General features: G+C 64.9%; 69 protein-coding genes, 1 other RNA gene and 1 pseudogene (1 of these 71 only partly in view). 38 read left to right on the top strand and 33 right to left on the bottom strand.

Annotated features, from left to right (window positions below):
* Together XaplCFBP3123_RS06325 and XaplCFBP3123_RS06320 are read left to right on the top strand one after the other, a co-directional pair.
* Positions 1-1,516 (top strand): HsdM family class I SAM-dependent methyltransferase (locus XaplCFBP3123_RS06325; RefSeq protein WP_104533320.1); only part of this gene is annotated, 1,516 nt, incomplete at its 5' end.
* The gene (locus XaplCFBP3123_RS06320) at positions 1,503-2,465 is read left to right on the top strand and encodes a restriction endonuclease subunit S (RefSeq protein WP_216361727.1); all 963 of its coding nucleotides are present in this window, start codon (positions 1,503-1,505) and stop codon (positions 2,463-2,465) included. The genes XaplCFBP3123_RS06325 and XaplCFBP3123_RS06320, both read left to right, overlap by 14 nt.
* 65 nt (positions 2,466-2,530) lie before the next feature.
* On the opposite strand, the gene XaplCFBP3123_RS06315 is transcribed toward XaplCFBP3123_RS06320, so the two are convergent.
* The 4 genes from XaplCFBP3123_RS06315 to XaplCFBP3123_RS06295 all read right to left on the bottom strand — a co-directional run bounded on the left by XaplCFBP3123_RS06315 (position 2,531) and on the right by XaplCFBP3123_RS06295 (position 6,836).
* Positions 2,531-3,638 (bottom strand): IS3 family transposase gene (locus XaplCFBP3123_RS06315; RefSeq protein WP_104533319.1). Its coding sequence is split into 2 segments (ribosomal slippage): positions 2,531-3,383 and positions 3,382-3,638, totalling 1,110 coding nucleotides; the frame shifts between segments, so codons are not numbered across the junction.
* A 215-nt stretch (positions 3,639-3,853) separates the two neighbouring features.
* Complete coding sequence (locus XaplCFBP3123_RS06310) at positions 3,854-4,159, bottom strand: hypothetical protein (RefSeq protein ID WP_253254144.1); 306 nt, start codon at positions 4,157-4,159, stop codon at positions 3,854-3,856.
* Between the two features lie 240 nt (positions 4,160-4,399).
* Positions 4,400-5,587, bottom strand: coding sequence for an XVIPCD domain-containing protein (locus XaplCFBP3123_RS06305; protein WP_104533203.1), 1,188 nt, complete (start codon positions 5,585-5,587; stop codon positions 4,400-4,402).
* Positions 5,588-6,137: 550 nt separating this feature from the next.
* Positions 6,138-6,836, bottom strand: coding sequence for a hypothetical protein (locus tag XaplCFBP3123_RS06295; RefSeq protein ID WP_104533318.1), 699 nt, complete (start codon positions 6,834-6,836; stop codon positions 6,138-6,140).
* 463 nt (positions 6,837-7,299) lie between these two features.
* On the opposite strand from XaplCFBP3123_RS06295, the gene XaplCFBP3123_RS21660 reads away from it, so the two are divergent.
* From XaplCFBP3123_RS21660 to XaplCFBP3123_RS06260, 6 genes are all read left to right on the top strand, one after another.
* A complete protein-coding gene (locus XaplCFBP3123_RS21660) occupies positions 7,300-7,569 on the top strand; it encodes a hypothetical protein (RefSeq protein WP_104533317.1) in 270 nt (89 codons plus the stop codon).
* Positions 7,566-7,979 carry a SymE family type I addiction module toxin gene (locus XaplCFBP3123_RS06280; RefSeq protein WP_104533201.1) on the top strand — a complete coding sequence of 138 codons (414 nt, stop codon included), beginning with the start codon at positions 7,566-7,568 and terminating at the stop codon, positions 7,977-7,979. Before XaplCFBP3123_RS21660 ends, XaplCFBP3123_RS06280 begins: the two co-directional genes overlap by 4 nt.
* Before the next feature lie 89 nt (positions 7,980-8,068).
* Entirely contained in the window at positions 8,069-8,698 is a 630-nt protein-coding gene (locus XaplCFBP3123_RS21655) for a hypothetical protein (protein WP_104533316.1), read from the top strand.
* Positions 8,699-8,712: 14 nt separating this feature from the next.
* Positions 8,713-10,179, top strand: a complete 1,467-nt coding sequence (locus XaplCFBP3123_RS06270; RefSeq protein WP_172453095.1) for an XVIPCD domain-containing protein — start codon at positions 8,713-8,715, stop codon at positions 10,177-10,179.
* A 216-nt stretch (positions 10,180-10,395) separates the two neighbouring features.
* On the top strand, positions 10,396-11,016 hold the full coding sequence (locus XaplCFBP3123_RS06265; protein WP_104533199.1) for a hypothetical protein: 621 nt from the start codon (positions 10,396-10,398) through the stop codon (positions 11,014-11,016).
* 108 nt (positions 11,017-11,124) lie between these two features.
* On the top strand, positions 11,125-12,027 hold the full coding sequence (locus XaplCFBP3123_RS06260; protein ID WP_172453126.1) for an XVIPCD domain-containing protein: 903 nt from the start codon (positions 11,125-11,127) through the stop codon (positions 12,025-12,027).
* Positions 12,028-12,226: 199 nt separating this feature from the next.
* On the opposite strand, the gene XaplCFBP3123_RS06255 is transcribed toward XaplCFBP3123_RS06260, so the two are convergent.
* On the bottom strand, positions 12,227-13,048 hold the full coding sequence (locus XaplCFBP3123_RS06255) for a hypothetical protein (RefSeq protein WP_253254143.1): 822 nt from the start codon (positions 13,046-13,048) through the stop codon (positions 12,227-12,229).
* Positions 13,049-13,661: 613 nt separating this feature from the next.
* Here XaplCFBP3123_RS06255 and XaplCFBP3123_RS06250 point away from each other — a divergent pair.
* From XaplCFBP3123_RS06250 to XaplCFBP3123_RS06235, 4 genes are all read left to right on the top strand, one after another.
* Positions 13,662-14,234 (top strand): RNA polymerase sigma factor, encoded by a 573-nt coding sequence (locus XaplCFBP3123_RS06250; RefSeq protein ID WP_253254142.1) that lies wholly within the window; start codon positions 13,662-13,664, stop codon positions 14,232-14,234.
* A gap of 94 nt (positions 14,235-14,328) precedes the next feature.
* A complete protein-coding gene (locus XaplCFBP3123_RS06245) occupies positions 14,329-14,652 on the top strand; it encodes a DUF4880 domain-containing protein (RefSeq protein WP_104533196.1) in 324 nt (107 codons plus the stop codon).
* A gap of 686 nt (positions 14,653-15,338) precedes the next feature.
* Positions 15,339-17,786 (top strand): TonB-dependent receptor plug domain-containing protein, encoded by a 2,448-nt coding sequence (locus XaplCFBP3123_RS06240; protein WP_104533195.1) that lies wholly within the window; start codon positions 15,339-15,341, stop codon positions 17,784-17,786.
* A gap of 68 nt (positions 17,787-17,854) precedes the next feature.
* Positions 17,855-19,936 carry an Atxe2 family lasso peptide isopeptidase gene (locus tag XaplCFBP3123_RS06235; RefSeq protein WP_253254141.1) on the top strand — a complete coding sequence of 694 codons (2,082 nt, stop codon included), beginning with the start codon at positions 17,855-17,857 and terminating at the stop codon, positions 19,934-19,936.
* Positions 19,937-20,006: 70 nt separating this feature from the next.
* Here the strand turns inward: XaplCFBP3123_RS06235 and XaplCFBP3123_RS06230 are convergent, their stop codons facing one another.
* The 5 genes from XaplCFBP3123_RS06230 to XaplCFBP3123_RS06210 all read right to left on the bottom strand — a co-directional run bounded on the left by XaplCFBP3123_RS06230 (position 20,007) and on the right by XaplCFBP3123_RS06210 (position 23,907).
* On the bottom strand, positions 20,007-21,740 hold the full coding sequence (locus tag XaplCFBP3123_RS06230; RefSeq protein ID WP_104533193.1) for a lasso peptide isopeptide bond-forming cyclase: 1,734 nt from the start codon (positions 21,738-21,740) through the stop codon (positions 20,007-20,009).
* Entirely contained in the window at positions 21,740-22,414 is a 675-nt protein-coding gene (locus tag XaplCFBP3123_RS06225; RefSeq protein WP_104533314.1) for a lasso peptide biosynthesis B2 protein, read from the bottom strand. The genes XaplCFBP3123_RS06230 and XaplCFBP3123_RS06225 overlap by 1 nt, the downstream gene beginning before the upstream one ends.
* A 110-nt stretch (positions 22,415-22,524) precedes the next feature.
* Positions 22,525-22,671 carry a benenodin family lasso peptide gene (locus tag XaplCFBP3123_RS06220; protein WP_104533192.1) on the bottom strand — a complete coding sequence of 49 codons (147 nt, stop codon included), beginning with the start codon at positions 22,669-22,671 and terminating at the stop codon, positions 22,525-22,527.
* A 48-nt stretch (positions 22,672-22,719) separates the two neighbouring features.
* Entirely contained in the window at positions 22,720-22,860 is a 141-nt protein-coding gene (locus XaplCFBP3123_RS06215; protein ID WP_016903879.1) for a lasso peptide xanthomonin 1, read from the bottom strand.
* 246 nt (positions 22,861-23,106) lie between these two features.
* The gene (locus tag XaplCFBP3123_RS06210; protein ID WP_253254140.1) at positions 23,107-23,907 is read right to left on the bottom strand and encodes a GntR family transcriptional regulator; all 801 of its coding nucleotides are present in this window, start codon (positions 23,905-23,907) and stop codon (positions 23,107-23,109) included.
* 71 nt (positions 23,908-23,978) lie between these two features.
* Between XaplCFBP3123_RS06210 and XaplCFBP3123_RS06205 the strand changes: the two genes are divergently transcribed.
* A non-coding RNA gene (locus XaplCFBP3123_RS06205) (sX9 sRNA) lies at positions 23,979-24,055 on the top strand.
* Positions 24,056-24,189: 134 nt separating this feature from the next.
* On the opposite strand, the gene XaplCFBP3123_RS06200 is transcribed toward XaplCFBP3123_RS06205, so the two are convergent.
* Positions 24,190-25,215: an alpha/beta hydrolase gene (locus tag XaplCFBP3123_RS06200; protein WP_104533191.1), complete on the bottom strand. Its 1,026-nt coding sequence runs from the start codon at positions 25,213-25,215 to the stop codon at positions 24,190-24,192.
* A gap of 184 nt (positions 25,216-25,399) precedes the next feature.
* On the bottom strand, positions 25,400-26,989 hold the full coding sequence (locus tag XaplCFBP3123_RS06195; RefSeq protein ID WP_104533312.1) for an SDR family NAD(P)-dependent oxidoreductase: 1,590 nt from the start codon (positions 26,987-26,989) through the stop codon (positions 25,400-25,402).
* A gap of 225 nt (positions 26,990-27,214) precedes the next feature.
* On the opposite strand from XaplCFBP3123_RS06195, the pseudogene XaplCFBP3123_RS21185 reads away from it, so the two are divergent.
* The 3 genes and pseudogenes from XaplCFBP3123_RS21185 to XaplCFBP3123_RS06185 form a co-directional block, all read left to right on the top strand.
* A pseudogene (locus tag XaplCFBP3123_RS21185) lies at positions 27,215-27,325 on the top strand (SPFH domain-containing protein); the annotation flags it as partial.
* A 155-nt stretch (positions 27,326-27,480) separates the two neighbouring features.
* Positions 27,481-28,455, top strand: a complete 975-nt coding sequence (locus tag XaplCFBP3123_RS06190) for a glutathione S-transferase family protein (RefSeq protein WP_104533190.1) — start codon at positions 27,481-27,483, stop codon at positions 28,453-28,455.
* 79 nt (positions 28,456-28,534) lie between these two features.
* Entirely contained in the window at positions 28,535-28,930 is a 396-nt protein-coding gene (locus XaplCFBP3123_RS06185; protein ID WP_104533189.1) for a VOC family protein, read from the top strand.
* Between the two features lie 143 nt (positions 28,931-29,073).
* On the opposite strand, the gene XaplCFBP3123_RS06180 is transcribed toward XaplCFBP3123_RS06185, so the two are convergent.
* From XaplCFBP3123_RS06180 to XaplCFBP3123_RS06170, 3 genes are all read right to left on the bottom strand, one after another.
* Entirely contained in the window at positions 29,074-29,535 is a 462-nt protein-coding gene (locus tag XaplCFBP3123_RS06180; RefSeq protein ID WP_172453094.1) for a DUF4126 domain-containing protein, read from the bottom strand.
* Positions 29,536-29,754: 219 nt separating this feature from the next.
* On the bottom strand, positions 29,755-30,717 hold the full coding sequence (locus tag XaplCFBP3123_RS06175; RefSeq protein ID WP_104533187.1) for an alpha/beta hydrolase-fold protein: 963 nt from the start codon (positions 30,715-30,717) through the stop codon (positions 29,755-29,757).
* A gap of 32 nt (positions 30,718-30,749) precedes the next feature.
* The gene (locus XaplCFBP3123_RS06170) at positions 30,750-31,373 is read right to left on the bottom strand and encodes a YiiX/YebB-like N1pC/P60 family cysteine hydrolase (protein ID WP_104533311.1); all 624 of its coding nucleotides are present in this window, start codon (positions 31,371-31,373) and stop codon (positions 30,750-30,752) included.
* A gap of 149 nt (positions 31,374-31,522) precedes the next feature.
* Between XaplCFBP3123_RS06170 and XaplCFBP3123_RS06165 the strand changes: the two genes are divergently transcribed.
* Together XaplCFBP3123_RS06165 and XaplCFBP3123_RS06160 are read left to right on the top strand one after the other, a co-directional pair.
* Positions 31,523-31,858, top strand: coding sequence for a DUF3817 domain-containing protein (locus XaplCFBP3123_RS06165; RefSeq protein ID WP_104533186.1), 336 nt, complete (start codon positions 31,523-31,525; stop codon positions 31,856-31,858).
* 192 nt (positions 31,859-32,050) lie between these two features.
* Positions 32,051-33,982, top strand: a complete 1,932-nt coding sequence (locus XaplCFBP3123_RS06160; RefSeq protein ID WP_253254150.1) for an alpha/beta hydrolase family protein — start codon at positions 32,051-32,053, stop codon at positions 33,980-33,982.
* A gap of 327 nt (positions 33,983-34,309) precedes the next feature.
* Here XaplCFBP3123_RS06160 and XaplCFBP3123_RS06155 read toward each other — a convergent pair whose 3' ends face one another.
* Both XaplCFBP3123_RS06155 and XaplCFBP3123_RS06150 read right to left on the bottom strand, forming a co-directional pair.
* Positions 34,310-36,634, bottom strand: coding sequence for a S9 family peptidase (locus tag XaplCFBP3123_RS06155; RefSeq protein ID WP_104533184.1), 2,325 nt, complete (start codon positions 36,632-36,634; stop codon positions 34,310-34,312).
* Between the two features lie 320 nt (positions 36,635-36,954).
* Entirely contained in the window at positions 36,955-38,046 is a 1,092-nt protein-coding gene (locus XaplCFBP3123_RS06150; RefSeq protein ID WP_104533183.1) for a DUF1615 domain-containing protein, read from the bottom strand.
* Between the two features lie 433 nt (positions 38,047-38,479).
* Here XaplCFBP3123_RS06150 and XaplCFBP3123_RS06145 point away from each other — a divergent pair, with 433 nt between their 5' ends.
* On the top strand, positions 38,480-40,354 hold the full coding sequence (locus XaplCFBP3123_RS06145; protein ID WP_104533182.1) for a GGDEF domain-containing protein: 1,875 nt from the start codon (positions 38,480-38,482) through the stop codon (positions 40,352-40,354).
* A 171-nt stretch (positions 40,355-40,525) separates the two neighbouring features.
* On the opposite strand, the gene XaplCFBP3123_RS06140 is transcribed toward XaplCFBP3123_RS06145, so the two are convergent.
* Positions 40,526-41,068 carry a hypothetical protein gene (locus tag XaplCFBP3123_RS06140; RefSeq protein WP_104533181.1) on the bottom strand — a complete coding sequence of 181 codons (543 nt, stop codon included), beginning with the start codon at positions 41,066-41,068 and terminating at the stop codon, positions 40,526-40,528.
* 249 nt (positions 41,069-41,317) lie between these two features.
* Here XaplCFBP3123_RS06140 and XaplCFBP3123_RS06135 point away from each other — a divergent pair, with 249 nt between their 5' ends.
* Positions 41,318-41,704: a hypothetical protein gene (locus XaplCFBP3123_RS06135; protein ID WP_253254139.1), complete on the top strand. Its 387-nt coding sequence runs from the start codon at positions 41,318-41,320 to the stop codon at positions 41,702-41,704.
* Between the two features lie 171 nt (positions 41,705-41,875).
* On the opposite strand, the gene XaplCFBP3123_RS06130 is transcribed toward XaplCFBP3123_RS06135, so the two are convergent.
* Both XaplCFBP3123_RS06130 and XaplCFBP3123_RS06125 read right to left on the bottom strand, forming a co-directional pair.
* The gene (locus tag XaplCFBP3123_RS06130) at positions 41,876-42,439 is read right to left on the bottom strand and encodes a hypothetical protein (protein WP_172453093.1); all 564 of its coding nucleotides are present in this window, start codon (positions 42,437-42,439) and stop codon (positions 41,876-41,878) included.
* 207 nt (positions 42,440-42,646) lie between these two features.
* On the bottom strand, positions 42,647-43,498 hold the full coding sequence (locus XaplCFBP3123_RS06125; protein ID WP_104533308.1) for a class I SAM-dependent methyltransferase: 852 nt from the start codon (positions 43,496-43,498) through the stop codon (positions 42,647-42,649).
* 301 nt (positions 43,499-43,799) lie between these two features.
* Between XaplCFBP3123_RS06125 and XaplCFBP3123_RS06120 the strand changes: the two genes are divergently transcribed.
* The gene (locus tag XaplCFBP3123_RS06120) at positions 43,800-44,675 is read left to right on the top strand and encodes a DMT family transporter (protein WP_104533180.1); all 876 of its coding nucleotides are present in this window, start codon (positions 43,800-43,802) and stop codon (positions 44,673-44,675) included.
* Positions 44,676-44,790: 115 nt separating this feature from the next.
* On the opposite strand, the gene XaplCFBP3123_RS06115 is transcribed toward XaplCFBP3123_RS06120, so the two are convergent.
* Positions 44,791-45,588 (bottom strand): transporter substrate-binding domain-containing protein, encoded by a 798-nt coding sequence (locus XaplCFBP3123_RS06115; RefSeq protein WP_104533179.1) that lies wholly within the window; start codon positions 45,586-45,588, stop codon positions 44,791-44,793.
* Positions 45,589-45,743: 155 nt separating this feature from the next.
* Here XaplCFBP3123_RS06115 and XaplCFBP3123_RS06110 point away from each other — a divergent pair, with 155 nt between their 5' ends.
* Positions 45,744-45,959: a hypothetical protein gene (locus XaplCFBP3123_RS06110; RefSeq protein WP_104533178.1), complete on the top strand. Its 216-nt coding sequence runs from the start codon at positions 45,744-45,746 to the stop codon at positions 45,957-45,959.
* A 395-nt stretch (positions 45,960-46,354) separates the two neighbouring features.
* On the opposite strand, the gene XaplCFBP3123_RS06105 is transcribed toward XaplCFBP3123_RS06110, so the two are convergent.
* Positions 46,355-48,127: an expansin EXLX1 family cellulose-binding protein gene (locus XaplCFBP3123_RS06105; protein ID WP_104533177.1), complete on the bottom strand. Its 1,773-nt coding sequence runs from the start codon at positions 48,125-48,127 to the stop codon at positions 46,355-46,357.
* Positions 48,128-48,691: 564 nt separating this feature from the next.
* On the opposite strand from XaplCFBP3123_RS06105, the gene cycA reads away from it, so the two are divergent.
* Positions 48,692-50,068: a D-serine/D-alanine/glycine transporter gene (gene cycA, locus XaplCFBP3123_RS06100; protein WP_104533176.1), complete on the top strand. Its 1,377-nt coding sequence runs from the start codon at positions 48,692-48,694 to the stop codon at positions 50,066-50,068.
* A 186-nt stretch (positions 50,069-50,254) separates the two neighbouring features.
* Complete coding sequence (locus XaplCFBP3123_RS06095; RefSeq protein ID WP_104533175.1) at positions 50,255-51,166, top strand: CorA family divalent cation transporter; 912 nt, start codon at positions 50,255-50,257, stop codon at positions 51,164-51,166.
* 308 nt (positions 51,167-51,474) lie between these two features.
* On the opposite strand, the gene XaplCFBP3123_RS06090 is transcribed toward XaplCFBP3123_RS06095, so the two are convergent.
* Complete coding sequence (locus XaplCFBP3123_RS06090) at positions 51,475-52,170, bottom strand: AIM24 family protein (RefSeq protein WP_039523320.1); 696 nt, start codon at positions 52,168-52,170, stop codon at positions 51,475-51,477.
* A gap of 580 nt (positions 52,171-52,750) precedes the next feature.
* On the opposite strand from XaplCFBP3123_RS06090, the gene XaplCFBP3123_RS06085 reads away from it, so the two are divergent.
* Entirely contained in the window at positions 52,751-53,650 is a 900-nt protein-coding gene (locus tag XaplCFBP3123_RS06085) for an arabinan endo-1,5-alpha-L-arabinosidase (protein WP_253254138.1), read from the top strand.
* A 148-nt stretch (positions 53,651-53,798) separates the two neighbouring features.
* On the opposite strand, the gene treA is transcribed toward XaplCFBP3123_RS06085, so the two are convergent.
* Together treA and XaplCFBP3123_RS06070 are read right to left on the bottom strand one after the other, a co-directional pair.
* Positions 53,799-55,472, bottom strand: coding sequence for an alpha,alpha-trehalase TreA (treA, locus tag XaplCFBP3123_RS06075; RefSeq protein ID WP_104533172.1), 1,674 nt, complete (start codon positions 55,470-55,472; stop codon positions 53,799-53,801).
* A gap of 436 nt (positions 55,473-55,908) precedes the next feature.
* Positions 55,909-56,691: a DUF72 domain-containing protein gene (locus XaplCFBP3123_RS06070; RefSeq protein ID WP_104533171.1), complete on the bottom strand. Its 783-nt coding sequence runs from the start codon at positions 56,689-56,691 to the stop codon at positions 55,909-55,911.
* A 107-nt stretch (positions 56,692-56,798) separates the two neighbouring features.
* Here XaplCFBP3123_RS06070 and XaplCFBP3123_RS06065 point away from each other — a divergent pair, with 107 nt between their 5' ends.
* Entirely contained in the window at positions 56,799-57,551 is a 753-nt protein-coding gene (locus tag XaplCFBP3123_RS06065) for a DNA-formamidopyrimidine glycosylase family protein (RefSeq protein WP_104533170.1), read from the top strand.
* Between the two features lie 284 nt (positions 57,552-57,835).
* The gene (locus XaplCFBP3123_RS06060) at positions 57,836-58,849 is read left to right on the top strand and encodes a hypothetical protein (protein ID WP_172453092.1); all 1,014 of its coding nucleotides are present in this window, start codon (positions 57,836-57,838) and stop codon (positions 58,847-58,849) included.
* Between the two features lie 766 nt (positions 58,850-59,615).
* On the opposite strand, the gene XaplCFBP3123_RS06050 is transcribed toward XaplCFBP3123_RS06060, so the two are convergent.
* Positions 59,616-60,554, bottom strand: coding sequence for a GAF domain-containing protein (locus XaplCFBP3123_RS06050; protein ID WP_104533169.1), 939 nt, complete (start codon positions 60,552-60,554; stop codon positions 59,616-59,618).
* Between the two features lie 314 nt (positions 60,555-60,868).
* A complete protein-coding gene (locus tag XaplCFBP3123_RS06045; RefSeq protein WP_104533168.1) occupies positions 60,869-63,748 on the bottom strand; it encodes a M16 family metallopeptidase in 2,880 nt (959 codons plus the stop codon).
* Between the two features lie 396 nt (positions 63,749-64,144).
* Between XaplCFBP3123_RS06045 and XaplCFBP3123_RS06040 the strand changes: the two genes are divergently transcribed.
* Positions 64,145-66,808, top strand: coding sequence for a PAS domain S-box protein (locus tag XaplCFBP3123_RS06040; protein ID WP_104533167.1), 2,664 nt, complete (start codon positions 64,145-64,147; stop codon positions 66,806-66,808).
* Between the two features lie 168 nt (positions 66,809-66,976).
* Here the strand turns inward: XaplCFBP3123_RS06040 and XaplCFBP3123_RS21465 are convergent, their stop codons facing one another.
* The 3 genes from XaplCFBP3123_RS21465 to XaplCFBP3123_RS06025 form a co-directional block, all read right to left on the bottom strand.
* On the bottom strand, positions 66,977-67,138 hold the full coding sequence (locus XaplCFBP3123_RS21465) for a hypothetical protein (RefSeq protein WP_172453016.1): 162 nt from the start codon (positions 67,136-67,138) through the stop codon (positions 66,977-66,979).
* Between the two features lie 357 nt (positions 67,139-67,495).
* A complete protein-coding gene (locus XaplCFBP3123_RS06030) occupies positions 67,496-69,628 on the bottom strand; it encodes a methyl-accepting chemotaxis protein (RefSeq protein ID WP_172453123.1) in 2,133 nt (710 codons plus the stop codon).
* 257 nt (positions 69,629-69,885) lie between these two features.
* Positions 69,886-71,328, bottom strand: coding sequence for a cellulase family glycosylhydrolase (locus XaplCFBP3123_RS06025; RefSeq protein ID WP_104533164.1), 1,443 nt, complete (start codon positions 71,326-71,328; stop codon positions 69,886-69,888).
* A gap of 212 nt (positions 71,329-71,540) precedes the next feature.
* Between XaplCFBP3123_RS06025 and XaplCFBP3123_RS06020 the strand changes: the two genes are divergently transcribed.
* The 7 genes from XaplCFBP3123_RS06020 (at position 71,541) to hemC (ending at position 82,121) form a co-directional block, all read left to right on the top strand.
* Entirely contained in the window at positions 71,541-73,028 is a 1,488-nt protein-coding gene (locus tag XaplCFBP3123_RS06020) for a SulP family inorganic anion transporter (RefSeq protein WP_104533163.1), read from the top strand.
* Between the two features lie 510 nt (positions 73,029-73,538).
* Positions 73,539-75,167 carry a M28 family metallopeptidase gene (locus tag XaplCFBP3123_RS06015; RefSeq protein WP_104533162.1) on the top strand — a complete coding sequence of 543 codons (1,629 nt, stop codon included), beginning with the start codon at positions 73,539-73,541 and terminating at the stop codon, positions 75,165-75,167.
* A 1,318-nt stretch (positions 75,168-76,485) separates the two neighbouring features.
* Complete coding sequence (mdoH, locus tag XaplCFBP3123_RS06005; protein WP_104533161.1) at positions 76,486-78,423, top strand: glucans biosynthesis glucosyltransferase MdoH; 1,938 nt, start codon at positions 76,486-76,488, stop codon at positions 78,421-78,423.
* A 178-nt stretch (positions 78,424-78,601) separates the two neighbouring features.
* Positions 78,602-79,270: an alpha/beta hydrolase gene (locus XaplCFBP3123_RS06000; protein WP_104533160.1), complete on the top strand. Its 669-nt coding sequence runs from the start codon at positions 78,602-78,604 to the stop codon at positions 79,268-79,270.
* Positions 79,271-79,274: 4 nt separating this feature from the next.
* The gene (locus XaplCFBP3123_RS05995; RefSeq protein WP_104533159.1) at positions 79,275-80,327 is read left to right on the top strand and encodes a sensor histidine kinase; all 1,053 of its coding nucleotides are present in this window, start codon (positions 79,275-79,277) and stop codon (positions 80,325-80,327) included.
* A gap of 32 nt (positions 80,328-80,359) precedes the next feature.
* On the top strand, positions 80,360-81,091 hold the full coding sequence (locus XaplCFBP3123_RS05990; protein ID WP_172453091.1) for a LytR/AlgR family response regulator transcription factor: 732 nt from the start codon (positions 80,360-80,362) through the stop codon (positions 81,089-81,091).
* Positions 81,092-81,206: 115 nt separating this feature from the next.
* Complete coding sequence (hemC, locus tag XaplCFBP3123_RS05985; RefSeq protein ID WP_102583376.1) at positions 81,207-82,121, top strand: hydroxymethylbilane synthase; 915 nt, start codon at positions 81,207-81,209, stop codon at positions 82,119-82,121.
* 485 nt (positions 82,122-82,606) lie between these two features.
* Here hemC and XaplCFBP3123_RS05980 read toward each other — a convergent pair whose 3' ends face one another.
* Positions 82,607-83,407, bottom strand: coding sequence for a DUF481 domain-containing protein (locus tag XaplCFBP3123_RS05980; protein ID WP_104533157.1), 801 nt, complete (start codon positions 83,405-83,407; stop codon positions 82,607-82,609).
* Positions 83,408-83,704: 297 nt separating this feature from the next.
* Between XaplCFBP3123_RS05980 and XaplCFBP3123_RS05975 the strand changes: the two genes are divergently transcribed.
* The gene (locus XaplCFBP3123_RS05975; protein ID WP_104533156.1) at positions 83,705-84,670 is read left to right on the top strand and encodes a helix-turn-helix transcriptional regulator; all 966 of its coding nucleotides are present in this window, start codon (positions 83,705-83,707) and stop codon (positions 84,668-84,670) included.
* 7 nt (positions 84,671-84,677) lie between these two features.
* Here XaplCFBP3123_RS05975 and XaplCFBP3123_RS05970 read toward each other — a convergent pair whose 3' ends face one another.
* Positions 84,678-85,247: a lipocalin family protein gene (locus XaplCFBP3123_RS05970; protein WP_104533155.1), complete on the bottom strand. Its 570-nt coding sequence runs from the start codon at positions 85,245-85,247 to the stop codon at positions 84,678-84,680.
* Between the two features lie 299 nt (positions 85,248-85,546).
* Here XaplCFBP3123_RS05970 and XaplCFBP3123_RS05965 point away from each other — a divergent pair, with 299 nt between their 5' ends.
* Together XaplCFBP3123_RS05965 and XaplCFBP3123_RS05960 are read left to right on the top strand one after the other, a co-directional pair.
* Positions 85,547-85,858 (top strand): hypothetical protein, encoded by a 312-nt coding sequence (locus XaplCFBP3123_RS05965; RefSeq protein ID WP_104533306.1) that lies wholly within the window; start codon positions 85,547-85,549, stop codon positions 85,856-85,858.
* A gap of 68 nt (positions 85,859-85,926) precedes the next feature.
* Positions 85,927-88,020, top strand: coding sequence for a prolyl oligopeptidase family serine peptidase (locus tag XaplCFBP3123_RS05960; RefSeq protein WP_104533154.1), 2,094 nt, complete (start codon positions 85,927-85,929; stop codon positions 88,018-88,020).
* A gap of 352 nt (positions 88,021-88,372) precedes the next feature.
* Here XaplCFBP3123_RS05960 and XaplCFBP3123_RS05950 read toward each other — a convergent pair whose 3' ends face one another.
* On the bottom strand, positions 88,373-88,425 hold the 3' portion of the coding sequence (locus XaplCFBP3123_RS05950; protein ID WP_104533152.1) for a pyridoxal phosphate-dependent aminotransferase. Its footprint extends 1,132 nt past the window's final position; the window shows 53 of its 1,185 coding nt (coding positions 1,133-1,185); its start codon lies beyond the right edge, outside the window; it ends in the stop codon at positions 88,373-88,375.

Raw genomic sequence — 88,425 nt, 5'->3', positions numbered from 1 at the left:
CTGTGGCAATAGTGTCGCGCATCTGCTGTGCTTTGTTCAGAGGTTCCCTAATGAGGCAGGAATGGTGGTTGAAACGATTCTGCCATTTGAGGATTATTATAGACTGGCATCGTTTGACCCCGACGTTGCAAAGAAACGACATTCAGATCTTCTCGCTTTCTCCAAGGAGCTGCATGAGCTTATTTGGACGAAAGCGAAGGTTTCAGAGGAAGACAAACCACTTCTTGTAAGTGGCACGCTGATAGCGCTGATGAATGCTCCTTTTATGAAGACGTTCGGCTCACTCCCTGCTGAAGATATTCAAGAAGCCTGGCTGGGAGCTATTAAAAAAGAATTGGCTAAGGCAGAAATTCCTCAGGCAAAAAAGGATACGATGCTTCAGCCGTATTCGACTATTGCCGTCCACCCGAATCTAGGAAAACCTGATAGTAAAACAGCTAAAGAGTATCCGGATGGGGTTTTCAAGGAAATTATCTCTCGTATTTGCGAAAATGTATGGCCATACATCAATATCTATCACGATTTTGATGTTGTTGGTCAGTTCTACGGTGAATTTCTTAAGTACACTGCGGGTGATAAAAAAGCATTAGGGATTGTTCTAACTCCGCGCCATGTAGCTGAGCTATTCTCGCTGATTGCCAATGTCGGTCCCGAATCCAGAGTATTAGATATCTGTGCTGGCACTGGCGGTTTTCTAATCTCCGCGATGCAGCACATGCTCAAGAAGGCAGTTACTGAAAAACAGCGTAAGGACATCAAGCAGAATCGCCTTATCGGAATCGAGAACAGCCCGAAGATGTTTGCGTTGGCAGCATCAAACATGATTCTTAGGGGGGATGGGAAGGCTAATTTACATCAAGCAAGTTGTTTCGATGATGCCATAACTAAGTCTGTGAAGCGGATGAAGCCTAACGTTGGGATGCTTAATCCTCCTTATGCGCAATCTAAAAGCGACGCTGAGCTCCACGAGCTGTACTTCGTTAAACAAATGCTTGAATGCCTTGATATGGGCTCAATAGGAGTCGCGATCGTGCCGATGTCCTGCGCTATCGCTCCAAATCCGGTGCGTGAAGAGCTAATGCGACATCACACTCTTGACGCAGTTATGTCGATGCCTCCGGAATTATTTAGTCCGGTAGGGACTGTTACATGCATTATGGTGTGGGTCTCAGGTAAGCCGCATGCTAAGTCGAAAAAGAAGACGTGGTTTGGGTACTGGCGAGACGATGGATTTATAAAGACGAAACACAAAGGCAGGATCGACCAGAACGGTACATGGTCTAACATTCGGGACAGGTGGATCGAGATGTATCACAATCGTGAAGTTCATCCTGGGGAGAGTGTGGTGCATGCAGTGACTGCCGCCGATGAGTGGTGCGCTGAGGCTTACATGGAAACAGATTACAGCAAACTCACTCAAGCTGACTTTGAGCGTGTTGTCAGGAACTATGCGCTGTTCCGACTTTTTGGGCAGGACAGTGTTGCAGATCTGGAGGACGGCAGTGCCGAAAATTAGTCAGCTCTTTTTTCTAGAATACGGCCATAGTCTAGAGCTCAATCGGTTGACGACGTCATCTGAGAGCGACGCTGTAAATTTCGTGGGACGTGCTGCTCGGAATAATGGAGTTACCGCAAGGGTGCGGCCGATTGTTGGCCTCTCGCCTGCACCTGCGGGAACTCTAACCGTCGCTCTGAATGGTCAAGGAGGAGCGGGCGTCGCATTCTTGCAGCCTTCTCCCTACTACAGTGGCTTTCATGTCATGGTTTTAAGGCCAAAACAGCCTATGGCTGAACAGGAGAAACTGTGGTGGGCGGCCTGTATCACGGCCAATCGGTTTCGATTCGGATTTGGCAGGCAAGCAAATCGAACACTTAAAAATCTATTCTTGCCGGATAAAATACCTGAGTGGGTGAAGGATGCTGGCACAAACATGTACCGTGGTGCAGATGCCCCCGCCGGTACCATATCTGTAAAGCTACCGGCTACTGAGGCATGGGGTGTATTTCGTATAAGTGACTTGTTTCATGTTCGCAAAGGCCAGAGATTGACCAAAGCCAACATGATTTCTGGGTCTGTTCCTTATGTTGGCGCTTCTGATTATCTCAATGGCGTTACAGCAAGGATTGGTCAGCGGCCTATACACTCTGGCGGTACGATAAGCGTCAGCTACAATGGTTCAGTGGCAGAAGCCTTCTATCAGCCAGAATCATTTTGGGCAACCGACGACGTAAATGTTCTTTATCCAAAAGGATTCAATCTCACAGCCGCTGCTGCTCTATTCATTTGCGCTATTATTCGTCGTGAAAAATACAGGTTTAACTATGGCCGAAAATGGCATCTTGAGCGGATGCGCGAATCTGTGATTAAATTGCCTGTGACGCCACAAGGCGATCCAGATCTGGCACTTTTGGAACGTTACATTAATTCGCTCCCATATAGCTCGCAGGTTACGCAAGTGAAGTAACAGTGATAGTTGGTCATGGGAGCAGATCGAATAAAGGCGTGAATAGTGTGTCGACTCCCCGTAATTCAATGCCAGCCAAAACTAGAGGTCTGCGGTTGATGTTGATCACGGAACTCGGCGGGCGTTAGCCCGCCCAGGCTGTCATGCGGGGTCTGCTGGTTGTAGTCGGCCAGCCAGTGTTCGGTCTGTTCGCGAACCTCGCTCAGCGTGCGGAAAATGTGCATGTCCAGCACGCCGCGCCGGTAGCTGCCGTTGAAGCGTTCGATGAAACCGTTTTGCATCGGCCGTCCAGGCTCAATGAAATCCAATGCGATGCCTTTGCGCTCGGCCCACTCGGCCAAGGCCAATGCGACAAACTCCGGGCCATTGTCCAGGCGAAGCTTGGCGGGATAGCCGCGCCAGGCTGCGATGCGCTCCAAGGTGCGGATGACGCGGGCGGCCGGAAGATTCAAGTCCACTTCGATCGCCAAGGCTTCCCGGCTGAAATCGTCAATGACATTGAACGTACGGAAACGCCGACCATCCCACAGCGCATCGGACATGAAGTCGATTGACCATCCAGCATTGGGTCGCTCTCCGCATGCCAGCGGCTGTGGATGACGGGTCGGGACCCGGCGCCTGCTGCGACGACGTTGATTGAGCTTCATCAGGCAATACACGCGCCACACCCTTTTGTGATTCCACACATGTCCGCGACGGCCGATGATCTGAAAGAGTTTTCCAAATCCACGCTCGGGAAAGCGCTCGGCCAATTCGGACAACAGCGCAACGACCTCCTCGTCGCGATCGGGACCACGCCGATCGCGCGCTGTCGAGCGCGCCACGCCAACGAGCGAACAGGCCCGGCGCTCGCTCCAGCCATGCTGCTCGATGAGCCAGGCAAGAAGCGGGCGCTTATGCGCCGGGTCTACAGCTTTTTGCGATGACATCCTTCAATGCATGGTTTTCCATCGCGAGCTCGGCATACATGCGTTTGAGCTTGCTGTGCTCGGTCTCCAGGTCGCGAAGGCGTTTCACGTCAGCGGCCTCCATGCCGCCGTACTTGGACTTCCAGACGTAGTACGTCGCGTCGGAAATACCCAGCTCACGGCACACATCCTTGACCTGGCGGCCGCCCTCAACCTGCTTCAGCGTGGCGACAATCTGGCTCTCGGTGAACTTGCTCTTGCGCATCATTGGTCTCCTTGGTGGCTAGTGTGCCGGAGACCTCTAGTTATGGCTGGCATTGAATTACGGGGAGTCGACAACGGCTTCGGCCGTCGCGGCGAGCATCTGCAAGTACAGATGCACGGAATCCGGCAGTTGTCCCCAACGAAAAACACGCCGCCTTGGCGCTCAATGACCCGGCGCACTTTTGATCGGTGCTCATTGCATCGCTCCTTGTGGAATTAAGGGGACAATGTTTCTTCGCTGTCTGCGTAGACCAGTACGACCTTTCCCCCTGCATACGGGACGGTGACTTTCGGTGTCCACGGCTCAGCTGGTGGCATGGCAGCTTTTGCCATGGCATCACACTTCTCATTGATGCCGCATCTGCGGATGGCGATACGCAATACACCAGGGTCATTGGCGAAATCAACGCCGGGAGAATAAAAGAGACTTTCTGCAGGCATGTGGTAGGTAATTTGGAGTGAATCGCCTAATTTTTCGATCTTGACCGGCTGAACATCATTTTTTTTGTAATCAGAGCGCATGTTTCCTCCTGCACAAGTAGCCAAGGTTGATAGCGCGAGTAATCCTGTAGTGAAAAACAGCCTAATTTTAATGCCCACGTTTCTGCCTAATTATGGGATGCGTACAGACACGTTAGCACCTGCCAACTCGGCAAGCCAAAAGCCAAGCTCAAGCGTCGGAAGCAAGCTATTCGAAGCATGTCTAGACGCTAACGTGTCGCCGTTAGTAGGCGGGTCGAAAGGCTGCTGAGGACAGGGTGATCAGACTTGCAGCCCTGGTGCATCCGGCTTTTTACTCTGCTCCTGAGCTTCGACACTCATCGCGAGTGCACGCGTCTGTTCGGCAGATTGCACGCGGGCCTGGCTCTGTTCGACTGAACTCTCCACCGCATCTGCCGTGCGCATTTGTTCACGGTGGTACACGGAGGTGGTGGGATCTCCCTGGACCAAGAAGACATATTCGCCAGCTGCTGCGCTGGTGCCTGCTCGGCCAAGCACTACGTTGTCCACACGTTCCATGCCCTGCTCTTTGGCGAGTGCATACAGGCTCCAGGTCATGCGATCACTTGCGGCATCCGGAGCACGATTCAGAGAATGATCGATCCGATGTACGCCATCCTGGATTTGAGCAAACATGGGGTCGGTAGGCGATGGAGCCTGTGCGCTGAGCTTGAAACCCTCCGACGATCCACGCGAAGGCGCGGCCGGGTCCTGAGGGACCAACGGCTGCCCACTCGTAGGAGGCGCGATCCTGCGATCGTCCGCATCGAACCACTGCTTGCCGTCAAACCTGTAGCCGCTGCGTACCGATGCCGCGCCGACGTCTTGATAAAGGTCCTCCCCAAAATCAGGGGCGTTGACCGTCTCACCTTGTGCGTTCTTCGGCAGAACAGGTTGAACGCCGCTGGCCTTGAGCAAGTTGCTGACAACACCGTTGCTGTTGTTGTACAGCGGAGAATATTCCAGTTGCGCGTGATTGATCTGCTCGGCAGCCTTGACGGCGGACTCGAGCTTTGCGGCTAATTCCTGGTCAGAGCCAGTCCAGGCAACGATACGTTCGTGACGCTCGCCTGGTGCGGGCCAGTCTGGAGCGGTGATCGTCTCTTTCACGACGTCGCCTCTTGCGTCCCGTGCAATGCCAGGGTCGGAAGGATCCAGCTGATTCAAGGGAACTCGCTCGTAGTTCCCGTCCTGCTTTAATCGGTACCCAACTTCATAAGGCGCAACGTAAGGCGCCGCTTGGACAATGATGTGCCCAAACTTCTCCGAGCCAAGAACCGTGCTCTCGGCAAAATTTGCCAGGTCATTTCCCTCGGCTCTGGTGTCGGGTCCTCCACGTACTACAGTCTGGCTGCCATCGGACTTCTGAAAGAGCAGGTAAAGATGGCGTCGGTCACCAGCAACCTCGCTTGCCCCCACCAAAATTGTTGCCTTCTTCTGCTCATTCATAACTTATTCTCCAATATCCTGCGGAGCCCGATTCACCACCAGCGTGCTCAAGTAGATTCCGTCAGCAGAATGAAAGCCGACCATCCAGGTAACCGGCACAGCTGGCGCCGTCACCGATGGCTGCGCCTCTTTCACTACAGAGGCAAGCGTGCACACCATCGATGCTTTGTAACCTGCGCCCGGAGAGCTCAACGCTTGGCAACGAAATCCAAGATCCTCAAGGTTCTTCTGCGCAGTCGTAAGCGGCGACCCGATAGGATTAGCCGCCTGAAGCTCTTGCCTCGCCTTGGAGGCAGACTGCTGAGTATTAAATCCGGGCCGTGAGTCTTGCTGCATGGCAGAGCACCCTGGTATGAAGAAGAGACTAGCAGCTACTAGCAGTGCTAGAGAACTAAGGTTGGCGTGGGGATTCGTTTGCATGATTTGACAGCTCCACCGCAATCACACGGATGGTTATCCATGTGTAGACCGGTTGCAAGTATGCCCCCTGCGGGGTAGCGGAGCTATGAAGTTACGGAGGCGGGCTAACCTGACCATGCCTGACCCCAATCTATGCATCAGCTGCTGTTACGTCTTTCTCTTTGCCCTTTAACGCCATCTCGAGCAAGTATTCATAGGTCTGCAGCTTACCCCTAGCCGAGGTGGCTACCCAGCAGACCATCCAAAAGAACAGCAGCAAAATACCAACCATCGCTGTCATTGGAGACATCGCTAGAGGATTTCCACCAGCGCGCATAACCAGGAAGAGCGACGCCGCGACTGGAAGCAGACCTAGCTTGTCGACGCTCCCGGCTAATAACGCAATTCGACCCGCACGGCGTGTATGGCTGTAGCGGGCGTGATCCAGCATGAGTTGCAGGGTTGCTGCCGGATACCCCTTCAACCAAGTCACTTCCTGCAGAAATTGCTCTAGCTGATGATCAGTGCGCATAGCCTGATCGACTGTCCATTGACGTAGATCACTCACTATCCCGTAGAGACTAATTATCATCAGGACGCCTAGCGCCGCCAATGCAACCCAGAAGCCGGTGGTTGCGACCTTCGCCAGCAACTGGGGTGGAATACTCGTAAAGCTAAAGAACGACGCAATCAGCGTAGAGGCTATTCCGCATGCCAAAACGGTGGCTGCGCCGCGCACTAGGCGGCTAGGGCTGGCAGTGTCTGCCGGGAACTCCGGCAGCACCCTTAGGCGTTCTTCTAAAGCTTTAAAAGTTAAAGGCACGCTTGGTGCTACGTCGCTACTTTCCATGTCGCCCGTCACTGCTGAATGATGCGGCAAGATTAGAGGTGTCTGGCCGACACGGCCAGGTAGAAATTCTGCGACAGCACGAAAGCCATTCTGCGTGAGCGCGCGCGGAGCAAGTCGGGAGCTTATGATCCTGAGGGTGTGGGCACATGGGCTGCTTGTCGGTGCCTCTTGTAGTCGCTTTCTAAGTCGAGATGACGTGTGTTGACATCGCAATCCGCGCGTTGCAACCTCTGCCTCAAGGAGCGTCGAAACTCCTCAGAGAGCGGTACCCACCTCCGTCAAACCGGTGGGTTTTTTGTGCCTGCATCCTGCAGGTACAAGCCGATGCGATGCCTGCGTCGGGAGGGCGGCTAATACAACACCCGCAAGGGGAATACGCCCGCCGGCTCTCTGCGGTTTCGAACCTCCCGACATCCCGTCGCCGTTGGCGGCGGTTCTTGGGTTGTTCCAGGAGGGCGTTGCCATGTCTACCGCACCATTCACGCCGGCATCGGTGCCGGGTTATCTGTTGCCAGCCTCCGCTCACGGCCTGCTGTGGGATGTGGGCGAGGTGCTGCGCCGGCTGGCCGCACGCACTGCTGCTAAGCAGGCGAGCGACCGTCCTGCGCATCCGCTGAGTCGCCAGCTCACAGTGTCGCCGCACACTTCGTGCCGATGGTTCGCACGCAGAGCCGTGGCGTTGCAGCAGTGCGTTGCTGCAACCATCACCGGCCACCACCCGGAGGCGCCATGACACGCCGCCGCCCACCCACGGTATCTGCCAGTGCACGGCCCACCCGCACGCGTACGCGCCCCGCGCCGCCCAAGCGGGTGCAGTGGGTTGTTGTGGAACCCGACCGCACCAAGCTGCCACCGATGCTGCCGCCCGACCCGGACGCCTCCCCGCAAGGCCCCGGCACGCTACGCGCACCCCGCCGCGCCCGCCGCCCGCGCCAATGCACCGTCAGCTACACCCATTACCCCGGCGCCCACGACCACGCCGGCGACCAGCACGTGCCCCACGTCCGCCTCAGCGGCCTATGGCTGGAACAACTGGGCTTTGCCATCGGCACCAAGCTGCGTATCACCGCCAGCGAAGGGCAGCTGTTGATGGAGGTGTTGCCTCCGGTGGAGGTGCCGGCCAAGGCGCGCAGCGTGCGGTGATGATGGTGCGGCTGCCAGACCCCTTGCGATTGACCTCGGTGCCGGATGCCACTAGCGTCGCAGCCACACCAGCGCACAACGGACGCTTCATGATCGCGCGCCCCCTCTACGCCTTGCTCGCCACCCTCGCTCTGGGCGCATGCGCCCACACGGCGGCCACCCCAGCCCCGGCAACCGTCACGGAGACATCTGCCATGAGTTCCTCAGCCGATCACGTACCTGCAGATCCTTCCAAAGGTGGACCACGTACCGCGCAGGAAGCATTGGAGCGGGTACTGGAGCTGATTCGCACAAGCACCAGTATTGAATCGTTCACTGCCGATCATGTGTCTCGAGCAATGGGCCAGTCGGTACAGCACCGCGGTGATGGTTCCGGGCGGTTCGGTGCCAGCGGAGTGCTGACCCGAGACTGGAACTACGGGTTTGGTGTCAACAAAACTGAAATAAAGGGTGCATGGTTCGAGTTCCTGTTCCTGCCGAATCCGCCAGAAGCGTCTCCGTCTATGTCGGATATCTGCCAGATCGACTTCGAGGCATTTGCGGCGCACCTCGAAAAAATGGGTTTCTCGCGACAACGCAATCTTGTCGAAGATGGGCGATGGATGAGCGATATCTTTCAACGCCCAGGGATGCGCGTAGAGCTCTTCCCGCGTGGCGAGGCTGACGAACCTTTAGCGCGCACCACTCATCAGTGCATCGAGTGGGTTCAAATTCGCTAGTCCAAGGAGCGGACATGTTGAGCCAAGAAGCAAGTGCCGTGGTGGCGTCATTCGGTCAGCAACCAGGTGTCACACGTGAGCATCTGGACAACTTCAATCGGGTCCTGAACGATTCGCCCGAGTTGACCCGCCAGATCAACGAGGCGGTGCAGAAAAAGCTGCTGAAAGGCTTCGCGCCGTTAAACGATCCGCATGCGGGAGGCACCTATGATCCACGCGATCAGGAAATTCACCTGCCGCTTGCAGCGCTGGTGAATGATGCCAACGGCAAGCATGCAGCAGCAGGCGATTTGACTTTCGTCTTGGGACATGAAATTCAGCATAGCCTTTACAGTCCCACTGCTGCGCTTGCGCGGGAACAGTTCAAAACAGAGGCAATAAAAATCGCCCGTAGCACGCACGATTACACTGCTGCTGGCGAGAAGGTGCTTGCCAGTAACCGTGCGGACGAAGCAACGGCCGAAATAGCCGGATGGAACGCTATCGTGAGCGCGGTCAAGAGTCGTAACCCTAATCCTACGCTTGAAGATGTGTACCTGTTTGCGGATGGTCGGGCCAGAGATTTCGTCACGCGCAGCGGTTATCCAAGCATCTATACGCCCAAGGCAAACCTGGCGTTCAATAGCGACCTGACGTTGTCGCCCACGGCGGGTAATGTCGAGGCAATGGGAGTGAATTACTTCGACAAGTCGGTCAAGGACACCCGTATCGGTCATGCGGGCCAGTCCGACTACGTCAACCATTACGGTCCGTGGGTGGTCGGCACAGCCGCCATCTACGAGCGACACTACAACAAGTCAAAGCCCGGCGAGCCGGAGCAGCCAATGATCCTGGACATGCAGCGCCTGGGATTCAATGAAAAAATTTTGGAGCACAACGGCATTGACCTGGGCAGCGACACCCGCCCCATGCCATACCTGGACAGTAGTACGCAGCCGCCAACCCCTGGGCTCTTCCAGCACAGCAAGGACACTCACCTGCACGTCTCGCCGATTTCTGCCCAAGCGCTGGAGCAGGAGCTGCGAGAGCGCGACCCACAATCGCCACGTCCCCCAGCGCAGACGCCCTCACAGCCAGGCCACCCAGACCACGCGCTATATCAGCAGATCAAAAGTGGTGTGATGCAGCTCGACGCCCAGCACGGCAAAGAGTGGGACGGGGCAAGCCAGCGTATGACCGCCAGCCTGCTTGCGCTGGCAAAAGAAGAAGGGTTGTCGCGGGTGGATCATGTAGTGCTCAACAACCCAACAGGTCAGCTGGCCGGCGGCGAGAAGGTCTTTGTCGTCCAGGGCGTCCTCAATGATCCGGCACACCAGCGTGCACATATGCCGACGGTGGACGCAGTGCAGGCGCCAGAGAGCCAGTCGTTCGATCGCCTGCAGGCGATCAACCAGACCCAGGCACAGGCGCGTGAACAGAAGCAGGCGCTGGAGCAGTCGCAGCAAGCCGTTACCCAGGCCGGCCCGTCAATGACGCGCTGAGGGTCAACAGAATAAGGTAAGTCTCGGCCGCCCACACGCCTGCCCGCCGCCGTAAGTGCAGTTGGCCATGCGGGGTGAGTAAGCGATACGACGTTGCATAGTGACCGCAGAAGATGCAGCTAAGATGGCCCATGGTCCTGGACGCGGATTTGTCTTGAACCTCAGATCCAGCATCACACTCACAGGAGAGATACGGTGCTTATTACAAGCGGTCGAATGCGCTTTGCCGTTGCAGCATCGATCATCGGTCTGATCATAGGCTGCAGCATGCAATCGCCCCCCGCAAATACCTCCATCGCAAAGGAGCAGTCAGCTATGCAAACCACGGTGCCATTGACGCGAAGCTTGCTTCCGCACGACGGCAAAGAAATGGTGCTTGAGTTCGACGTACCTGCCCAGCCGGATGACGCGAGTCCACCAATTTTCATCGGCGTTCTATTGACGGGACGTGAGACCGGCACGGTAGCGGATGCCGCCGACCGTCTGGTGCGTGCCGATATCATTGCAGTCGTGCATCTGGAACGTATCGAGCAGGCCGGGGCGGTTCCGGTGGAGCTGCAGCGCAGTCAGCGTGTCGGAAGAGAACAAGAGTTGCCTGTTGCCATCGCCGCAGACGGCATTGCAAAGGGGTTGTTTGCGCTAAATGCAGATGTCGCGACAATGGCACGCGCCGGGCTACCCCCGACCGGCACGGTCTCCGAGGAGCTCGCGTTTGCCTACAGTACTTCCCTCCAGGCTGGTCGCTATTGTCTTCGATTGCGTATTGATCAGAACCGGCAGGCATTGCTAGATGAGAACGCTCAGCTGTTGGTTGCTTACACTCACAAAGCAAAATAAGGTTGGTGAGACATGGATGATCACGACAAGCGCTACACCGTCACCGTCTACGTCGCTGCGGCGGGTACCCCACTCTTGACCACCGGCGGCAACTCCATGGCCGGCCACATGTACTACACAGTAAGTGATGGTAAGGAAGTTAATAGCTATGGGTTTGCTCCCGCAGAGCACGGCGAGTCCAGCGGGCCGGGAAAGGTATTCAAGGATGACGTCAGGAACTATAAAGATCCTTATTACTCGCGCACGATGGAGATCGATCAGTCGCAGTACGAGAAGCTAAAAGACTTTGGCAAGTCGCCTGCGAAACACGGGTTCAATATGGAGTACGGTGGCGCTTCCAATAGCTGCATCGACTTCACGTGGGGCGCGCTGAACCATGCGGGGCTGCATCGTACGACCAGACAGGGGGTCGACAAGGACTTTGAAGGCGCGCTCAAGCCGGTAGGGAATGTCGACGAGATCAAGAGCATCCATGCCCCCTTGCCTAACAGTGAGTTGAACAGGGAGCGCAGTAATCCTAAGCCCGATCAGCTCTGGTGGCAGAAAGTGATCGGAGAGGCGCATCTACCCGGTAATCAAGTGCCCCCGGGCGAGGTCAGTGCAGTAGCCGCGCATCCACAGGCGCATGATCCACTTCATCGCCAGGCCGAGGATGCCGTGCGTCGCCTTGAGCAAGGCATCGGCAGGGAGTACGACGACAACAGCGCACGGCTGGCAGCAAGCAGCGCGTATCTAGCCAAGGAAAACGGGCTGGCGCGAATCGATCACGTCGTGCTGAGCGAGAACACCAAGTCCGTGCGACAGGGCGAGAACGTCTTCGTGGTGGAAGGCGCGTTGAACGACCCCGCTCACAAGATGGCGTATATGAAGACCAACGACGCCATTGCACAACCGGTTGAGCAGTCTCTGGCGCAGCTCCAAGCCTTGGGCGAGACGCAGCGCCAGCTGCACTCCCAGCAGCAGGAGCAGCAGCGCGAGCAATCGATCGCTCCGCAGCACCGGATGGTGTGACGTCCCATACATTTGTCTGTATCGGGCAGTGTTACAGGCTTTATCCTGCGGCCTGCTGCGAGGGGGAGGCGAGATGCTGTGCCGGCTGCCCGATGCCTGTAAAACATCGCTTTACCGCTGAAGGGAGCCAAGCCGTATGCCATTCGCTATCTGTCGTGCGCTACCCGATGTCTTTCGTATCCCCGCCTGTCGGTCACGACTAGCCCTTCTTTTGCCTGGCTAGCCCTTTTTTGCACAACCCAATATTGGTTCTAGCTGCACGGATGATTGCCAGATAGCGATCGGCAAGGACCGGCGGCCAGTTGTCCGTCACCGCATCGTCTGGTGACGCTGCATCTTCAGCGTAGTCGTGCAGCGTTTCCAGGCATTGTGTGTACTGGGAAGTCTTGTACTGGGTGATTGCCAGGTCGTTGCGCATATCTCCCTTCTCGTCCCATTCCAGTGTCTGCCCGCACTGGGTCAGGATGGGAGACAGTGTAGAGAGCGCTGCTTGGTAGTCCTTGCGATCGTAGTGCTGCTGAAACACCGCGCGCGTGCGGGCAATGGCATTGCGGTTGCAGCCCGTCGTGGTACGAAGGTAACGCGCCTCAAAACCGCCGTTATAGCCGCACAAGGTTTTGCATTCCATCGTGGTGGGCGTTGTGATGTCGATGCCTTCGGCAACTGGTGAGAACTGAACCTTGCAGCCTGTAGCGCCAGCTTCATCCTCTGCGCTGCCTTGCGTGCCTCGGACTGTGCCCTGCAGTGAACACATCGATTGGCCCGTGGTGCTTTCCAAGGAGAATCGGAGCGCGCCATTGTCTTTGGTCAGCAGCAACCGGCCCCACCCCGCGTCTGTAACGTATTCACCTTGCTCAAGCGGCTTGGCTTCCACATGCTGCGCAATGGCAGATGTATGGGGAGCTGCCGTCAATGCGGTTGGCCCACGCTTGCCGATGGTTGACTGCACAGCAATTGGCGCGGCGATGAGGGCGCCGGCAAGCCCTGCGAACATCCAGGCGGTACGCATGAGGTAGTCCATTACGTTGGGTTTCCTTTGCTTTTATGCGTGTGGCGTAAGTTGGTTGCATCGATCTACGCGGTGTCTGAATCCGGATGGCAGCTTGCCCTGATTCCATCATCAGCACTGCAGACGATAGTCTGCCCGCTTCGCTTTGCATCTGCCGTATGTATGTGCCTACTGACGGCAATATGCGGGCTCAGTTGCTCTCGGCTATGCATTGGCCTGGTGCACGCTTCGCAGCAAGCGGCGTATTCGTTGTCTGCAACTGCTGCAGCGTGCCGCTTTGCTGCTTGCCTTGCATGGAGTGCGCGGGGAAAGCGTTGTAACCGTGCGATGCCGCGGGCAGGACCGCGCTTGCAGCGACCAGGGCTGGAGTGCGTGTTGATCTCGACCGAGGCTGACTAACGCGCAAAACGTAGGGGGTTAGCATCGCTTGCCGTCATGGAGGAAGAGGTGGGGCTGCGGTTCGGGGTGCGGCGCCCACCACCCACTCTCCATCTTTTGGCTGCACTGCTCATGTTCAGATCCACTTGCACGGCCCTTGCGCGCGCATGGCGCTGGTGCGTCGTGTCGCAAGATGCGTGGGGGCGTTGGTGGGCAGCGGCACTTGGCCGAAGGCGCGGCGATTACGATGAGCTCGCGTGACGGTCCGCCTGCGGCGCGCGGCCAGCTGTCGCTTGGGGAAAGGGAGCGCCTGCGTGCCGAGTTCGACCAGGCGCTGGCCGCACTGCATCCTGAGCTGTTGGCGTACCTGCGCCGCCGTACGCGTGATGCCGAGACGGCTGCAGACCTGGCGCAGGAGACCTTCTCGCGGATGATGGTGTACCGCGATGCGCCCAACATCGGCGACCGCCGGCTGCTGATGTACCGCATCGCGCACAACCTGGTGATCGAGCAGCGGCGCTCGCGTCAGCGGCGGCTGGCGGCGCAGCACGTGTCGCTGGATCAGGTGGCGCCGATCAGGGCCGACGAGGCCGGCGTGGACGAGATTGCCGAGGCGCGCCAGACGCTCGATGTGCTGCTCAAGCGCACCTTGCTCGAGCTGCCGCCGAAGTGCCGGCTTGCGTTCAAGCTGAGTCGGTTCGACGGGCTCACCTATCCGCAGATTGCCGCGAAAATGGGCATCTCCATCAAGATGGTGGAGAAGCACATCAGCCGTGCGCTGCTGGCGTGTCGTGCGGCCGTGGGAGAGTTGCCGCAGTAACCGGCCTGCAAGGCTGCTGGCTGGCGCCGCCGGAAGATGCTGGTAGCATCGTGCGCGAGGGCGCAGGGAGACCGCCCGCCGGGAGTCACCAGCCATGCGTGCAGAGTCCGAGCGCATCCACGCGCAGGCGGCCGCCTATCTCGTGCGACTCGGGCGCGAGAACGCGGCCGAGCGCGCCGCACGTGAGGCATGGCTGGCTGCCGATCCGCGCCACCATGCGGCCTACCAGCAGCTGCTCGACGTGGACGCACATGCATCGGCAGTGCTGGATGATCCCGAGTTGCAGGCCGCCACTGCACGCGATCTGGAGCTGCTGACGCCACCCTCCGGCCGGCGTCGTCGCTGGCCCTGGCTGTTGCTGGTAGCGATGCTGGTTGCCGCGATCGGCTATGCGGTGCATCACCTGCCGAGGCAGTAGCGCGCGCTCAACACTCGGCACTCAGCAAGCCGCACTGCGTGTTGCAGAAACCGTTGAATGTGCGCTCTGTTGCAGCGCTGCCTGCATATTGCACACGTTGCTGGTAGGGCATTGCGCTTGCGCAGCATCACTTGTTGTCGGGGGACGCAATGGCGATGGTGCCGCGCCCAGGACGCGAAGGATGCACATGCACGCACAACGGGCAGTATCGGGGAGCGGTGTCGGTTTTGATCATGCACGCAGCAGGCTAGCAGTGGCGGTGATGGCCCTGCTGTCGCTGCACGAGCTTGGGGCGCAGCAACACGCTGCCGCGCAACGCGTGCAGGTACCTGCAGTGGAAGCCGATCCGCAGCGCGTTGATGCGCCTGCCAACGTAGCCGTCGCAAAGCGTGCACTGGCGATGGCAGTGCGGGCATAGCGCGTCGAACGCGCAGCAGGTGGTAGGGGAGGGCAATAGCGCACACAGCGATTGACGTGTCGGGGCCCGGATGGGTGCCGAGGCACTTTGCGTGCGCGACGATTGTTCGCAAGCCAAACAGTTAGCGATTCTGATCACTGTTCGCCGCGTTGCGGTGACCGTGTTTCAGCAGTCAGGTGCAGGACCGATCTTGCTCAGCTGGCGATGCGCACCGGGCCGACCGGAGTGCGTCGTCGGCGGGCCAACCAGGCAAGCCAAAGGACGCAGCATGAAGACACGTACGTTACGCAACGCCATTTCCATCGCCCTGTTCGCCATGGCGAGCGGAGCGGCAGGTGTGGTGGGGGCACAGGCGGCGACGGCGGAGGTGGCGACGGGACCTCAGGCAGCGGCGCAGAAAACGCCGGCAGCCGTGGCAACGAACCCAGGCGAGCCGGCCAGGCCCAGCTCGCCGGAGCCTGCGATTGCGGCGGCTGCGCCGGCGCAAACCGCCGCGACCGAGTTGGAGTCCATCGAAGTCACCGGCACGCGCATCAAGGGCGGTGCGGTTCCGTCGCCGGTGATTTCGATCAGCGCGGCGCGGATCCAGGAAGAGGATTTCAGCGATCTGGGCGAGGTGATCCGCAGCGTGCCGCAGAACTTCTCCGGCGGGCAGAACCCCGGCGTGCTGAGCGGCAATCTGGCCGGGGCCGGCAATGCGAACCAGAACATGACCGGTGGCGCGAGCCTCAACCTGCGCGGCCTGGGCGCCGATGCCACGCTCACCCTGCTCAATGGGCGCCGACTGGCCTATGGCGGATTCACCCAGGCGGTGGACCTCAGCGCGATCCCGGTGGAGGCAGTGGAGCGGCTGGAGATCGTGGCCGACGGTGCGTCGGCAATCTATGGGTCGGATGCGGTCGGTGGCGTGGGCAATGTGATCCTCAAGCGCGACTACGACGGGGTGAACGTCGGTACGCGCTTCGGGCGGGCCACGCAAGGCGGGCTCACCTCGCGGCAATACAGCGTTACGGCCGGCACCACGTGGCGCAGCGGTGGCGTGATCGCAACCTACCAGGACGTCTCGGCAGACCCCATCTATAGCCGTCAGCGCAGTTACACCACACAACTGGTTGACCCGTCCACGCTGTATCCGGGCAGCGACCTGCGCAGCGGGCTGCTGAGTGCCTACCAGGCGCTGGGCGACAACGCCGAGGTGCGCCTGGATGCGTTACGCACTGAACGCGACCAACTGCATTTTTACGCTGTCAGTGGCCGCAACAGCCGGGTCACGCCGACCACCACCAGCCTGCTGCTGTCGCCGAGCCTTGCGGTGTGGTTGCCCAACGACTGGACGCTGACGCTGGGCGCCACCGACGGCAACAGCAAGCACGATCAATACCGCCAGGAAACGGCGCTGGCCAGCGGTGCGGTGAGCGTGACCGACCTGTGCTACTGCAACGACAGCCGCAGCTACGAGCTGGGTGCCGAGGGGCCGCTGTTCGCATTGCCGGCAGGCGATGCGCGCCTTGCCGCAGGGGTGGGGTATCGCAGCAACACGTTCCGCAACGTCAACCACGTCAATGGCGTGGAGACGATCGACGGCAGCGAAAGCGCGCGCTTCGCCTATGCGGAGGTGAGCCTGCCAGTGGTGGGCCCGGCGCAGGGTGTGCCCGGTGTGCAGCGACTGACGCTGACAGCGGCGGTGCGCGGGGAGGACTACAGCAGCTTTGGCGGGGTGACAACGCCCAAGTTCGGTGTGCTGTATGCGCCTGGCAGCGATGTGACGCTCAAGGCCTCGTGGGGCAAGTCGTTCAAGGCGCCCACGCTGTTCGAGCGCAACTACGCGCAGGAGGCATGGCTGTTCCAGCCGGGCGCGTTCGGCGGGGTGGGCTTTCCCGCCGGGACGACAGTGCTGGTGGCCGATGGCGGCAACCAGGATCTGCAGCCGGAGCGCGCCATCACCCGCTCGGTCTCGCTGGCCTGGCACCCCGAGGCGCTGGATGGCCTGGAGGCGGAGCTGACCTGGTTCGGGGTGGACTACAGCAACCGCGTGCTGCAGCCGATCGCCAATGCCAGCCAGGCCTTGCGCAATCCGATCTACGCGCCCTTCGTGGACCGTACGCCGACGCCGCAGGCGCAGGCCGATGTGATCGCGCTGGCCAGCCGGTTCTCCAACTTCGCCGGCGTCGCCTACGACCCGAGCCGGGTAGCGGCAATCATCTACACGCAGTACGCCAACGTGGCGCAGCAGGATATCGAGGGGCTGGACCTGAGCGGTAGCTACCAGGTGGCGTTGGCGCGCGGCACGCTGACCTTGCGCGGGGCGGCGAGCTGGCTGGACAGCACGCAGCAGACGTTGCCCACGCAACCAGAGTTCGATCTGTCCGGCACGCTGTTCAACCCGCCCAAGCTGAGTAGCCGCGTGGGCGTGGTGTGGAAGCAGGGCGGGCTCACTGCCTCGCTGTTCGGCAACTACCGCGGCGCGGTGCGCAACCGCGCCGATGGGGTGGAGTCGGCATCGTTCACCACATTCGACATGGCGTTGCGCTACGCCACCGGCGCACGCCGCGATGCGTGGGCGGGGCTGGAGTTCGGGGTATCGGTGGACAACGCCTTCGACCGCGATCCGCCGTTGTACCGGGTGACCTCGCCGCTGTACGTGGCCCCGTACGACTCCACCAACTATTCGGCGATCGGCCGCTTCGTGAGCGTGTCGGTGTCCAAGCGCTGGTGATGCGTCGGCTGCCTGCTGCCGCCGAGGTACAGGCATGGCTCTTGAGTGTTGCCGAGAGGAGTGTGTGCGTGAGGAATCACAAACCATGGCGCCTGCTGCTTGCAGGCGTGCTGATGACGTCAGGTGCGTGTGTGTGCCACGCGCAAGCGGTGTCGCCCCAGCGCTTGCTGGAGGTGGTGGATATCGGCAGCCCCACGCTGTCGCCGGATGGCCGCAGTGTGGCCTTTCGCACCGAGCAGGCAGCGGTGCAGCGCAATACCTACGACAGCGTCTGGTACGTGCAGGGCCTGCAGGATGCCGCGCCCAGACGCATTGCCGATGGCGGCGTGCCGTTGCGCGATTCGGCTGGCGGGTCCTTGCCTGCAAAGGTGCTGTGGTCGCCGGATGGCCGTTGGCTGTACTACCGCGCGTTGATCGATGACGTGATTGCGGTGTGGCGCGCGGCGGCGGACGGCTCCGGGGCGCAAGCGGTGACCCACGATGCGGCCGACGTGCAGGATTTTTCGCTGGACGCGGATGGGCGGGTGCTGCGTTACCGCGTCGGTGCCACGCGCGCGCAGGTCATGGTGGCCGAACAGGACGAGTATGCGCAGGGCATCCGGATCGACGAGACGGTGCCGCTCGGGCAAGGCCTGTTCCGCTCGGGCAATGTGCAAGGACGCCTGGCCACGCAGCGCTTCGGCACGGTGTGGTTCGATCGTACCGGGCTGTCGGCCGGGGTGCCGGCGCGGTGGATGGCACTGGATCTGGCGACTGGGGCTACACAGGTGCTTGCCGATGCGCAGCGACCTGACGCAGAGCCCGACGTCAGCGCGCTGCGCGGCCTGGTCGGCGATGTGTGGAAATCTGCGCGCGCGCCACAAGGCGGTGCGGTAGCGGTGTTGTCGCGCGTGGGTGACGGCAGTGGGCAGCTGTCCCGGCCGGACGTGGCGCTGTCGGTATTGCCCGGTGCACATGCGCGCAAGGCCGTGCGCTGTACGGCAGCGGCCTGCGTGGGAAAGGCAATCACTGCAGTGCAGTGGCGCCCGGGGAATGCGGAAGTGCTCTTCACCATCACCGATCCTGCACTGGGCCTGGCGCAATCCATACAGCGCTGGAATCCGGCCAGCGGGCAGGTGCAGTTGGTGGTGCAGGGGCGCGGTCTGATCAATGGCGGACGTGACCCGGCGGCACACTGCGGTGCCTCGGCCATTGCACTGGTGTGCGTGACAGCCGAAGCCGATCGCCCGCCGCGTCTGGAACGTATCGGCCTGGACGATGGCGCGCGGCAGGTGCTGTTCGATCCCAACGCCCAGCTTGCGGCGGACATGGCGCGTGCGACGCCCGCACGGCTGTTGCAGTGGAGCGATGCACGTGGGCGGCGATACAGCGGCCAGTTCTTTGCGGCACACGGAACCGGCGCGGGCAAGCTGCCGTTGTTCGTCACCTACTACAGCTGCCCGGGCTTCGTGCGCGGTGGCGTGGGCGATGAGTGGCCGCTGGCCGCGTTGGCGCAGGTTGGCATCGCAGCGCTGTGCATCAACCAATTGCCCGGCTACACCATGGATGCGGTGGAACGCCACGGCGAAGGGCTGGCGGCGGTGGAAAGCGCGGTGGCGTTGCTGTCGTCGCAGGCCGGCATCGATCCCACGCGGGTGGGCATGGGCGGGCTGAGCTTCGGCGGTGCGGTGACCTTGTGGACGGCGACCGAGTCGAGCCTGCTGGCCGCGGCGTCGGTGGCCAACCCGGTGGTGTCGCCGTCGTACTACCTGTTCGGCAGCATGAAGGGCGAGCCCTTTCTCAAGGGGCTGCGCGACATGTGGGGCCTGGGTGCACCGGAGCAGACACCCGAGCGCTGGAAGGCGCTGTCGCCGGCGTTCAAGCTGGAGCGGATTCGCGCGCCCATCCTGTTCCAGCATTCCGAGCAGGAGTATCTGTACGCGCTGGATTACCTGATTCCACTGCTGCGTGCGCAACGCGCCGAGTTGTACGTGTTTGCGAACGAGCCGCACCAGAAGTTCCAGCCGCAGCACAAGTTGGCCGTGTATGCGCGCAACGTCGATTGGTTCCGCTTCTGGTTGCAGGACTACCAGGACGCTGCGCCGGAAAAGGCCGCGCAGTACGCACGCTGGCGCGCAATCAAGGCGGCACTGCCGGCGCGTGGCGACTAGCGTGTGTGGCGCAGCTGACGCGTGGCACGTTGGCATGCGGACGGCACGCATCTACGCAGCGCAGGCAACCTCAGCGCTGATGACGGACCCAGTTCTCGACCGCACACAGGTCGAAGATGCGCATGACGCTGTGGTCGCCGTCGGCCACTGTGTGGTCGAAATGGTGGCGCAGGGCATCGGCGTCCAGCAGCCCCTGGCCTGCAAGCCGACCCTGCAGCAGATAATCGCCGATCTGCTGCCTGCCCCGACGATAGACCGCGCCGGAGTAGTTCATGAAGGTGCCTTTGCTGCGGCGATGCAGGATCTGTGCAGGCAGCACATCCGCAAACGCATCGCGTGCCACGGCGCGATTGCGGCCGCCAGCGATCCACATCCAGCTCGGCACTGTCAGGCAGGCCTCCACCACCGGTTGCGACAGCAGCGGCATGCGCAGGTGCCACGACGCACTGCGTGCCAGCCCATCGCGGAACACCTGGGTGCCGGCAAGATCGACGATACGTTCGCGGTCACCGGGCAGGCTGTCGGGTGGGGCATCGAACCAGGGATGCGATTGCAATGGAACCGCAGCCTGCGTGCTTGGCAGGAACGATCGCTCCGGCTTGCGTGGCGGTCCGGCCTTGGCGAGGAGTTTCCTGATCGTCAACCTGCCTGCTTTCCACAGCGTGCACTGGTGCAGCTCGGCAAGCGCATGGACTGCGCTGAAGCCGGCGCGCAGGCCGCCTGCACGGAAGGCATCCGCGGCGGGCGCGGCGGTTCTGGTGTTGCAGAACACGGTGTCGCCACCGCCGCCGGAAAAGAAACTGGTGATGGCCAGCTGCGTGCCGATCGCCTCTTTCAGCGCATTGGAGGCATGCTGCAGAAACCAGGTGCTGGGTGCGACCGCATGTGCCGGCGGTGCGAAATCGACCGGTGCAGCGTCGAACCCCAGGGTGCGCACAATCAGCTCGGTGCCCAATAGATCGCTCATCTGCCGGGCATAGTGCCGCTCGTCGGCACCAGGCACCGGCGTGACCAGATTGCAGCAGGCCACACGCGCGCTGGTGTCCTTCAGGCATGCGGCCAGGATGGAAGAGTCCAGGCCACCAGAGAGTTCCAGTAGCACAGATGCATCGGTCCGCGCCCAACACGTGACGCTGGAGGCCACCGCCTGACGCACCTGTGCCTGTGCGTCGAGTGGGTCGTGCCGGCGCCGAGAGGCTGCGACGAAATCCCAGGGGTTCCAGACTTGCTCGACACTGCTGCGGTTGGACTGCAGACACAGCTGGCTGCCCGGCAGCAATTCGCGCACGCCAACAAGCCCGGTGCGCTCGGTCTTGAGGTGCGGGTAGTGCAGAAGATGGGCGATGGTGTCCCAGTCAATCTCACGCGTGTACACACCGGCATGCGTGGCGATCGAGATGTCTGAAGTGATGAAGCCATGCTGTAGCGCGTAAACGCATGCCACACCGCCGGAAGGCTCGCGCATGACGGTGATGGCGCTGGGATCCGCGTGCGGTGCGTGCAACAGCAGGTACTCACCCCAGTGCGTCTCGATCAGGTGCTGCGTCCGCTGTGCTGCGGACAACGCATGCAGCGATGCGCCGTCCAGCAAGGGGGCGTTGTCGCGCTGCGAAAAGACATGGCCGATCAGTGCGCCACCACCAGGCAGGTCGAGCACGGGCGTGTCGTCTGAGGCATACAGGTCGATGTGCCCAGCGCGTTGCCGTAGCTGTAACCCGATCTGGCGCAACGACGCATCGACGCCGGCGCGGTCGCCACCGCGGAGTGCCTGCGCATGGTTGAACAAGGCGATGTAGCGGTACATCACACCACCCGGATGGGGGTATGCGCGTGGACGTTGCCGACCGTGTCGTTTAGGACCAGATCGCCTGTCTGTACCCAGCAATGGGCCGAGAACGGATCGAGTGCGACGCCGAAGACAAGCTGGGCGTCGAGCTGGCGCCTACGCAGGAATCTTGCCAATGCGACTGAATCGAGCAGGCAGCGCATCTCGACCGGCACCCACAGGCGTGCGCGCCGGAAGACGGACGCTGCATCGGTGAGCCGTTGCTCGAGTCCGGCGAGCGAGCGTTGCTGCATCCCCCGACCCTGTGCTCCAGCGGAGAGGCTGCCAAGTACCCTGCTAAGTGGGCTGCGCTTCAATGCCAGGCGTGTGGACAGCACAAGTGCCAGCACCTCGAGCCTTTCAAGCAGCTGTGGTCGTCGCGCCGTTACAGGCATTTCCATCGCGCTACGCGCAACAGGCATGACGGGAAGCTGCGGTCCGGCGGTCGCTTGCGCCCGTTCCACCAGTAAGCCCCGTCCGACAAGGTCGTCGATCTCCAGGTCCGACACCGGGTCATGCGCCAGGTAGGCGAGCAGGGAGTGCTCCAGTGCCTGGGGCAGGCGGAAGTAGCGGTCGTTGCCGACATCCAGGAACACCAGGCGCTCGCCAATGCGGCAGAACGATAGGTCGTTGCGCAATGTGTAGCGGTGCATGGCGCTGTCCTTGATAGAGAAGGGGCGCACCGTTGCAGTGCGCCCCGTGGCTTGGGAAGTTGCTCACCGGCATGTACAGCCGAGTGGCGACCGCCACGCATTGGCAGCGCCTAGTCCTGGCTGATGCCCAGCGTGGTGATGCCACCCATTTCTTCGCCTGCCAATGGCCCGCCCTGTGTGTCCAGGCTTGCGATCCCAAGCACGATGAGATCCTGACCAAACGTCGTGGTGTGCGCGTCGTTGTTGCTGGTATCCATGGTCTCTACTCCTGGTGTGAGAGGCGTGCACTCAGGCACGCCTCGGGTTCACTCTTCGGAAATGCCAGGCACGTTGAAGCCGCCGATTTCTTCGCCAGCGAGCGGGCCGCCTTTGGTGTCGGTGCTGGCAACGCCAAGCACCGTGATCTCGCTGGATGCGTCGCTGTGGGTGGTGTCATTGATGTTCATCGCTGTCTCCTGGTTGTGCCATGGGGATCCATGACGCAGACACGTTAGGAAACGGGCTTATTGATTTTCAAATGATTAAGTCGTAACACCGTCATAATTAAATGCATTGTGTGACCGCCATCGAAGATGACCGTGGAAGCTTTGCCGGTGACGTCGCATCGCGCCGTTCATGCCACATCAGGCGTACGTTGCCGGCAGTACGCCAGCACAGCATGCCGATCTTGCAAGGCCTTGCGCTGGCGACAGTCAGTCGCCGAGTCGATAAGCCTGACGGTTGCGCTCATGCATGACCGCCACGATGCGCGGCACGGCCTGGATGCGGCGCCCGTGATAGGCATGTAGCGCTGTTTGCAACGCCGCAAGGTCGCGCTGCTGCCAGTGCAGCGTGAGCTCTGCCAGTTCTTCTTCGAGAGAGCCGAGCAGGCCATGTTTGGCACGTCGCACCGGTGCCAACCTGTCGTTGGTCTGCCTGACCGCATGATGCAGCGACCACTGCGCGGTGGCACGGGCAATGGCGTCGAAGAGCTTCCAGGTTTGTTTGACCACGTCCGCAGGTGCGGTGGTGGGCTCCCACTCGCCAGGGGCCTGCGGCACCGATGCAACGCCGATGTCGCAGGCCATCCGCAACAGGCGGTCCATCCAGTCGTAGAGATCCCGCAGCGCGACCTCGGTGAGCAGCGGCACCTGCAAGCCATAGCGTGCGTGATCGATGAGCAGGCCTTCGCCGACCAGGCGATACAACGCAAAGCGCACCGGCGTGGAGCTGATCTTTAACTCGGTGGCCAGCTTTGCCGGGTCGATGCGCTGACCGGGCGGATACCGGCCGGATTGCAGTGCGCGCCTGGCCTGCGCATAGGCAACTGCACGTTTGGAGTGGATTTCACTCACGACGAACTCCTTGTCTGACCTCGACTCCTCTCCCTGGATGAATCCTACATGCAACGGCAGCGGCAGGGAGCCACCGCTGTGGTCCTCGTCAGGCCGGGACTCGCCGGCCCATTCCGTGTGCGAGGAAGGCCTCGAGCCGAGGCCCTGTCCCGGCAGCAACAGATTTTTAGAGCCGCCGACAAAACGACTGCGCGGCCGCCAGGCGGGCAGGGTCGGTGCTCTGAATCGGCATGTACCACGTGTGCACTCCGGTTCTGAGCGCGCCGCCCGCACTCACCTGATGAGCGCTCGCTACGTTTTGTTAGCCGCTCTAAGTAAGCGCAAGCGGAAGGCCACACAACCACGAGGGCCACCTGGTGTGCCAGGGCGGCCCTCGGATTTACACGCCATTGACTCCTGCCATCACGACACACCGCCGTCGTGCCAGGCGGTGTGCGCTGTTTAGCGGAACGATTCACGCAGCCGCTTGCCTGCGTACTCCTGTGCGGCCTTCGCCTTGGCGACGACTGCTGCACAACCAAAGAACTCGTGCGTCACGCCGGTGTAGACCTCGCGCTCGACCGGTACGTTGGCGTCCTTGAGCGCGTCTTCCAGCTTGGCGCCGTCGCTGCGCAGCGGGTCGATGGTGGCGTTGATGATCGTCACCGGCGCCAAGCCGCGCAGGTTGGCGTTGACCAGGTCCAGCCGCGTGTCCGCCTTGTCGGCGTCGCTGCGGATCAGGTGCCCCACGAACCATTCGATCATGGCCTTGTTCAGGGGCTTGGCGATGGCATTTTCGATGTAAGACTCGGTGTGCAGGCTACCGGTCTGCCCGACCGGGTACACCGCCAGGATGTGCGTCGGTGCCTGCAACCCCTTGTCGCGCGCGGCCACGGCAGTGGCGATGGCCAGGTTGCCGCCGGCGCTCTCGCCTGCGAGGGCGACACGCTGCGGATTGCCGCCGATGCTGGCCGCGTTTGCCAGCACCCATTCGTAAGCGGCGAGCGCGTCGTCCCATGCGGCCGGGAACTTGTGTTCGGGCGCCTGGCGATAATCGACCGAGACCACGATGGCGCCGGTTTCCTTGGCAAGCCCGCGCGCGCCACCGTCGTAGACGTCGGCATTGGCGATCACCCAGCCACCGCCGTGGAAGTAGACGATGACCGGCAGTGCGGTGCCACCCTGCGGGGTATAGACGAAGGCCGGGAGATTGCCGGCGGGCGTTTCCAGGGTGTGGGAGGTGCGCTTGACGCCGGGCACCAGCACTTCCGGGTCGGCGGACTTGCCCTGGTCGTGCAGGAGCTTCTTGACCGCATCGGCGATGGTCGGCTGCTGCCGGGCTTCGGCCGGCGTCAGCTTCTCGATGGCCTTGGGTTCGAGCGCATCGTGGGCCTGGGCCAGGTCATGCATGTCGTCGTCGGCACGGATGGCGCCGATGACGTTGGAGAGGGTGTCGATGATCGGGTTGGGCTTGCCGTGCTCTGTCATGTGTGCGTCTCGGTTGGTTGACCCTGACGCTAGCGGTGGCACAGTCAATGGGGCGACAAGGGAGCTCGGCCGTTATGCACATGGTCGCAACATATGGAGGCAGGCGCCGGTTGCGATCGCTGTTGCATCAGTTCAGCAGCGATCGCTTCAAGCCGCTGGCGGCATCGATGGCGACCGAGAGCGCTCACCAATCGGTCGGCGCATAGTCCTTGAGGAACTGCCCCCACACATGCTCGCCGGTGTTGGCGCCGTGGATGATCGGGTCGACGATGCGGGCGGCGCCGTCGACGATGTCCAGCGGCGGGTGGAAGCGTTCCTGCTGGACCTTGAGCGCGGCGATGTCCGCCGGATCCTCGTCGGTGACCCAGCCGGTGTCGACGCTGTTCATGTGGATGCCGTCGTTTTGATAATCGGCCGCCGAGGTGCGCGTCATCATGTTCAACGCGGCCTTGGCCATGTTGGTATGCGGATGCCGGGTGGTCTTGAAGTTGCGGTAGAACTGCCCTTCCATCGCCGAGACGTTGACGATGTGCTTGTCGCGCTCGGGCGTGCGCAGCATCAGCGGCTTCAGCCGCGCGTTGATGATGAAGGGGGCGATGGCGTTGACCAGCTGGGTTTCCAGCAGTTCCACCGAGGGCACTTCGTCCAGCAGCAGGCGCCAGGAGTTGCGCCCGCGCAGGTCCACCTGTTGCAGGTCCTGGTCCAGCCGTCCTTCCGGGAACAGATGCTGCTGGCCAACCAGTTCGTCGTCCAGCAACGCCACCTGCGACAGCTCGGCGGCGCGGGTGAGGCCGTCGGCGCCGTCCAGGCCGCGGCCATGCACCGCCGGCAGCGCCATCGCCGAGGCATCGCGCAGCGGTTCGGGCGTGCGCAGGCCTTCGTAATGGCCGACCAGGTTGCGCACGGTGTCCGGCAACTCATGCAGCGCGGCGGTCTCGCCGGCCATCATGTGCGCGTAGAACTGCGGCGGGCGGCGCACGGTCTGGCAGGCATTGTTGATGATGAAGTCCAGGCGGTCGCGGGTGGACAGCAGCTGGCTGCAGAACGCTTCCACACTGGGTGTGTGGCGCAGATCCAGGCCGAACACCTGCAGGCGATGGCCCCATGCGTTGAAATCCGGCTCCTGCGCATAGCGCGCGGCCGAATCGCGCGGGAAACGCGTGGTGACGATCAGTTCGGCGCCGGCGCGCAGCAGCTTCAAACCGGCCTGATAGCCGATCTTGACCCGGCCGCCGGTCAGCAGCGCCACGCGTCCGCGCAGGTCGGCGGTTTCGGTGCGCTTGAAGTAGTTCAGCTCGGCGCAGGCCGGGCACATCTGGTCGTAGAAATGATGCAGCTGGGTGAACTTCTGCTTGCAGACGTAGCAGTGGCGCAGCTCCGGCGAATGCGTGGGCTCCGGTGCGGCAGTGGCGTTTTCGCCGTTGTGCGCGTCGTGCAGGCCGGCGGCATGCGGCGGGAAGACGTTCGGCGTGCTGAACACCGGTTTGCGCCGCAGTGCGCGGATGCCGCGCTGCTCGAGCAGCGCCTCGGCCTTGCGCACCTTCTCCTGATGCCGCTCGCGTTCGCGCTGCTTGAGCAACTGCCGCCGCGCCTTCGGCTCGGGGTGATAGACCCTGGCCACCACCTGGTGCAGGCGCACGCGGTCGGCCTCGGGAAGCGTGTCGAGCACGCTGCGGTCGGCCTCGATGGCCTCCAGCAGGTCCAGCGCCGCGCGCAGGCGGTCGGTGAGCGGCATGTCTTCGTTGGCGGGCAGGGGCGGGACGTTGGTGTTCAAGATGGATCCGGAAAAGAGCGACAGAAAGCGAAGCGCATGCAGCGGGCGGCGGATGGACGCGGTGGATGGCACGGCCAGCGGCCGCACTGGTCGGGAACTGGGCGCCGCAGGCCGGAGCATCCGGACTGCGGCTATTTTCGCCGATACTGCGGTGTTGACGCCAATGGCGTGTCAAGGCAGTCGCAGCGGTGACGACTCCGGTGCCGAGGGCGTGCCTGATCGCGACTGACACCCGAGCGGTACCTGGCCAGCCAGACCGCCGAGCTCAATGCCGATGCCTGCCGGAAAGCGCAGGCTTGCTACTGGGCGCCTTCCGGCACGCGCGCTGCCGGGCGTCTGCAAGGCGCGGGCTCGGTGGCCTGCAGTCGCTGGTCTTCGGTCTTCCGGCACCGATGGCTGGTCGTGTTTGCTCATGCCAACACGCCCGCTCACGCACTCTCCAAACCGGCTGGGCTAGGGTTGCGGCCTACTGGTGTAGCGGAGAAGGCAGCATGGGCCTGTTGGTCGACGGCAAGTGGCAGGACAGCTGGTACGACACCGACAAGAGCGGCGGGCGTTTCGAACGCTCGCAATCGCAGTTCCGCAATTGGGTGACGCGCGATGGCAGCCCCGGCCCGCACGGGGAAGGTGGCTTTGAGGCCGCTCCCGGGCGCTATCACCTGTATGTGTCGCTGGCCTGCCCGTGGGCGCATCGCACGCTGATCTTCCGGCACCTGAAAGGTCTGGAGTCGATGATCGACGTGTCGGTGGTGCACTGGCTGATGGGCAAGCAGGGCTGGACGTTTGCGCCAGGGCCGGGCGTGGTGGGCGATGCGCTGCACCAGGCGCAGCATCTGTACGAGGTCTATCTGAAGGCGGATCCGCAGTATTCCGGGCGCGTGACCGTGCCGGTGCTATGGGATCGCGAGCGCAACACGGTGGTCAGCAACGAGTCGGCCGACATCATCCGCATGTTCAACAGCGCCTTCGACGACGTCGGTGCTGCAGCCGGCGATTTCTATCCGGCGCCGTTGCGCGAGCAGGTCGATGCGATCAATGCGCGCGTGTACGACACCGTCAACAACGGCGTGTACAAGGCGGGCTTTGCCACCACGCAGGCTGCTTACGAAGAGGCGGTGGTGCCGTTATTCGAGAGCCTGGATTGGCTCGATGCGCGCCTGGGTCAGCAGCGCTACCTGTGCGGCGACCGGCTCACCGAAGCGGACTGGCGCCTGTTCACCACGTTGGTGCGTTTCGATGCGGTGTATGTGGGTCACTTCAAATGCAATCTGCGGCGCATTGCCGACTATCCGCAGTTGTCCGGCTACCTGCGTGAGCTGTATCAGATACCGGGCATCGCAGACACGGTGAATTTCCAGCACATCAAGCACCATTACTACCAGAGTCACGACATGATCAATCCCACCGGCATCGTGCCGCTGGGGCCGCTGCAGGATCTGCAGGCGCCGCACGGGCGTGGCGGCTGAGGCAGCCATTCGCCGAATGCTGCCGGATATCCACGTGCTGCCCTAAACTGTGCGCCTTCGATACGAACAGGAGCGGTGCGTGCTGAATCATGTGATGGTGGGATCGAACGATATCGCGCGATCCAGGCAGTTTTACGATGCGGTGCTCGGCGGCGTCCTTGGTGCCACGGAGCCGCTGGTCAGCCCTGCCGGCTCCGGTCATGTGCGCCTGTTCTATCGCCATGCCGGCAGCACTTTCGTTGTCAGCGAGCCGATCGACGATGCGCCCGCGACCAGCGGCAACGGCGCCACCGTGGGCTTCAGCTGCGGCTCGCCCGAGCAGGTGCAGGCCTTCCACGACGCTGCGGTGGCGGCAGGTGGTGTGTCCATCGAAGATCCACCGGGCCTGCGAGAGAGCCGCATGGGGCCGGTGTGGCTGGCCTACGTGCGCGACCCGGATGGCAACAAGCTCTGCGCGATCTATCGGCCTGTCTAGGCTGTGATGCCTGCGCTGCTGTGACACCCCACAGCGCGATCGGGCGCCGTGTTGTTGCTGTGCCATGGCGACGGTGTAACGGCCGTCGCCATAGCGCGCCCTGCGGTCGCGGTGGGCGACAGGCTTAGGCGAGGGACGTCGCGCTAGTGCTTGGCCGCATCGCGCATGATCAACGTCGCCGCGCCCACCGTGATTGCGTCCTCGACCACGCCGGTGCTGGTCTGGCCGTAGCGTTCGATCGCGCGCATGCGCAGGTTGAAGGTGAGATACGCGGCTGCTACTGCAGTGGTCGCGCCCAGCAGTGCGGCGACACCGCGCTGATGGCGCGGAGCCAGGGCCGCGCCGACAATCACGCCGGTGGCGATGCGGGCGATCATGCCAGGCAGCACGATGCGGTCGGGCGCGGTTTTCATCTTGTCGCCTGCCAGCTCGCCGCCGGCAAGCGCGAGCATGCCGGCCGACGCCAGCGGATTGGCCAGTAACGGCGGTGCGCCGTTGTCGGCAGGAAGCTTGCCGGTACGGGCGGCATTGGTGACCGCCGCCAGCGGCGTCATCGAGCGCATGCCGGCGACGGCGCCCATCAGGATGGAATGAATCAAAGCCATGTACACCTCTGCATGTGCTCGCCAATCGCAGGCGGAATGCGCTGCGTGCGGCACGCTGTATGGACGTGCACACACTAGGACGGTGCGTGTATGGGCGTTGGCAAGAGCTTGTGCATGCCGTGCATTGGCGGCGCCCGCACGGTACCCGGTCTGCGAGAGCGATGCGCTGGCGGGGATGCATCGCCTTGCGCCGCCAGAACAAGGCGCAAGGCACTCCACTCAGGGGGCTTTGGTGCCCAACAGGAACTTGAGCCCATGGGTGATGCCACGCGGCGCGACACTCAGGTGATCTTCGTCGTTAAGCACCTCCAGCTCCAGCTGCAGCGACGGATACCGTCTTGCACGTAGCGTCTGCACCATGTTTCTGGCGTCGATCACCATGTCGTACTGCTTGTTATAGCGCACCTGCTCGTACTCGCCGACGTACATGTAGACCCGCGCAGGCGCATCGGTGTGTCCCGCGGCGAAGCGCTTCTCCTGCGCGGCCGTGGCGTGCTCGCCGTACCAATACGAGGGGCTGCCAAGCAGATAGCCGGAAAACATCTGCGGTGTGCTCAACAGGATCTGGGTACCGAGCAGGCCACCGTAGGAATGCCCGAGAAACAGGCGCCTGCCTTCGTCGGTTCGGTAGCGGTGGGCGATGAAGGGCAACACCTGCTGGCGAAGGTAGGACGCGTAGGCCGTGCTGCCACCATGGGTCGCATTGGGCGGTGCGGTGTCGCCATTTTCCAGCGTCGGGGTGTAATCGCGCCGCCGGCTGGGCATTGGCTCATCGCCCACCGCGTAGGACAACCCGACCAGAATGAAATCCTCGATCGCCGGCCCGTCGCCGTTCAAGCGGCGCGCGATCTGCCGCACCACAGGGAATGCGTAGTCGCTGTCGGTGACGTAAAGAACCGGATAGCGACGTTCCGGGTGGTCGGCGTAGCCGGCCGGCAAGCCGACAACGACCTGATAGCGGCGGCCTGATGCCGGATCCGGGACATCCCAGACCTGGCTGTCGACGATCTCGTACGGCTGGCCTTCGCCGCGTTGCCCAGCTAGCGCGGTGGCCATGGCCGCGTTGGCAGGTACCGGTGTTTGCTGCGGCACGACCGCCTTTTCCTGCGGTACTGGTGGTGCATTGATGCAGCCGACGAGTGACAAGGCGAGCAGCCCTGCCGGCAATGCCTTGTTCAACATCCTCTCCTAGTTACGCGCGGCATTCCCGCGCATCAATTCAAACGGCCGACATACGCCAGCACGGGAGCGGCCGCCATATCGTTCGGGTTGGTGCCGGGCAAACCTTGCGGCACGTCCATGCCCTTGCTGCGGTAAAAGTCGGTCCAGTACTGCGAGATCTTGCCGGTCTGCAGGTTCTTGAAGTTCATCGGTTGCAGGGCGAAGACGTGTTGGGCACGGAACGCGCGTTCGATGAAGTCCGAGCAGTAGTAGCTGTTGTCGTCCTGCACGTAGGTCTGGTTGTAAGGCTTGCCGAGCATGCGCCGTGCCTGCGCGATGGCGCCGGGGATCGCATTGCGCTGTTCTTCCGTCAGCCGGTACACATGGATCTGCCGATGCTTGGCGTTGGCTTCTTCGACGAATGCCTGCAATGGCTGCTGCCGCGAGCCTTGTTCGTCTGCGTGCAGCAGCACCTGTCCGGTAGCGTCATGGGCGAGCAGTGCCACATGATCGAAGCTGGGGGCATCCTGCCTGGCGGTGGCATCGTCGATGGCGCCGCTCAGGCCGGTGCGGGCGGCGGTGACGAACAGCAGATCGCCGTCCTGTAGCTGGGCTGCGCTGGACGTTGCGGGCAGCAGTGCCAGTGCAAGCACGGCGAGCAAAAGGAAGGTGCGCATGATGGTCGGGCGGTTGGTACAAGGGCCATCATTATCGCCAGGAACGACGGCGGGCTGATGGTGCGCGATGCGCTCTGTAGAATGCAGCGGCCAGCGGGCGTCGCCGCCGCCATCGCGTCGCGGCAATCCCTGTCCGTCTGGAGTGTTGCATGCGTGCTTGTTCTGCGTTGTCGCCGATCGGCCGGCTGTTTGCGGTGGCCGCCTTTATCGAGGGGCTGACCTGGGCCGGGTTGTTGCTCGGCATGTTGCTCAAGTACGGCACGCACACCACCGAGCTTGTGGTGTGGCTGTTCGGGCGCCTGCATGGCGCGGCCTTCCTGTTCTATGTGGCGGTCAGCGTGCTTGCCGCGCTGCGCCTGCGCTGGCCGTGGTGGGCGTGGGCGCTGAGCCTGCTGGCCGCGTTGCCGCCGCTGGTGACGGTGCCGCTGGAAATGTGGTTCCGGCGTATCGGTTTGTTGGGCCCGCGCGCATGCGCCGGTGCCTGAGCACTTCGGTGCAGGCCAGGCAGCAATGATGCCGCGTGCTTTATCCGGCATCTTGCCGTGCACAGTGCCCAACGCCACGCCAGACGATGGACGCCGCAAACCGCCTTTGCCACCATAGGCGGATCAGGGAAGAAACGGAGTGTCGCAATGCATTACTGGATGAAGGTGGCGACTGCCGCGCTGGCAGTGGCAATGACCATCACGGTGCCGGCTCGCGCGCAGACGCCGCCGCAACCGCTGGATCTGACGCCCTATCTCAAGAGCGACCAGTTCGAGCGGATCAAGATCTCGCCGACGGGCGACTATTTCGCGCTCACCATGCCGTTGGAAGATCGTACCGTGCTGGGCATCGTGCGGCGGCAGGACAAGGTGGCCACCGCGAAAGTCACCGGTGGCGCCAATAGCGTGGTGGACGATTTCTGGTGGGCCAGCGACGACCGCATCGTGGTGTCGATGGCGCAGCGGCTGGGGTCGCGCGACGAGCCGATGGCGATCGGGCAACTGCATGCCATCGACGCCGATGGCAAGAATGGCCGCCTGTTGGCCAGCCCCTATGGCACCAACCCGGAGATCAACGGCGTGCAGTTGAAGATGGACCTGGAGCCTGGCACGTTCATGCTCGATACCTTGCCGGGCGATCCGCGCAATATCCTGGTGTCGACGATCCCGTTCGTCGGCGACCCGAGCATCCGTATCGACAAGCTGGATATCCAGACCGGCCGGCGCAGTACCGTGGCGACATCGCCGGTGCGGCGCGCGAACTTCGTGACCGATCAGCAGGGGCGCATCCGCTTTGCCAACGGCGCCGATGTGAGCAACGTCAGCAAGCTGTATTACCGCGACGACGATGCCGCGCCTTGGCGGTTGGTCAACGATGCTGCCAGCAGCGGGCATCGCGAATTTCCGCTCGGCTTTGCGGCCGATGGCAGACAGGCCTATCTGCAGGTGGAACAGGCAAGCGGCACCGATGTGCTGGTGGGATGGGACCCGGCCAGCGGCAAATCCACGCCGTTGTTGCACGACGACACCGTCGACCCGTACCGGATCCTGCGCGATCTGGACGGCACCACGCCGATCGGTGCGTCCTACATGAGCGACCGGGTGCGCAACCGCTTCTTCGACGAGAAGTCGCCGACGGCCAGGCTCTATCGCAGCCTGGAAAAAGCCTTCGACGGCAACGCGGTCTACATCACCTCGGCCACCCGCGACCGTCGCCTGGTGCTGGTGTATGTGTGGAGCGATCGCAATAACGGCGACTATTACCTGTTCGATACGGTCGCCAAGCATGCCGACCGCGTGTTCAGCCGCCGCGAGTGGTTTCCGCCCGACGCCGTCCCGGCGAGCAGGCAGGTAAGTTTCCAGGCGCGCGATGGCCTGCAGTTGCATGGCTATCTGACCCAGCCGCTGCACGCCCAGGCAGGCAAGCCGCTGCCGTTGATCGTGATGCCGCATGGTGGCCCGTTTGGGATCTTCGACAAATGGGAGTTCGACGACGAGGCGCAACTGCTGGCTGCAGCCGGTTACGCGGTGCTGCGCGTCAATTATCGCGGCTCGGCCAATTACGGACGTGCCTTCACCCAGGCCGGCGCCAGGGAGTGGGGCGGGCGCATGCAGGACGATCTTACCGATGCCACCCGCTGGGCCGTCGCGCAAGGCGTGGCCGATGCCTCGCGCATCTGTCTCTACGGTGCCAGCTACGGGGGTTACGCTGCGCTGATGGGCGTTGCGAAGGAGCCGGCGGTGTACCGCTGCGCCGCCGGCTATGTCGGCGTCTACGATCTGGACACGATGGCGCGCGACACCGCGCGCTACGCGCGCTGGGCCAAGAACTGGACCGGCGACTGGCTGGGCGCCCGCGACACCCTGGCGGCACGCTCGCCGGTGATGCTGGCCAAGCAGATCAAGGTGCCGGTGTTTCTTGCGGCAGGTGGCAAGGACGAGCGCGCGCCGATCGAACACACCAAGCGCATGGAGCGCGCCCTGAAAGATGCCGGCGTGCCGGTGGAGGCGCTGTACTTCCCCAATGAAGGCCACGGCTTCTATACCGAAGCGCATCGACGCGAGTACTACACGCGCTTGCTGGCGTTCTTGAGCAAGCAGCTGGGTGGTAGAACCGCAAAGTAGGTGGGCGTTCCATCAGGTGTTGCCTGATGGAACGCGTGATTGAGCGTGCTTGCGGTGGTGGTGCATGCAGCTTGATGTGTTAACCGCGGTGTGCGCGCGTCTGCATCTTTTGCGATGCTGTGTTGCGACGTTTGCTTGCGCGGGTAAGGCGTCGCGGCCGGGTCCGTTCCTACGGTTCTTGGGGGTTTTGCGGGTGTGGTGTTGCGCCCGGGACCGATGCTGCACGACGGCGCAGGCCGGCTGCACCGCCGTATTCTCTGCACTCCCGGTTCAACTGCTCGATAGCGCGGCACCGTCGATGGCCGACGATGCCGCTTCCAGCGTCGGCTACTTCTCCGGCATCGGCTTCATCTGATAGTCGGCCGGTGGCGTGGCGCCGAGCAGATGCTGCACGAAGTAGTCCCAGCGGCGACGAGCGACGTAGGGGGTGAGCTCGCCGTAGCCGTGTTTGGCGTTGGGTAGCATCAGCATGTCGAAGGTCTTGTTGGCCTTGATCAAGGCATCGGCCACCAGCAGGGTGAGATACGGCGGCACGTTGTCGTCCAGCGTGCCGTGCACCAGCATCAGCTTGCCCTTGAGTTTGCCGGCGTGGTTGGCGTTGGCCTGGTCGTCGTAGTTGGAGCTGCCGTCGGTGTTGACGATGTGCTCGCCGTGATACTTCTCGGCCCAGTCGTCCTCGTAGCCGCGGTTGTCGTGGTTGCCGCTTTCCGACCAGGCCACCTTGAAGAAGTCCGGGTAGCGCAGCATCGCGGCGGTGGACGCATTGCCGCCGCCGGAGTGGCCCCAGATACCGACGCGGCCCAGGTCGATCCACGGATAGCGCTGGCCCAGTTCCTTCAGGCTGGCCACCTGGTCGGGCAGGGTGTTGTCGCCCATGTTGGCGTACCAGGTGTCGTGGAAGGTCTTGGAGCGCCACGGCGTGCCCATGCCGTCGATGGCGACCACGATGAAACCCAGCTCCGCCAGCGATTGATTGTCGCCATGGCCGGCAAGGAAACTGCGGCCGCGGACCGAGCCGGTTTGCGGGCCGGGATAGACGTAATCGATGACCGGGTACTTGCGCGCGGGATCGAAGTTTGTCGGCTTGAACATCAGGCCATACAGCGTGGTCTTGCCATCGCGCGCCTTGACCGTGATCGGCTCCGGCGGCACCCAGCCGGCTGCCTTGAGGCGGCTGATGTCGGCAGTGGCGATCGTGCTGACCGTGCGTCCGTCGCCGGCATCGCGCAGCAGCGTGACCGGCGGCGTGATCGAGGTGGAATAGGTATCGACAAAGCGCTTGCCATCGGGCGACAGCGCGATGCTGTGATCGGCGATTTCTGGCGTGAGCAGTACCGGCTCGCCACCGTCCAGGCTCACCTTCCACAATTGCTGGTAATACGGGTCCACGCCCGGGCTGCGGCCGACGCCGACGAACCAGGCCGTGCGCGTCACCGGGTCCACGCGTAGCAGTTCGGTGACGTTGCCCTCGCCGGTGGTGATCGCGCGCTTGGGTTTGCCGGTGGCCAGGTCGTAGAGATACAGCTGGCCCCAATCGCTGCGCTCGGAAAACCACACCGCCTCGTTGCTGTCGGGCAGGTACGCCCAGTTGGCGGCGACCTGGCCGCTTTCGTAATAGGTCTTGGCGGTTTCGTCGAAGGCGGTGCGCACTGCGCCGGTGACGACATCGGCGATGCGCAGCCAGACCTGCTTGTGGAAGCGCGAGGTGGACACGAAGGCCAGCGTCTTGCCGTCCGGTGCCCACTTCACATCGTCCCACAGCCCCGGCGAGCAGCTGACGTCATCGCACAGGGTGGAGCGGTGCTGGTCCGGCGGCAGTTTCAGCCGCAGCACGCTGCGCGTGGGCACGTCGATGACCACGCGCTCGATCATGGTCACGTCCTTGTCGCCGGCCAGCGGGTATTTCCACGACTGCAGTTCCGGATGCCCGAGCTTGGTGCTGACCAGGTACATGTCGCCGGTCTTGCGCTGGTCCTGCTGGAAGGTGGCGATCTTGCGCGAGTCCGGCGACCACGCGACGATGGCGTTGTCGCTGTGCTGCCAGCCGGCGTTGTCGGTGGCGTAGCCGAAGTTTTCCACGCCGTCGCGGGTGAGCTGGCTCTCCTGGCCGCTGGTCAGATCGCGCACCCACAGGTTCCAGTTGCGGATGAAGGCTTCGCTGCGCTTGTCCGGCGACAGCACGCCCGGTTCGGGCTTGTCCTTTGCATACAGCTTGCCGCAGCGCGCGCGCGCATCGCAGACCACTGCGGTGTCGCGCACGTTGAGGCGGTAGCGGCCATCGGCGGTGCGTTTGACCACCGGGGCGAAGGTGTCGGCCTTGAGCGGCTTGTCGCCGGTCTTCAGCAGCGTATTGAGCGAGGCGACCAGCGCGGACTGTTTGAAGATCGGCGCGCTCTTGCCGGTGGCGGTGTCCAGCTGCAGCAGCCGGTTGCCCTTGGCATCGTGGTCGACATAGACCACATGGGTGGCGTCCAGCCAGTCGATGCGCGTGGCGGCATGGTCCACCAGCGGCTGCGCGGCGTAGTTGATCAGACGCTCGGCACGGGCGTAATCGGCGGCGGTGACAGCGGGGGCTTGCGCAGCGGCGATGGCCGGCAGGGCAGCCAGGACGATGGCGGAAAACAGCTGCCGCATCGGCAATGGGGTGTGCATGTAGAACTCTCCGGGACGAAAGGAGCGCGCAACGCGGTCGGCGCGACCGCCCGATGCTACCCGCTGGGCCGCGGGGCTGCCTCTGCCAGAAGTCGTGCCGGTGACCGTGTCGCGGCTAGCTCGCCCATGCGGCAGATCCAGAGCGCACAGATACGCGGTTGGCGTGATCACCGATGTGCCCACACGCAGCGCGAGCGGTCTCGCGCTGCGGGTACAGCGCAAGGCTGGAGACGATGGGCAGAAGTGGACGTGTGGGTGACAGGCCTATCTGCGGCAACCGCGGCTGCGCCTGCCGGCGCGCAGTGGCTTGGGTGGCAGCCTCACTTGCCCATGCAGCGCTTCCAGCGCTCGTTCACCCGCTGCGCGAACCAGGCGGTGGTGAGGGTGCGAGTGATCTTGGGGCTCTCCAGGGTGATGCCGGGCAGCACCGCGCGCGGCAGCGGTTTGCCGGCACCGCGCTCGGCCAGTGCGAACACCTGGCGATACAGCTCAGTGTCCTGGAAATCGATGGAATTGCCGGTCTCCAGGGCACGGCGGATCTGGCGGTCGCTCATTGCCAGCTGGCTGCCCAGCGCGCGTGCGGCACGTTCGGTACCACCGGGGGCGTCCAGGTTGGCGCCGGGGGTCAGCAGGTCGCCGTCCAGGGCCAGCGCAATGCCGCTGGCCTTGCTCAGCGCCGCCTGGAACGCGGCGTTGCGGCTGGCGTACCAGCCGGCATTGAAGTCGGCAAAGCGGTACAGCAGTGCGTCGTAACTGGCCGGATACCCGAGCAGATGCCGGGTGCCGAACCACAGCCCGCCGCGACGGCTGAACACCTCGTGGCGGATCGAGTCGCCGGGCGGATACGGATAGCGCTCGGCGTGCTGTTCGGCAAACGCGATGCTGACCTGCATCGGTCCGGCGGTATGCACCGGGTTGAGCCCGTCGAACAGGCGTGCGCCCAGCGGCACGCTGCCGGTGAAGTCTTCGAAGATGCGGCTCAGCTCCTGTTCGGTGCGCGCGTTCGCGATGCGCGTGGCATAGCTGCGGCCGTCGGGCGAGTCGATGCGCAAGGCGGCATCGACCATGAAGCCGGGGATGTGATGCGCGCTGGCGCGGCGGTCGATCTCGGCGCGCGAAATCCTGCCGAGATTGGGCACGACCGGGTTGGCCTGGTAGGTCGACTCCTGCTCGGTCACCGCCAGCACCGCGCAGATGTGCCCGGCGCTGGGGTCCAGCCCCTGCGAGGACAGCGCCACGTAGACATCGTCGGCCCAACCGTTGCGATCGGACAGCGTGGCCGGCAGGCGCCGGGCGATGTCGGCCTTGACCGCGTCCGGGGAGCGCTGTGGCGCGCGCGGCGCCTGGGTGGCGCAGGCCGACAGCAAGACGACGGCAAGCAGCGTGAGCAGGCGGGGCAGGCGGGATGTCACGGCGTCTCCAGGATCCAGTAGGCGGCAGGTGCCGTGCGGCAGTTTACGTGGCTGTCGCAGGGCGGCTGCATCCGGCGATGTGCATCGGCGACGGCGCGGGTCGCCCGCTGGGCCGCAGCGCCTGGCAAGGTGCCCGGCCGCAGGCTGCTGCCATGCGATCTGCAGGCCGATTCAAGCCCGCCGCACGCAGGCCGATAACGATCGTGGCGCAAAGCGTGGCGATCACGTGACCTGCCGCGTGCGCCAGTCATCATGACCGCGTGTTTGCATCGATGCGGCGTTCAGGCAGACGCCGACGTCGCTCCGATTCCGCCGCCAGCCAACCATGGGAGAGCTCGAGTGTCGCAGCAACCAGCAAACCCGATACGGGCCGGCCGGCGCGTCCTGTGCATGGCAGCCCTGCGGTGTGGCTTATCGTCGCCGTGAGGTGTCGATGAGCAGCGCGGCGCCACGCTGGCGGCGCATGGTCGTCGGGATGGCCGCGATGCTGTTCAGCGCCACGCTGTGGGCGCAGTCGCAGCCGTGGAAGCGCATCGAAACCGCGGCGATCGACGACCCCAGGGCTGCCCTGCAGGCCGCCCAGGCCGCGTTGCAGCGTGCCCGCAGCGAGGGCGATGCCGATGCGCAGTTCTGGGCCTTGCTGGCGCAGGCGCGCGTGCTGATTTCCCTGGAAGAGACCGAGCGCCGTCAGACAGCACTGGCGCAGGCGCATGCGCTGTCGGAACGGGTGCGCGGCAACGCGGCGCAGGCGCAGCTGTGGCTGGCGATCGTGCAGGCGCTCGGCGATGTGCGCGATAGCCCCAACCGCGGCATGCTGGCGCGGCTGGAGGCGCTGCGTCAGCGCGCGCGTGCGCTGGGTCGCAACGATCTGCTGTGCGAGGTCGAGGCGGTCGACATGTGGGGCATGCTCGCCTCCGGCAGCAGCGACGAGGCCTGGAACGCCGCGCAGGCCAGCTACCAGTGCGCAGTGCGCGAACACAGCTTGAGCCTGGAGCTGGATGCGTTGACCCAGCTCGGCTCGCTGGCCAGCCGCGTGGGTGGCCGTTCGGCCGAAGACAACGATGCCGAAGACTATCTGCAGCGCGCCCTGGCACGCGTGCGCGGCCAGCCAGCACGCTTTCAGCGCAGCCTGATCGAATATGAATACGGCACGTCGCTGGCAGCGCAGCAGCCGGACGCGGCATTGCTGCATTTCAGGCGTGCGCTGGCGCTCAGCCGCGAGCTGGGCGATCAGGCCGGCGTGGCCGCGGCATTGATCAGCGCCAGCGAGGTTCTGATCGAAACCGGCGAGGCCACCGCGGCATTGGCAATGGCACGTGAAGCCTTGCCGTTGATGCAACGGCAAGGCAATGTCGGCCGGGTGGCCGCCTGCCACGCGGTATTGCTGCAGGCATTGACCGCGCTCAAGTCCGGCAGCCTCGGCGGGGAGATCGTCGCGGCCAAGGCAGCGGACGATCCCGATCTGCCGTTGGGACGGCGCGCGCAACTGATCGATGCCATTGCCCAGGCACTGGCGGCGGAGCGGCGTCATGCCGAGGCATACCAGGAACTGCAACGCGCCAACACGCTGCGCGCGCAGAGCCTGGATCGCCAGCGCGACACCGTGATGCTGCGCCTGCAGGCGCGTTACGAAGATGCGCGCCGCGGCGCGGAAACCGCCGAGCTGCGCCGACGCAGCGAGACCGCGCAACTGGCCTTGCAGGCCCACGAAGCGGGTCAACGCGCCTTGTGGATCGCCTTGTGTGCAACCTGTCTGTTGTTGCTGGGCGCGCTGGTGGTGCTGGCCTTCGGTGCGTGCCACCGGCGGCAACTCTCGCGGCTGGCGATGCGCGACGAACTCACCGGCCTGCCCAACCGCCGCGCCATTCGCGCAGAGGCGCAGCAGCAGCTCGAGCAAGCGGTGCGCTCGCAGGTTCCGTGCATGCTGGCATTGATCGATCTGGACCACTTCAAACTGATCAACGACATGCATGGCCACGCCGCCGGCGATGCCGTGCTCAAGGCGCTGGCCTGCGCCTCCAGGCTGGCGCTGCGAACGCAGGATCGCCTGGGACGGCTGGGCGGCGAAGAATTCCTGCTGGTGCTGCCGGGCTGCAGCGCAGACGAGATTCCTGCGGTGTTCGCGCGGCTGCGCAACGCGGTGGCCGCGATCGAGATCGCCGGCCTGCCCGCCGACCAGCCGGTGCGCTTCTGCATGGGCGCGGCGAGCGTCACTGCGGGGACCGGCCTGGATGTACTGCTGGGGCAGGCCGATCTTGCGCTGTACGCCGCCAAGACCGCCGGGCGCGATCAATGGGCGGTGTGTTGACGATTGGATGAGGGCGCCTGCGGCCTGGCTGCGCAGCGCATCACCGATGCACCGAGCGCAGTGCGCGCAGTAGTGCATGGCGTGTGCATCTGCATCTGCGTCTGGCACGCAGGGCGCAGCTGCCGACACGGCACGATGGCGCCCTGCAGGACGCCATCGGCAACGCGCTGTTTACTGACTGACTTCCTGCATCGCAATCTTGTGCTGCTTGGAATACGCGCGCTGCGCGGTATTCAGGGCTTGCATATCGGTGTTGAGCTGGGCGGATACGGTTTCCAGGTCCTTGGCCAACGGCGCCAGCTCGGTGTTGCTGTAGCCGTTGGGCAGGGCGGCCACGCGCTCGAGCGCGGCCATCATCGCGTCGGCACTCTTGAGGTAGGCCGACAGCTTGCCGTCCAGGTCCTTGGCGTTGTCCGGCACGCCCGAGGCCACGGCGGTATTGGCCTGCGCGTTGGCGGCCAGTGCCTTGCGTTGGCTGCCCAGCGCGGTCTTGTAGCTGTCCAGCGGCTTGTGCGCGATGGCATCGGTCACCAGGCTCTGCCCGCGGTCGCCCGACACCCACGGGTCGATGATGCTCACCGCGCCATTCCAGACCGAGATGTTGTGCAGCAGGTAGTCGCTGGAGGAGAGCTTGGAGGCGCCGGTGGTGGCGCCGCCGCAAGAGGCAAGCAGCAGACTGAAAGAGACCAGCAGGAACGTGGTGAATGTCTTCAAAGTGAAAGGTCCTTGGTACGAGGCCGTTGTCGCCAGTGCATGGCGAAACACGGCAAAAACCCCAAGGAAGCACCCGGACAATCCAGGTTGCACTGTTGCAGGCCATCTTCCCTGAGACGAATGCAGCGTGGAGCATTCCAATCACTCTGAGCGAGTGCGCTGCGCCATCAGTATAGCGGCCGCGCTCAGCCGGCAGGTGCGTGTCATGCGCTCACTGCGCGACCACCAGGTGTTGCAGGCGTGCGATGGATGGCGTCGGCCGGTTGCGCTGCGCGTACACTGCTGCGCCGCCACCATCGAACCGATGCCTGCGTGAAAAAAAAGCGGCCCAAATCACCGCCACCTGCGCCAGCTCCCGCAGCGTCCCGGATCCAGGAATGGATCGTCGGCGGGGGGGCCGTTGCCGTGGCGATCGCCTGCTGCGTGCGGCTGTGGCTGTTGCTGGAGGCGATCGTCACGGGGCGCTATATCAGCGTCATCCGCGGCCGGCCGACCAGGATCTTTTACGCGGATGCAGACCCGCAGCGGTTCTGGATCGCCATCGGCTGGAATGCGTTGCTGACCAGTGTGCCGTTGGCGGTCATCGCCTGGTTCACCTACGTTGCCTGGACGGCGTACCGAAGCGGCAGGCGATGACCTGCGCGGTTGGTCCACAGCATGCGCGACTGCGGTGCCGCGCTGTCGACGACGACGCGGCTGCGCAGGCGTGCGGCAAGCCGCTGTTGAGTACACGGTGTTGATCAGCCGTCGGGTCACAAGGCCGGGGCAACCGCCTGCGCCGATCGACGCCTGCGCCTCATGCGGCCATCAGGGCTGTGTCTGCTTTTGCTTTTGCTTGCGCGATGGCGGCTGCGTCTCGCGCTTGGGCCAGGTGTCGTAGCTGTAGACGAACTGCTTCTGATCGGCTCCCATGCTCGGGTCACAGTGCCAGGAAGTGGCGACGCTGCCGGGTTCCAGCACGCCATCGACTTCGCGCACGGCCTGCGCTTCGAACGCGCAGATCGCCCCGTACAGCTTGATATCCCAGTCCGGCGCAGAGGTGGGGTGGGCGTGTTGCACCAGCACGATGTCGCTGCCGTGGAAGTGGTGCACCTGGGCGCCGTATTCGCGATTGATGCTGAAGTAGCACGGTGCGCCGATGCCCAGCGGGAGCACTTCGTCATCGCGCAGGATTGCGCACTTGCCGGCGTGTTCGCCCAGGCGAATCGTACGCCCGGCAAGGACCGCGGTGGTCACCGGATGGCGGGTGGTGACTTCGGACATGGGCTGCGGCGGTGGCGGTGTCTGCGGCGCAGTCTGCGCGCGCGCTGCTGGCACGCCGGTCATCATCAGCAGCGCGGAGAGCAACCAGGTCGTAAAGCGAATGCGCATGCAACGTCCTTGTCGTGGGCGGTGCAGTATCGCAGATCCGTTCGCTGGCCAGGCGTGGCCGGCAAACCGGCTGCACTTTCAGTCAGACGGAGGCGGCCAGTGCCCGGGTCGGCATCTGCCTGCTGCATTGCGGCTTCGCGTGCAGCGCCGACCTGCAGCTGGCCGCGACCGATCTGCGCGTTTTCAGTTGCCGCAAAAATCCCGCAGTCAGCGCCGCGCCGGCAGCGTTGCCAGCACGCCGTCCAGTGCCAGTTGCGTGCTGAAGCCGGCCTTGCTCAGGCGTTTGCTCACTTCGTTGGGCACATCGCGGCCGCTGGTGAGCCGGTTGGGTGCGCCGGTGTAATGGAACAGGCGCCCGCCACGACGCAACACCCGCGCCAGCTGATCGTAGAACAGCTGCGAGTACAGCTCGCCGGCGATGCCGAAGCGCGGCGGGTCGTGCAGGACCGCATCGACCGCATCGTCTGCCAGCGTGGCGATATGCTGCGAGATATCGGCATGGGTCAGCTGCAGACGTCCGCCGCAGGCGGCATCGTCCGGATCCGGCGACCAGGGATTGAGCGTGCGCAGCCACAGCACGTCGGCATTCTTTTCGAACGAATGCAGCTGCGCCACCCCGGCCTCCAGGCAGCAGGCGGCGAAGTAGCCTAGCCCACCACAGGTATCCAGCACGATCTTGCCGCGCGGATCGACCAGCGCCACCTTGCGGCGCGCATCGTCGAACGGCGACAGCTGCGCCGAGGGCAGCATCTTGATGCCATCGATCTCGAAGGTGGGCGCGCCCCATTCGGTGGGAACGAGCTTGATCAGCGCGCCGCTGAAACGCGAGATCGGGGCGAAATCATCACCGTCCCAGAAGTACAGCGTGCGCTCCTTGAGCTTGCCCGGATATGGGTAACCTCTGCCACGCCACTGCCAGGTCTGCGCATCCAGCTGGGCGGTGCCGGTACTGCGGCCCAGGTCCAGCGAGCCGGTCCATTGGGTCAGGCCACTGCCGCGCGCGGCAAGCAGCGCCTGGGCATCGGAGCAAATGAGGAGTGGGCCGGAGTAGTGGGGCACGAGTCGCTGGTCTGGGTGCACGCGTCACGCGCGCTGCTGGTGCGAGGGATGGACTGGCATCGTAACCGACCCCATCGCGCATGCGCATCCAGCGCACCGCCGGCGCGATGGCGGGCGGCGCAGCGGCGGCGTCTGCAGCGACGTGAGCAGCCGGGTAATGCGCAACGGTATGCCGGTGGCGATGCAGGCGCCGTCGTGCCCGGATGCGTGCGCCGATTCCTCTCAGGCACGCCGCACCCCATACTGCGCACTGCCCCCATCGACATGGTGTCCGATTGGCGCCAACCGTGGAGGATCGGCAATGCTGAAGGGTGTGTTGTTGGGGTTTGCCTGCTATGCGGCCTATTCGATCAGCGACGCGTTCGTGAAGCTGCTGGAAGGCACGCTGCCGGTCTACGAAGTGCTGTTTCTCGGTGCCTTGCTGATGCTGGTGGCCGTGCCATTCCTGAAAAAGCCGGACGACCGGTTGCGCGAACTGGTGATGGCCAAGCAACCGAGCCTGTGGCTGTTGCGTGCGCTCACCGGCGCCATCGGCAATCTGACCTCGGTGATTGCGTTCACCACCTTGCCGATGGCCGAGGCGTTCGCGCTGATCTTCCTGATGCCGATTTTCGTCACCGTGCTGTCGGTGGTGTTCCTCAAGGAAGAGGTGCACTGGCGGCGGTGGTCGGCGGTGATCGTGGGTTTCATCGGCGTGTTGATCGTGCTGCGCCCGGGCTTTCGCCATCTCACCCAAGGGCATGTGGCCGCGATCGTGTGCGGCCTGGTCGGTGCGATCTCGGTCATCACCCTGCGCATGGCCGGCCACAGCGAAAAACGCCTGACCTTGTACGGCGCCGGGGTGATCGGCCCGTTGGTGATGGGCGGGATCATGATGTTGCCGACCTTTGTCTGGCCCACGCTGTATCAGTGGGGGCTGTTGGCCGGCTATGGGCTGCTTGCCGGCCTGGCGGCGATCTGCCTGATGTACGCCACGCGGATGGCACCGGTGAGTGTGGTTGCGCCAACGCAATACAGCCAGATGCTGTGGGCGATCGCCTTCGGCTATCTGCTGTTTCACGACCACCTGGACTGGCCGATGGCGGTCGGCATCGCGCTGATTCTGGGCGCGGGCCTGTTCACGCTGATCCGCGAGGAGCAGGTGTCGCGGTGGTGGCGGCGGACCAAGATTGTTTGAGGGCGGCGCTGTGCGCCGCGGGAATGGGGAGTCGGGAATGGGGAATCGGAGGGGCGCTGCTTCGAACTGCCGCGATGCGCTTGATGCTATTACGATTCCCGATTCCCGATTCCCGCTACGGCGTAGTGGATTCCTTGCGCGGTGCACGCCAGGTGTCAACGATACGCGCGTACTCGCCGCTGGCCTTGCTCAGGTGCAGCCACTGATCGACGTACGCTTTCCAGGCGTGGTCGTTGCGCGGTAGCAGGAAGGCTTTTTCGCCGTATTGCAGTGGCTGATCGGGTGCGACCGCGCACAGGCCGGGCAGGCGTGCCTGCTGGTAGAGCGCTTCGGAGGCGTCGGTGATCATCGCTTCCGCGCGTTGCTCCAGCAACTCCTGGAAGATGGTGGTGTTGTCGGCGAACAGGCGCAGGTGTGCGCGCGGCAATTGTTGGCGCGCGAAGGCCTCGTTGGTGCCGCCGGGTGGTTCGATCACGCGCACCTCGGGTCGGTTGAGTTGCGCGAGGCTGCGGTAACGCGCCTGGTCGGCGCAGCGCACCAGCGGAATCTTGCCGTCCACATCCAGCACCGTGCTGAAACCGGCCTGGCGCTGCCGTTGCAAGGTGACCGAAATACCGCCGACGGCAATGTCGCAGCGATTGGCGAGCAGGTCGGGCATCAGGTGTGGCCAGCTGGTGCGGACGATGTCCACGCGCGCGTCCAGGCTGCCTGCCAGCGACTGCGCCAGGGCGATATCGCTGCCCTCAAATTGCCCGTCGGCACGCAGCAGCGAGTAGGGGCGATAGTCGCCGGTGGTGCAGACCCGCAGCACGCCGGACTGCAGCACTGCATCCAGCCGTGAGGCAGGCGCAGGCTCGGCCGCGTGTGCGATGCCGCAGCTCAGCATAAGCGCAAGGAAGATGCGAAAGCGCATGGCGTGGCCTCGAAGGGATGCGGCCATGATAGTCGCGGTCGGTGGGGCGTGGTCGACGTCAACGGCATGTCAGCACGATCCCGCCCGGGATCACGGTGTGGTAGCGCTGCAATGCGCACTGTCGGTGCTCCATTCGAACCAACCGGAGCCACTTCATGCAGCTCAATCCACGCACTGCGCATCCGATGACCGCCGCCAATGCCGGTCTGTCGGTACACGGCACGCCCGATCCGGATACCAACGAAGAAGAGGTCCCGCTGGAAGAGCAGACGCCGCAGCAAGGGGGTTTGCGCGAGGAGGTGGGTGACCTTGAGGAAGATGACGATCAGGCCTTGCCTGGTCGTGTTGGCGGCGGGCTTGCGGGTGGTTAACGCGGGTGGGTAATCGCGGCTGGTGATCAGCCACCGGGTAAGCGCGGCCGGTATCGGGATTCTTTCAGCATTCGTGGGATATACCCAGGCAGCATGGTCGAGGGCGCGACGCCCTCATCGCTTGCAGGACACGCCGTGAATCCGTCCCTGGAGGCTCCGTGGCGGCATCCATGCCGCCACAGGTCCCGCAAGCGACGAGGGCATCGCACCGGCCAACTTGGGCGTGTGCTGATGGGACTACCAAGCCGGCTGCGCACACTTATTGGTGAACGTAGTGGTTTTGCTTGGCTGTTTAGCCGTTTCAGGTGAATGTCGGCATTGCCGTCGCAGGCGAATGCTGGCGACCCGAATTCCGCATTCGACGGCTTGCGGATGAGTTCTCCTTACCAATCACGTCAAGGGAACTGCACATGCCCCGGTTCGAAGTACACCGGCTTGCTGCCGTCCTCGGGCAGTGCGGGGATCGTATCCAGGATGGCCTTGCCGCGGATATCGGTGATACGAATGGACAAGGGCTGGTTGCCGAGCTGCTCGCCGAGGAAGTGGTTGTAATCCATCTTTTGCAGGCTCTTCCAGGTGCTGCCCTGTTTCACTTCGAACTTGACCACCGGGTAGGCGTGATTGCGCACCTGGATCGCGGCCCACCAGCGCGAGCTGCCTTCCTTGATGCGGTATTGCACATTGCCGGTGGTCGGCGCACGTACGATCTTCCAGCTGATCGGGATGCGTCCCTGCACCGTGTCGCCGATGGCCGCGAACGCGTTGGGCGATAGATCCAGGCCGCCCGATGCGCCTTCCGGATACAGGTCGGTGACGTACACGACGGTCTTGCCCTTGGGCCCGGTCACTTCCAGATAGGCGCCGGCAAGTGCGGCCTTGACCCCGCCGAAGTTCATCTGGGTCGGGTTGAGCGCGGTGATGAAGGCGTTGCTCGGAATCGGATCCAGCAGCACCGCGCCGCCGGAATAGCCGGAGCCGGTGTAGGTCGCGGTGCCGGTGAAGGTGCTGTTCCAGGTGGTGGCCTTGCTTGCATCCGCCGCAGCGGCGCTCCTTGCCGATGGCGTGGCGAGGTTCGCGCCCGACAGCCCCCAGGCCTGATGCAGGATCTGCAGCTTGTCGGCGCGCGGGTTGCCATCACTGGCGAGCAGGCCACCGTTGTTGGCATTGCCTACTTCCCAGCTGCCGAGGACTGCGCTGCGTATGCCGGTGTTGCTCAGATACCCGCTCAATGCGTGTTGCCATGCCCGGTCGCGTGGGTCGCCATCGCCCAGGCCGCCGCCGAGGCTGACCGGCAGCAACGCGTGATCTTCCGAGAATTGTCCGAAGTCGCGCTGCCAGCTCGCCGGCAGGCTGCGCGGAAAGTCGGCCGCTGCAAATGCGTCCGCCGCGTCGCGATCCGGCCCCGCCAGCTTCGGCATCAGCACCAAATGTGCGGCAGGAATGCGCAGCGGCACGCAGGCGAGCGGCTGCAAATTGCTGCCGGCGGCCTTGCGTGCGGAGTCGCTGCATATCGCGTCGCTGCCCACGCCTTCCACTCCGATCACCCAGGCCGGCGCGTGCCTCAGCACTGCGGCGGCTGCACGCGCGGCGATGCGGTTCCAGTCGGCATCTGTCGCATTGCCCGCCCAGTTGGCATTGCGGTAGCCGCTGCTGCCCAGGTCGATCCCGAGCACGCCAGCGGTGCTGCCGTAGCGGCGCGCGAGCATGCTCAGGCCACCCGTCCAGGCGTTGTGCTGCGCGCCCAGCTGCGGCGCCGCGTCGTCGCAACCGCCATCGGCAAAGGCGAGCAGCACCTGCATGCCGCGTTGGGTGCTGGCGCGCACCACGGCGTCGAGCAGCTGCAGGGAATTCAGGCCGCGCAGTGCTGGGTCGCCGGCCACATCGGCGGCGGCCACCGATCCGGCTTGCAGGGTCGCTGCGCAGATCGGTACACGCACGGTATTGATGTCCGATGCCTGCATCTGATCCAGCAGCTGCTGCAGCGTAATGCTGCGCAGTCCGGTGGCCACCCGCGCTGCCCGATCGAAGCCGGGCCAGGTCACGCCGCGTACCTGCAGCGCCTGGCCGCGCGCATCGGTGAGGTGTCCGCGTGTATCGACCTGCACGGCCAGCGCGGTCAGGGGGGTGAGTAACGCCAGGCCAAGCAGCAGATGAGAACGGGAGCGCATGGGAGTGTCCTGAGGGATGGCCCGCGCAGCAGACCAGCGATTGTCATGTGCGGTCCGTGCGCCGGGTCAAGGAAGCGGGCAGGAGTGTGTGAGCGGTGGCAGGCAAGCGGCCGCACTGGAATAGGGGTCGCTGTTTGTGCGAGATGCCGCGCCGCCGTTGTCGGTGATGCGGGCTGATGCATCGCCGGCCATCGGAGGCCATGCTGCTTCGCGCCGGTGACGGAGTTAACGGCAGGCATGCTGCGGACCTGGTCGCAAGGCTGTGCTCGTGCCCCTGCAGTGCGTGTGCGTGCACCGCGCGAGCGGACAGCGTTGCAACGCGCAGGCGCCAGGCAGCTGGCGAAGACTGCTCCGGCGATGCGTTGCGCGCATCACTAACGGCTGTGGTCCCTCAATGAAAACAGCCGCGGATGCGCAGACATGCGGCGCACCACGATGGGGCAAGCCGGCCACCATGCGCCGGCGCACGCTGCGGCCTACCCGGCGCCGCTGTGCAAACCGCTGGTGCGCGCTGCCGCGATCTCGTATTTTTGACGGCTTGCTCACTTGCCGGTGCCGTGCCCCATGTCTGATTCGTCCGCGCCCGATCATCTGCAACGCAGTCTCTCCAATCGCCACCTGCAGCTGATCGCCATCGGTGGCGCGATCGGCACCGGGCTGTTCATGGGCTCGGGCAAGACGATCAGCCTGGCCGGCCCGTCGATCCTGTTCGTCTATCTGATCATCGGCGCGATGCTGTTCTTCGTGATGCGCGCGATGGGCGAGCTGCTGCTGTCCAACCTGGAGTACAAGTCGTTCATCGACTTCTCCACCGACCTGCTCGGGCCGTGGGCCGGGTTCTTCTGCGGGTGGACGTACTGGTTCTGCTGGATCATCACCGCCATCGCCGATGTCATCGCGATTGCCGCCTATGCGCAGTTCTGGTTTCCGGGCCTGGCGCCGTGGATCCCCGCCATTCTCTGCGTGCTGTTGCTGCTGAGCCTGAATCTGGTGACGGTCCGGTTGTTCGGCGAGATGGAGTTCTGGTTCGCGCTGATCAAGATCATCGCCATCTGCGCGCTGATCCTCACCGGCGCCGGGTTGGTGGCCTGGGGCTTTCGCTCGCCGTCGGGCAATATGGCCTCGCTGTCGAACCTGTGGAACGACGGCGGCATGTTCCCGATGGGCATTGGCGGCTTCTTCGCCGGGTTCCAGATCGCGGTGTTCGCCTTCGTCGGCATCGAGCTGGTCGGCACCACCGCTGCGGAAACCGCCGACCCGCGCCGCAATCTGCCCAAGGCGATCAACTCGATCCCGGTGCGCATCCTGATCTTCTATGTGCTGGCGCTGATCGCGATCATGGCGGTGACGCCGTGGCGGCAGGTGGTGGCCGACAAGAGCCCGTTCGTGGAGCTGTTCGTGCTGGCCGGCGTGCCGGCGGCCGCGAGCCTGATCAACTTCGTGGTGTTGACCTCGGCCACCTCGTCGGCCAACAGCGGCATCTTCTCCACCAGCCGCATGCTCTACGGCCTGGCCGAAGAACAGCATGCGCCCAAGGGCTTTGCCAAGCTCTCGCGTGCGGCGGTGCCGGCACGTGGCCTGCTGTTCTCCTGTGTGTGCCTGTTGCTGGGCGCGATGCTGGTGTATCTGATCCCCAACCTGGTCACTGCGTTCACGCTGGTCACCACCTTGTCGGCGGTGCTCTTCATGTTCGTGTGGTCGCTGATCCTGTGCGCCTACATCGCGTACCGGCGCAAGCGGCCCGAGCAGCACGCGGCTTCGGCGTTCAAGATGCCCGGTGGCGTGTTGATGTGCTACGTGTGCCTGGGGTTCTTCGCCTTCGTCATCGTGCTGCTGACCTTGCAGGCCGACACGCGCCAGGCGCTGCTGGCCAGCCCGGTGTGGTTCCTGATCCTGGCGATCGGCTATGCGGTGAAGCGGCAGCAGGCGCGCACCGGCTGAGCGGTCGTACCAGCGAAGACATCCAGCCAAGACATCACCAAGGCCCCGCACTGCGGGGCCTTGGCGTCTGCGGCTGCACGGCGCCGCGATGAAGGCCACTGGCAGCTAAGCGCGTGGTGCACGCGACGTTGACGCGGATCGGATGGAACGGGATGCTCGCCGCCATCCATCGCCACGGCCCATCGCATGATCACCACGCACCCGATTGCCGGAACGCAGCACACGCACGGGTGCTGGGTCGACCTGTGCCAGGCCAGCGCGCAGGAGCTGGCGCAGGCCGCAGACAAGGTGGGGTTTGCGCTGCCGGATCGCGCGGTCATCGGCGAGATCGAATTCTCCAGCCGGGTGCGGCGCCAGGGCGAGGTGCTGTTTCTCAACGTGCCGCGCTTTCAGGACGACGATGGCCCGACTGCGCCGCTGGGCTTTGCGCTGTCGCCGACCATGCTGGTGACCCTGCGCGAGCAGCACATGGGCTCGCTGGATGCGGTGGCGACGCATCTGCAACACGAGCCCTGCCATAGCGCCGACGATCTGCTGTTGCGCATCTTCGACCAGTTGGTGGGGCGCCTGGCAGACCGGCTGGAATCGCTGGAAGCCGAGGTCACCGACACCACCCGGCAGGTGTTCGACAACCCGCACAAGACCCGTGATCTGGAGCGCATGCTACATCAGGTCGGGGGCATGGGCCGGCGTCTGGGCGGGCTGCACAATGCCGGGCAGGGACTGCTGCGCCTGGTCACCTATCTGGATGACGCCGCGCCGGACTGGTTCGGTACCGATGCGGCCAAACGCATCGGCTTGCTGCACAAGGACCTGACCACCTTGAGCGAGTTCCAGCAGCACATGGACGACCGCATCGAGTTCCTGCTCGACAGCGTGCTGGGCATGATCAACATGGACCAGAACAACGTGATGAAGGTGATGGCGGTGGCGTCGGTGGTCGGCATTCCGCCCACGGTGCTGGTTGGCATCTGGGGCATGAACTTCGCCTACATGCCCGAGCTCAAGTGGCACGACGCGTATTACTGGGCGTTGGGCGTGATCGTGCTGAGCATGCTGGTTCCGCTGGCATGGTTCCGCAAGCGCGGATGGGTGTGACACATCAGAGCCATAAACCCGTAGGAGCGCACCCGGGCGCGACGTGGCGTTACCGGTAAGGCCCCTCGCGCCCGGGTGCGCTCCTACGACGTGTAGCCAGCGCAAGCATCTGTTGCGCAGGATTTCGCCACTACGCACAGCCAAGCCAGTGCAGCTCGTTAGCTGCGCAGCGCGCGGCAAACTAGCGGAAACCCGTAGGAGCGCACCCGGGCGCGATGTGGCGTTACCGATAAGGCCCCTCGCGCCCAGGGGCGCTCCTACAGGGTGGGCTGGGATGCGCCTTGTTGATTGCTGCCGGGCGGCCTGGATCAGCCCTTGGCCTGGAAACTGGCTTCTTCGTACGGCTGCACCACCACCCAGCCTTCACCGGCAAAACGCATCTGCAGGCTCTCGCCCGAGCCGCGGCCGAACAGCGTGCCGATCGACACGTCGGTGACCAACTCGGGGGACAGCGTGCCCGACCAGGCCACGGTGGCATTGGGGTCGGTGAACACCGGGCCGCTGGCGGCGGTGACCGGCAGGGTCAGCGGTTCGTAGTGCGAGGTGATCGCCACGATGCCGTGGCCGCTCAGGCGCACGTTGAACAGGCCGCCGGACAGCATGCCGGCCACCTTGCGCATCATCGTGATCTTGTGCTCGACGCCGGATTCGAAGGCCAGCACGTCGTTGCCGTTGACGAAGATCGCCTCGCCATTCAAACGCAGCAAGGTCACCAGCTTGCCGAGGTCGGCCAGATACACCCGGCCCTGGCCTTCGGCCTTCATCAGTTGCATGCCTTCGCCGCTGACGGCCTTCTTCAGCAGATTGCCCAGGCCCTGTTCCAGCAGCCCCTCGCGGGTGAACTTGACGTTGCCGGTACGCGCGACCATGGCGCCGGCCTTGGACCACACCATGCCGTCGAGGCGCACTTCCAGCAGATGCGGGTTTTCCAGTTCGAACGGATCGGGGCTGACGTCCTTTTCCTTGGAATGGGCGAGAAATTCGTTGAGCGTGCGTACGGCCATGGGTCCATCCCGATGCGTGAAAGAGTGCGCATGATACGCGGCAGGCCTGTGTCTTCGAAGCGTGCCGATGTGCGAGTCGCTTTACGTCTGCAGAGTTGCGGCGCACATGGTGCTCAGTCAGCGCGTCGGCGCGCACGATCACGGCCACAACGAGGCGACGACCAATCGGGATCTGCGCGTCGTGGTGGAGTGGTGCTGTAGTTTTGCAGCGTCATGGAGACGGGTTGTCATCGACGCGATGCAAGACGATGAAGAGATAACTCCGATACGCTACTGGTGCAGTGACCGTATGTGCGCCACGCACCGGCATATGGAATCTCAGGTGCGTTACACAGTTCGGCACGAAGGCACGTCGCAAATAAGACAACCGCTCGGCTTGCGCCGTGCTTCTGAGATCAGCGTCGGATTCGTGGCATTTCTGCCGCGCTAGATTGCTCCTACAGAAAACGTCCTTACGTTATTCAAGGAGTGGGCGATGCGCGTTAGTGGCGGCAGTCGAGTGGAAGGGGGCTGGTCTGGAATGCCGCTGCGTGACGGCACGATCGCGTGGCTAATGGCCGTGATTGCCATTGCGCTTTGCTTGCACAGCGTACCCGCGCACGCGGCCGTGGGGCCGGGCGTGGTGAGCGGTGACACCATCGTGCACGATCCGTCGATGCTCAAGCTGAGCGATGGGCGTTACTACATCTATGCCACTACCGGCGTGGTCACCAGTACCGACCGGACCACATTCAGCAACGCGGGTGCGATCTTCAGCAGCATGCCGAGCTGGGTGCGCAGCTACAACCCGGACAACCAGCTGTGGGCGCCGGATGTGTCCTTCCACGACGGCAAGTATCTGATGTATTACACCGCCTCCAAGTTCGCCACCAATACCTCCGCGATTGCGCTTGCCAGCAGCAGCACCGGCAAACCAGGCTCGTGGAAGGATCAAGGCATCGTCTACACCTCCAAAAGCAGCGACGACTACAACGCCATCGACGGCAATCTGGTGGTGGATGGCAATGGCAAGTGGTGGTTGGCGTTCGGCTCGTTCTGGTCGGGGATCAAGCTGATCCAGCTCGATCCCGGCACCGGCAAGCAGCTGTCCGGCAACACGGCGCGCTACAGCCTGGCGAGCCGGCCGTCCCCGGGCGCGGTGGAGGCGCCTTTCATCCAGCAGGCCAATGGCTGGTACTACCTGTTCGTGTCGTTCGATGCGTGCTGCAAGGGCGCCAGCAGCACCTACAAGATTGCGGTGGGGCGTGCGCGCTCGGTGACCGGGCCGTATCTGGATCGCGCCGGTGTGGACATGCGCAACGGCGGCGGCACGGTGATCCAGTCCGGCTTGGGCAGCATGCATGGGCCGGGCGGGCAATCAGTGTTTCGCGATGGCGACGGCGACATCCTGGTCTACCACTATTACGACGACCGCGGCGACGCGCGCCTGGGCATCAATCGGCTGGGTTACGACAGCAGTGCATGGCCGGTGGTGCAGTAGCAACGATCAATGGAACACGCTGCGGCGCTCTGCAATGACGCAACGATCAGGCGATGCGTGTCGGAGTGATCGGCCGGCGTTGCCGACTGCCAGAACTGCGATGCCGCCAGCGGCTGCCGGGCAGTGCCCGGCAGCCGCTGGCGCACACTTAGCGCGTGGCCGCTTCGGGCTTGCGCACGCGCTTGGCCGGCGCCGGCTTGGTCGCGGTGTCCGGATACAGGTTCAACAGCATCAAGGTGACGCCGTTGGTCCAGCCGAAGCCGTCCTGCAGCGCGTATTCGCCACCGCCACCGCCGGCCGCATCGGCTTCCAGCCCGTATTTTTCGACCAGCTTGTGCTCGCGTGCGAACAGCGCCTGCACCTGGGTGAGGAAGCGCTCGCCGATGGTGCGTGCCAGCGCGTCTTCGCCATAACGGCGCAGGCCGTCCACCGCCACCCATTGCAGCGGCGCCCAGCCATTGGGTTCGTCCCACTGCTGGCCGGTCTTCACTGCAGTGGTGGCCAGGCCGCCGGGGCGCAGCAGGCGCGCGCGTACGGTGCTGGCGGTGCGTTTGGCATGCGCGTCGGTCGCCAGGCCGGTGAATAGCGGATACAGCGCCGCGGCGGTGACCTGGTCGCTGAGCTTGCGTGTCTGCCAGTCGTAGTCGGCGTAGTAGCCGGCCGCGTTCCATAGGTGCGCATCGATGGCCTGCTTGCGTTGCAGTGCCAGCGCCGCGTAGTCCTGCGTGCACTCGACGCCCGGCTGCGCACAGGCCTGGGCCAGGGTGCGCTCCAGGTGATACAGCAGGCTGTTCAGATCGATCGGCACGATGGCGGTGGTGCGGATGGTGCGCAGGTTCTGCCCATCGGCCAGCCAGCGGCTGGTGTAGTCCCAGCCGCTCTCGGCGCCGGCGCGCAGGTCGCGGTAGACCTCGGCGGCCGGGCGGTCGCCGGCCTCGGCGGCGGTGCGGGTGTCGTGCAGCCAGGCTTCCGGGCGCGGGGTGTCGCGCTCGTCCCAGTAACGGTTGAGCAGGCTGCCGTCGGCCAGGCGCACCACATGGCGCGCGGCCTGGCCGGGCTGCAGGTCCTCGCTGCCCTGCATCCAGTAGGCGTATTCCTTCTGCAGCTGCGGCAGGTAGCGCTGGTAGACCGCTTCGCCTTCCACGCCGGCCTGCAGTTCCACCATGTAGGAGAAGAACGGCGGCTGCGAGCGGCTCAGGTAGTAGCTGCGATTGCCGTTGGGGATATGCCCGTAGGTGTCGATCAGGTAGGCGAAGTTGTCCAGCATCTGGCGGCTGAGCGTGGTCTGCCCGCTCTTCACCAGGCCGAGCATGGTGAAGTAGGAATCCCAGTAGTACACCTCGCGGAACCGCCCGCCCGGTACCACGTACGGATATGGAAGCGCCAGCAGGCTGCTGTACGGCGGCACGTGGGTCTGGCTGCGCACCAGCTTGGGCCACAGTTCGTCGATGTGCTCGCGCAGCGCGGTGTCCTGGCGGATCGCATCGGTCTGCACCGGCGGCGACTCTTCGAAATTGGCATCCACGAACTTGCGCAGGTCAAAGCCCGGGTGATCGTGCTGCGCCAGATAGTCGGCGTTGATCAGCGCCGGGTCGCGCAGCGGCAGAAAGTCGACGAAGTGCTTCTGGTCGTCGAACAGCTCGCCGCGCTGCACCGCCTGGAACAGTTCCGGGTAGGCCAGGTCGGGCGTGGGCGGGGTGGCCGCCGGTGCGTTGACGACCGGAGTGTCCATTGGCGCGGCGGTCAGCGTGCAGGGCGCCACGAACATGCTCAGCGACAGGCCAAGCAGCGACGTGCAGCACGGGGGCGCGGCAGAACTCATGGCATCTCCAGAACGGGCAATGACGTGCGGCATGGTAAACGACCGAAGTGGCGGGCGGGGCCGGACGACGGTGTCGGCAGGCCGACAGACGTCGCACGGAGACGACAGGATTCAGCAAGGTGATCCGGCGCGGTGCTGCAGGTGATTGCGCGGGTTGCGTTGCCGATTCAGGCCTATCGGCCCGGATCGAGGCAGCTTGAGCCGCGTCCAGGTCGCGTCGGATTGCCGGCGTTGCCGCAAGATGCGCGCCACACCGCGCGGCGGGGTGCAGCGCGGTGAGCGACGGGTGCCAGTGCAAGGCAGCCGGCGAATGTGGGTAATGGCCGGCGGCAGGTCGGCCTTGCTGGCCTGACCGATTGCGGCGGCGTGGACGCACCGGCTGCAGTCCGATAAAGCGTGGCCTGTCGCTGAGCAGGCGGCTTGCTGTCCTCGTGCGTCAGCTTGGGCGCCGGCGATCGGTCTGCAGACACCGCTGCAGCTGCAGCGCGTTGGGCACCGCCAGCCCGGCGGCGGTATTGTCGAAGATCACCCAGCGTTCTGCCTGCGGATGCGCCGCGTCGTACGCTGCGTTACGCACCGCGTCGGCCAATGTCTGCAGCGCACTGTCGTCGTAGCTGCTGTAGTAAATGCGCGGTGCGCCGTGCCAGCGCCAGTAGTGCGGGCCGGCTGTCGCACCCGGTGTGGCGGCGTCCGGCACCGGTGCCGGATCGGCGGCGCAGCGTGCGATGCGGTGGCGCGCCAGCAGCGCCTGTGCCTGCGGGAGGAACCAGCTGGCATGGCGCGGTTCGCAGACCACGTCGCCGTCCCAGCGCCGCCGCAGCATGGCGAAAAATCTGGCCGCCACTGGCGCATCGAAGACGGCGCTGGGCGGCAGTTGCAGCAGCAGGCAGCCCAGTCGCGTGCCCAGCGCGCCGGCCTGGGCGAGGAATGCATCCAGCAACGCGCCGACACCCTGCAGACGTGCATCGTGGCTGATGCTGCGTGGCAGCTTGACCGAAAAGCGGAAATCCTCCGGCACGCTGTCGGCCCAGCGTGCGTAGGTACTGGCACGGTGCGGGCGATGGAACGAGGAGTTGATTTCCACTGCATCAAAACGTGTGGCATAGCGCTGCAGGACGCTGGCGCCGTCGCCGAATGCGGCGCGGTCGGCGGCCGGAATCGACCAGCCTGCGCAGCCACAGCGCACGCGCGGCGGGGCGATGGATGAACGAGCCTGCATGAGGTGTGCGCAAGACCAGGGGGCAGCACTCTATGCATGCACGCGTGTCAGCGTCGCGTGTGCATTGCGCTCACGGTCGACTCACCGGCGCCTTCGATACTGGGCGCATGCCAGAAGGTCCTTCCCTTGTCATCCTGCGCGAGCAGACCGAAGCGTTTGTCGGTCGCAAGATTCTGCGCGTGTCCGGCAACAGCAAGCAGGCCATCGCGCGGCTGGAGCAGCAAAAGGTGTTGGCATTACGCAGCTGGGGCAAGCACTTCCTGATCGAGTGCGCGCAGTTCAGCGTGCGCATCCACTTTCTGTTGTTCGGCAGTTATCGCATCGACGAAGACAAGCCGAATGCGGTGCCGCGTCTGTGTCTTGAGTTTTCCAAGGGGCAGCGGTTGAATTTCTACGCCTGCTCGGTGCAGTTCATCGAGCGCCCGCTGGACGAGGTCTACGACTGGACGGCCGACGTCATGAGCCCGCTCTGGGATGGCGCGCAGGCACGGCGCAAATTACGCGCTGCGCCCGGCATGCTCGCCGCCGATGCATTGCTGGACCAGACCATCTTTGCCGGTGTCGGCAACATCATCAAGAACGAAGTGCTGCATCGCATCCGTGTGCATCCGGAAAGCGCAGTGGGCGCGTTGCCGGCGCGCAAGCTCGGCGAACTGGTCACCCAGGCGCGCGCGTACAGTTTCGACTTCTACGCCTGGAAAAAGGCCTTCGTGCTGAAGAAGCATTATCAGGTGCATACCAAAACCAGCTGCCCACGCGATGGTGCGCCGCTGCAGTATCGAAAGCACCTGGGCAAGGCCGGGCGGCGGGCGTTTTTCTGCGAGGTTTGCCAGCGGCTGTACCGCCCGGAGGATGACTGAGGCGAGTGCGGCATGCACCCTGGCCAGCCGCGGCATCGACCGGATGTGGGCCGAGCGCCCGCCGCCACAGCACGCAGGATCCATGTCGCCGGGGCAACGGCAGCGCCTGTCGGCAAGCGCCACGCGTCGGTCGCCGCGCTCGCTAATGTGAATGGCGGCTGGCGCCTGCGGCCCAAACAACGAATTTCAAACGCGCGCAAACGCCACGCCCGCTAGATTTGCGCGTCCTGCACCGGGTTCACGGTGCGGCGTGCGCATCTCTCATCTCATCGGTCTCCCGCATTGTGATTACCCGCAGGAAGGAAACGCTTGTCCCGCATGTCGCCGCTGTCGCATGCACGGGCGCGATCCTGTTCTTTCTTGCCTGTCTGTTGCTGTATATGCCGCCGCCGCGCGACACCGTGCAACACGACGACAGTTTGCAGGTCTACTTCGTGCCGCGACCGCCGTTGACGCTGCCGGCGCCGGTGACGCCGCCGCAGCAACGCGAACCCGCACCGCGCGCAGCGCCGGCCGCGGCATCGGCCGCGCGCAGCGCGCCACCGCCAACACGCACCCCACCGCCGCAGCGGCAGGTGGCGGCCGCCAACGCGCCGGCTGGCGAATCGATGGCGGCCCAGCTCTACACCCGCGAAGGCCGCTTGCGCATGCCGCGCGATGCGCAGGTCGACCCGATGGCGCAGGCCGGCGCCGCGGTGCCGCCGGGCATGACCGACGAACGCGCGCAGGCCAAGGCGCGCAATGTGATGGAACGGGTCAACCCGGTGCAATACCAGGACACGCGCTTTGCCAAGGACTGGAAGAGCGACGGCACGCTGGGCGATGTGGCGATGCAGGAAATGAATCGCGGCATGAAGAAGTTCAACGACATGCTCAACGGGCCGCAGACGCAGGTGGCCAAGGCGCGACCACCGCCTGATGTGCGCTTCAACCCCGCGTTGGCGGGCAATCAGGCCGAGATCGGCAGCGACGCGACCGGAGATGCCTACAAGGCCGCGCCGATCGCGCATGAGACGCCGCCCGATCTCAAGGGCGAAGCCAGCCGCCGCATCCGCGAGGCGCTGGCGGCGCTGGAACAACGCAGCGCGCGTTGCGATGCGTCCAAACGCAAATCCCTGTTGTCGCAGGTACGCACGCACCTGGGCGATCTGGAACGTGCCGAGCACGCCTTGAACAACGGTGCGGACCCGGTGATGGCCGCGCAACTGCTGCCGCGCCAGGCCGACAGCGCCTACGATCTGGCCCGCCGCGCGCTGTGGTACGCCGACCGCCAGTTGAAGCAGTGTGCGATCGGGTGAGTGGTTCGGTGAGCGCGTTTGCCTGCAGCTGAGCTGTAGGTGGCTGACAGCACCTTTAGAAGGCTGCTAACAAGACGACTGAATTTCAGTGCGTCGCGGTATCTGGGTGTAGTCAACAGCTCGGTGAGCCGCGTGCGCGGTGCCCTCACCGCTTGCGGGACACGCCGTGAACCCGTCCCTGGGTGCTCGGTGGCGGCATCCATGCCGCCACACGGTCCCGCAAGCGGCGAGGGCACCGCACCAGACAGTTGGTCGACGCTCATCTAAAAGGCTGCCTGTCGTGCAGTGTGCATGTGCATCAGACCTGGAGCCGATGCTTCAATGATCGAACAAGGCGCATCCAGCACTGCTCTTCCATGCGCCCCGACCATCTCGACTGGCCCTTGCCCGCCCACCGTCGCGGGACCTTACGCGGCATGGATGCCGCGTAAGGGCTTACAGGGACGTACTTGCAGCGTGTCCTGCGACGGTGGGCGGGCAAGGGCCCTCCAGCAAAGCGCCAGATCGACCGCTACAAAAGCGTACCGCACGCCTTTCAAGGCGAGCGAGTCTCAAGCTTCAATGTCGTTTGAATGTCCCTAAACTGAGAGAGTTCAGGACTTGGGACTTTCCTGGCAGAAGAGGTAAAAACCGTCCTTCCGCCATGCACCCAGGCACCAGGTGTTGTTGGTCGCGGGGAGTCGAATCACCAGCGACGCTGTCTCCCACGCAGTCCCAAGGCATCCCGGTCCCGATCCGGCGCCACGTCAGGTGCCGACCGGAAACGTCACGCCAGGCTCTGGCGGTAACGGTCTTTCTCCGCACTCAGCGCGACTTCCGCACGCAGGAACACCTGGCCGATTGGCTCGTCGCCGCGGGTTGCCTGCGCCTGGCCGATCAGCACCGTCAGGCCGTGCGCATGCTGCTGGTGGGCGATGTCGCGCAGGCCCTGCAGCTTCTGTTCGGCATCTGGGCCGCGCAGCACGGCGATGAATTCGGCGCTGTCGGTCACACGGTCCACGCTGTCGCCGTCAGCTTGCGCTTGCGCGGCCAAGGCCTGGTCGAGCTGTTGCAAGGCGCGGCCCAACAGCCGCTCGCTTTGTTTTTCGGCCAGCGCGGCCAGTTCCTGCACTTCCAGAATCACCAGGTGATAACAGGTGTCGGCGGTCACGGGGATGGCCAACGGCGCCATCGGCGCCACTGGCTGCAGGATTGCCTCGCGCTCGAGCTGCAACTCGCGCTTGCGCTCGTCCAGCAGGCGCATGGTGACGCGCGCCAATGCCTGCAGCCCGGTGCGTTGAATGTCGGTGAGCGTGCGCGGCTCGGTGTCGAGCACGCAGACGGTGCCCAGTGCCACGCCGTCGGAGGTCACCAGCGGCATGCCGGCATAGAAGCACGCACCGGTGTCGCCGGTGACGACCGAGATGTCGGCAAAGCGGCTGTCCTGGGTGAGGTCGCGCACTTCCATCAATTGCTCGGGGCTGCGGATCGCGTGATCGCAGACTGCCTGGCTGCGGTCGGTCTGCTGCATGCCCAGGCCGAGCTGGGCCTTGAACCATTGGCGGTCGCGATCGACCAACGACATCAGTGCGATCGGCGTGTTGCACAGGGAGGCCGCTAGCTGCACGATGTCCTGGTAGGTGTCCTCGGGCAGGCTGTCGACGATGCGATAGCCATCCAGGACCTGTTGGCGGGAGGCTTCGTCAGCCGGGGGCATTTGCTTCATCGAATAAGCCAGGCAAGCGCGAGCAAGAAAGGTGTCACGATACCGACACCGCCGATAACGCGGCGTGGATATCGGCCGCGCGCCTTCGCGTGGTCTGAAGGGCGGATCCAGATCCACATCCGCGTTGCACTGCGCACGCGAGCGTGCATGCGGCAGGCGGGCTGAAGCGCTGGTGCGAGTTTGCCAACCCGCGTGCGATGCCTGCGCATTGCACGCAGGAACCGGGTACTCATACGCGCACGCACCATTGCGTACCGCGCATCTGGCAACGGCGCGGCTCGAAGGCCGCGCCGTCGGTGTACGACCGACCAGCCTCAGCGCTTGACCGGCTTGCCGTCGACGTCCAGCACCTGCACCTCACCCAGCTTGAGCGCACGCACCGGTGCTTCGATCTTCTTCAGGTCGCCTACGATCACCCAGGTCATCGCGTTGGGGGCGATGATTTCCTTGATGGCGGCCTGCGCGGCCGGCTGGTCGATCGCGTCCAGGCGCGGCTTGAGCGTCTGCACGTAATCGTCGGGGCGGTCGAACTGCACGATGCCCTCGATCGCGCCCAGCACCGCGCCGGTGGTTTCGAAGCTGCCGGGCAGGGCGCGGATGCGCTGGTTCTTGATCTTCTCGATCTCGTCGGTGGTCAGCGGCTTGTCGCCGATGACCGCGGTGGCTTCCTTGAGGATCTCGTTGGCCGACTCGGCGGTCTTGTCGGTCTGCACCGGCGCGGAGAACATGTACGGCCGCTGGCCCTGCGCGTCCAGCATGCGCGTGCCGGCACCATAGGCCCAGCGCTTGTTCTCGCGCAGGTTCATGTTCAGGCGCGAGGTGAAGGTGCCGCCGAAGGCGCCGTTGGCCACGCCGATCGCCAGGTTGTCCGGCGCCTTGGTGGACGGTGCGAGCAGGCCGGCCAGGATCACCGACTGCGGCGCATCCGGGCGGTTGATCAGGTATACGCGCGGCTTGGGCTGTGCGGCGACGTTGACCAGGTTCTTCTTCGGCAACGGCGTGGCAGGGGCCTTCCAGTCGCCGAAGGCGGCATCGAGCTGCGGGATGATCTGCGCCAGCGTGGTGTCGCCGGCCACCAGGATGCGCAGGTTGTCCGGACGCAGCCACTGGCGGTGGAAGGCCTGCAGGTCCTGGGCGTTGAGGCTCTTGATCGCCGCCTCGGTGCCGCTGCCGGTGAGCGGGATGCCGTAGGGGTGGTTCTGGCCGAACAGCAACGGCGGCAACGCGCGCAGCGCCAGGCTGTTGGGCTGGGTCTTTTCCTGCGCAATGCCGGCCAGCCACTGGCCGCGGATGCGCTCGATGTCGGCGGCCTTGAAGGCCGGGTTGCGCACGATGTCGGAGAACAGTTGCAGCGACGGCTGCAGCTGGTCGTTGAGCGCATCCAGCGAGGCGCTGCAGCTGTCCAGATCGCAGCCGACCGCGGTTATGGCGCCCAGGCGTTGGCGACGCTGCGCCACTTCCACCGAATCCAGCGCGGCGGTGCTCTCGTTCATCAGCGCGGCGCTGAAGCTGGCGGTACCGAGCTTGTTGCCCTGGTCGGCCGCATAACCGGCATCGAACAGCAGCTCCACCTGGGTGACCGGGATGGTGTGGCGCTCGGCCAGGATCACCTCGATGCCGTTCTTCAACTTGCCGCGCTGCAGCTGCGGGAAGCTCAGGTCGGGGAACTGGCTGGTCTGCGGCACGCCCTTGCCGCGGTCCAGCGTGGAGGCGGTGACTTTGTACTTGCCGGCCGCCGGCAGCCTGGGCGCCGGCTTGCCGGGTTCTTCGCCACGTGCGATCACTGCCTTGTCTTCGGCGGCAGGGTCGAAGTCCTTGCCGGCTGGCAGCACGGTGAGCAGATAGTCGCCCTTGCCGAACCAGGTGGCCGCGGTCTGCTTGACGCTGTCCACGGTGGCGGCCTGGCCGCGCTGCAGATCCTGCTTGTAGGCGCCCGGGTCGCCGCGATAGACCTGGCCCTCGGCCAGGATCACCGCCTTGCCGCCGAAGCCGCCGACCTTTTCCAGCCCGCGCACGAAGCCGGCGCGGTAGGCCACCTGCGCGCGCTGCAGTTCGTCGGCGGTGGGGCCCTGGGTGATGAACTTCTTGAGCTCCTCGTCGATGATCGCCTCGACCTTGGCCGGGTCCACGCCGTCCTTCACATCGGCCTGGATCTGCACCTGGCTGGACAGGGCGAACGGCTGGATCGCCGCCGACACGTCATCGACCAGCTTGTCCTGATAGACCAGGCGCTGATACAGCCGCGAGGTCTTGCCGCCGCCGAGCACGGTAGTGGCCAGATCCAGCTGGATCGCCGCATCGCTGCCCAGCTGCGGCGCGGCCCAGGTGCGGTAGATGCGCGGCTGCGAGACATGGTCGTGCTGCACGCCACGCTTCTGCGCGGCCAGCGGGGTTACCCACGGCTGCTGGCGCGCCACCGGCTTGCCGGACGGGATGTCGCCGAAATACTGCAGCGCCTTGGCGCGCGCCTGCGCCACGGTGATGTCGCCGGCCAGCACCAGGGTGGTGTTGGCGGCGCCGTAGTTGTCGTTGAACCACTGTTTGACGTCGGCCAGCGAGGCCGCGTCCAGATCTTCCATCGAGCCGATGGTGTCGTGCTGGTACGGATGGTTGGCCGGGAACAGGTTGGACAGGATGTTCTGGTCCACGCGGCCGTAGGGACGGTTTTCGCCCTGGCGCTTCTCGTTCTGCACCACGCCGCGCTGGGTATCGAGTTCTTCCTGGCCGATCGCGCCAAGCAGGTGGCCCATGCGGTCCGATTCCAGCCACAGCGCGGTATCCAGTGCGGTGGTCGGCACGGTCTCGAAATAGTTGGTGCGATCGAACCAGGTGGTGCCGTTCATGTCGGTGGTGCCGACCTTTTCCAGCGGCGCGAAGAAACTGCCCTTGTTGTTCTCCGAGCCGGAGAACATCAGGTGCTCGAACAGATGCGCAAAGCCGGTCTTGCCGGCGGGCTCGTCGCCGGAACCGATGTGGTACCAGATGCTCACCGCCACCACCGGCGCCTTGTGGTCTTCGTGCACCACCACGGTCAGGCCGTTGGGCAGCGTGAAGCGGGTGTAGCCGATCTCGGGAATGGCACTGCTGGCCGCGGGCTTGGACAGGCTGGCCGGGGCGGCAGCGACGGTGGGAGCAACGGGACCGGCAGCGACGCCGAGCACACCGGCGATCAACAGGGACAGCGGACGCAGCATGTGACACTCCAGAGCAGGACAATCGGCCGAGGGTAGTGGCTGCCTGGCGGCGTCGCAAATGCTGTCCGGCAGGGGGGCGCCATGTGCGGCTGCCGGGAGGACGGCGCGACGGGACGCCGACTCCGGCGTTGGCCGGGGCGCAGCAACAGCAACATGCACTCGGAGCGCGCCGGAGGTGGTTCCCGTCCGGCATAGGGCATGACGGGCTGGCGGGCGCAGATGGCCGGCGTCTGGCATGTGCCACGCCCAATGGAGGCGGTCGACTGTGCAGGCACGGCACGCGCGCCAGGTCGTGCAGCGACGTCTCCCGACGTCCCGATGCCAGCGGATCGGCCGGCGGGCGCGGCATCGGGACGCTGACCAGTCAGCAACCAGGCCCGGCCGCACGCGCTCAAGTTGATCATCGCCTCGCCGTTACCTGGGGCGACCTACCTTGCCCAGACGTTACCCGCCGATCACGCCATGACCGTCCTGTTGCCGCCCTTGCCCATTCCCGCCGACGACGCCTTGCGCGTGGAGGCGGTGCATCGGTTGGGGGTGCTGGACACCGAGCCGGAAGCCGAATTCGACGATATCGCCTGGCTGGCTGCACACATCAGCGGTGCCCCGATCGCGCTGGTGTCGCTGCTGGACGCCGACCGGCAGTGGTTCAAGGCGCGTTGCGGCACCGATCTGGAAGGCACCTCGCGCGCCGTGTCGTTCTGCTCCTATACGGTGATGGGGACCGGACTGCTGGAAGTGCCCGATGCCGAGGCCGATCCCCGCTTCGCGCTCAACCCGCTGGTCACTGCCGCGCCGGGCATTCGCTCGTATGTGGGCGTGCCGCTGGTCGGCCGTGAGGGTTATGCCTACGGCACCTTGTGCACGCTCAGCACCCGAACGCGCTTGCTCGACGAGAGCCAGAAGCAAGGCCTGATCCGTCTGGCGCGCCAGGCCGTCAGTCAACTGGAAGCGCGCCGCGATCGGATGGCCGCGCAAGCGCAGCGGCAGACCCTGAGCCGTTTGCTGGAAGCCATGCCCGACGGCGTGGTGTCCTGCGACAGCGATGGGCTGCTGCACGAATTCAACCACGCCGCACGGCAATGGCACGGCACCGATCCGCGACTATTGCCGCCGGCACAATGGGCCCAGCATTTCGATCTCTACAACGCCGACGGCAGTGCGCTGCTGCCCACCGAGGCCATTCCGCTGGTACGCGCCTGGGCCGGCGAGCATGTGCGCAACGCCGAGATGGTGATCCGCGCCACCGGCCAGCCGGCACGCAGCGTGCTGTGCAATGCAGACCCGGTGGTCAGCGATCAGGGCGCTGCCCTGGGTGCGGTGTGCGTGATGCACGACATCACCCAACTGCGCGACGCTTCGGCTGCGCTGGCGGACGAGCGCGCACGCCTGCAGTCGTTGGTGGACGCCTCGCAGGATGTGGCGATCATCGCGTTCGATCCGAACGGGCGCATCGAATTGTTCAATCCCGGCGCCGAGCGCCTGCTGGGCTACGCGGGGGACGAGGTGTTGGGCAGCTGCCCGGCGCAGTTCCATCTGCCGGCCGAGCTGGAGCGGCGCATGGCCACGCTGGCATTGTCGCCGCCGTCGTATATCGAGCTGGCCGCCGCTGCCGCAGGCGATCTGCTCGAAGAGGAAATCTGGACCCTGGTGCGAAAAGACGGCGGACTGCGGCGCGTACGCCTGTGCTTCAACATCATCCACGACGCGCAGCAGGGGCTGTCCGGCTACCTGGCCATGGCCATCGACGTCACCGCCGAGCTGCAGGCGCAGGCCGCCGCGCAGCTGGCGGCAGAGCACTTCAGGGGCGCATTCGAAACCGCCCCGCAGGGGATGGCGATCGTCTCGCTGGACGGCCACTGGCGCGACGTCAATCCGTCGTTGTGCAGCATCCTGGGATATCCGCGCGAGCAGTTGCTGCGCACCACCTTCCAGACCATCACGCATCCGGACGATCTGGAGATGGACCTGCGCCTGGTGCAGGAACTGATCGACGGCAAACGCGACAGTTACAGCCTGGCCAAACGCTACATCAGCCAGCAGGGCGCGGTGATCTGGGCGCAATTGTCGGTGTCGCTGGTGCGCGACAGCAGCGGCGCGCCGGTACATTTCGTCTCCCAGATGCAGGATGTCACCGAACGTCATGTCGCTGCCCAACGCCTGGCCGAAAGCGAAGCGCGGCTGCGTGCGATCAGCGATGCCACACCCACCCTGGTGGCACACTACGATGCCGCGCAGCGCTGCCTGTTCGCCAACCAGGCGCACCGCGACTGGCTCGGCGTGGAGCCGGCGAGACTGGTCGGCTGCGCGATCACCCAGGTGCTGGGCGAGGACCTCGGGACGGACGCGCGCGCTGCGCTGGCGCAGGTGAGTGCCGGGCAGCGGGCCCACTTCGAGCACGTTCTGCGTGGCGGTGCGACACCGCGCGATGTGGAAATCACCCTGGTGCCGGAAATGCAGGGCGCAGCGACGCAGACGCAGGGATTTTTCCTGATGGCGCAGGACGTCACCGCGCACAAGACCCTGCATCGGCTGATGCACGAGCGCGCGACCCGCGACGCCTTGACCGGCTTGCCGAATCGCCACGCCTGGTCCGAGGCGCTGCAGGTCGCGGTGACCCAGGCGCAACAGCAGCAGTGCGCGGTCGCGGTGATGTTCCTGGACCTGGATGGCTTCAAACGCATCAACGACGTCCACGGCCACCGTGCCGGCGACGCGGTGCTGGTCGCCTTCGGCCGCTGCCTGCAGCAGGCGGCTGGCGGCCGCTATCTGGTGGCACGCCTGGCCGGCGACGAATTCGTGGTGTTGCTGGACGAACTGCAGGATCCGCAGACCGAATGCGCCGCAGTGGCAGAACGGATTCGCGCCGCGGCGGCAGCGGGCGCCGTGTTCGGTGAGCAACATCTGCCGATCCACTCAAGCATCGGCGTCGCCTGGCAACACGGGCAACACGCCGACGCTGCCAGCCTGATGCATGCGGCAGACGAAGCGATGTACGCCGCCAAACGCGCTCGCTGCTGCAACGACACCGCCACCACCGGACGCGACGCCTCGCGCTGACGCAGTGCATGCAGCAACACTCCCTTCTCCCCCGGGAGAAGGTGCCCGCAGGGCGGATGAGGGTACGGCTTACCCCATAAAACCGCGTCAATCAGGAGCACTCCCTTCTCCCCTCGGGAGAAGGTGCCCGCAGGGCGGATGAGGGTACGGCTTACCCATAAAACCGCGTCAATCAGAAATACGCATTGCACCAATTGAGTTTGTTACTGGAGATGCAATCGCGTCGAAAAATGCGCGCTGTCCGCGATGTTCAAGCGCAAGATCTCGGTCGTCTGGAGAGGTGATGCAGGGGTTGGATGCATCGATTGCAGAGCGGATGATCTGCAGCATGGCTGCAGGGCCCTTGCCCACCCACCATCGCAGGACACGCCGCAAGTACGTCCATGAAGGCTCTGGCGCGGCATCCATGCCGCTCAAGGTCTCGCGACGGTGGGCGGACAAGGACCCATCGAGATGGTCGGTGTGCGTGGTTACGAGCCTTCTACTTCGCGCGGCAGCCTGATGAGTTGCGGTCTGATCAGCTTCTTTTGATTCGATGACGCGTTTGTTCTGATGCAGATGCGGCCGTCAGGGCACTCCCTTACCCGAACCCCGCTCGCGTCCCAGCCCGCGTTTGCGTCACGCGCGCCAGTGGCGCGCAAGCCGTGCCTTCGCGTCCCGCAGGCAGAGGCGCTCTACATCCGTCGATCAGGCCGCCTGCACGACCGAGCGCCGTTGCGTCAGCGCAGCCTGCTGCGGCACCAGGCGGAACACCGCCACTGCACGCGTCAGATCCGCCGCCTGATCTTCCATGCTGCGTGCCGCAGCGGTGGCTTCTTCCACCAGCGCCGCGTTCTGCTGGGTCATTTCATCCAGCTGCATCACCGTGGTGCTGACCTGCTCGATACCGGCGCTTTGCTCGGTGCTGGCGGCGGTGATCTCGGCCATGATGTCGGTTACCCGCTTCACCGAGCTGACCACCTCGGTCATCGTGCTGCCGGCCTGTTGCACCAGGTCCGAGCCCTGCGCCACTTTTTCCACCGAATCGGAGATCAGCTGTTTGATCTCCTTGGCGGCACCGGCCGAACGCTGCGCCAGCGCGCGGACTTCGGTGGCCACCACCGCAAATCCGCGGCCCTGCTCGCCGGCGCGTGCCGCTTCCACCGCCGCGTTCAGGGCCAGGATATTGGTCTGGAACGCGATGCCGTCGATCACCCCGATGATGTCGGAGATACGCGCCGACGATTGCGTGATCGCCTGCATGGTGCTGACCACGTCCTGCACCACGCGCCCACCGCTCTCGGCCACCTCGCCGGTGCCCTTGACCAGCTGATTGGCCTGGCGCGCGTTGTCGGCGTTCTGACGCACGGTGGAGGTGAGTTCTTCCATCGAGGAGGCGGTTTCTTCCAGATTCGCGGCTTGGTGCTCGGTGCGCGTGGACAGGTCGGCATTGCCGCTGGCGATTTCGCCGGCGGCGGTGTTGATCATCTCGGCCGAGTGCTGGATGCCCTGCACGATGGTGGTCAGCTGGATCGCCGTGCGGTTGGCCGCATTGGCCAGGCGGCCGAAGGCGCCCTCGTAATGCGATTCCACCCGCTGCGACAGATCGCCATCGGCAATCGCGGCCATGATGCGGCCGACATCGTCCAGGCCTGCATCGGCCTGCTGCATCAGGCGGTTCAGTGCCTGCACCATTTCGGCAAACGCGAACTGGTAGCGCGCCTGCTCGCCACGTGCGGAGAAATCGCCGCGCGCGGCAGCATCGGCCAGGCGTGCGATGTCGCCGTTGATCGCCGACAGGTTGCTCTTCACCGTGTCCAGCGCTTCATGCATCGCCGCGCGCTGGCCGGGCAGGCGGCGCATGTCGCGGCGCAGATCGCCACGGCCGTACTCGCTCATCAGGTCCATCGCCTCGTTGATGGCATCCAGATGCTCGAACACCACCGTGTTCACGCCGTGCGCCAAGGTGCCGTAATCGCCTGGGAAATCCTCCGGAATGCGGTGCGCGATGTTCTCTCCCTGCTGCAGGCGGATCATGGTCTGCATCTCGCCGTTGAAGCGCTGCAACTGGGTTTGCATCTGCTGCATGCTGTGCATCAGTTGACCGGTTTCGTCGCGCGATTCAACCCGGATATCGTTGTCGAAGCGGCCCGAGGCGATCGCTTCTGCGGTGCGCGATGCTGCGCGCAGCGGTGCCGCCATCGCCGAGGCGATCAACCAGCACAGGCCGATCACCATGGCCACCAAGGCGCCGCCGATCAGGGTCAAGGTGCGGGTGAAGCCCCAGGCCTGCACCTGGATGTCTTCGGCGTACACGCCCATCACCAACACCCAGTTCCAGGTCGGAAAGGTCTTGGCATAGCTGATCTTGGGCAGTTGTTCCTGTTTGCCCGGCTTGGGCGCGTCGTAGTAACTGAAGCCGTCGCCGCGCTCGATCGCGGTCTTGATGTCGCGATAGACATATTGCCCGGCATCGCTCTTGTAGTCGCTCATGTCGGTGCCGACGGCGCGCTTGGGATGCATCAGGATGCGCATCTGCGGGTCGACGATGAAGAAGTAATCCACGCCGTCGTTGGTGCGCATGTCGGCCAGCGTGGTGCGCGCAGCGTCTTTGGCCTGTTCGACCGTCAGTTCGCCGGCCTTGGCCTTGTCTGCATAGTGCTGCATCACGGTCAGGCCCATCTCCACCTCGCTCTTGACGCTGAGCTTGCGCGCTTCGATCAGGTCCAGATATTGCAGGCGTGCCGCGGCCACTGCCAGCAGGATCACGCCTACCGTCAACAAGCTGCACAACAGGACGAACTTGCGGGTGAGCGGGAGATTGGCAACGTGACGACGCAACAGGGAGACGACGGGCATGGCAACGATATCCAGAACGCGCGCAGGGCGCTATGTCATGAATAGCGGCTGATTCACATGCGGGTTGAATCCTAATTGCGGCAGCGTCCGCTTGTGACAGCTGCGATGTAGGAGCGCACCCGGGCGCGACGGGGCGTTATCGATAACGCCTCGTCGCGCCCGGGTGCGCTCCTACGAAGGCATGAGCGTCGATCCATCGATGCAACGGCGGGCACGTACTGCGTGCCCGCCGCATTGCATCAACCTGCCGCGCAGAAGCCGAATTCGGCCGTCGCACCGGCTGCCAGGGTGCGGTTGAAGTCCACACCGCTGGCCATGAGCGTGCTGCCGCTCTGCGACCAGGTGACGTTCCACGCGTTGTTGACGGTCCCGGTGACCGGCAGCGAGATCGACCAGCTACCGCTGGCGGTGCCGTTATTGGTGACCTGCACGCGATGGCAGTAGCCGCCGTTCCACTGACTGTCCACGCTCACCTTGGTGCTGAAGCTGCCGCTGGGTGTCGGTGTCGGTGTCGGGGTTGGCGTGGGAGTCGGTGTGGGGGTTGGCGTCGGCGTCGGCGTGGTGGTGCTCAGCGTGCCCCACAGCGTCCGCAACAACGCCATCTTGTCTTCGCGCACGCTGGTCCAGTCATCGCGCAGGATGCCGCCGGTGTCGCCGCTGTTGGGGTTCCACGACCAGTAGAAGCCCTCGTTGATGCCCTTGCTGCGCAGGTACTTCACCAGCGCGTCCTGCCAGACCTTGTCGCGTGCGTCGCCTTCGCCGTACTTGCCGCCGAATTCGCCCAGCAGCAGCGCATGGGTGCCGGCGAACTGGCCGAAGTGACGGTCCCAGATCGCAGGCATGTTGTTGGGGAAGTTGCTGTCGTTGAAGTACGACTGCGCGTACACGTCCGGCCCGTACACATGCGGTGCCAGCAGCAGCCGGTTGGCCGGGATGTTCAGCGGGGTACAGGCCAGCGGCTGCAGATTACCGCCCCAGAAGATGCCGCCGTTGGTCGAGCAGACCGGATTGTCGGTGATGCCTTCCACCGCGATGATCCACTTCGGCGCCACCGCCAGCACCGCGGCAGAGCCGCGTTCTGCGGCCTTGTTCCAGTCGGTGGCCGCGTTGCCGGTGCCCCAGGTGGCTGCACCGTGCGGCTCGTTCTTCAGGTCCAGGCCGATCACGCTTGGCACGTTCTTGTAGCGGTTGGCGACAAAGCGCAGATCGTCCAGCCACTGCGCTTCGGAATACGAGCCGGTGTACCAGAGCTCGGAGATGGCAGCGCAATCGGGGGTGTGGTGATCCAGCAGCACATACATGCCGCGCGCGTTGAATTCGTTGATCACCTTGTCGAGGATCTGCAGCGAGCTCAGGCCCTGCAGGTCGGCGTTACGGCCGTAGTCGATGCTGGTGGGCATGGTGGAGCTGCGCAGGGTGGCCGGGCAGAACGGCAGGCGCACCGCGTTGAAGCCCAGCCCCTGGATCTGGTTGATCATGTCCTTCCAGTTGCGTGCCCACAGACCATGCATGACATGGTTGCCGGTCTCGAAGCCGAACACGTTGACGCCCTTGAGCTGGACCACCTTGCCGCTGTCGTCGACAACCTTGTTGTTGCTGATGGAATAGCTGAAAGCCGGTGCGGCGGCGAGCGCCAGCGCCGTGGCAAGTGCGAGCGTACGTGCAGTCCTGAAGAGGGACATGGTGGTCTCCGTAGCGAACCCGGCTCGACACCCGAACCCGGTGAGGGGGGCATCTTGGTCTGCGGCTGCATCGTTTGGCGTGATCCGGGCCACAGAAAGGCGCATTGCCGCACCGATCACACGCCGGCTGCGGGCCGGTTCGCTTTCGCGCACACTATCGCCGCTGTGGCCTGTCCGCAGGCTGTCCTTTCTGTCCCCCGGAGTGTCTTCCAATGTCTTTCCTGCGTGCCGAACTGGCGCAATGGCGCGCCTCGCCTGCGCGCGAACTGATGGCCGGTGCGGTCGCCACCTTTGCGCTGATTCCCGAAGTGATCGCCTTCGCGTTCGTGGCCGGCGTCGACCCGCAAGTGGGGCTGTTCGCTTCGTTCGTGATCGGGATCGTCATCGCGGTCTTTGGCGGACGTCCGGCGATGATTTCCGCTGCGGCCGGGTCGGTGGCCCTGGTCGCCGCACCGCTGGTGGCCGCACATGGGTTGCCCTATCTGTTGGCGGCCGGGCTGTTGGCCGGTGCGGTGCAGATCCTGTTCGGTCTGTTGCGGCTGGGCGTGCTGATGCGCTTTGTCAGCAGCTCGGTGCGCACTGGCTTCGTCAACGCCTTGGCGGTGCTGATCTTCGCCGCGCAGCTGCCGCATCTGCAGCACGCCAACCTGGCCACCTGGGCCATGTTGGCGTTGGGCCTGCTCATCATCTACGGCCTGCCGCGGCTGTCGCTGCCGGGCGTGTCGGCGATTCCTTCGCCGCTGCTGTGCATCCTGGTGCTGACGGTGGTGGGCTCGGCGTTGCATCTGCCGCTGGAGACGGTGGCCGACCTGGGCAAGCTGCCCAATGCGCTGCCGGTCCTGCAATGGCCGGCGGTGCCGCTGACGCTGGAGACCTTGCGCATCATCGCCTTGCCGGCGCTGGCCATCGCGATGGTGGGGCTGCTCGAATCGCTGATGACCGCACGCGTGGTCGACGAACTCACCGACACCCCGAGCAACAAGAACCGCGAATGCACCGGACTGGGCCTGGCCAACGCCGCTGCCAGCCTGTTCGGCGGCATCGCCGGCTGCGGCATGATCGGGCAGACCGTGGGCAACGTGAAATACGGCGGGCGTGGCCGTCTCTCGACTCTGTTCGCCGGCGTGTTCCTGCTGCTCCTGATGGTGGTGCTCAAGCCGTGGGTCTCGCAGGTGCCGGTGATCGCATTGGTGGCGATCATGGTGATGGTCTCGGCCGAGACCTTCGACTGGCGCTCGTTGCGCACCGTGGTCACCCATCCGCGCACCTCCAGCGTGGTGATGCTGGCCACCGTGGCGGTGACCCTGGCCACCCGCAACCTGGCCGCCGGCGTGGCGGTGGGTGTGGTGTTGAGCGGGGTGTTCTTCACCTTCAAGGTGGCCGGGCTGCTGCAGATTACGCATAGCGATGGCGACGATGGCGTGCGCACCTACCACGTGCGCGGGCAGGTGTTCTTCGCCTCGGCCGACGTGTTCATCGACGCCTTCGACGCGCGCCAGGTGCCCGGTCGCACGGTGGCGATCGATGTCGGCCGCGCGCATTTCTGGGACATCACCGCGGTGGCGGCGCTGGACAAGGTGGTGCAGCGGCTGCGCCATCATGCGCTGGACGTACAGGTCAAAGGCCTGAACGCCGGCAGCCGGCGCCTGATGCAGGCCCACGCGCTGGGCGACGATGCGCTGGAGTCCGCGCTGCCGTAGGCGCCGCAGGTGCGCAGGCCTGTCGCGCGCCTGCACATCCGTGCACGTCGCCTGGCCGTGCGTGCCGCCGGCCGGCGGGCGGACTCAAGTTCGCGCGTGCAGCGCCGTCGACCGACATCGAGATTGCCGGTAACCCCTCGCGATGCCGGTGCGTTCCAGCCCGAGAGCTGCGCCCGCGTGCCGTGACCGGCGCTTCGGGTCTGCGTCCGCAGCGTTGACCGCCGCAGCATGCAGCGGTTGGACGCCATCCGGCGCCATGACGCGCCCGCAAAGCGCAGGCGGAGCAGGAGCATTGGTGGCAGTGCCGCATGTTATGCCGCGCCGCATCGCCATCTGGCCATATCGATCAATGCTGCGTCGCTGCCGATGCACGTCGCCAGCGCCAGGGCATGTATCGGTCGCTGCCGTGCACACCCGATCCAACGCCGCAGTGGCTACACTCCAGGGCTGTTCGGACACTACCTGGGTGCTGCAGTGAAGCGAGTTGTTACCAAACGCGTTGCAATGGGAATGCTGGCGATGGCGGTCTCGACCGCACTGATGGCGGCGACGCCGACCTTCGATGGCGCGCGCATCTCGCGCGACGTCAAGGAGCTGGCCTCCGATGCGTACGAAGGCCGCGGCCCGGCCACTGTCGGCGAAGAAAAGACCATCGCCTACCTGAGCAAGCAGTTCGCCGCTGCCGGCCTGCAGCCGGGCGGCGATCTGGCCGACGGCAAGCGCGCCTGGACCCAGGCGGTGCCGCTACGCCGCGCCGATATCGTCGGCACGCCGACCATCGCCCTGCAGCATGCCGGCAAGCCGCAGGCGTTGACCCAGGGCAAGCAGATCGCCATCCGCGCTGCGCTGGACGGCGCGTCCAAGGTCGACATCGCCAACGCACCGCTGGTGTTCGTCGGCTACGGCGTCAACGCGCCGGAGCGCGACTGGGACGACTTCAAGGGCGTGGATCTGAAAGGCAAGATCGCGGTGGTGCTGATCAACGACCCGGATTTCGAAACCGGCAAGGGCGCCTTCGACGGCGCCGGCATGACCTACTACGGCCGCTGGACCTACAAGTACGAAGAAGGCGCACGCCAGGGCGCGCTCGGCGTACTGGTGGTGCACGAAACCGCGCCGGCATCCTACGGCTGGGACACCGTGGCCAGTTCCAACACCAACACCATGTTCGATGTGGTGCGCGACAATCCGCGCGCCGCGCATCCGACCCTGGAAGGCTGGATCCAGCGCGACCTGGCCACGGACCTGTTCAAGCAGGCCGGGCTGGATTTCGACGCCTTGAAGAAGCAGGCGCAGACGCGCGGCTTCAAGCCGGTCGAACTCAAGGGCCAGGGGCTGAGCGCCAGCTACCAGGTCAAATCCGATGTGATCACCTCGCACAACGTGGTCGCGCGACTGCAAGGCAGCAGTCACCCGGATGAGACGCTGATCTACAGCGCGCATTGGGACCACATCGGCGTGGGCAAGCCGGACGCACGCGGCGACACCATCTTCAACGGTGCGCTCGACAACGCCAGCGGCACGGCCGCACTGCTGGAGCTGGCGCGCGGCTTTGCCGCCGGCCCCAAGCCGCAGCGCTCGGTGGTGTTCCTGGCCGTCACCGCCGAAGAAAAGGGCCTGCTGGGCTCGGAGTTCTACGCCTCCAAGCCGCTTTACCCGCTGGACACCGCCGTGGCGGTGATCAACATGGACGGCATGAGCCCGTTCGTGCCGTCGCGCGATTTCGGCATCTACGGCACCGCAAAACTCCAGTTGCTCGATCAGCTCAAGACCGTCGCCGGCCAGTGGAAGCTGCGCTATACACCCGATCCCAAGCCGCAGGCGGGGTACTTCTTCCGTTCGGACCATTTCTCCTTCGCCAAGCGTGGCGTGCCGGCGCTGTCGTATGCGGCCGGGCAGGACTGGGAAGTGGGCGGCGTGGCCGCGGGCAAGGCCGCCTCCGACGACTACACCGCCAAGCGCTATCACCAGCAGGGCGATGAGTGGAAGCCGGACTGGACCTTCGCTGGTGCCGCGCGCGATCTTGGGGTGCTGTACGCGCTGGGCCAGCAACTGGCCGATTCGCGCCAGTGGCCGAACTGGAGCAACGATTCGGAGTTCCGCGCCACCCGCGACGCCAGCGAGGCGGCGCGCAAGTAGGACCGGCCGACACGGTAACTGCGCTTCCAACAGGCGGAGTTGCTGTTGCCCGGTGCGGCATGTGCCATGTGTGCATGCCGCCTCCGGCTACACCCACTTGCATGGTGCTCGCAGATCTTGTCGGCTGCTTCAAGGCCGTGAGGTCGCGGTTGTCCTGGCAGGCTTGGGTGTCACGCATGCGTCGTTTTGCAAAGCGGCTGACAAGAGGTCTGGTTCTCAAGCCAATGCCCGCTCACCGGCGTGCGGCGAGGGCGCCAGAGCGGCGGTTCGCGGGTTGGCTGCGGGGCCCTTGCCCGCCCACCATCGCGGGACACGCTGCAAGTACGTCCTTGTAAGCGCTTACGCGGCATCCATGCCGCGTAAGGTCCCGCGATGGTGGGCGGGCAAGGACCAGTGGAGATTGTCGGTATGCGCAGTTACAAGCAGGGCATGGCGTGCGTTGTTCGAATCACGTTGCGTCCGATCAGTTCCTCGTGCAAGCCGAGCGGCAGACAGGCCTCCAACACGCGACCTGCAAACGCCTGGTTTGCTCACCGCAAGCCGAGCAACAGGCTTTCAAGAAAGCAGCCGATTAACTGTCTGGTGCGGTGTCCTCGCCGATTGCGGGACCGTGTGGCGGCATGGATGCCGCCACCGAGCCCCCAGGGATGGGTTCACGGCGTGTGCCGCGAACGGTGAGGGCGCCGCGCCCTCGACTGGCCAAACTTTTGACCTGAGCTTCTGACTGCATCCAGACACGGCATCGACTCAAAAAGCCCGGTTATCTTGAAGCGATCAGTGAGTGCGGAACGCACCGTCCGTGGCCAGACCAAGGTCGGCGCGGGCCTACAGCGCTGATTTCGATAGCCCCTGACGCGTGCCTGCCGTCGCAATCCGGTCAGCGTCATCGCCGCGATCGCCAGCGCCGGCAGGCTGGCGCTACAACCGATTGCGTCTCCTGGCACATCTATTGCATTTGTCTGACACGACAGCGTGGTTTGACGCCCGTGACGGCACGCGTGCCAGACTGCAATCTGTTGGGGTAGCGTTCGGTCGCTGCGGCGTAGTCTGCCGCGCGGTCCTCGTCAGGTGGGGCGAAGACTGCAGCGCGGCCTTCGTTTCCTTTAACGGTCGATTCTTTAAGATGAGCCGCGGCGTCATCGTCGCAGCCAGGAGAGCTTGTGCATCGGAGTGGTCTTAGAGCTGCTAATTCTGCGACGTGGTCGCGCACCGCCGGGCCTGCCCGGACCAGGGTGCATGCGACGACGGCGCCACGCGTAGCGGGGAGGGATCTTCCGCTTCAGCCCACACTGCCGCGATCGTGCGGCGGGCAGCCTTGATGGACGGCACAGTGACTCTTTCCCCCGCACCAACCGACCTTCCCCCCGTTTCCGCCCTCGACGCCGGTCAGCCCACGCTGCCATCGGAAGCGCCGCTGGCCATGCCCGAGCAGTCCCTGCGCGAAGGCCGTCTGCAGGTGCCGCATCAGCGCACCGCGCCGGTCGGCATCGGCCTGCGGCGTTTCTATCTGATCGGCGGCACCTGCGCCACCACCGCGGTGGCGGTGTGGGTGATGCTCAGCGTGCTGTGGCCCGATGGCCTCAGCGTGCTGGAAGGCTGCCTGCTCGGCCTGTTCGTGCTGCTGTTTGCCTGGATCGCGATGTCCTTCGCCAGCGCGGTGGCCGGTTTCGTCACCGTGGTGGCGCGCGCCGGACGCAAGCTCGGCATCGACCCGGAAGCGCCGCTGCCGAGCCTGCACACGCGCACCGCGTTGCTGATGCCGACCTATAACGAAGACCCGCGCCGGCTGCTGGCCGGCCTGCAGGCGATCTACGAATCGGTGGCCGAGACCGGCCAGCTGGAACATTTCGACTTTTTCGTGCTCAGCGACACCACCCGCGAACACATCGGCGCTGCCGAGGAACTGGTCTACAACGAGCTGTGCGACCGCGTCGACGGACACGGGCGCATCTTCTACCGCCGCCGCGCCGACAATGCCGCGCGCAAGGCCGGCAATGTCGCCGACTGGGTGCGCCGTTTCGGCGGCAACTACCCGCAGATGCTGATTCTGGACGCCGACAGCGTGATGACCGGCGACACCATCGTGCGGCTGGTCGCCGGCATGGAAAACAACCCGGACGTGGGCCTGATCCAGACCCTGCCGGCGGTGGTCAACGGGCAGACCCTGTTCGCCCGCATGCAGCAGTTCGGCGGGCGCGTGTACGGGCCGATCATCGCCTTCGGCGTGGCCTGGTGGCATGGCGCCGAGAGCAATTACTGGGGCCACAACGCCATCATCCGCACCCAGGCCTTCGCCGACCACGCCGGCCTGCCGTCGCTGCGCGGGCGCAAGCCGTTCGGCGGGCATGTGCTCAGCCACGACTTCGTCGAGGCAGCGCTGATGCGGCGCGGCGGCTGGGCGATGCACATGGTGCCCTACCTGCAGGGCAGCTACGAGGAAGGCCCGCCCACGCTGAGCGACCTGCTGATCCGCGATCGGCGCTGGTGCCAGGGCAACCTGCAGCACGCCAAGGTGGTCGGTGCCAAGGGCCTGCACTGGATCAGCCGCATGCACATGCTGATCGGCATCGGGCATTACTTCACCGCGCCGATGTGGGGCCTGCTGATGCTGATCGGCATCGGCATTCCGCTGGCCGGCGGCGGTATCGATCTGGCCGGCGACCTGCCGTTCTCGCCCACCCGTTACTGGCATGGCAGCAGTCAGGGCAACGCGATCTGGATCTTCGTCTGCACCATGTTCGTGCTGCTGGCGCCCAAGCTGCTCGGCTACATCGCGCTGCTGCTCAACCCGCGCGAGTTGCGCGCCTGCGGCGGCGCCATCCGCGCGCTGCTGAGCATCCTGCTGGAAACCGTGCTGGCGGCGCTGATGGCGCCGGTGGTGATGTACCTGCAGTCGCGCGGCGTGTTCGAGGTGCTGGCCGGCAAGGATTCGGGCTGGGATGCGCAGGTGCGCGACGACGGCAAGCTGTCGTGGCCGGCGCTGTTGCGCAGCTACGGCGGGTTGACCGTGTTCGGCCTGTTCATGGGAGCGGTGGCCTATACGGTGTCGCCGTCGCTGGCGGCCTGGATGGCGCCGGTGATCGTGGGCATGGCGTTGTCGATCCCGGTGGTGGCATTGACCTCGTTGCGGCGCACCGGCCTGGGCCTGCGCCGCGCCGGCATCTTCTGCATTCCCGAAGAGCTCGATCCGCCCAAGGTACTGGTGCGTGCGGCCGAACTGCGACGCGCCGCCGCGCTGGAGCCGTCGCTGATCTGAGCGTGCATGCGGCGCATGGCGGGATCGCTGCGCGTTGTGGTCTCGACGCCCGTCGCACCCACCAAGCCGGCCAGCCGCGACAGCCGTCGAGACTGATCGCGCGCAGGTAAGTTGGCCGATCCGTGATCGGCCCGGCCGATGGCGCAAGGCATAATGCCCAGCCCGCAAGCGGAGCTGGATGATGCTGGAAGTGATCGAACGCGAGACCGGACCGAACCCGCAATGGACCGTGCTGTGGCTGCACGGCCTGGGCGCCGATGGCAGCGACTTCGCCCCGATGGTGCCGGAACTGGTGCGCCCGGACTGGCCGGCGCTGCGTTTCGTGTTTCCGCATGCGCCGATCCGCCCGATCACCATCAACAATGGTGTGCGCATGCGCGGCTGGTACGACATCGTCGGCATGGATTTCGCCACGCGCGCCGACAAGGCCGGCATCGCCGAATCGGTGGCCCAGGTCGAGGCGTTGATCGCCCACGAGCAATCCCGCGGCATCGCCCCTGAGCGCCTGTTGCTGGCCGGGTTCTCGCAAGGCGGCGCGGTGACCCTGGCGGTCGGGCTGCAGCGCAGTGTGCCGCTGGCCGGGTTGATCGCCCTGTCCACCTATCTGCCCGACCCGGCGGCGGCCGCCAGCCAGCTGCAGCCGGCCGCTTCCCGCCAGCCGCTGTTCATGGCCCACGGCACGGCCGATCCGGTGGTGCCGTTCGGTGCCGGCCAGGCCAGCATGCAGACCTTGCGCACGCTCGGTTTCGAGCTGGACTGGCACACCTACCCGATGGGCCACCAGGTCTGCCTGGAAGAGATCGAGGCCTTGCGCAACTGGATGCAGGCGCGCTTCACCGCCGCCTGAGGCCATGGCCCAGCCCGCGCCCCAGATCGCCTGGATGCCGGACCTGTGCCGGTTGCCACGGTTGGGCGTCATGCTGGGCCTGGCCGAACTGGTGGTGCTGGTGGTGACCCTGGTGCCCGACGCTGGCGCCGCGCGCAGCATCACCTTGTCGCGCGTTGTCTCGGCCAGCGGCCTGGCGCTGTGGCTGGCGCTGGCGGTCAGCGTGCTGCTGTGCGTGCTGCGGCCGTCGTTGTCGCGGCTGCCGCCACGCGTGGGCGCGCTGGCCGCGCTGTCGATCGCCGCGGTGGTGGCCATGCTCGGTGCCGGCATCGTGCATGGCCTGTATGCGGCGCTCGACCAGGCCCCGCTTGGTCCCCTGGTCGGCTTCTGGCGTTTCACCCTGGGCAGCGCGGCAACCGTGGTGCTGATCACCGCGCTGGCGCTGCGCTACTTCTACGTCAGCGACCGCTGGGAAGCACAGGTGCAGGCTAATGCGCGTGCCCAGGCCGATGCCTTGCAGGCGCGCATCCGCCCGCATTTCCTGTTCAACAGCATGAATCTCATCGCCAGCCTGCTGCGCCGCGACCCGGTGGTGGCCGAGCAGGCGGTGCTGGATCTGTCGGACCTGTTCCGTGCCGCGCTCGGTGCCGGCGAAGGCGTGTCCAGCTTGCGCGCCGAATGCGAACTGGCCGAACGCTATCTTGCAATCGAATCACTGCGCCTGGGCGAGCGCCTGCAGGTGCGCTGGCACCGGCAGGAGCCGTTGCCGTGGGAGCTGCCGATGCCGCGCCTGGTGCTGCAGCCGCTGGTGGAGAACGCCGTGCTGCATGGCGTCTCGCGCATGCCCGAGGGCGGCACGCTGTACCTGTCGCTGCGCCAGCGCGACAACCAGTTGCAGATCCGTATCGTCAATCCGGCCCCGCAGCCGGGCACCCAGTTGCCACTGGTGGCCGGGGCCGGGCATGCCCAGGCCAGCATCTCGCACCGGCTGGCGTTCCAGTTCGGGGCCGGGGCACGGATGGCGGCCAGCTGGGCCGAGGGCTACTATGCCTGTGAGATCACATTGCCGCTGTCGTGACGGGGGAGTCGCTGCAGCGAAGGGGGATGTCCATGACGGCCACGCAAGTGCGGGTGCTGATCGCCGATGACGAGCCGCTGGCGCGCGAGCGCCTGCGCCTGCTGCTGGGCGAACATCCGCATGTCGAAGTGATCGGCGAGGCCGAAAACGGCCAGCAGGTGCTGCAGCAGTGCCACCACCTGCATCCGGATCTGGTGTTGCTGGACATCGCCATGCCCGGCGTCGACGGCCTGGAAACCGCGCGCCTGCTGCGCCAGAGCCAGCCACAGCCGGCGGTGGTGTTCTGCACCGCCTACGACCAGCACGCATTGTCGGCCTTCGATGCCGCCGCGCTGGACTACCTGATGAAACCGGTGCGCCCCGAGCGCCTGGCCGCCGCACTGGAAAAGGTGGCCACCTTCCTGGCCGGACGCGCGCCCAGCGCCACGCCGCCGCCGTTGCGCACGCACCTGTGCGCACGCCTGCGCGGCAGCCTGCGGCTGATCGCCATCGGCGACATCCGCTACCTGCAGGCCGAGGAAAAGTACGTCATCGTCCACCACAGCCGTGGCGAGGACCTGATCGAAGAGTCGCTCAAATCGCTGGAAGACGAATTCGCCGACCGCCTGGTGCGCATCCACCGCAATTGCCTGGTCGCGCGCGCCGAGCTGGTGGAACTGCGCCGCAGCGGCGATGGCCAGGTGCACGCGGTGCTGCGCAACGTGCCGCACCCGCTGGAAGTGAGCCGCCGCTGCGTGGCCAGCCTGCGCGAGCAATTGCGTTAGAGCGTGTCATGCCGCGTGGGGTGAGGTGCGTCGGTCGTCAGCGGCGCGGGTGCCGCGGGCGCCGGCGTGCGCTTCACAGGTAGGAGTTACGCCCCCGGTCCGTGATAATGGCCCGATGACCACGCTCCGCATCGCTACCCGTAAGAGCCCGCTCGCCCTCTGGCAGAGCGAACACGTCGCCGCCGCGCTGCGTCAGCATCATCCCGGGCTGGAGGTCGCGCTGGTGCCGATGAGCACCCGCGGCGACGAGGTGCTGGACCGCTCGCTGGCCGCGATCGGCGGCAAGGGCCTGTTCCTGAAGGAGCTGGAGCTGGCGATGCTGCGCGGCGAGGCCGATTGCGCGGTGCATTCGCTCAAGGATGTGCCGATGGAGCTGGACGCGCCCTTCGTGCTGCCGGCGATCATGGAGCGCGGCGATGCCGCCGATGCACTGGTGTCCAATCTCTATGCCAGCCTGCAGGCGCTGCCGCTGGGCGCCCGCGTGGGCACGTCCTCCCTGCGGCGCCAGGCGCAGCTGCGCGCCGCACGCCCGGACCTGGAATTGATCGACCTGCGTGGCAACGTCAACACCCGCCTGGCCAAGCTCGACAACGGCGGTTACGACGCCATCGTGCTGGCCTGCGCCGGCCTGCAGCGTCTGGGCCTGGATGCGCGCATCACCGCGCGCCTGGACGTCCCCGACTGGTTGCCGGCGCCGGCCCAGGGCGCGGTGGCGGTGGAATGCCGTGGCGACGATGCGCGCATCCACGGCCTGCTGGCGGTGCTGGATGCCGGCCGCACGCGCGCCTGTGTGGAGGCGGAGCGGGCAATGAATCGCGCGCTGCACGGCAGCTGCCACGTACCGGTGGCGGCGTTCGCGCGTTGGGAAGGGCAGGGCCTGTTCCTGCAGGGCATGGTCGGCAGCGCCAGCGATGGTCGCCTGATCCACGCCGAGGCGCACGGCAGCGCCGACGACACCGAGGCGCTGGGCCGCCTGGTCGCGCAAGGCCTGTTCGACAAGGGCGCCGCGCAGCTGCTGGCGGAGCTGTAACACGCCGCTGCGTCGACCCGTAACGTGGCCGGCAGCGACGCCGGCGCCCAGGCACAAACTCCGGACCTCACCCCCACGCACGCAATGCCCGCCCTCACGCAACGCCCGCTCTTGGCAGGAGCGGCCTTGGCCGCGAGAGGCTCTACCGGGAAAGCCCTCGCGGCCAGGTCCGCTCCTACAGAGCGCGGTTGCGTATTCGAACGTATGCACCCGGTTGATCTCCGCGTCGCGCGGGCCTGTCCGGCAAAGATGCCGCTCTTCGTAGGAGCGGCCCCGGCCGCGAGAGGCTCTACCGGGAAAGCCCTCGCGGCCAGGTCCGCTCCTACAGAGCGCGGTTGCGTATTCGAACGTATGGACCCGGTTGATCTCCGCGTCGCGCGGGCCTGTCCGGCAAAGATGCCGCTCTTCGTAGGAGCGGCCCCGGCCGCGAAGGGCGTTACCGGGAAAGCCCTCGCGGCTAGGTCCGCTCCTACACCTGCGGTTGTTTATTTGAACGTGTAGACCAGGTTGACCGTGGTCAGGGTGTCGGTCTTCTTGTCGCCGTCGCTGACCTCGCTGTTGTGGCGCATCTGCCAGGCGGCCTTGAGCGCGAAGTGCGAGTTCATGCTGACCTGCACGCCGAAATCGTTCTGCGCGTAGGTGTTGTATTCGCCCGATTCCACCAGCAGCGTGTTGATCAGGTCGGTGTTGTCGGTGACGGTGTACTTGAGGTCGAACAGCCCGCGCCCGATCAGGCCGGTCTCGTTGCGGTCTTCGTCGCTATTGTGCGCACGCCGGATACCCGGGCCGATCTGCGCATCCAGATAGAAGCGCTCGGCATCGATCAGGCGCGTGCCGTAACCGATACCGAAGGTGGCCAGGCGGTCGTAGGTGGCAAAGTCGTCGTGTTCGTAACGGCCGGTGGCGGTGAGCTGGCGGTGCTCGCCCAGCTGCAGCGCGCTGCCGGCGCTGCCGGTGTAGCGCTCGGCCGTGGTCTGGCGCTCGCGCGAGGTGCTGCCGTCGTCGTCGGTATTGGTGTACTCGGAGCTGGAGCGCAGCGCGGTGGCATCCAGGCTGTGGATCCAGTCGCCGTCGGTATAGCGCAAGCGGACCCGGCCGTTGAGGCTGTCGGTGGTGCTGTTGCCATGGGCGGCGGCATAGCCGAGCTCGCCACTGCTCCCGCTCCACGGCGACGGCATTACGGCGTCAGCCGGGTCCACCGGGGCCGGTGCGACCGCCTGGGCCCAGACGGTGGGCGTGATCAACAACAGCGGCAGCAAGGCAGACAACGGGGCACGGCGGGACATGGGCGGCTCGCTTTGGAGGACAGGGGCGAAAGAGGGTGGAAGCGATTTCATGATAACGGACTGAGCGGCTGCGTCATGAGCAAGTGAATGCTGCGCTTCAGAAGAGGTTGGGGCGCTGGCTCCAGGACAGCAGCGACTGGCCCGGTTGCGCACGTCGCAAGCAGATCCGGCCCGCGCGCAATGCAGGCGAACGAGCGGGCCAAAACGGGCACCGTCGCGGTGGCGCCGATCCAGGCATGATCGCAGCCAGACATCGACGCTCACCCTGCTACCCAGAGACTCGGACATAATCGACGCATGGACCGCTACGAACGCATCAACTCCCTGCATCGCTTGCTCAAGTCGGCACGCTACCCGGTCACGGTGGCGCGGCTGCAGGATGAGCTGAGCTGTTCCCGCGCAACCGTGTATCGCGATCTGGCGTTCCTGCGCGATGCGCTGATGGCGCCGGTGGAAGGCGACGGCGAGTCGGGGTTCCGCTATCTCTCCGGCGAAAGCGATCGATTCGAACTGCCCGGCCTGTGGCTGAGTTCGGAAGAGCTGCACGCGCTGCTGGCGTCCCAGCAATTGCTTGCGCGCACCGGCGGCGGGGTGTTGTCCTCGATGCTGGCGCCGCTGCAGCAACGCATCGAAGGGCTGCTGGCCGCCCAGGCCGGTGTGTCGCAGTGGCCGGTGGACCGGGTGCGGGTGATTCCGCACCGTGGCCGCAAGCTGGACGAGGCCAGCTTCCGTACCGTGGCCTCCGGCGTGCTGGAGCGCAAGCAGCTGAGCTTCGATTACCGCGCCCGTTCCACCGACGAATCGACCAAGCGCACCGTGTCTCCGCAGCGCATCACCCACTACCGCGACAACTGGTATCTGGACGCCTGGGACCACGGCCGCGACGGCGTGCGCAGCTTTGCGGTGGATCGCATCAATCACGCGCGCCTGCTCGAGACCGTGCCGCGCGATGTGCCTGACAGTGAGCTCGACGAGCAGTTGGCGGCCAGCTACGGCATTTTTTCCGGCGCGCCCAAGGGCTGGGCCACCATCGTGTTCAGTGCCAAGGCCGCGCGCTGGGTCGCCGACGAGCATTGGCATTCCAAGCAGCAGGGCCGCTTTTTGGCCGATGGCCGTTACGAGCTCAAGGTGCCGTACAGCAACTCGCGCGAACTGCTGATGGACGTGCTGCATTACGGCTCGGACGCGGAGATCGTCGAGCCGGTCTCGCTGCGCGAGCAGGCCAAGGCGCTGCTGTCGCTGGCGTTGAGCAATTACGACTGAGCGTGTTTCAGCGCTTGTTCGGCACTTCAAAGCCCAGGCGGTCCACCTGCTCGCGCAACTGCGGCACGCGCTTGAGCTTGTCGGTGTAGATCGAATAGTCGTCGCGCATCTTGTCGACCAGCTTGCGGTACTGGTCGCGGCTCATGTCCGGCTTGCGCGCGAAGATCCAGGCCAGGTCGCGGCCGGGGTAGGAAATCAGCATCCACGAACCGTCCGGTGCGATTTCCAGGATGCGCTGCTTGGCCGGAATGACCTTGTAGAACCACACCCGCCAGTCGCGGTTGCCGCTCTCGGCATCCACCGAGGCGCGCGCGTTGACCTCTTTCTCCGGCTCGCCGAAGCCCTCGCGGTACAGATAGCGCACCGCCACCTTGCCGTCTTCGACCAGGGTGTACTCGTCGCGGCTGGTGACGTGGCCGCGCTCTACCGGATTGGGCATGCGCGCAATCACGTACCAGGTGCCCATGAGCTTGGACAGATCGACCGCCGGCTCGCTGGCAGGCGTGTCCTTGGCGGATGCCACGGGCAGGCCGAGGACGAACAGAAAAGCGAGGGCGATCGTAACGGTCAGGCGCATCGCAACATCACAAAGGGGGCGGTTGGAGCAGCACACTACCGCATGCAGGGGGCAAGTTCGCGTCAACGGTCGGGTCTGGCGCACGCGGCTGCCTCAGGCGTGGCAACCGGGCGCCTGGGTCCGGGTGCGGAAGAGGGCGCCAGCGGGGCCTGGCGGTGCCGGGGGAGCGCCGCTGCTGCCGCGCCGGACTGTCTTGGCACCAGAGCTTTTGCTGGTTTCGCATCCAGGTCGCAGCCGGTGAGATGGGCGCAGGCAATCCTGCCGACCTGTTCCGATCCTTCCTGCCACGGAGTGCCGCCATGTCGATTCGTCCTTCCCGTCGTTCCGAACGTCCCGACCCGCGCGTGCTGCGCCCGGTCCGGCAGATCGCCCTGGCCGGCCTGGCCCTGGTGCTGGTATGGCCGGCCGCGCGCGGCCACAGCGAATGGATCGGCTGGCTGCCGCTGTGGCTGGTCGGCATGCCGATGCTGGCCTGGTGGAGCCTGCACCGGTTCGCGTTGCCGACCCTGGTGCGGCCCGGTGCGCGACGCGGCGTGCCACGTCGGCGCGGGCCGCAGGCGCAACGCCGACGCAGCACTTCGCGTGCGGCGACACAGGCGCGCGCGGCCTGACCTTCGGCAGGGTCGGGCGGGCGGAGGGCTATGCTACGTTCCCGGCGTTCGTTCTCCCGGAAACATTCATGTCCAAACTCGCCTCGATCTGCCTGGTTGCCGGTCTGATCACCGCTGGCGCCGTCTCTGCAGAGGAAACCGCCGTGTCCAACGATCCCTACGCCTGGCTGGAAGATGTCTCCGGCGCCAAGTCGCTGGACTGGGTCAAGGCCCAGAACGCCAAGACCGAGGTCCGCCTGGCCGCCACGCCGGCCTTCAAGCAGATGGAAACCAGCATCCGCGAAGTGCTGGATTCGGATGCGAAGATTCCCGGCGTGCAGAAGATCGGCGAGTACTACTACAACTTCTGGAAGGACAAGCAGCACGAGCGCGGCCTGTGGCGGCGCACCACGCTGGACGAATACCGCAAGCCGGCGCCCAAGTGGGAGACGGTGCTGGACCTGGATGCGCTCAACAAGGCCGAAGGCGAGAACTGGGTCTGGCACGGCGCCGACTGCCTGCGCCCGGATTACCAGCGCTGCCTGATCGCGCTGTCGCGCGGCGGCGCCGATGCCGATGTCACCCGCGAGTTCGATCTGGCCGGCAAGCAGTGGGTCAAGGACGGCTTCTTCCGCCCCGAATCCAAGGGCGGGCTGGGCTGGATCGACCAGGACACCGTCTACGTGTTCACCGATTTCGGTGCCGGCACGATGACCAGTTCCGGCTATCCGCGCATCGCCAAGCAGTGGAAGCGCGGCACTCCGCTCAGCGCCGCCACTGTGGTGTACGAGGGCAAGCCGACCGACATGTACATCGCCGCGATGCACGACGACACGCCCGGATTCGAGCGCGATTTCGTCAGCCGCACACTGGCCTTCTACAACGAGGAGCTGTACCTCAAGGGTGCCGACGGCAAGCTGGTCAAGGTGGATGCGCCCAACTCGGCCAGCAAGTCGGTCAAACGGCAATGGCTGACCCTGGAACTGCGCGAACCCTGGACCGTAGCCGGCAAGACCTACAAGGCCGGCTCGCTGCTGGCGACGCGGTTTGACGACTTCATGGCCGGCAAGCGCAGCTTCGATGTGCTGTTCGAGCCCACCGACAGCACGTCGCTGGCCGGTACGGCGTGGACGAAGTCGCACCTGGTGTTGAACGTGCTGGAAGACGTCAAGAACCGCCTGAGCGTGATCACGCCCACGCAGGATGGCTGGAAGAAGAGCGCCTTCGTCGGTGCGCCGGCATTCGGTACCGTCGATGTCGGCGCGGTGGACAGCGACGACAGCGACGCGCTGTGGTTGACCGTCACCGACTACCTGACCCCGACCACCTTGTCGTGGGTGGAGGTGGGCAGCGCGCCGCAGCCGCTCAAGGCCATGCCGGCGTTCTTCGATGCCGGCAAGGACAGCATCGAGCAGCACTTCGCCACCAGCAAGGACGGCACCCGCGTGCCGTATTTCCTGGTGCGGCCCAAGGCGTTGAAGCTCGATGGCAGCGCGCCGACCCTGCTGTACGGCTACGGCGGTTTCGAGATTTCGATGACGCCGAATTATTCCGGCGGATTGGGCCGCGCCTGGCTGGAGAAGGGCGGCGTCTACGTGGTGGCCAACATCCGCGGCGGTGGCGAATACGGCCCGCGCTGGCACCAGGCCGCGCTCAAGCAGAACCGCCACAAGGCCTATGAAGACATGGCCGCCGTGGCCAGGGACCTGGTCGCGCGCAAGATCACCTCGACCAGGCATCTGGGCGTACAGGGCGGCAGCAATGGCGGCCTGATGACCGGCAACATGCTGACCCAGTATCCGGAGCTGTTCGGCGCGGTCGTGGTGCAGGTGCCGTTGCTGGACATGAAGCGCTACAGCCATCTGCTGGCCGGTGCCTCGTGGATGGCCGAATACGGCAACCCGGATACCGACGACTGGAAATTCATCCAGACCTTCTCGCCGTATCACCTGTTCAACCCGAAGAAGACCTATCCGCCGGTGATCTTCCTCACCTCCACGCGCGACGACCGCGTGCATCCGGGCCACGCACGCAAGATGGCCGCCAAGATGATCGAGGCCGGCAAGGACGTGACCTACTACGAAAACATCGAAGGCGGCCACGGCGGTGCGGCCAACAACGCACAGGCCGCGCACATGGCAGCGCTGGCCTACAGCTTCCTGTGGGAGCGGTTGGCGGATTGATCAGGTGTTGATCGAACGCAATCGGTAACTCGATTGCGTTGGTCATGCGGTGCCTTGAAGAAAGCCCTGGGCCGAGTGGTCCAGGGCTTTTTTGTCATTCCCTTCTGCCACCGGGAGAAGGTGCCCGAAGGGCGGATGAGGGTACGGTCGCACGCAACTCGCTACGCACAGGCACGGCGCCTGGCGGCCACGCGTGGCTGCGGTGCTCGGCTTGCTTCATGGCGAAGCAAGCCTACAAACAGCAGCGCAAAGGTAGCAGCAAACAGCCATCACGGCTGCTTATGTGGATGCAGTGAACCTACGGCTAAATGCAGCTCGAAGATATGAACTGTGCGAGCTGCCGGGCGTCTGCTCAAAAATGTCTCAACCCGCGCGCAATCCGCTCCACCGCCTGTTCAAGCCGCG

The organism is Xanthomonas arboricola pv. populi (assembly GCF_002939945.1).
In the GTDB taxonomy this organism is placed as follows: domain Bacteria; phylum Pseudomonadota; class Gammaproteobacteria; order Xanthomonadales; family Xanthomonadaceae; genus Xanthomonas; species Xanthomonas arboricola_A.
Note: the sequence above shows the minus strand (reverse complement) of the source record. Positions and strands in the feature narration are given on the sequence as shown.

Bases quoted from the DNA above. Each gene is read 5' to 3' on its own strand.
- XaplCFBP3123_RS06310 (WP_253254144.1), bottom strand. From the start codon at position 4,159: ATGCGCTCTGATTACAAAAAAAATGATGTTCAGCCGGTCAAGATCGAA.
- XaplCFBP3123_RS06305 (WP_104533203.1), bottom strand. From the start codon at position 5,587: ATGAATGAGCAGAAGAAGGCAACAATTTTGGTGGGGGCAAGCGAGGTT.
- XaplCFBP3123_RS06295 (WP_104533318.1), bottom strand. From the start codon at position 6,836: ATGGAAAGTAGCGACGTAGCACCAAGCGTGCCTTTAACTTTTAAAGCT.
- XaplCFBP3123_RS21660 (WP_104533317.1), top strand. From the start codon at position 7,300: ATGTCTACCGCACCATTCACGCCGGCATCGGTGCCGGGTTATCTGTTG.
- XaplCFBP3123_RS06280 (WP_104533201.1), top strand. From the start codon at position 7,566: ATGACACGCCGCCGCCCACCCACGGTATCTGCCAGTGCACGGCCCACC.
- XaplCFBP3123_RS21655 (WP_104533316.1), top strand. From the start codon at position 8,069: ATGATCGCGCGCCCCCTCTACGCCTTGCTCGCCACCCTCGCTCTGGGC.
- XaplCFBP3123_RS06270 (WP_172453095.1), top strand. From the start codon at position 8,713: ATGTTGAGCCAAGAAGCAAGTGCCGTGGTGGCGTCATTCGGTCAGCAA.
- XaplCFBP3123_RS06265 (WP_104533199.1), top strand. From the start codon at position 10,396: ATGCGCTTTGCCGTTGCAGCATCGATCATCGGTCTGATCATAGGCTGC.
- XaplCFBP3123_RS06260 (WP_172453126.1), top strand. From the start codon at position 11,125: ATGTACTACACAGTAAGTGATGGTAAGGAAGTTAATAGCTATGGGTTT.
- XaplCFBP3123_RS06255 (WP_253254143.1), bottom strand. From the start codon at position 13,048: ATGGACTACCTCATGCGTACCGCCTGGATGTTCGCAGGGCTTGCCGGC.
- XaplCFBP3123_RS06250 (WP_253254142.1), top strand. From the start codon at position 13,662: ATGAGCTCGCGTGACGGTCCGCCTGCGGCGCGCGGCCAGCTGTCGCTT.
- XaplCFBP3123_RS06245 (WP_104533196.1), top strand. From the start codon at position 14,329: ATGCGTGCAGAGTCCGAGCGCATCCACGCGCAGGCGGCCGCCTATCTC.
- XaplCFBP3123_RS06240 (WP_104533195.1), top strand. From the start codon at position 15,339: ATGAAGACACGTACGTTACGCAACGCCATTTCCATCGCCCTGTTCGCC.
- XaplCFBP3123_RS06230 (WP_104533193.1), bottom strand. From the start codon at position 21,740: ATGTACCGCTACATCGCCTTGTTCAACCATGCGCAGGCACTCCGCGGT.
- XaplCFBP3123_RS06225 (WP_104533314.1), bottom strand. From the start codon at position 22,414: ATGCACCGCTACACATTGCGCAACGACCTATCGTTCTGCCGCATTGGC.
- XaplCFBP3123_RS06220 (WP_104533192.1), bottom strand. From the start codon at position 22,671: ATGGATACCAGCAACAACGACGCGCACACCACGACGTTTGGTCAGGAT.
- XaplCFBP3123_RS06215 (WP_016903879.1), bottom strand. From the start codon at position 22,860: ATGAACATCAATGACACCACCCACAGCGACGCATCCAGCGAGATCACG.
- XaplCFBP3123_RS06200 (WP_104533191.1), bottom strand. From the start codon at position 25,215: ATGACAGAGCACGGCAAGCCCAACCCGATCATCGACACCCTCTCCAAC.
- XaplCFBP3123_RS06190 (WP_104533190.1), top strand. From the start codon at position 27,481: ATGGGCCTGTTGGTCGACGGCAAGTGGCAGGACAGCTGGTACGACACC.
- XaplCFBP3123_RS06180 (WP_172453094.1), bottom strand. From the start codon at position 29,535: ATGGCTTTGATTCATTCCATCCTGATGGGCGCCGTCGCCGGCATGCGC.
- XaplCFBP3123_RS06175 (WP_104533187.1), bottom strand. From the start codon at position 30,717: ATGTTGAACAAGGCATTGCCGGCAGGGCTGCTCGCCTTGTCACTCGTC.
- XaplCFBP3123_RS06170 (WP_104533311.1), bottom strand. From the start codon at position 31,373: ATGCGCACCTTCCTTTTGCTCGCCGTGCTTGCACTGGCACTGCTGCCC.
- XaplCFBP3123_RS06165 (WP_104533186.1), top strand. From the start codon at position 31,523: ATGCGTGCTTGTTCTGCGTTGTCGCCGATCGGCCGGCTGTTTGCGGTG.
- XaplCFBP3123_RS06160 (WP_253254150.1), top strand. From the start codon at position 32,051: ATGACCATCACGGTGCCGGCTCGCGCGCAGACGCCGCCGCAACCGCTG.
- XaplCFBP3123_RS06155 (WP_104533184.1), bottom strand. From the start codon at position 36,634: ATGCACACCCCATTGCCGATGCGGCAGCTGTTTTCCGCCATCGTCCTG.
- XaplCFBP3123_RS06145 (WP_104533182.1), top strand. From the start codon at position 38,480: ATGAGCAGCGCGGCGCCACGCTGGCGGCGCATGGTCGTCGGGATGGCC.
- XaplCFBP3123_RS06135 (WP_253254139.1), top strand. From the start codon at position 41,318: ATGGCGTCGGCCGGTTGCGCTGCGCGTACACTGCTGCGCCGCCACCAT.
- XaplCFBP3123_RS06130 (WP_172453093.1), bottom strand. From the start codon at position 42,439: ATGCGCATTCGCTTTACGACCTGGTTGCTCTCCGCGCTGCTGATGATG.
- XaplCFBP3123_RS06120 (WP_104533180.1), top strand. From the start codon at position 43,800: ATGCTGAAGGGTGTGTTGTTGGGGTTTGCCTGCTATGCGGCCTATTCG.
- XaplCFBP3123_RS06115 (WP_104533179.1), bottom strand. From the start codon at position 45,588: ATGCGCTTTCGCATCTTCCTTGCGCTTATGCTGAGCTGCGGCATCGCA.
- XaplCFBP3123_RS06110 (WP_104533178.1), top strand. From the start codon at position 45,744: ATGCAGCTCAATCCACGCACTGCGCATCCGATGACCGCCGCCAATGCC.
- XaplCFBP3123_RS06105 (WP_104533177.1), bottom strand. From the start codon at position 48,127: ATGCGCTCCCGTTCTCATCTGCTGCTTGGCCTGGCGTTACTCACCCCC.
- cycA (WP_104533176.1), top strand. From the start codon at position 48,692: ATGTCTGATTCGTCCGCGCCCGATCATCTGCAACGCAGTCTCTCCAAT.
- XaplCFBP3123_RS06095 (WP_104533175.1), top strand. From the start codon at position 50,255: ATGATCACCACGCACCCGATTGCCGGAACGCAGCACACGCACGGGTGC.
- XaplCFBP3123_RS06090 (WP_039523320.1), bottom strand. From the start codon at position 52,170: ATGGCCGTACGCACGCTCAACGAATTTCTCGCCCATTCCAAGGAAAAG.
- treA (WP_104533172.1), bottom strand. From the start codon at position 55,472: ATGAGTTCTGCCGCGCCCCCGTGCTGCACGTCGCTGCTTGGCCTGTCG.
- XaplCFBP3123_RS06070 (WP_104533171.1), bottom strand. From the start codon at position 56,691: ATGCAGGCTCGTTCATCCATCGCCCCGCCGCGCGTGCGCTGTGGCTGC.
- XaplCFBP3123_RS06065 (WP_104533170.1), top strand. From the start codon at position 56,799: ATGCCAGAAGGTCCTTCCCTTGTCATCCTGCGCGAGCAGACCGAAGCG.
- XaplCFBP3123_RS06050 (WP_104533169.1), bottom strand. From the start codon at position 60,554: ATGAAGCAAATGCCCCCGGCTGACGAAGCCTCCCGCCAACAGGTCCTG.
- XaplCFBP3123_RS06045 (WP_104533168.1), bottom strand. From the start codon at position 63,748: ATGCTGCGTCCGCTGTCCCTGTTGATCGCCGGTGTGCTCGGCGTCGCT.
- XaplCFBP3123_RS21465 (WP_172453016.1), bottom strand. From the start codon at position 67,138: ATGCTGCAGATCATCCGCTCTGCAATCGATGCATCCAACCCCTGCATC.
- XaplCFBP3123_RS06025 (WP_104533164.1), bottom strand. From the start codon at position 71,328: ATGTCCCTCTTCAGGACTGCACGTACGCTCGCACTTGCCACGGCGCTG.
- XaplCFBP3123_RS06020 (WP_104533163.1), top strand. From the start codon at position 71,541: ATGTCTTTCCTGCGTGCCGAACTGGCGCAATGGCGCGCCTCGCCTGCG.
- XaplCFBP3123_RS06015 (WP_104533162.1), top strand. From the start codon at position 73,539: ATGCTGGCGATGGCGGTCTCGACCGCACTGATGGCGGCGACGCCGACC.
- mdoH (WP_104533161.1), top strand. From the start codon at position 76,486: ATGGACGGCACAGTGACTCTTTCCCCCGCACCAACCGACCTTCCCCCC.
- XaplCFBP3123_RS06000 (WP_104533160.1), top strand. From the start codon at position 78,602: ATGATGCTGGAAGTGATCGAACGCGAGACCGGACCGAACCCGCAATGG.
- XaplCFBP3123_RS05995 (WP_104533159.1), top strand. From the start codon at position 79,275: ATGGCCCAGCCCGCGCCCCAGATCGCCTGGATGCCGGACCTGTGCCGG.
- XaplCFBP3123_RS05990 (WP_172453091.1), top strand. From the start codon at position 80,360: ATGACGGCCACGCAAGTGCGGGTGCTGATCGCCGATGACGAGCCGCTG.
- hemC (WP_102583376.1), top strand. From the start codon at position 81,207: ATGACCACGCTCCGCATCGCTACCCGTAAGAGCCCGCTCGCCCTCTGG.
- XaplCFBP3123_RS05980 (WP_104533157.1), bottom strand. From the start codon at position 83,407: ATGTCCCGCCGTGCCCCGTTGTCTGCCTTGCTGCCGCTGTTGTTGATC.
- XaplCFBP3123_RS05975 (WP_104533156.1), top strand. From the start codon at position 83,705: ATGGACCGCTACGAACGCATCAACTCCCTGCATCGCTTGCTCAAGTCG.
- XaplCFBP3123_RS05970 (WP_104533155.1), bottom strand. From the start codon at position 85,247: ATGCGCCTGACCGTTACGATCGCCCTCGCTTTTCTGTTCGTCCTCGGC.
- XaplCFBP3123_RS05965 (WP_104533306.1), top strand. From the start codon at position 85,547: ATGTCGATTCGTCCTTCCCGTCGTTCCGAACGTCCCGACCCGCGCGTG.
- XaplCFBP3123_RS05960 (WP_104533154.1), top strand. From the start codon at position 85,927: ATGTCCAAACTCGCCTCGATCTGCCTGGTTGCCGGTCTGATCACCGCT.